The following is a 115343-nucleotide window of genomic DNA, read 5'->3' on the forward strand; positions in this document are numbered from 1 at the left end:
ATAGGTTGGTTTGGTGGGGCATGGCCCCACCCTACGGGTCGCCAATATCACGTAGGGTGCCGGCCCTGCCGCACCTTTTCCTCAATTGAGCGCGGGAGTGAGATGATACCTCTGAGGCTGTGACTGATAGGTTGGTTTGGTGGAGCATGGCCCCACCCTACGGGTCGCAAAATCACGTGGGGTGTCGGCCCAGTCGTATGGATGAAACCTCAGCGACAGAGCCCCTGCTCCACCTCATCACGGGTTTTACGACCCTGGAGCTGCTCTATCAGTGTCAGTGCAAAATCCATGGCCGTTCCCGGCCCTCTTGAGGTGATCACTTTACCGTCCCTGACAACCGCTTTAGATACTATTTCAACTTCAGGTAGAGACATCGAGTCAAGCACACCAGGGTAGCCCGTAGCCTTGCGGCCATCTAGAAGACCTGCACCGGCCAGTACTTTGGGTGCAGCGCAGATTGCCGCCGTATATTTACCCTGTTTATGCAGCTGTTGCAGAATGGTGTGAATTCTTCGATCAGCATCAAGATTGTCTGCACCAGGCAATCCTCCCGGTAAAACGATCATGTCAAAATCATCGGCATCCACTGCATCGATTGTGGTGTCTGGAACCAGGGTAACACCCCGTGATGCCTTAACTGGCTGATCATCCAGACCTGCCGTGACTACATCAATACCGGCCCGGGTCAGAAGATCGGTAATGGTGACTGCTTCGAGCTCTTCACATCCTTGGGCGAGGGGGACGAGGACACGTGCCATTCTAGCCTCCTTTGATTTATGATTTCAGATACAGGAACCAACTCGATTCCCTGTTGCTTAAGTTTAGGCAACTCCTCACGCAGTACTGATACGGTCGCTGCATAGGGGTGGCCAATCCCAATCGCACTGCCTCTTTCCCGAGCAAGATTGACCAGTTTCTGTAACTGTTTTCGGATCAGTCGCTCCTCAGGCACATTGTCCAGAAATATATCTCGCCGAGCATTGCCAATCATGTTGGAGCGCGCAACCCGCTGGGCGACCGTGGCTTCTGTAGTACGGCTATCTACAAAATAGAGCCCTTGACGACGCAGCTCGCCCATCAGCCAGCGCATGGCGGTTGGATCCCGTGTCAGCAGGCTACCCATGTGATTGTTGACCCCTGTCAGATAAGGTACTGAGGCAATATCTCGCCTCAGTGTCTGCAGAAAAACGGATTTGGGCATACCCAGGGTGAGTGCGCCTTCACCCAAACGATTCCCCAGGTCGGACTCCATCGGCAGATGCAGCATCACCTCTTTATTCTGCTCACTGGCTTTAGTCGCCAGTAACCAGGCAAATGGGGTCTGGGGTAGAAATGCGTAGGTTATAGAACCAGGTAGCTGCAGCGCTCTTTCGCCTGCCTGTTTCTGATTACCCAGGTCATCAATGATCACTGCAATTTTGATTGGCCGGTTGGACTGTGCATCCGCCAGGAGGGCAGGGGATGCACCAAACACTATCCAAAATCCAATCAATATGTACCATTTGATCATCTACTTTAGAATCGGCTCAGCCTGCCTCTTTATTAGCATTCAGGATCGTAAGGCCCTTCAGCAGATTGAGCGCCTCTCCCAATTGATAATCCTTTGTTGCAACTGAATCAGCCTCTTTCTCTGTCTTGGAATCAACTGGGGTCTTGTTCTCCTTCCCATTGCCATTTTCAAGATGGCCAGTGAGATTGGACTCCTTGATCGGCTTGACCTTATCACTCTCTACTTTGGACAAAGTGAAATCTTCCAGCTCGATATCCGGCTTGATACCTTCGGCCTGGATCGAACGTCCTGAAGGGGTAAAGTATCGAGCCGTTGTCAATTTTACCGCTGATGTGTCACTTATCGGAATTATGGTCTGAACAGATCCCTTTCCAAAGGTCTGGGTACCCATGATCACCGCCCGGCTGTGATCTTGCAGCGCTCCAGCAACAATCTCGGAAGCTGAAGCTGAGCCTTCGTTCACCAAAACCACGATTGGCGCACCATCGAGCACGTCGTCCGGTGCCGCCTCAAAGCGTAATTGAGAGTCACTTTCACGACCTTTGGTGTAGACAATCAGGCCATCCTCCAAAAAGGCATCACTGACAGAGACTGCTGCATTCAATACACCACCTGGATTGTTTCGCAGATCCAGCACCATCCCAAGCAGATCCCCCTCCGCCTCATCCTCCAGTTCACGCAGGACTTTCAGCATATCCCGTGCAGTGTGGGTCTGAAATTGGGAAATACGCAGATAGGCAAATCGCTCATCAAGCAGTCGACTCTTCACACTGGCTACGCGAATGACATCACGAACCACCGTTATTTTGATCGGCTTCTCTTCGCCTTTGCGGATGATGGTCAGCTCAAGCGGAGTGCCCGGTTTGCCACGCATAAGAGCAACCGCATCATTCAGGCTCATCCCCTTAACCGGCGTATCATCCAGCCTTACAATCAGATCGCCACTGCGCACACCGGCGCGAGCTGCAGGAGTATCATCAATCGGTGAAATCACTTTCACAAAACCATCTTCCATACCCACTTCTATGCCTAAACCGCCAAACTCACCTTTGGTGCCGACCTGAAGGTCTTTGTAATCCTCCGAGTCGAGGTAGTTGGAGTGGGGATCGAGTCCGGAGACCATACCCCGGATCGCATTTTCGAGAAGAACCTTATCGTCTACTGGCTCGACATAGTTTGCTTTGATGCGGCCGAATATGTCGGCAAAAGTCCTCAACTGCTGTAGAGGCAGGTTATTGTTCGACTCATCATCCTCTTCAGCTGAGAGCGTAAGTGGTATCAGCATCGCAGCCATTAAAATCAAGCTGAAACCAAATCGTTTTTTCCGCATTACGGCATTTATCATCTGTTTTTCCTACAATCGTGTCGCCACCTTGAGTAGCAGACTGAATTTTCAATGCTCAGTTGGCGATTAACCAGGTGACCGGCTGTTTCTGGTCAATGGTTTGGCGTAATCGGTCTTTGAACTGTGAGTGAGTGAATAAAAAGATAGTTCCTTAATTGTCTTATCTGCGATCACCCGCCCCCGTGTCCGCCGACACCATTTGGTTGGGTTTTTAGGTTCGCCGTTGTGGCGAATCCCGAAGTAGATGCCTGATGAGGATCGCCCTCCACTACTGCCTACTTGAGCCACTACCTCTCCGGGTTCCACCCACTCTCCTGTCTCTTTAAACAGACTCTGATTGTGGCCATAGAGACTCATAAACCCTTCACCATGATCGATGATTAACAATAGACCAAAACCACGTAACCAATCGGCAAAAGCCACTCTGCCATGGTGAATGGCGCGAACTTCCTGACCCTCAGGGGCAGAAATCATTACCCCATCCCATTTCAGTTTTCCAACCTCCCTTGCAGAACCAAACCGGGACAGTATTTTGCCTCTGGAGGGCCAGGGCAACTTACCTTTGCGGGTCTGAAATGCGACATGAGCCGTCGGGTTGAGCGGAATATCAGCAAGTGTCTGTTGCAGCTCATTGAGTAAGGACTGCAGCTGCTTTTCATCCGATTTGAGGCTTTGTAACTCCTGACCTTTGTTCTGCAGCCGGCTGTTGAGGCTGGCAATAATCTCTTTCCGACCCATTTGGGCAGCTTCGAACTGCCTCTTCTGATTGAGGTTCTTTGTCTGGAGCTGTTGCAGGCGCTGCTCCTCTTGAGCAATTTTATGCTCAATCGCTTTCAATTGCTGGAGATTCTTACGAATCTGCACCATCTGCTCGATCCGGGCTGTATTGAAGTAATCGTAATACACCATAACCCGACTGACTACTGCCGGATCTTGCTGGTTGAGCAGGATTTTCATTTTTTCCTGCCGACCCATCGCATAAGCGGCTCTGAGTTGACGCTCCAGAGAAGAGCGATGTTGATCCAAGTGGAGGCGGGCATCGGCACGCTCACCTTCAAGCTCTGCCAGCCGACGCTGTTGGCGCTTCAAACTCTGCTTGGTCACTCGAATTCGCCGGGCGAGGGCGCCAATCTGCATCTCCATATCCTGTAAAGCCCGATTCTGCTCCTCTCGTTTGCCTTCCGTTGAACGCAACTGATCCTGTATATTCTGAATGCGACGCTTGACCTGGTCCAGCTTGGACTTAGCATCTTTTTCCGACTCATCTGCTGATGCTTGCTGAACAAATAGCGATCCACAAAAACTCAGGCAGAGCGCCAACAGGCAACTCAGACGCAGCACTGGCTATGCCTCATCAAACTCTATCAATGAACGCCCTTTCATCTCATCCGGTTGTGGCAACCCCATGATTCTCAGCAGGGTCGGTGAGATATCGCATAACGCACCACCCTCCAACAGCTGAGCATTATCTCGTCCGATGTAGATAAGCGGCACTGGATTGGTGGTGTGTGCGGTATGGGGCTGGTGGTTGATCAGGTCCTCCATCTGTTCCGCATTGCCATGATCAGCAGTAACCAGCATTTCACCATTCACCCGGTGCAGGGCCTTGTGCACTCTACCGAGACAGTGATCCAGGGTCTCTATGGCAAGTTTCGCCGCCTCAAATTTGCCGGTATGGCCCACCATGTCACTATTGGCAAAGTTACAAATTATGGCGTCATACTTACCGCTCTCTATCGCCTCAACCAGATGATCCGTCACCTCTTCAGCACTCATCTCAGGCTTGAGGTCGTAAGTCGCCACCTGGGGAGATGGCACAAGAATCCGATCTTCCCCCTCAAATGGTTTTTCACGTCCGCCATTGAAGAAAAAGGTGACGTGGGCGTATTTTTCAGTTTCAGCGAGCCGTAACTGCAACAACCCAAGCTTGGCGATATATTCACCAAACACATTGCGAAGTTTTTCCGGTGGAAATGCCACCGGGATACCGAACTGTTTGTGGTATCTGGTCAGACTCACAAATTCACCCAATTTCGGCACACGACTGCGCTCAAAATCATTGAATTCCGGGTCAACAAAGGATTTTGTCAGCTGACGCGCACGATCGGCCCGGTAGTTAAGAAACATCACCACATCACCATCTTCCACTCTGACCGGGTCTTCACCAGTCGAGGTGATGCGGGTTGCCACTACGAACTCATCGGTTTCGCCACGTTGATAGGCGTCATGCAGACCCTGAACCGCATCTTCAACCACATATTCGGCTTCACCCTCAACCAACAGCTTGTAAGCTTGCTCTACGCGTTCCCAGCGGTTATCCCGATCCATCGCATAATAGCGCCCGATCAGGCTGGCTATGCGCCCTGTCCCAAGCTCACTAAACATTTTGTCCATTGCAACCAACGAGGCTTCGGCGCTTTTGGGTGGTGTGTCTCGCCCATCGAGAAAAGCGTGAAAATAGAGCTGCTTTGCACCCCGATCCACAGCAAGTTTGGCCATCGCGTGGAGATGTTCTTCATGGCTGTGCACCCCACCAGGGGAGAGCAGCCCCAGCAGGTGTATCGCCTTTCCATTCTCTACAGCCTTGTCCACTGCTGCGGTAAGTGTCTCGTTGGAAAAGAATGATCCAGTTCGAATAGATCGGGAGACCCGGGTAAACTCTTGATAGACAACCCTACCGGCACCCAGATTGAGGTGGCCCACTTCTGAGTTTCCCATCTGACCACCAGGCAGACCAACCGCAGCGCCGGATGTGGTTATCAGTGTGTGTGGGTGTTCACGCCAAAGACGATCCCAAACCGGGGTGCGGGCTTCTGTGATGGCATTCACTTCTCTGTCTTCACTATAACCCCAGCCGTCCAGAATGGTCAGGACGACCGGTTTAGGTTTCTCTGTCATGATGGTTCTCTTTAATTAAAGACTTTTTGTGTGGCAAACAGCGATAATTTCAGCTTAAAAGTAGGTATAACAAATTTAAACTCAATTAAATCACCAAAACCCATGCCAGACCAGAAAACCGATGCGACTTTAATCAATTTGAAACAGATATCAAGCCGAAGCCCTCGATCTTTTCCCTTTAGCCAAACCCCCCATATCTCCAGGCCTTGGCCTTTCAGCAAAGTTCAGTAGACTTGGAAAAGAGGCCAAATAGTAACCAGAAAAAATAAAGGGGTTCTCATTGGCACGAAAAACAGCGTATTATTGTATTAGTTATTAGTAAAAGGCTGGTCGTATATGGAACACAAGTACAGCAAGAGCGCCCAACCCCTGAGCTTGGAAGAGAGCGAAGGTATGCAAAATCTGTTTGCGACAGATGATGATGTGGATCGTGCCTCCCGTTCGCTGAAGGCCATGTCGCATCCGCTGAGATTAAAGATTCTCTGCACCCTTGGCAGTCAGGAAGTCAGTGTACAGGAAATTGTTGAGCAGGTTGGAACCTCCCAGAGCAACATCTCCCAGCATCTCGCCATTCTGCGTGATAAGGGCATACTCGCCTCTCGAAAAGATGCCAACAGGGTCTACTATCGAGTCAGCGATTTTCGCACCCTGAAATTGATCGGCATGATGCGGGAAGTCTTCTGCACCCATTCCGCATAAGAGACCTCTCTGATCACGGTCGCTGACAGCGACCTGAGGTCTCAAGAGCAAATTTCTGGCTCTGTTTCAGCTTAGCCAGAGCTATTTTTTGCCTCAACACCCACTCAGCCCTTAAACATTAGCTCCCGCTGGTATAAACTCCGCCCCCTGTAGAACAAACTGCTGCACACGAGGCGCCGAATGGAACAACTCATCGAATTTGCGATGAATCACTGGATACTCGTCCTGACCTTTAATCTGGTCGCGGGCGTATTGGTCTTCAACATGGCTACCGGGGAAAAAAATGCCCTGGATCCCAGTGCCGCAACTGATCTAATCAATAGAAAGGAGGCGGTTGTCGTTGATGTCAGACCAGCATCGGATTACAACAAAGGTCACATAATCAACGCGATAAATATACCCAGCAACGGCTTTGCCAGCCAGATGGGCGTGCTCAGCAAGCACAAAGACAAACCCATTATTGTCAGTTGCCGCTCCGGCGCCCAATCCTCAAGCGCTTGTCAGCAATTGAAAAAGGCCGGGTATGAAGAGGTGTTTAATCTGAAAGGCGGTATACTCGCCTGGCAGAGCGCCAATCTACCAGTCACCCGTAAGAAGAAATAGTCTCACCCCATCAGGAAGCCAACATGACCGAAGCCAAGCAAGAAGAGCAGAATCGTGAATTCGCTATTCAGAGAATCTATACCAAGGACATCTCGTTTGAGACTCCCAATTCACCCGCCGTTTTCCAACAAGAGTGGAAGCCGGAAACCGGGGTCAACCTGAATACTGAAGTCAACAAACTCTCCGACGATGTATTTGAAGTCACCCTGACGGTCACGGTCACCACCAAACTCGGTGAGCAGACCGCCTATCTGGCTGAAGTCAAACAGGCGGGTATTTTCAGCGCCAAAGGCTTTCCGGAGCAAGAGATGGGCCCACTGCTCGGCGCTTTCTGCCCGAATCAGTTGTTTCCCTATATTCGTGAAGTTATCTCTGACCTGATCATGAAAGGCAGCTTCCCTCAAATGGTATTGCAGCCGGTCAATTTCGACATGATCTATGCCCAGCACCAGCAAGAGCGTGCTAAAAAGGCTCAGGAAGAGGCTTCCAGCCAAAACCAGCATTAATGAGTCAGCCTGGCGAAAAAGCCGTTGCGGTTCTTGGTGCAGGGTCATGGGGAACCGCACTCGCCATATTGCTCAGCAGCGAAGGGCAACCGGTCAGGCTTTGGGGTCACCTTAAAGCCGAAGTCGATGCCCTCGCGGAAGCCAGGGAGAACCGACAGTTTCTCCCTGGCCTCTCTTTTCCCGACACCCTCACTCTGGAAGCTGACCTCAAGCAAGCTCTGTATCAGGCTTCAGAGGTGGTTATCGCTGTACCTAGCCACGCCTTTAGTAGTGTCACCAAAGCCATCGAGCCACTACTTGACGGCAATCCCGGCATTGCCTGGGCAACCAAGGGCTTTGAACCAGGGTCCCAGCGTCTTCTGAGCGATGTGGCAGCAGAAAATCTGCCGGGTAGAGATCTTGCCGTCATATCAGGCCCCACCTTCGCCGGGGAAGTGGCTCGTGGTTTACCCACTGCGATTACAGTGGCGGCAACAACCCCCGAACATGCTGAAAAGTTGGCCGAACGGCTACACACACCCTGGTTCCGTGCCTACACCAGCAGCGACATTGTCGGTGTGCAGGTGGGTGGGGCGTGTAAGAATGTACTGGCGATCGCTGCTGGTATCGCTGATGGCCTAGGGTTTGGCGCCAATACCCGTTCTGCGTTGATTACCCGTGGACTCACAGAGATCATGCGCCTGGGCCTCAAGCTCGGTGGACAGCAAGAGACTTTCATGGGACTTGCAGGACTGGGCGATCTACTGCTGACCTGTACTGACAACCAATCCCGTAACCGCCGTATGGGGCTCGCACTTTCAGAGGGTCTCTCACTCGAAAGCGCTCTCACATCAATTGGTCAGGAGGTGGAAGGGGTCAACACTGCGAAAGAGGTGTATGCCCTGGCAAAGCGTCATCAGGTTGAAATGCCGATCTCAGAGCAGGTCTACCGGGTGCTTCATGAAGGGCTTGATCCTAAAACAGCGGTGCATAATCTGCTGGATAGAAGACAGAAAGCTGAAGGCTTATAGCGCCCTCACTCTCCACCGACAAAATCGCACTGGCGCCAGGCCTCATAAAGTATCAGAGCCACCGCATTCGACAGGTTGAGACTTCGACTCTCAGGCTTCATGGGGATTCGAATGCGCTGCTCAGGATCCAATTCTGCAAGCAACTGCGCTGGTAATCCCCGGCTCTCAGGGCCAAACAACAGGGCATCTCCAGGGGTGAAACTCACATCTGCATAGCTTCGTTTTCCTTTGGTGGTGCAGCCATAGAGATGCTTTGGCGCCACCTGACTCAAAAAGTCATCTAATGAATTATATTCCCCAACATCGGCCCATTCATGATAATCGAGACCTGCTCGCCGTAAACGTTTATCATCCAGCTTGAAGCCCAGGGGATGAATCAAATGCAATTTGCTGCCACTATTGGCACACAGGCGTATGATATTACCTGTGTTTGGCGGGATCTCCGGTTCTAATAGAACGATATGGAACATCCCACACCCCTAACCGAAGATTTTGAAAAGGTTCATGAGCAGCAACAGCCCTCCAATTTTAAATACCGAATTTTGTGGTATGTCGTTCAATAGCCCCATTGTTCTTCTTTCCGGATGTGTTGGATTTGGTGAAGAGTACACAAGGGTCAATGGTTTTAGCAATCGCGACGTGGGCGCCGTCTGCCTAAAGGGAACCACTCAGGAAGCTCGCATGGGCAACCAGCCGCACCGAGTCTACGAAACATCTCAAGGCATGTTGAATGCCATTGGCCTCCAGAATCCCGGTGTGGATCATGTCGTCAATAAGATTCTACCGAGCCTCGACTTTACAGAAACCCGCTTCATAGCCAACGTCTCAGGCTCCAGTGTGGAAGAGTATTATGAGGTAACACGTCGCTTCGATGATTCACCAATCGACGCCATTGAAATCAACATCTCCTGCCCAAATGTCAAAGAGGGAGGGGTTGCCTTCGGTAATGATCCTCAAATGTCCGCCCGGGTCGTGGAAACCTGCCGCAAAGCCACCGACAAACCCCTGATCACCAAACTCTCACCCAACCAAACTGACATTGCTGGTAATGCCAAAGGCTGCATTGAAGCAGGCAGTGATGCATTTTCGGTGATAAACACCCTGATGGGGATGGCCATCGACATTCAGAGCCGAAGCCCAATCATTGGTAACAACCAGGGTGGTCTCTCAGGCCCGGCGATCAAGCCCGTTGCCCTGCTCAAGGTGCATCAGGTCTATCAGGTCTGCAGGGAGCACCAGATCCCCATCATCGGACAAGGTGGCATCACTACAGCAGAGGATGCCCTGGAATTTATAATTGCTGGCGCTAGTGCTATCGGTATAGGTACAGCACTCTTTTACGATCCACTGGTATGTAAATCGATCAACGCTGGCATCATCAAATATCTTGAACAACATCAGTTATCTTCTGTCGATCAACTGGTAGGTACACTCCAGATGAATCAGCCACCAGCCAACAAGTGTGGCTGTTGATCATCAGTAATGGAATTATGAGTGAAGAAAAAATGACAAACCCTGATCCCGAGTTACTAAAAAACTTTAATCCACTGCATAATCTCAATGATGTCCAACTCGAACTGCTTGGGCGTTCACTCAAGATCTACTCAGCAGGCAAAGGACTGATTATCCTGCAACAGGGCGATACCACGGAATTCAGTCTCTACCTGCTCAAAGGCCGGGTTCGCCTTCACTCAGAGGATGGACGTGTCAGTGAAATCAGTGGAGAGACCCCCCAGGCCAAAAACCCAATAGCCAACTTGATTCCACGACGCTACGGCGTAGAGGCCATCACACCTGTAGATTACCTGATGGTGGATAACGCTTTGATAAAAGGATTGCTGAATGAGGGAGAGGGGATAACAGCGACAGAAATCGATGTCGACACTCAACCTTATGATAAAGACGGTGCCGAAAGCGCCCTCATGGAAGCTCTGATCACTGATCTTGACCAGGATAAACTGGTTCTGCCCAGTCTTCCCGATGTTGCGGTACGCGTTGGCAGAGCGATGCGCGATGAAACCACCAATGCACGCAAACTGGCAGAAATCGTACAGACCGACCCGGCAATCACGACCAAATTGATACGTGCAGCGAACAGCCCTCTCTACGCTGGCGTGACACCAGTCGATTCCTGTGCTGCCGCTATTGTCAGACTTGGCGCAGACACCACGCATAAGCTAGTCCTGACTTTCGCGCTCAGAGAACTCTTCAATACACGCTCCAGCATGTTAAAGGAGCATATGCGTGACCTTTGGCTGCATAGCGTCAAGGTCAGCGCGGTCTGCTTTATCCTTGCCAAAGTCACCAAGAAATTTAACCCGGAGCATGCGCTGCTCGCAGGACTGCTGCATGACATCGGTAATGTTGCAATCCTCAGCTATGCTGAGCGCTATCCTGAAGTCGCCAATGATTCAGAAAAACTGGATCAGGTAATGAAAGACATGCGTGGAAGAATAGGCAGCGTGATTTTACGCAACTGGGGCTTCATTGAAGATCTGATAGAGGTAACTCAAGAGGCCGAAAACTGGCAGAGGGAGATAGAGGGGGAGGCCGACTATGCTGACCTGGTTATCGTTGCCCAGCTACACAGTTTCATAGGTACACCTCAAATGAAGGATATCCCTACCCTGGATCAGGCACCCTCTTTTAATCGTCTCAACCTGGGTGAGCTGACTCCCAAGCTGAGCTTGAAGATTCTCGATAAAGCAGACGAGAAAATCGCACATGCTGAAGCGATGTTGATGGCGGGTTAAAAAACGCCACGAAAAACTGATTAACCGTCTGCCTGAGAGGAATCAGAAAGCTTCTGCGGGAAAGAAGCTTGATTTAGGACTTAACCACAATTTAGGACGCTCTTTGCAGCAGAGAAAATGCTGCAAAGAGCCTCGCCTAAGGTGTTAGGAACGTCCCAGTTTTTTGAATCGACTAGCACCAATACTCAGCAGACCCAGCCCAAGAAGTAAAAAAGTCGAGGGTTCTGGCACTTCGTGAATAATAGTCCCTTCTTCGTCATCTGCGCCGCCCGAAATACCTGAAACCAATGAGCGATCTTGATTGGCCGGGTTGTCCTCAGAAATTCCAGTGAGGGTCAGTCGAGAGCGGAAGGTAGAACTATCACCTGCTTGACTGCCATATAGATTAGTTGAGTTATCAGCCGAGATAGTACTGCCAACTAACCAGCTAGTCATATCGCTATAGACATACATACTGCTGCTGCCTAAGGATGCTGAGTTAGCCTCCAGGGAGACCTCACTATAACCCGGTTCAAGCAAACCATTGCGATAAGCGGAATTTTCATAGCCACTGCCGATCCAAGGCTCATCATCACCCCTGTCAGGGTAGAGACCTTGCACCAGATCAAACACTGACGATTCAACAAGCTCCACATAAAAGCTGTCGTGAACAAAATAGTTTGTTGCTCGACTGCCGGTGCGAACCGTATCCTGATCCTCAACAAGATCACCGAATTCGTTGCGGTGGCTACCTTGTCTATCTTTATCGACCATAAAGGTATATGAGACAGAATCCCCAGCAGCTAAACCGATGTCGCTTAAAAATCCCGATTCATCGGATATAGGGTAGGTCTCAACACTACCCTCGAATGAGTAGTAGAGAGGAATAGCTTGAGCAGAAGTAATATGAAATAGCGCAGCGAGGCCTGTTGCTGCTATGAGTGGAATTCCGAATTTCATCTTGAAAACTCCCTATTGTAATTATCCTGTAATTATGCAAATAGCACGCCAAATGATTTTATTTCCCGCAAACAAGGAGATAGCCTAACCAGACAAAACGCTGTGTAAAATATTTCGACACAACCTGATTGAACACCTATACACTGCTCAGAGAAAACCCCGTTATAAGACCACTTTCGGCGCTGCTTACAAGATACGAAAATATACAATATCTAATGCTGTACGATTAAGCAGGATGCCTTAACTCAATCCTATATAATAAAAATCATCAATCCAGTTAATTTAAGCTTCACTAAGCGCCCATTAAGTCTGCTTAGATATGAACTCAAATATCGGATGCACTGAACATCTTACAGGAATCAAAATAGCTTCATGTGATCTTCTACTGCCTAATATGCTAACTGGTTAAAGTTTTTTAAATAAAACAGTAATAAATAGTAAACTCGCACTATGCTCGACTGGCGAACTCCTGATCAATACCTCTTTGCTCATAAACTCTCATCAGAGCAGTGGGCTTGGGAATTTTTGCGCAGAAATCCAACGTATCAGCAACAATGGCAAAGCTTTATTAGCACATGGCAAGCGCTTGAAGCCTGCTATGGCAAACCTTCGCAGAGAGATGTCAAAGCCTGGCAACAGGATGAGCGTGCCTGGGTACCAGCCGAAACATGCCTGGAAAGTGACTGCCGTATTGATGGAGATAGAGTACTGATCGAATGCGCCTTAGGCGCTCGCTGGGGATACTACAAATTTCCACCCGACCCGACTGATGACGACCCGGTTGGTGGTGGACGATTGGTTTGGCGAGAGATCAACTGGCAAACGCCAACACTAGAAATCGGTCAAGCGATCGAAGACCCATCCCATCAGGCAGCACTGTTATTTGATTTAAGTATGCCCCTGCAGCCCCAACTTGTTGACGCAAAACGCCGCTTACAGATCGAGCAAAGAGATCGAGTCAAATCTGGCGATGTGCTCGCGCCGACACTATCTAAACGCAACCAACTTCTCACTCTCTATCTACGACTTTTGGATAGCCTCTCCGAAAAAGCATCGACTGCTGATATTTCCAATGTCTTGATGATAAGCCAAGCCGAAGTCACTCTACTGCTGTCAGAAGCACTAGATCTAAGAGATCATGAATACCGTCAGTTGCTTTTTTTAGCCTGATTACTTTTATTGCCGTTGTGGTAAAAAAGTCGCATTGATGGGGAAGCACCCATTGTTAATCCAATAGGCTTTCGATCTCTTTCGTTTCAAACAAACTTACATGAATATTTTTCAACTCATCTTTGTCTTTTGAATATAGCTGCGACATAGCATCACTAACAACTACTACTCGAAAATCTCTTTCGCTCGCTTCGAAGAGGCTCGTTCTAGGACAGTTAGGATAATTACAACCGCTAAACACCAATGTATCGATTTCATGTTCGTTTAAGAAAGTTTCCAGTGGTGTTTTATAAAATGCTCCCCACCTCGATTTGTACAGCATGTATTCATGGTTGCCTATCTGCTGTAGTTTTCCTGCCATAAGCTCATCAGCATCTATTCTTATTGAGGCATCTGGTTTTAACTCATTTACCAACTCTGCTCCATCTGAACCTGGGATAACTATTGTAACTCCCTCTTCAATGATCTTTCTTCTGCATAGATCCACGTTTGAACCATCAGCAGAATATAAGCGGATAACATGAACTATCGGCAATCTTTTTTTGCGGTAGATGTCTAATAGACTTGCCATATTAGGAATCACTTCCTGGGTGCCTGCAATCTCGGCCGGCGCACCGGCCAGAGTGAAATCATTCTGTACATCAATTGTTATTAGTGCAGATTTTGTAAAATGTGGCTCAGTATAATTACTCATTTATACTCCGCTAATTGCACAAAAACTATCTGATGACAGGACAATAGAGACTGACACTTACCTTCCTTTAATTTATACCAATTGATGCCATTAACTCATCTGTTAATTTAAAGTCCGTAAAGCTTGGATTGTGCTTAAGCTTGTTACCGATTAACACAAAAATGAATCCAAGCCATAAGACTGCACGAGAGTGCCATCAATATCAAACATCACATAATGCATCTATTGTTTATTTTAAGTATGGCAGAAGGTTGAGTATCGGCATGTTCCTACAGAGTGGACTCAGACAATTGCTTCCTTAACTGATAGTAACAGCTGGGTCTCGGACTTCTCTATTATAGCGCTATACTACCCATATAGTTGACTAATTTAATGATCAACTTGTGTTTATCGACCGTAATTAATATTTAGCTGATCATGTTCTGCCGTTATATACCAAGCGGATACTGTTGATATGCAAAACCTTATAAATGAGATTCAGTGGCGACTCACTGCGCAACTCGCAGGTGATGGTATCGATTTTTCCAATGCATCTGAAGCCGTACAGGCTATGTCATCGCTTCCAGTTGAGACGGAGGAGGATCGTCATACACACCTGAAGGGTTTTCTACATCTTGCTGATTTCCTGATCGAGCATGGTGGTGAAGGAATCAGTGTAGCCATGATACCTCAACGAGATACGATCAAACAAAAACTTGAAGCAATGTACACACCAGGTGCGGTCTATACGACGTCAATCGAAATTGTCACACGTCTTGCTGACGGACTTCGAAACGGTGGCTCAGTAGATGATCTAGCTGAGATGGCGATGACAGAAATTGGTAATCTTGATCTAAAACCTACACAAGAAGATGCACATTTCACCGCAGCAGCGAGCATTCGAGTTATATCCCTACTTACAGCATTCCATTGGTTGAGTAGTGAAATAACAGAGGATGCTCCAGAGCATCCCCGCGAAAAGGCCATCTGGTGCTTTTGGCAATCTGTAGAGAATAAGGGTGTTATGCTGGATGAGGCTAATACTTATGCCGATACAATTCTTCAGCTGGGTGATTTCATCGAAACAGAGTCGCGAGTGAATGGGGTAATGATTATTTTCGGCCTCAGCCTGCTCATGCGCCCCGACTATGGGCCCGGTTTGGAATCGATTCAGCAGTCTATTATGGAGTTGTTACCTCAACTATCCGGTGAACAATCAGAAACTGTTGAAAATACTAATACAGAAGAGGATACCCAGGGTAAAACTGAGGATCCGTTGACTCCAGATCAGATATTGTCCGAATTTTCATCTGTGTTAGCAAGTGAAGGGTTCAGCGAGTACCATTTGAATATAGCAATGAATCGAGTACAACAGCTCTCCTCCGATACCCTTGAAGAGAGCGAGATTGCCATATCAACATTAAACCGTGTCATAGATACAGCCTTACCTTACGCTCCCGAAGATTATAAACCCTCTATGCTCACATTGAAGGAATGGATGACGAAACTCATCACTGGTGAAGATATGGATGAAATAGAGTCCCTTGATGAACTGAACATAGAATGCAAAGCAATCCGTAAAGATATGAAAGACGAACTTGAAGAGGGTATTGATGTAGGGGCTGCATTCACAAAAGCAAGTCTCAGGCTTAATTTTTTGATCATTCGTGCGGCAGATAATTTTGAGGAAGAGATGTTGGCTCCGGTAATGAAGGTCATGATGGAGGATTTACCAGCATTAATGAGCCCCTTCGTTCCTGAGGATAAAAAGCAGACATGGCGACAGGCTCGAGGTTTGATGGGAACTATAAACCAGGGTGTTACCGAACTTACTTCAGACGATGAACTTTCTGGTGCATTGATGACAAAGCTGGTTGCTGAACAGATAAAGCGTATGACCAGCTCATTGGACCTTCCCGCAAAAGATCTACCGGCTCATATCACACAGTTCACCCAACTTTTCCTTGCCTTCAGCAATCGACTCACCGAATCTGGTTTACGCGATAATCTGGGAGAGAGTGACTCTCAGGAGCTTGAAAGATTAAGCGAAGCTATAAAGGCAGATCTTCGGATGATTGCATCAGCCACAACTGTTGAACAAATCCTTCGTCATCAAAAGGGTGGGCTAAGGCTTTCTGCTTTGGAGTTCCGGAAGTTTGAGCGTAGACGATTGTTGATGATCGCTGATCCTGATTTTCCTACAGCCTCACTTGCGGTGGATCCTAACAGTATCTTTTTTTCAGGGGCCAAATCAACTCAGCAGACGGTCAACGAAGCTTGTGTCACGCTTGCTATGAAACAACCGACAAGAAGTGGTTTAGCGGATTACATGCACAGTCGATGGCAACAGCTTCGGAGTTCTGCTATCGCAATTTTAGATTACTCTGAATACGATGCATCAGTGGCCGATCTGCAAAGTGTGCCAGAGCCAGGAGAAGAAGAGCAGATAGTGCTGAGTGTAGCCGCAAAAAATGCACAAGTTGCCTACGAGACAGGATGGGCTTTGACACTGGGTGTTCCAATAATTATCACTACACGGCGTGGACAATCTGTTCCCTTCGATGTGGATATCTCTCCGATATTCATTGAAGGTAATGAAGAAGATGTAGACCGTATTGTTAGCGCGGTACAGATTGCGTTGTATGGCACACACCGACGTATCGCGAACAGCACACTCAAACAGTCGGTACAGTATGCACGTAGTTGGTTTCCATCTACAACAGACAGCACATCTGAAAACCTACTTGATAAAGTTGTGGAATCGAACGATGCGACAAAAGTGCGACTTGTTTTAGAGAGTGTGTTTGATCGCCTTGAACGGAAAAGGCCTTTAATAATTGTACCTGCTTTCGAGGGTAGCTATCCCCAGCAACAGCTACAGTTGTTTCATGTCACCGCCTTTCGAACCTGGTCAAAAGTTGCTGAAGAGGAGATCCGAGCCGCATGCGAACGTTATCAAATAAAGTATATGATTGGTTATAACCGAATAGACCCAGATATCATACGTGCTGTGTGGAAGGATATATGCCAGTCTTCTCTTATCGTCGTGGATATCACCAACCTGAACCCGAATGCATTGCTTGAGTTAGGCATTGCCAATGCACTTGGACGTCCAACCTTAGTGATATGCCAAAACCAAGCCCCCCATTTGCACCTTCCCGCCATTCAGCGGATTCGAATTCATTACTATAATCCACAAAAACGCAGCGCACTGAGCACATTACTTGATCAGTTTTTTCTCGAACATATTGATCTTTGATTTGTTACTTCAGGCCAGTTCTCAATTAGTCGCTACACCCAAAAATTACCAACAAAAAAGAGGCCTACTTTCAATGCGACCATAAACAAGAAATCAGCTAATCAAACTCTAACCATTTCCATAAACAACCTATTATTTAATCTCTATCTGATTACCCTCCAAAATTAACTACGGAACTAGTTATGGATCTGTGGAAGATTGCAGGTGGTCTTTGTTAATTTCCAGCGGGGCGTTTGGTGGGGCAGGGCCCCACCCTACCTGTCTTGTGTTCCATTGAATAGAACGTAGGGTGTGGTGAGGCACGAACCGCATCACTATCCGATGTAGAGAGGGAAAATAGTTTGTAAATTAAACCCTAAAGTTTGTAATTTCTTGCCGCCCTTTCACGTGATGTACTGATATTGCTGGCAAAAGTGCCTTTATGATCCAGAGATAATCTAAAAACTACCCGCGCCACTCGTTCCAAGCATCTAAATTAGTATACTGAATGAGCTATTCAATGCGCTGAACCAAATAATTTAATCATTGAAGCATTCGTATTCAATGTCGAAGGAATCACTCTCCTTCGGGAAGTACAATTTAAACAGCTCCTGAACATTTTCCAGATGCTTCCGCTCACTACCAACGTAATGTCGCTCAAAACGACCAGACGAATTGTTAATCATCCAGCGGCTATCTTCAGGCTTGTGGTGGCACTTATAATACCTAAGCTCTCCAGCTATTCTTGCCCACATATTTCCAAATAGGGTCGGATGCCCTTTAGCGCCTGAAAAGCCTCCTGGCCCCTTATCTTCTTCTGGATCAGGAAAAATGTCTCTTCCTAAATGAAGGAAACCCTGCTCGCATATTGCCCAAATATACGGCAAAGAGGGATCTAAAGGTTCCGCATCGGGGTTTTGCAACCCGAATTTAAAAACCTGGACACCACCCTGCAAGAAAACGCCGTCATTTATAAGCTCTATATCCTTAATGTATGCCGCAGGATGAGAAACCCCAAACTTTTGATCCAATTCATCAGGTAAATCCTGAGGGTTCTCAGTCAGCCTGCGCGCGACTTCTCTCAAATTATTGTCCCAGCGATACAGTTCATTATCTTTAGCCTTGGTCTGAAGCAGCTCTCTGAAGTAACGAGATAAAAACCTGTTACTGAATGAATAGTAGCCTTGTGAGTAGTAGATAGTGTCAATATAAACACTACCTTGATCGATATCAGTGGCGTCGAAAACATAATCAAAAATTGGCTCTTCCGTCCCCTCAACCCTACCACTTGCCACCCAGACATGCTTCGGCCAGCTACTTGCCAAATATCTCTGGCGCCGCGCGCCTATAACCTTTCGGCTCAACAGTCCTTCCTTGAACTGATTAACAGTGAGTAGCCGAATGTCCCATTCGATTTCGGAATAATTTCCCCCAAATTTTTGGATTACATCTTCCTTCTCAAATCCTTGTTCCTGCTCCTTAGCTTTCATAGAAAGAGTATCTTTCCATCCCCAAATCGTGTACTTGTTGATCAAACGGCATGTTTCTTTGATGCGGTAGTAAGAAATTCTGATCTTAGGGCTCACTCCTAATAAGATTTCGGTTGGAATGTGGAGCTGAGCACGACCGCTTCCACGAGACGTATCCCAAAGCGATAAATCAAGGTACTTACCCTGCTCACCCTCATAGTTTTCTTCCTTACCACAACGGTTTCTACCGCCATGCACTACAAACTTCTTGCAGACAAATTTTGCTGCAGCGTAAGGCCCGATTTGATCATCATGGACATACAGTTCTTTCAGACTATGTGCTCTCAAACGTATTGGGTACTGTTCTAGTGACTCAAGTCTAAAATCACTACTATCAAGAGCGCTGTCAACTTCTGTTATTGGTTGATCTTTGTGAAATTCTTCATAGCTATATCCGGAGATTGTTACGGCGTGACGACCGACACATCTAACGCTATAGATCTCATTCTCTTTCAATCCATCCTCAGCCTTCGCTTCCCCCGACTCACCCTCGGTCTTAACTTCTTCCGGCCCACCCTCTATCTCTGCAAAAGCATTCGCCCCAAGAATCACTGGAAATCCGCAAGTGACGTAAGCGTAAACTAACTCTTTCAAAATTAAAAAGGCTGAATCGGCACAAACAACATTTTCCTCGACAGACTTTTCAGCTGGTAGATTTTTGGTACCGCTCTTACGCATTTTTACCAAGCGAATTTTCGCGTCTTGGTAATTTTCGTACAAGCTAAAAGAAATTGGGTCCAGCCCATTATCCGTCAGACTAGCCACCAACATTTTCTGGCTTAACCCTTCAGAAGGAAAGGTCCGGTTAGTATTGTCAGGGCTTAAGCTTGCCTGCTTTGTTATTTGACTCGGCGACGGGATCTGACGTAACTGAAAGATCGAAGCATTTAGAAATGACCAAAGCGCGGCACTAGCACAAATAGCCACAATTCTGTCCTGTTCCTGGAAGGGTAGCGCTTCGACATTCAACTCAATGCCAAAGAGGTTTACTGCATTCGAACGAGCAATAACACTCGTAGAGTTCTTGTTGAGAGCGAACGCTTTATAAGGCCGTATGCATGTGTTTGCTATAAAGGTCTCAGGAATGGGCCTTACCACCAAGTATCCCAAGTAGTTTTCCTGAAGCTCCCGAATACGTTCTTCTTGGCCTTCATCTTCACCATCCAGTAACTTTCCGAATCCCTCTTCATCCACAGAACAGCTGAAAAAATGAATCCTAGAGGTTTTCCGGCGATAATCAGCAAAACAGCGAACAAAATACTCTGAGTAGTCTGAGAGATAGAATTTCTCTACGTACTCATACTCACAGAGCACGGACTTCACACCAATCTCGCTTGAGCGCAGATAAGCGTCTAGGTAATTGAGCTGGTTTTTTGTAACTACAGACTTGATATCGCTGCCAGAGACCTTGGCGACATACAAGCACAGAGCGTGATAATCGTATTCAGGAAAAACTGTGTAGTCGGACGGCAATTCCCTTCACCTTTGCGGAAAACAGAGGTCGCCAGTATAGCGCAACACTTGAAAGAAACGACCAATTACGAAGCAAATTAAAGAGTGTAGGTCAGAAGCGACTGCTCCTGAGTTGTGGCTTTCGGCTCAGGACGCCAAACTCTTTTCTCGGCCTCTAGATCTGCAGCGACGCGCTGAGATAACTCCTCTTTGAACTCAGGAGAGGAAATAGTCTCAACAAACAATGCTTCCAATGCAGCAATGAAAGACTCATCATTCTGGTTGTCATTCATTCTTTAATCGCTCCAGGTACTAGAACCGCTCCACTCGTTGGAGAGCCGTAAAAAGGCAGAAAATTCTATCAGTCTTGTTGCACGATGTTAAGTCTAGCGTAGTATTCGCCGCCGATCAAGGCAGATTAACAAGATAAACCCATATTTGACAATGGGTTATAGGCAAAAGCTCGCGCGTGCTATTAGGTTAACAATCCCAACTTACCCTGGTGACATCGACAAGAACAGCAAATTCTTTAGAAAACCATCCGTTAACCAATCTCGTCCCTCAACCGACCTCCAGTGCTGACCTCAGAATAATATGTATTTATGCATTATAATAGTTTGGCTATGCATCAAATACAACGTCCAATCTCGCAAATTGTTTTCGACATCCGGAAACATATTGACACGTCTGGACTTAAACAAGACGCTTATGCCAAGACCTATAAAGTCAATCAGTCCACCATTTCTAGACTTAAAAACCCAAATTACACACCCAGCCGCCTCTCTTCTGCAATCAAAAATATATGCATTTATGCAGATATTCCAATGACTGAAACAATAGAGAAAGACATCTACGCACAACAGGAATTACTCAAGGCGCTAGAGGATGCTTGGGATGGTAGCGATGAGCATGCCAAAGCACTGACCAGGCTTCTGAATGAAGTAGCCCGAGTGACAACAACCAAATGAGAACATCAAGCAGTGTTACCTACAATCCTTAGTAAGCATCCTTGGGACAACGAGCCAACAAAGTATGGGAAATTACCGATGACTGAATCTCACGTAAACAAGTAGAACCAGCTCCTTGGCCATCCCACAAGCAGAACAGGCTCACCAAGAGAAACTGGAGAAGTTGCGTACCCTGCTAGCAGCTGGGGTGGCCAGCCCGATAGTGGGAGATTTCGATCCCAATGTTTATTGAAGAGATGCGCCGAAAATACTGCACGGAGTAATTGACTCTAGGAAACCGGGGTCAGAACACAGTTTTCACTAATATACTACATTGATTTGTTTATCGCCCATCCTTCTTCTACACGTGGCCGCCCTGGTGGTCCTGGCCGTACCTGGCGTTGGATCATTGCCGCTATTTTGTCTTTGAAGTCGTCTCTGCCCAGTACCAGTTCCTGGTTCAGTGCCTCTCTTACACAATACAATTCATCCGAATCCAGTTGATAACGGAATAATTCGCGATATGTGTGTTCACGCGTCTGTTCGTGTCGCCCTAAAGAAGGATACATCGATTGTTGATTGCTACCACGAAATACGCCAACACGATTATTGAAGCGAGATAATTCTTCTTTTCGCAGCAATATCCGAGTGCCGAAATTCTCTTTATTCAACCGTTACAGACTTCGCCAAATTACGCGGCTGATCCACATCCGTACCTTTCAATATCGCCACATGGTAGGCGAGTAGCTGCAGAGGCACACTGTAAACAATGGGCGCAGTTGAAGGATAAATGTCGGAGAGGGTCAGATTCTGATAGTGGTCGAGGCCAATTTTTACGTTGTGATCACTGAACAGGAACAGCTCACCACCTCTGGCTCTTACTTCCTGTAAATTTGAAATTACTTTTTCCAGTAGTGGATCATCAGGTAGCGCACAGATTACCGGCATTTCTGCATCGACCAGTGCTAGTGGGCCATGCTTTAACTCTCCGGCAGGATAGGCTTCGGCGTGGATGTAGGAGATCTCTTTCAGCTTTAGTGCGCCTTCCATTGCAATCGGATAGAAGCAGCCTCTTCCCAGGAACAGGGCATGGTGGCGTTCTGCAAAAGAGTTCGCCATGTCCTTAATGGAATCGTTTAATTTAAGTATGACTTCTACCTGACGGGGCAGGGCATGAAGCTCATTGACCAGTTGCTGTTCCCTCTCTACTGTCATGCCACGACGCTTCGCCAGTGCCAGGGTGAGTAACCTCAAAGCTACCAATTGGGTTGTAAATGCCTTGGTTGACGCTACACCGATCTCCGGTCCTGCACGAGTCATCAGTGCTACATTTGATTCACGCACCAGTGAGCTTTCTGGAACATTACAGATAACCAGACTACCCAGATAACCTTTTGATTTTGAGCCTCGTAGCGCTGCCAATGTATCGGCGGTTTCACCTGACTGGGTGATGGTAACGAAGAGAGTATCTTCAGGTACGACCACTTCACGATAGCGAAACTCACTAGCGACTTCGACACTGCAGTGAATGCCAATCTCTTCCAACCAGTATCGGGCAACCAGTCCTGCATGGTAGCTGGTTCCACAGGCTACGATATGTACATTCTTGGTCTTATCGAGCAGCGTTTTGGCTTCGTGACCAAACGACTCTTCCAGTAATCGTCCCTTGTGGATGCGCCCTTCCAGGGTCTCAGCAATGACTGCCGGCTGTTCGAAAATCTCCTTCAGCATGTAGTGACGGTAGGGGCCTTTCTCTGCCTTTTCCGATGAGACCTGCGAGGTGCGGACTTCACGTTCTGCCGGGTTGTCATTAGAATCAAATATGGAGACTTTATCCGTTGAAATATGGGCTAAGTCGCCTTCTTCGAGAAAGATAAACTGCTGGGTAACGGGTAGCAGTGCAAAGACATCAGAAGCGATGTAGTTTCCATCTTCACCAAGACCGATCACCAGCGGGCTGCCTGCGCGGATGACCACCATCTGATCAGGATCTTCCGGACTGACCACGGCAAGGGCATAAGCACCAACGAGTTTCTTTGAGGCTACGCGTACTGCCTTTACGATGTCTGGTACCTGCTTGAGGATATCGGCGAGTAGATGGGCGATTACTTCAGTATCGGTCTCTGAGGTAAAGATAAAGCCCTTTGCAGTGAGCTCTTCTCTGAGGTCGGCATAGTTTTCAATAATACCGTTATGCACAATCGCGACGCTCTCTCCACTCATGTGTGGATGAGCGTTTCGCTCAGATGGCATGCCATGGGTTGCCCAACGGGTGTGGGCGATACCTAATTTACTTTGCAACTCGGCCTGATCGATCAACCCCTTGAGACTGGCGACCTTTCCTACAGAACGAATCCGTTGCAGATGCTGATGATCATCGAGCACGGCAACACCGGCTGAGTCATAACCGCGATACTCCAGACGCTTCAACCCTTCCATCAGGACCGGAACCACGTCCCTATGCGCTATACCACCAACAATGCCACACATAACGAATTCTCCAATTCCTATTTAAACTTTTGGTTTTTTAACCGGCCTTGTCCAACCTTCCAGGCTTAACTGTTTTGAGCGGCTGAGTGTCAACTGATCTGAAGGTGCATCTTTGGTAATCGTTGAACCTGCCCCTATGGTTGCCCCTTTACCGACGGTAACCGGTGCTACCAACTGTGTATCTGATCCGATGAATGCACCATCGCCGATGGTGGTACGAAATTTATTCGCACCATCGTAGTTGCAGGTTATGGTACCTGCGCCGATGTTCACTTTTGAACCAATATCACTATCACCCACATAACTAAGATGGTTGATCTTACTGCCATCTGCAACCTGGCTCTTTTTTATTTCAACAAAGTTACCGATATGTACCTGGTTCGCGATTTCACTCTCTGGGCGAACACGGGCAAAAGGACCGATACGGCATGCTTCACCAATAGCTGCATCTTCGATAACACTGTTGGCGAACACCTGGGTGTCTGCGCCTATTGTGCAGTTCTTCAGTAGTACATTTGGGCCAATAGTGACGCCATCAGCAAGGGTTACTTGCCCTTCAAAAATTGCATTACAGTCGATATAGACATCCTGCCCTGTTTTCAATACGCCTCGAATGTCGATTCGTGCCGGATCAGCCAGGGTAACACCGGACTGCATTAACTCATCTGCCTTGTTTCTGTGATAAAAACGCTCGAGATAGGCGAGTTGTTTGCGATCATTAACCCCCATCACCTCTTCTTCGCTGTGTGGATGAACAGCTTGTATGTTCACCCCATCCTCGACTGCCAAAGCGATGATATCGGTCAGATAATACTCATTCTGGGCATTGTTGTTATCGATTCGGGATAGCCAGGTTTCGAGTTTAGCTCTATTGACTGCCATAATGCCGGTGTTGATCTCTGTGATTTCCAACTCTCTTGAAGTGGCATCTTTCTGTTCGACAATGCGGGAAATGCGGTCATTTCTATCACGTACAATTCGTCCATAGCCGCTTGGATCTTCCAGGTCGACAGTCAGAAGCGCGAGATCACTGGTATGCAGGCAACTCAACAGGCTGACCAGGGTAGGTCCACTGATCAGCGGTACGTCTCCATAGAGAATAAGTACTTGATCCACGCGCTGCAGGTGGGGTAAGGCCTGTATCACCGCGTGGCCTGTTCCCAGCCGTTCTTGCTGCTCGATCCAATTCAGGTCATCTGCTGCCAGGCGTGTAAGGACCTCCTCACCACCATGGCCATAGATTACAGAGATCTCCTCAGGATGGATGTTGCGAGTGGTTTCGATGACATGGGAAAGTAGAGGCTTTCCCGCGAGTGAATGCAGTACTTTAGGAAGCTTGGAGCGCATACGCGTCCCTTCCCCTGCAGCTAGAATCAGCGCACCAAGATGCATCCTTTATCCCCCTAGTCAGTTAAACCTAAAAAAAATAGTACCGCTGCTGAAGTCGCCAGTAGCGCGAATCTATCAGGCACTCAGCGTACAACAGTCAAAGGAAACTTAAAACTTGGATTTATGGCGTAACGCGAAATCTTCCCTGATTCCGATGGTGGTTTAATTTAGGGTATGAGATTGACCCGGCATACCCACTTGCATGGCATCTTCAGGCGTGGCGTCACGCACCTCAAGAATTTTGACTCTGACCTTAAGAGATTTACCCGCCAAAGGGTGGTTTCCATCGACTGTCAGGCTTCCATTCTCTATCTTGGTCACGTAGAAACTCTTCACATCCCCTGCTTCGTTCTGCATCTGCACCTCAGCACCGAGTTGACGAAACTCAGGGGGGACATTCTCAAGATCATCGGTAAAGGTTAAATTCGGGTCATAGTCACCAAAGCCATCCTCAGGTGCGATAGTCATAGTGACCTCTTCACCCTGAGCTTTACCGGCTACTGCGCGATCCATGCCGCCAATCAACTCTGTTTCACCACCGTGGATGTAACTGACGGGAAGATCGCTCTGTTCAAGTACATTCCCATCTTTGTCCAGAATCGCGTAGGTCAGCGAAACGAACTTACCGGTTTGTATAACTTCTTTTGACATATTAGGTGGGGTAGTGGGCCTGATTGCTCAGGCCCATTCATGATGAGGGGATTTAACCGCGCTTGCCTTTGCGAATTCTTTCGATGGCACGCAGCTGTGCAACCGCTTCTGCCAGCTCAGACTGAGCTTTGGCATATTCGAATTCTGCACTACGATCAGACATGGCCTCTTCGGCCCGACGTTTAGCTTCCTGAGCAGCCGCTTCATCAAGATCAGAAGCACGAATGGCGGTATCCGCCAGAACAGTAATCATATGTGGTTGAACTTCGAGGATGCCACCAGAGACGTAGAAATGCTGCATATCTTTGCCGCTACCGGTGTCAACTCTAACTTCACCTGGTTTCAACTGAGTGACCAGCGGGGTGTGGCGTGGTGCGATACCAACCTCACCCATAACAGCCGGTGCATAGACCATCTCAGCTATACCGCTGAAGATCTCACCCTCGGCACTAACGATGTCCACATGAATGGTCATGGCCATCTTTTATCTCCCGGGCTATTAGCCCTTCCCGCCTTGCTCGGCTGCTTCATCGATACCGCCGACCATGTAGAAAGCCTGCTCAGGCAAGTGATCATACTCGCCCTCAACAATTGCCTTGAATCCGGAAATGGTGTCTTTCAACGAGACGTACTTACCGGGTGAGCCGGTGAATACTTCCGCCACGAAGAAGGGCTGGGACAGAAAACGTTGGACCTTACGAGCCCGCTGTACAACCAGTTTATCTTCTTCAGATAGCTCGTCCATACCCAGGATGGCGATGATATCCTTCAACTCTTTGTAGCGCTGCAGGGTTCCCTGCACATTCCGTGCAACACTGTAGTGCTCCTGACCCACGACATTCGGATCAAGGATTCTGGATGTGGAATCGAGTGGATCAACCGCAGGGTAGATACCCAACTCAGCAATCTGACGGGAAAGTACCAGGGTCGCGTCCAGATGAGCAAAGGTGGTAGCTGGTGATGGATCGGTCAAGTCATCAGCTGGTACGTATACCGCCTGAAATGAGGTGATCGAACCGGTCTTTGTGGAGGTGATACGCTCTTGCAGAGCACCCATCTCTTCAGCCAGGGTTGGCTGATAACCTACCGCTGAAGGCATACGTCCCAGAAGTGCTGATACCTCGGTGCCCGCCAGGGTATAACGATAGATGTTATCAACGAACATCAAAACGTCACGACCTTCATCACGGAAGTTCTCAGCGATGGTCAAACCAGTCAACGCAACACGAAGACGGTTGCCAGGAGGCTCGTTCATCTGACCGTAAACCAGAGCTACTTTATCGAGTACGCCACCTTCTGCCATTTCGTGGTAGAAGTCATTACCTTCACGAGTACGCTCACCGACACCAGCGAATACTGAGAAGCCAGAGTGCTCTACCGCGATGTTACGAATCAGTTCCATCAGGGTAACGGTCTTGCCTACGCCGGCGCCGCCGAACAGGCCGATCTTACCGCCCTTGGCGATGGGCATGATCAGATCGATTACCTTGATACCTGTTTCGAGAATCTCTGTTGTAGAGGCCTGATCTTCAAGCTTTGGCGCTTGACGATGGATCGGCATCAGCTTGTCTGCTTTGACATCGCCTGCTTCGTCAACCGGGTTACCCAGTACATCCATGATGCGACCCAGTGTACCTTGACCAACAGGTATACGGATCGGCGAACCGGTGGCTTCGACGGTTACACCGCGCTTAAGTCCGTCGGTCGAACCCATGGCGATGGCCCTTGCCACACCGTCACCCAGTTGCTGCTGAACTTCCAGGGTGAGATCCGCCTCGTCGATCTTCAGTGCCTCGTAGACCTTAGGCATCTCGCCACGGGGAAATTGTACATCCACCACAGCGCCGATGATTTCAACTACTTTGCCCGAACTCATTTCTGGTTCCTCTTGCCGCTCGAGGCGACTCTCAAAAAAATAAAAAATTTAATTCTGTAACTGGCCCTGTCATCAGACAGCCGCCGCACCACCCACGATTTCCGAGATCTCCTGCGTGATCGCTGCCTGACGGGCTTTGTTGTAGATCAGCTGCAGTTCATCGATCAGGCTCTTAGCATTATCGGATGCAGACTTCATGGCGACCATTCTGGCTGACTGTTCGCAAGCGCCATTTTCAACCACGGCTTGATAGACCAGTGATTCGACATATCGACCTAGCAGGTTATCGAGAACCTCTTTCGAATCCGGCTCGTAGATGTAGTCCCAGTGATGCTTGAGCTCTTCCTCCATGTTGGAGGCAATCGGGACAAGCTGTTCGAAAGTCGGACTCTGCGTCATGGTGTTGACGAAGTTGTTGTACGCAATATAGATGCGGTCAATCTTGCCTTCCGCATATGCATCTAGCATGACTTTGACAGTACCGATAAGATCTTCAATATGAGGCATGTCACCCAGTTGGGTTGATTGACTGACAATATTGCCGCCGAAACGTCCGAAAAAGCCCAGAGCCTTATTACCGATGGTGCAGAAATCAACTTCTACACCAGTGTCGTGATACCCCTTCAACTCCTTGATCAGCCTGCGAAACAGATTGCTGTTCAAACCGCCACACAGACCACGGTCTGATGAGACGATAATATAACCAACACGCTTCACTTCACGCTCGATCATGAAGGTGTGCTTGTACTCCGGATGAGCATGGAAAAGGTGCCCAATTACATTACGCATCTTTTCAGCATAGGGACGCGTCGCCGTCATACGGTTCTGCGCCTTACGCATCTTAGATGCGGCCACCATCTCCATAGCCTTTGTGATCTTGCTAGTATTCTTGATACTGCCGATCTGTGTCCGGATCTCTTTTGCACCCGCCATTGCTTAAACCCTATATCGTGATTGCCTGACGTCTACCAAGTATGGTTAGCCTTGAAGTCCTTGAGAGCATCGTGAAGGGCTTGTTCGATTTCGGCATTGTAGTCGCCGGACTCATCGATCTTGTCCATCAGCTCTTTCTGGTTACTCTTCATATAAGCTTGCAGTGATGATTCGAAGTCAACAATTTTTGTTGCATCGATGTCATCCAGGTAGCCTTCATTCGCGGCGAACAGCGAGACACCCATACCGGCCACGGATAGTGGCGTGTATTGTGCCTGCTTCATTAGCTCAGTTACCCGCTCACCACGTTCCAGTTGCTTACGAGTCGCTTCATCGAGATCAGATGCAAACTGTGAGAAAGCAGCCAATTCACGATATTGAGCCAGTGCCAAACGAACACCGCCACCCAACTTCTTGATGATCTTCGTCTGTGCAGCACCACCAACACGGGATACTGAAAGACCGGCGTTGATGGCCGGACGGATACCGGCGTTGAATAGATCCGCCTCAAGGAAGATCTGACCGTCGGTGATCGAAATTACGTTGGTGGGTACGAATGCTGATACGTCACCAGCCTGGGTTTCAATGATCGGCAATGCGGTCAGTGACCCGGTTTTACCCTTGACCTTACCGCCTGTCTTTTTCTCGACATAGTCAGCATTGACTCGGGCAGCACGTTCCAGAAGACGGGAATGCAGATAGAAGACGTCACCTGGGTAGGCTTCACGACCTGGTGGACGTCGCAGCAACAGAGATACCTGACGGTAAGCCCATGCCTGCTTGGTCAGATCATCATAGATGATCAACGCATCTTCGCCCTTGTCGCGGAAATATTCACCCATGGTGCAGCCGGAGTAGGGGGCGATGAACTGCATCGCGGCAGAATCCGCAGCTGGCGCAGCAACGATGATGGTGTGGGCCATGGCATCATGCTCTTCGAGCTTACGAACAACCTGTGCAATGGTGGAGTTCTTCTGGCCAACCGCAACGTAGATACATTTTACGCCGGTGCCTTTCTGATTGATGATTGCATCGATGGCAACAGCAGACTTACCAGTCTGACGATCGCCAATGATCAACTCGCGCTGACCACGCCCGACCGGGACCATAGCATCGATAGACTTGATACCAGTCTGAACCGGTTGATCTACCGACTTACGCTCGATAACCCCAGGCGCCACTTTTTCAATCGGTGAAGAGCCTTCCGCTTTAATGTCGCCTTTTCCGTCAAGGGGGGTACCCAAGGAATCGACCACGCGTCCCAGCATACTTTCACCAACTGGCACTTCGAGTACACGACCGGTACATTTTACCGCATCGCCCTCAGTCAGGTGTTTGTAATCACCCAGCACCACAGCGCCGACTGAATCACGCTCGAGGTTGAGCGCTAGCCCATAAGTGTTTCCCGGAAATTCCAACATCTCGTAAGACATGGCGTCTTCGAGTCCGTGGATGCGGGCGATACCATCAGTCAGACTGATGATCGTACCCTCGTTGCGGGCTTCGGTCTTTAGATCGAATTTTTCGATCTTACTTTTGATCAGTTCACTGATCTCGGATGGATTGAGTTGCATGATGGCTTCTCGCTTAGATTCCCAATTCGTTAGCCAGTTGCTGAAGTTTTCCACGGACGGAACCGTCGATCACCATATCTCCAGCGCGAATATGTACACCGCCAATAAGGTCGGTGTCCTTCTCGCTGGTAATAGTGATATTGCGTCCCAACTTCGCCTTTAAGGCTTCAGCAATGAGTTTTTCCTGCGCGGGCTTGAGCGCATAAGCAGAGGTGACATGGACACTCATCACCTTCTCCTTTTCCGCTTTAAGCTCATCGAAGAGTACGTTGATCTCAGGCAGAACCTGAAGACGGCGGTTCTGAACCAGGAGCCTGATCAGATTACCTCCCTCTTCATTTATCCGACCGCCGGCAATCTCCAGCAGCAGATCGGTCATTGCCTGCTGATCGACTAGCGGATTTCTAACAACCTTAGAAACCGTTTCATCTTCAACGACGGTCGATAGAAAGTTAAGCATCTCTTGCCAAAGCTCGAGGTTACCTTTCTCATCGGCATGTGCAAACACCGCTTCCGCGTAGGGGCGGGCGATTGTGGTAGCTTCACCGGCCATAATTTTGCCCTAAATCTCTTCGGCCAAGGCCGCGACGATATCCTGGTGTGCGTCGGCGCCGATCTCTTTTTTGAGAATCTTTTCAGCACCAGCCACAGCCAAGAGCCCAACTTTCTCACGCAGATGTTCACGTGCGCGATTGGTCTCCTGCTCGATTTCAGCCTGTGCAGCAGTGATAATACGATCACCTTCCACACGGGCAGTACCTTTGGACTCATCGACAATTTCTGCCGCACGTTTCTGTGCCTGAGCTACGATTTCAGCAGCTTGGGCTTTAGCTTCATGCAGCACATCTTTGGCGCGTTCCTTTGCCAGCTCCTGCTCGTGCTGGCCTCGTTCAGCTGCCGCCAGTCCGTCGGCTATCTCCTTTTTACGGGTTTCCAGCGCTCCCATAATCGGGGTCCAGACATACTTCATGGTGAACCACACGAACACCGCGAAAGAGAGCAGCTGACCTATAAGAGTCAGATTGATGTTCATCCCGGAATTACCTCTCGTTGGACGAGATGAGAGAGAGTTCGCTCAAAGCTTATTAAGCTACAGCGAACAATACGTACATAGCCAGACCCACAGCGATCATGGGTACGGCGTCTACCAGTCCCATGACGATGAAGAACTGGGTACGCAACATAGGAATGAGTTCAGGTTGACGAGCAGCGCCCTCGAGAAAGCGGCCACCCAAAACGCCGATGCCTACCGCCGCGCCCAGGGCGCCAAGGCCCATCATGATCGCGCCGGCAATGTACAGCAGTGCTTGTTCCATTATTGGTCTCCCGTTTAATGAACTATATAGTTTAAGAAAATGTGATCAATGTTCGTGGTGTGCCATATCCAGGTACACAATGGTCAGGGTCATAAAAATGAACGCCTGCAGTGTGATAATCAAGATATGAAATATGGCCCATCCCAGCTGTAGAACGCCACCAAACAGACCGAATACCAACCCGGCGTTGTACATGATGGCGATCAATATAAAGATCATCTCGCCAGCGTACATGTTACCGAACAGTCGCAGGGCAAGTGAAATAGGTTTGGCAATCAAACTGACAAACTCAAGTATAAAATTAACTGGAATGAATAGAAGATTGACAACTGGATTCTTGGCGGAGAAGGGCTGAAGTGTCAGCTCCCCAACAAAACCACCCACACCCTTGATCTTGATGCTGTAGAACAGCACCAGCAGAAACACCCCAATGGCCATGCCAAAAGTCGCGTTCGGGTCGGTGGAGGGGACGACCTTCATAAAATGAATGCCCAACAGTCCGCTGATGAAAGGAATCACATCAACCGGGACCAGATCCATTAAGTTCTGAAGGAAGATCCAAACAAAAATAGTCAACGCCAGGGGCGCAACCAGGGAATTTCTCGCGGAGAAGGAGCCTCTCACGCTGGTGTCGATAAACTCGACAATCCACTCAACAAAATTCTGCAAGCCGTCGGGAACCCCCTGGGTTGCAGTCTTTGCCGCTTTAGAGAAAAAGTAGAGGAACAGCGCACCCAGGAATATTGACCAGAACATGGTATCCAGGTGAATAGCCCAGAAACCCATCTCCTTTGCTTCAGCAGCGCTATGCGCCACGCCCCAACTGCCGTCGGAGTGCTGACCAAAGGTTAGATTGGTCAAGTGATGTTTGATGTACTCACTAGAGGTAAGGGCGTCGCCGGCCATTTTTCCTATACCTATGAAAACTTTCTGTCTCTAAAAATCAATACGATAACTGGAACTGCTACTTGTACGATCAGATAGCAGGCCAATAATAAACCGATATTGACCGATTCGAAGGTGACAATTGTCAACCCGAACAACAAACCTGTCATTATCATCTTCTGGATTTCAGCACCGAACATGCGCCCGGCTATCTTCTCCGGCTCCTGCGCACGGTAGTGTGCAAAAGACCTGAGAGCGAAATAGCCATTCGCTATCGCGGCGATAACAGCACCAATAAAGCCTGACAATGCAATGGTTTTACCGAAAAACAGCAATCCCAGACCGATAATAACCGATGCCCCAAATTGGAGCACTACAATGGTGCGAATCTGACTGTTTCCGGTAAGCTGCATGCCGGTTTCCCGGTACCCCTATACGAGCCTAACCAGTAAGGAGGGAGGAGTATAAGGGGTCTGGTATATAAGGTCAAAGGATAGATGCATAAATTTTATCGTAACCTGAGTATAGTTCGGCCTGGTCGGGCAGTAGATCAACCATAACCTACATTTTATTAGGGTTAAATAGTGCCGACCAGTAGCTGACTTCTGCCTAAAGGCCAGGCTAACAGAACCCCACAATCATCTCTTCCACAACAATTGGTCGAGGGAAACCTTACCGCCACCATGCCGAAGCAGGAACAGCAAAGCAACAGCCCACCACATATGGACATTCCAAGCCTCCGGGTAGACAAAGATTTGGATTACCGCGGTCATCATTAATAAGGATAGCGCAGCAAATCGGGTAAATAGACCGAACACCAACAGGATAGGAAACAGGTGTTCCGCATAGGTCGCCATATGTGCCGCAATCTGGAAGGGGATCAGGGGAACATCATATTCATGTTCAAATAACAGATAGGTCGACTCGGAGATGTCGAGTATCCCAGATACCTTCGACCTGCCAGATGACCAAAATGTGTAGGCGACCGCGCCTCTCGCCATAATTGAAATCAACCAGTCAGGTATAAACTTGGCGATAAAGTCAAAAAGGGATATCAGGCCGTTGATTATTGTATTCATATTTAAAATCTATGGTTTGAATGTTCGAAAAAACTCTAAAGACTGCAGAACGTCCCATCTAATAAATGGCGTTGAAAAAAGGCCTGCAAATCAAATTCAGGTTCAACCTGAACGGTGTGTTCGTAAGCTTCACCCACTGTTGTTGAGGCGTGGAGGTGTTTCAGGAATAAAAATTCTCCAGTACTAACTTCGCGTACCTCAACTTCCATTTCGGGACGAATCACGACCAACCGAGAAGGCCCTTCGTCCAGAGAGACCTGTTCATCATGATCTTCGGATTGATTGGTCTCCCAGATACGATAAACGGGGTATTCGGATTCAAGAAACTGAATAGAAGGATGGGGTCTGAGCCTAAGGGACGAAAAGTCACTATCATCCAAACCAGAAATCTGCTGCACTTGAAGTGCTTCAGCATCAGCTGCGTGGTAAGCCGCTGTCCATGCAAACTCCAATCGAGCAACATCAGCCAGGTAAGAGAGGCCTGATAATTCTGGAATCGATTGCAGAAAGTCAGGAAAGGCTTCCCCATACAAAAGCAGTATACGTTCCATTGGTGGATGTTTACGTACATAGGCTGTTGCTAACATACGAAATGCTTCATCTCCCACCAATCGTTTAATGACCGGGAACATATCAGCAACGGCGTCACCATTTAAAACAATAAAATTGTTTCGATAGACCTGAAATCTTTGCAGTGCTAAGCCATCGTTGGGTAGTCTATCCAACAAGGCTGGATCTGGTGGCTCCGATGTGCGCAGCGCGTCACAGAAGCTTCTCTGCAACTCAGCCAACAACGACATCTTTAACCTCCTTGTTGACGACAGCATCCATTAAACTCTGTGCTGCTGTCACTTCCTGAAGCAAGCCGGGAAACTCAGGGATGTTATTGTCCCATTCGATTAAAGTGGGCGCCAAGCCATGACGTGCTATGAATTGTTGGTAGAGCGTCCACACCTCTGAACAAACCGGCGAACCATGGTCATCTATTCTTAAGGACTCCCCCTCAAGTTGCTGAAGAGAATGACCTGAAAGATGAATCTCCCCAACCAACTCCATCGGTACATCTGCCAGATAGGCCTCACTACTCCAACCATGATTCTCACAGGAAACAAACACATTATTGATATCCAATAACAGTCCTGCGCCACTGCGTTTTGCCGCTTCTACGTAAAACACCTGTTCTGGTATAACACTCTCTTTAAACTGCAGATAGGAGGATGGGTTTTCTATCAGGATTTGTCTTTGTAGAAAATCCTGTACCTGCTCAATATGATCAACCATCAGCTGTAAGCTTTCCGGTGTATAGACCAGAGGTATCAGGTCATGGGTAAACCACTCGTATCCATGACTCCAAGACAGATGCTCTGAAACCAGTCCCGGTTCGAATCGATCAACCAGAATCTTTAGCTGTTTCAGATGCGACATATCCAGAGGCATGTGGCTTCCAAGTGAGGTGCCAACACTGTGAAGTGAGAGAGGGTAATCCTGGCGTATCCGTTCGAGATAGCGCAACGGCGGTCCACCTCTACCCATGTAGTTTTCTGGATGTATCTCAAACCAGCCAACATCAGGCTGGTTTTCGATCACGGATTGATAATGTTGAGGCTTTAAACCTGCCCCGGCACGTATTGGTACCGGAGCAGGCTTTCTGCCAGACAAGTTAATGGTATCCATATCAGGTCCAGCAGGTCAGACTATTTTTCAGTCAGACTGCCGCCAACAATCTTTCCGCAACTGCCCTTGAGCACCAGCATCCAGGCATTACCTTGAGCATCTACGGTGGATGTGCCTGCACAGCTGGTGCCAGGGCCGGCAGCACAGTCATTTTTACCTGCCTTTGCTACACCAAAACATTTTTCGGTGTCAGCTGCATTTGCAACCCCGACTGGGGAGAATGCTAAAGCTGTGGTAATTGCGCCTGCAACGATGGCTGAAGTATTGGTCTTTTTCATGATTTACTCCTCCGAGAGTATGTATGAATTTAATAATGCAATTATTTGCGGTTTATAATGAGAAAACCACATAGTGTTTTTTCATTTCTTAGTGAATCTGAACCCTTTGTTCAAGATTAGTTACGCTTCAGTCACCCAGTTGGATTCAATTTTTTTCACTATTTTTTTGGGTCTTTGATAAACCCTTATCTCCAAGCTATGGATCAACTGGCTGCTGTTGTTAAAAAATCTAACTTCAGCTTTCTGCTTCATACAAGTTTTTAAAACTTGCTCTCCATAACACAAATCAAGAATTCATCACTGTTACACAAAAGGCGTCTTGGCGTGATGGATAAGACTTTAGCAGTTCTTGTAACGACTAGTATTAACAAAAGTATCACAATGCACTGTGATACCTATTAGGTGAGTATAGAGAGTTCGCAACCATTAATACGACACAATAGCTGGGGATTAGAGATAGCTATTCAAAGCAAAAATTAGAACTGTTTGGTGGGGCATGGCCCCACCCTACGCACTACTGCTCATGATATCTGTTATATAACCACTCAAATCAATTTTAACAGTAGGGTGGGGCCATGCCCCACCAAAAAACGATTATATGGAATTATCCACTCCATACAGCTGATGTAACTCCAAACAACTTACTAAACGATATTGATAACTACGGCACTACAAAATAAAAAAGCCACCTGTATAAAGATGGCTTTTTAAAATCCATAAATGTATCAATTAATGAAAATCATTCATCTGCAAATTCCAATCGTTCGGAGATTTTCTCTAAAGCTACAGCAGCGCAGACTTCATCTTTCTCGCCACCAGGCGCTCCACTTACACCAACTGCACCAATCAGAGTACCGGCAGACCTTATTGGCAACCCACCCTGCATTACAATCAAACCATCGATATGGTTCAACTCTTGTTGAATATCTCTTCTAGCCTCACGAAAAGAACCGGTAGCTATCCCCGACATGATTACCATATTTGCTTTTCTCTCTGCGATCTCCAGAGTTGGGTTTGCTGCCAGATCATCGCGCATGGCACTGCGTAAATTTCCATGTTTATCCACCACTACAGCGGAGACGTGATATCCCTTATCCCGACAGGCATCGATACTCATTTTTGCAATGTCATTCGCTGCTTGCAGGCCTATATTTTTTTGGGTGATTATATCTGCTGCCAATGAACTTGTACTTAATGTTCCAGCAAATACAGAGTACATTAGAGTTTGAATTATTTTTTTCACTTTAGTACCTCAATAGATAATCTGGCTTGTTAGAATAAAAAGTAGGTGATCTTATTTATCTAATACCATTGGATAAGTGAATGACTACACAATAATAGTTTCAATATTAATCTTTTTTTTGTGGTGTAATCTCAACGCCAGACTATATTTAACCTCTTACATACAATTTGTATTTTGAGCATAGTAAATAATAACTCTAAGCGTTGATCTGGTATTGTTGGGGTGTTGCTGGTTGCTATTCAATAAATAAGACGCATCGCTTAATAAGCACGTCTGGTGCGGCAGGGCCGCACCCTACACTACTGGAATTTATCCTAAGGGATCGGAGTCGGACTGACAACGGAGTGGCTTGTTAGAGCATACGCTTATGTTATTTCGAAGTGATTCCCAACATGACAACTCTCGACTCCGACCCCTTTACATACCTAACTTTACTTGATGTGATCAAGAATCCCTTCCAACTCATCCAGGCTGTTATAGCCGATGATCAGCTTTCCTTTACCCTTGCCACCTTGTTGCAGATCCACTTTGGCACCAAGCTTTTCCGATAGATCTGTCACCAGGCGTCGTATATCCGGGTCTACTGCTGACGCTGCAGCTTTGGGCTTCGGGTTTTCCGATTCATTCTGCAGTTTGCGCACAAGCCGTTCTGTCTCGCGTACTGAGAGTCCCTGACTGACCACTAGATTGGCCGCTTTGGTCTGATCCTCTCCTTTCAGGCCGAGTAGAGAGCGGGCATGACCCATCTCAATACGACCGGACTCAACGAGAGATTTAACCTCTTCGTTGAGATCGAGCAGGCGCAGCAGGTTGGTTACTGTGGTGCGGGATTTACCAACAGCTTTTGCCACCTCCTGGTGGGTCAAGCCAAACTCATGCAGTAGTCGACTGAGGGCGTTCGCCTCTTCCAGAGGGTTTAGATCTTCACGCTGGATGTTTTCAATCAGCCCCATCGCCATGGCGGCCTCTTCAGTGACCTCCTTGATCACCACAGGAATCTCATCCAAGCCTGCCTGCTGGGCTGCCCGCCAGCGTCTTTCCCCTGCGATCAACTCGTAGCGCTCATTCTCAACCGCTCGCACGATGATCGGTTGTATTACACCCTGGGCAGCAATAGAGTCGGCCAGCTCTCTTAAACTGTCTGGATCAAACTCACGGCGCGGTTGATAACGCCCCCGCTGAATCAGATCGACGGGCAGCCGACTCAGATTGTCACGTTTACTCTCATTGGTAGCCGCTTCACTACCACTCTGCTCGCCCTCAGACTGCATTCCCCCCAACAGGGCATCCAGTCCACGACCTAAACCTCTTTTCTTTGCTGCCATTTATTTTTTCCGTTAAACCGTTTTAGCTTCGCTCTCACGCAGGCGATGCCGTCGCAATAGCTCACTGGCCAGTGCCAGATAGGAGGTTGCGCCTCGGGATAGTTTATCGTAAAGCAATACCGGCAATCCGTGACTTGGTGCCTCGGCTACCCGGACGTTGCGGGGGATGATGGTGTTGAATACTGCATCCTTGAAGTGAGCAAGCAGCTGTCCTGAGACATCTATGGCCAGATTGTTACGGGGATCGTGCATGGTGCGCAGGAATCCCTCGATCCTTAGGTCTTGATTGAGATGGGATCGAATCTGCTCGACGGTATTCATCAGTGCCGACAGTCCCTCCAGGGCGTAGTACTCTGTCTGTATCGGGATCAGCACGCCATTTGCCGCCACCAGGGCATTCAGGGTGAGCATGTTCAGGGATGGGGGGCAATCGATGAGGATATATTCGTAATCCTCTTTAGCCGGGGCCAGTGCCAGATCGAGACGTTTTTCGCGCATTGAGCTGTTCATCAGGCCCACCTCTGCTGCGGTCAGATCCGCGTTCGAGGGGATGACATCGAAGCCACCTTCAGGTGAGGTCTGCAGGGTCTCGCGCAAGGTGGCATCACCCAGCAACAGCTCACAACTGGTGTTTTCCAGATTGTGCTTATCGATACCGCTACCCATACTGGCGTTTCCCTGGGGATCCAGGTCCACCAACAGCACACGTTTTTTCATGGCGGCCAGGGATGCCGCCAGGTTAACGGTGGTGGTTGTCTTGCCGACACCGCCTTTCTGGTTAGCGATGGAGATGATGTAACCCATGTTGGTCTACTTAATTCCACAGTGACAGGAAGAGCCTATCATAACGGCACAGCCGCTCAAGGTGGTAACCTTTCTCTCATGTTGAGTGGAGAGGGGGGTAGAATCCTGCGTCTACAGCGCGTTATCGGATCAGAGCGATTCCTCTGAAACTGCTCTTTTTATCCTGAGTAGACAGCGTTCTCCCTCTGTGAAAGCCACCTGCAGCGGAATCACCGTACAATCATAGTTTGGCTTTATCTCTTCAATCTCCAGATCCGGTACTCGGCCCTTCATAGCCAATAATTCGCTCTCACCACTACGCAGTGCCTGACTCAAGTCCAGAAGCTTAGGCAGAGAGGTCAGTGCCCGGGCGGTTAGAACCTTAAATGGATAGTGCGGTTGGTACGCCTCTATTCTGCTGTGTACCGGTTGGCAGTGATTCATCCCCAGTTCCAGTACGACCTGACGTAGAAAACGAACCTTCTTGCTGTTGCTGTCGAGCAGTGTAAAGCTGATATCTGGGCGCATTATCGCCAGGGGAATTCCGGGTAAGCCTGGGCCCGTTCCCATATCGAGGCAGTTGTTTCCTTTCAGATAGGGCAGAAGCACCAGGCTATCCAGTATATGTCGGCCCACCATCTCCATCGGATCGCGAACTGCAGTGAGGTTATAGGCCTTATTCCACTTCGTCATCAGCGCGAGATAATCCAAAAGCTGATGCTGTTGCAATTCACTCAGTGCAATACCCATACGAGCCGCCCCATCCGAGAGCCGCTGCTGACATGCGGATCTATCAAATTCCAGCTTCGCCATCAGGCTGAACGCTTCTTCAGATGGATCAGTAGTAAGGAGATCGCTGCAGGGGTGACCCCGGGGATACGTCCTGCCTGCCCCAAGGTTTCCGGCCTGTGCCGCTGGAATTTTTCCCGCACCTCCGAGGAGAGGCCGCGAACGTTTTCATAGTCCAGGTCTTGCGGTAGCGCCACTGCTTCATTGGCCCGTTGTTTATCTATTTCATCTTTCTGACGAACGATGTAGCCGGCATATTTTGCCTGTACCTCCAACTGCTCGATCTCTTGGGCATTCTCCAGACCGGAACCCAACTTGGGGATGGTCAGCAGATCCCGATAGCTAACATTGGGCCTTGCCAACAAATTGAGTGCAGAGGCATCTTTCGACAGATTAGCGCCAAATATGGCCTCCGCCCGATCTGGCTCTACATCGGATGGTCGCAGCCAGATATCTTTCAAACGCTGTTGCTCCCGCTCGATATTTTCCCGCTTTTGGCAAAATGCCTGCCAACGATGATCATCCACGACGCCAAGCTCCCGGCCTCTCTCAGTGAGTCGTAGATCAGCATTATCCTCTCGCAGTAGCAAGCGATACTCAGCCCTGCTGGTGAACATCCGATAGGGTTCCTGGGTCCCCTGGGTTATCAGGTCATCCACCATTACCCCTATATAGGCCTCATCCCTTCGCGGTGACCAGGACTCCTGGTCGTTGGCGAAACGCACAGCATTGATTCCTGCCAATAGCCCCTGGGCAGCCGCCTCTTCATAGCCGGTGGTGCCATTGATCTGGCCGGCAAAAAACAGGCCTTCAACATGTTTGGTTTCGAGTGAGGCTTTCAGCTCTCTGGGATCAAAAAAGTCATATTCGATGGCATAACCAGGGCGGGTAATCTGGGCCTGCTCAAAGCCTTTCATTGAGCGCACCAGTTGAAACTGTATATCGAAGGGCAGACTGGTGGATATTCCATTGGGGTAGATTTCGTTGGTATCCAACCCTTCCGGCTCAATAAAGATCTGATGGGAGTCCTTATCGGCAAAGCGCACGATTTTGTCTTCAATGGAGGGGCAGTACCGAGGGCCAACGCCCTCAATGACACCGGCATACATTGGTGATCGGGAGAGTCCGCCACGGATGATCTCATGGGTCTGCTGATTGGTATGGGTAATGTGACAGCTCACCTGTTGGGGGTGCTGATCCCTCGATCCCAGAAATGAAAAGACCGGCGTCGGCGTATCCCCAGGCTGCGCCTGAAGTTGAGAATAATCGATAGAACGGCCATCGATGCGGGGCGGGGTGCCTGTCTTCAGGCGCTCGACGGTGAATGGCAGATCTCTAAGTCGCTTGGAGAGGGCGTTGGATGGGGGATCACCTGCCCGTCCACCTTCATAGTTTGAGAGACCGATGTGTATCCGGCCACCAAGAAAAGTACCCACCGTAAGCACCACAGCTTCGGCGCGAAATTTCAGGCCCATCTGGGTGACAACACCGGTGACCCTATCCTGCTCAACCAGCAGATCATCCACCGCTTGTTGGAACAACTGTAGATTGGGTTGGTTTTCCAGCAGATGCCGAATCGCTGCTTTGTAGCGTACCCGGTCAGCCTGAGCTCTGGTTGCCCTCACCGCCGCACCTTTGCGAGAGTTGAGAATGCGGAACTGTATGCCGCCCAAATCTGCAGCTTGAGCCATAGCCCCACCCAGGGCATCCACCTCTTTGACCAGATGCCCTTTGCCGATACCACCAATCGCAGGATTGCAGCTCATCTGGCCAAGGGTCTCTATATTATGGGTCAATAGCAGGGTTCGGGAGCCCATGCGGGCCGCTGCCAACGCCGCTTCTGTACCGGCATGGCCGCCTCCCACCACAATCACATCAAACTTATCTGTAAATAACATTGTCATATTTAAGCGTTAAATGGCCGCTAACCGTACCATCAGAAATCGCCATATCCGGTTTAGTAACACCGATTTCTGATAAAAAACCAACGAACCCACTATTTTAACTGATTAACAGGAGGAATGAGATATTTCAAAGGAACCTTCTGAGTCACTATAGCTATTTATCCGCTCTTGCGATCGGTTTTTAGGACAAGTCTCGAATCTGGCCTGTTTGCTAGGGACTGTTAACACTAAAGTAATGTTCAGCGAATGGAACCTTTGGCCGATTAAGAAGCAGTAGATCCCCGAGAATACGGTGAGTGTAGAAATAAGTTATCTTTCATATTCGGCAGGATGACAATAACCACAAAGGGAACCTGACAACGTCCGGTTGTACCTTAATTGATAGAAGAGGCAAGTAATGGGTTCTGAATTAGGTGGGGTAATCAAAGCAGCAGGCAACATCCTGCTGGGAAAACAGGATGTGGTCAAACTCTCTTTGACTTGTCTCTTAGCCAGAGGACATTTGTTGATAGAGGATGTGCCTGGTGTCGGCAAAACCACTCTGGCCCATACCCTGGCCCATCTGCTGGGCCTGCACTATCAGCGTATTCAGTTCACCAGCGATCTACTGCCATCGGACATTATTGGTGTCTCTATCTATGAAGCCAAGCAGCAGAGCTTCCAATTCCATCGTGGGCCAATTTTCTCCCAACTGGTACTTGCCGATGAAATAAACCGCGCCACCCCAAAGGCCCAGAGCGCACTGCTCGAAGCCATGGAGGAGCGACAGGTAACCACAGATGGAGAGACCTATTCACTACCGGAACCCTTTTTTGTTATTGCCACACAGAACCCAAGTCATCAGGTAGGCACATTTCCTCTACCGGAATCCCAACTCGATCGATTCCTGATGCGTATCAATATCGGATATCCGGGACGCTCTGCGGAACGGGATCTACTGGCAGGGGGAGACCGTCGGGCTCAGCTCGAAGACCATCCTGTTGTACTCGACACTCAAAGTCTCTCCGAATATCAAAAAAAGGTAGCGAAAGTGCATGTTGCTGATGCCTTGATTGAGTATTGTCAGGACATCCTCGCCCATACCAGAAATATGCCGGATTATCGGCTTGGCTTATCACCCAGGGCCGGTCTGGCCATACTTCAGGCGGCCCGGGCATGGGCCTTTCTAGAAGACCGTGATCTGGTTTTGCCAGAAGACCTGCAGGCCATACTACCGACAACCATCGGCCATCGATTGCAGACCTCCGGAGAGAAGACAGGCATTAGCGGTGATGGTCTGGTGAAGGACCTTCTGAATAGAGTACCTTTACCCTAGATGAGTAAACGCTCCCTATATTCCTGGCTTAAACAGTTTCGCCGTCAGGCGAAAGCTGATCAGCAGGGTGGCGTAACCATTCAGGCACGTAGCATCTACATTCTACCAACCAAACAGGGAATACTGCTCGCCACTGTGTTGTTGGCGATGTTGGCTGGCTCCATCAATTACGGCAGTAATCTGGGTCATCTGGCAACCTTTCTTCTGGGGGGCATATGGATCACCAGCATACTCCACACCTGGCGTAATCTACTGGGTCTGAAACTTCAGCCACACCATGTCGATTCAGTGTTTGCAGGTGAAACTGCTGATTTTTGCCTATCCCTTGTCAACCCTTCGAATCTCGATAGATTCGGAATCAGCCTAAAGCATCGCAAGATCAATGGCGACAGCATCGATATACCGAATAGTGAACGCTTAACCATTCATCTGCCTCTTGTCAGCCGTAAACGCGGTAGTTTCCCTCTACCTCAGATCTCACTTCACACCACCTATCCACTAGGGCTTTTTCACGCCTGGACCTATGCCCAACTCGATCTGAGTTGTCTGGTCTATCCGAAACCTGCCGAACGTGGTGAGCCACCGGTAACAACCAGCTATACACGCAGTAACAGTGGCGACCGCGGGGTCGGTGCAGATGACTTTGTTGGTTTACGAAATTTTCGCTCCGGTGACTCCCCCAAACATATTGACTGGAAGGCCTATGCCAAACAACAGGGGTTGTTGAGCAAACAGTTCGGTGGTGATCGTCATATCGAGATACGACTCGATTGGGATCTTATACCTGAGCAGGAACCGGAAAGACGCCTCAGCCTGCTATGCCGATTTATTATTCAACAAGAGGAGCAGGGGCACGCCTACTCTCTACATATACCCGGTCTATCCATTCCCTCTGATCTTGGCACCACTCATATGCAGAAATGCCTCTCTGCTCTAGCCAAATTCGGTACTCAAAATGCTGACCACTGAGCACAGTCTGACCCCTCGACAACACCTAATGGCCACTCTATTTATTGCGCTGGCCATTGTTCCTCATGTGATACATCTCCCCACGCCGATTTCACTGTTACTGCTATTTCTGTTGTTTTGGCGATTTATGACACTTCACTATACCCGACTACAGCCAGGCCGTTGGATACTGGTAGTTGTAACCATGGGTGGAATCTTTCTGGTCTTCAACCAATTCCATACCTTGATTGGTCGGGATGCAGGGGTTGCTCTGCTTACTGTGATGATGATGCTGAAAATTTTAGAGACCAGAAAAAGACAGGATATATACAATGCGGTTTTTATCTCTTACTTCGTAATCATTACCCACTTTCTATTTAATCAGTCGATGGCTATGGCGCTCTATCTGAGTATCATCATGATCTGTTTGACTGCTCTGTTGATTGAGATAAATCGTATCAGGCCTTCGCAGCAGAGCTATAAATCTTTTCTGAGAACAGCGGTCATTACACTTCAGGCTTTGCCTATTGCCATCGTATTGTTCATCATTTTTCCTCGCATTTCACATCCACTCTGGAGTCTTGGCATTGGCGCCAGTGGAACAACAGGCCTCAGTGATCGTGTATCTCCGGGTCAATTTGCAGAGTTGGTTGAATCTCCAGAAGTTGCCTTCCGGGTAAGTTTCGACAAGCAACCACCAGAACCTGAACTTCGTTACTGGCGGGGCCTGGTGATCTGGGATACAGATGGCGAAAGTTGGTTCAACGCAGAAAAACAACAATCTCAACAACCGATAGCAATCAGTGACACAGGAGAAGTGAGCTACGAAGTGTTTCTCGAAGCTCACCAGAAAAATTGGCTCTATGCGCTTGATCTGCCCATCAAATCAAGCATAACTTCAACCATAACATCTGACTTTTTATTGCGCAGTAGTCGCCCTGTTACCCAATCACTGCAATACCGGGTCTGGTCCACAATTGAGAAGCAGAACAGATTACTATTACCGGGTATGAGTGATCGGGCACTGGAACTGCCAGACAATGTCACCCAACGCCAATTCGATCTGGTCGCTAAATGGCAGGCAGAGTCAACTACTTCTCGGCAAATCGTCGATCTGGCACTCTCCCATTTCAACAGCCAACCCTATGTCTACACCCTCTCACCACCACGTTATATCAACAATCCTATAGACGAATTTCTGTTTGAAGGTCGTGAAGGTTTTTGCGAGCACTACGCTACAAGCTTTGCACAGCTGATGCGAATCGCCGGGGTTCCGAGTCGTCTGGTGTTGGGTTATCAGGGGGGCGAGTACAACGAGATGGGTGACTATTTCATCATACGACAATACGATGCCCATGCCTGGACTGAAGTCTGGCTCGATGATACCGGTTGGCAGAGAGTCGATCCCACAGCGGCAGTTGCACCGGAACGGATACGTTTTCGGATCAGAGCAGATTTTGGTGAGCAAGGCTCACCCGTAATGTTTCAACTGGATGATTCAGGCCTGGTTGGATCAACTCTGCGACGATTTACTCATTTGCTGGATAGCGCCAACATAGAGTGGCGACGCTGGGTAATTGGATATAGTCGAGAACATCAATTCTCACTGATGCGCAATTTCGGCTTCGATAATCTAACCCCACTTCAATGGAGTCTTATAACCATATCGCTGATAGCAATCCCACTGATTCTGGTGGCACTGAGGCTGGTGCTTTCAGGCCGAAAAGCACCCTCACCTGTCACACACGCTTATAATCTTTTTTGTAAACGTCTTGCCCGGTTGGGTATCAAACGTGAAGTTCATGAAGGACCGATGGATTATGCAAAAAAAGCAATCAGGATAAGACCCGACCTGACTGCATCCATCAGCAGAATTACTGCGCTCTATATCAAAGTGCGCTATGGCCCGAACCCAGAGAAAAACCAGGCGCAGGCCTTAATTCGACAGGTCAGACAGTTTCATCCAAGCCGTCACAAAGCCTAGTGTACCTCGTCATTCAAGGGTCTGTTTAACCCAAGTGGGTTATCAGTCATGCAAGATTGTATAGAGTCTGTCTTTTAATAGAAGACGACGTTTTTTCATCTCTTCTATATGGAAATCAGAGACTGGAGTACTCAACTCTTCCAGATTACGAATATGGGCATCCAGCCAATCGTATTCATCCATCAGATTGTGAAAAACCTCGTTGCTCTTACGCATGTCTACAATCTTGTCGGCATACTCAGGAAACTCATGCAAAAGATCGTGTGATTCACCCAGCATCTCTCTCTCCTCTTCTTATGAACCCTTATTTCAACACCTTATCTGTTACAAGGCTATGACAACAATGTACAGAATCAAGAAAACAGTAATTCCTCTTATTCAACAGGAATTTTTGGTGTCCTGAATTCTTGTCGAATAATTTAACACATAAAACATGTTGGTTATCTTTAACATTCTGATATTACTAAAATTCCTATTTGTGGCTCAATATTTGCCTTCTATAGGTGGCGTTATTAATGGAATGTACAACAAGGAGCTGTAGTTATGAAAACTTTCAAATTGATCACACTGTTTGTTTGGGGGGGATTGTCATTTTATATGCAGAACACTCTCGCTCTGCCGGTCTTATATACTTTTACAGGGAATGTTACAGCTCAATATGAAATGGATGATACCGTGAATGTGTCGGTAGGTGATCCGATCTCGTATAGCTTTGTCGTCGATGACGAGGTTAGCAGTTGGGTAAATCCTGAGGGAAGAACTGTGGAATACGGCCATACAAGTAGTTCGGGTGAAGGGTGGGTGTATCACAGTTACAATTACTACGCTGAATTTGTCGGTGGAAGTGAGATCCTCGTTGATGAAAACGCAACGGGTTACAATCCTCTGACTGGTAATTCCTATGGCCAGTTTTATGCTCGTGAGGGCATAACACCGCAAGGGAATATTGGTGATATGGAAGTGATCTTTAGAGGTTATGGATCAAATGGGTTTATCCAACTCAATATTATGTCCAGTTATTCAGAGTGGCAGGTAGATTCGCAAATAATGACTGACGCTGACTGGAATATAATGGAAAGTCCACAAGGCTTCATGGCTTTCGATGCAGATTTAGCTTTAAATATCGTGTCCCAAGATCATACTGGCGGTGAACCCCAGTATCCCACTCAACCAGATCCTGTGACACCCATAGAGGATTCGCCCGCAAACGTTCCTGAACCTACCACCTATTTTTTGGTGCTCAGCGGACTTTTAGGGATAGGATTGTTGCGAAAAAAAGCAGCCTAACGGCATCTTTTTGTGAAGGGTAGGTTCATACCCCACCACAAATCCTTCAGTCAACGTGATTCGGTGGGGCATTGCCCCACCTTATTACCCCGGCGACTAAGTATGTCGTCTTCAGGTTTAATAGAAGCTATTTTCCAATACAAAAATTGGAAAAAATCCGCCCCAGCAAGTCGTCTGCAGTAAATTCACCAGTGATTTCAGATAGTGCTTGTTGTGCATATCTCAGATCTTCCGCAAGCAGTTCTCCAGCCTTATCCCGCTGCAAGCTCAACTTTCCGTGATCAAGATACTGCAGAGCTCGCTGCAGGGCGTCAAGATGTCTGCGGCGGGCAATAAATTCACCTTCATTCTGATCCATATAGCCAGCACAATGTTTGAGATGATCATTGAGAAGATCTATACCTATTCCCTGTTTCGCAGATAACGAAATCTCAACAGCTGAACCTGACTCCCGAATCTGTGGTTGTTTGTTGGTGATATCAATTTTATTTCGAATCAGTGTCAGAGGCACACCTTGTGGCAGTACAGCATCATCCTGCAGCTGATGATCCGGATCAGATTGATCATCAAAAACCCAAAGCACCCTGTCGGCATCGGCCATTTGCTGCTTTGCTCGACGAATACCCTCTTCTTCAATCGGATCTGCACTCTCACGCAGTCCAGCCGTATCGATTATATGCAGCGGAATACCATCAATACTGATGCGTTCCTTCAGAATATCCCTGGTCGTTCCTGGAATCTCTGTAACAATTGCTGAATCTGTCCCTGCCAGGGCATTCAGCAAACTCGATTTACCGGCATTCGGCCGTCCAGCTATAACAAGTGTTAAACCATCCCGTAGAACTTTACCACTTTGTGCAGAATTGAAAGTCTTTGTAACAGCATCAATAACCGTAAGTAATTGCTTACTAACATGGCCATCACTCAAAAAATCTATCTCTTCTTCAGGGAAGTCAATTGCTGCTTCCACATAGAGTCGCAACTCAATCAGTTGCTCTACTAGATCTGTAATACGTTGAGAAAAAGTACCCTGCAGGGTACGACTGGCCAGACGGGCCGCAGCTTGACTCTGTGCATCGATGAGATCAGCAATGGCCTCAGCCTGAACTAAATCCAATTTATCATTCAGAAATGCACGTTCACTAAACTCTCCCGCATGGGCAACTCGTGCTCCTGCATTGAGAACAGCTTGAAGCAGTAGATCCATGACCACTGGACCACCATGCCCCTGGAGTTCCAATACATCCTCCCCGGTAAAGGAGTGTGGACCAGGAAAGAAAAGGGCAATCCCCTTATCGATGATCTGTTGATCCCGATCGCGAAAATCGACCAGTTTGGCCTGCCTGGGAGGGGGGAGTGTACCGATCAGAGAATCTGCAATCTTTTGACAGCCAGCTCCACTGATCCGAACTATACCCACCCCACCTCGACCGGGTGGGGTGGCAACTGCAGCGATCGTCTCACGCAGCGTCATTAATCTATCTCAATCAGGTGGCGGCTTTCTCAATCTGGCGAGTGATATACCACTGCTGAGCAATTGAGATCAGATTGTTAACCACCCAGTAGAGTACCAATCCCGCCGGGAAGAAGGCGAAAAAGATGGTAAAGACAAACGGCAGACTCATCATAATTTTTGCCTGCATTGGATCTGGTGGCGCCGGATTGAGCTTCTGCTGAACAAACATGGAAACACCCATGATCAAGGGCAGAATAAAGTAGGGGTCTTTCTCAGAGAGACTCTCTATCCAAAGAATCCAAGGTGCATGGCGCAATTCCACACTCTCCAGCAGCACCCAGTAGAGTGCGATAAAAACCGGAATCTGCACCAGAATCGGCAGACAGCCTCCTAATGGATTTATCTTCTCTTTTTTATAGAGCTCCATCATCGCCTGCTGAAAGCGCTGCTTATCATCCCCGTAACGATCTTTAAGCGCTTGAACTCTGGGAGTAAACTTGCGCATATTCGCCATCGACTTATAACTGGTCTCCGAGAGCTTAAAGAAAACGGCTTTAATCAATATCGTCAGCAGGATGATTGACCAGCCCCAATTCCCAACCAGGTTATGGATTGTCTTCAGCAGCCAAAAAATCGGCTTGGCAATTACTGTGAGCCATCCATAGTCGACTGTCAGTTCCAAACCTTCAGCTATAGCTTCCAACTGATCCTGCAGTTTTGGGCCTATATAGAGCTGTCTACTGATCTCCTTGGACTGACCAGGCTCTACAGTGATCGAGGGGGAATAGCTGCCGATCAGGTACTTTCCACCACTCAGTGCATTGGTGTAGTAGTGCTCTACCTGATCCTTAGGCGGAATCCAGGCAGAGAGAAAGTAGTGTTCAATCATCGCCAACCAACCGCGATCCGATTCGACATCAAGCTTTTTCTTAGCCATATCATCGAAATCAACTTTCTCGTACTTATCCTTGGGGTTGTAAAAAACGCCACCTGTATAGGTATAGGTAGTAAAGCCACTACTGTCGCTTTCAGGCTCAGAGCGCTGAATCTGGCCATAATCCCTGGCCGCCCAACTCTCACCAGACTGATTGTCAATCAAATACCTGACTTCTGTGAGATAACTGCCTCTTTTCAGTTTGAACTGTTTAGTAACAGTCACGCCTTCACTGCTTTTCCATACCAGTGGAATGATCAGCTCATCCTCACCTTCAGCCATCTCATAGAGAGACTGATCGCTCTGAAAAATCGCATCATGGTTTGGCGCAGCATCATTTTCAGCACCAATTAATCCGGATTGAGCGATATAGAGATTCGGACCTGAAGGGGTTAACAGCTCAACCTTTATATCTGGCGTCTCAAACGTGTCTCTGTAATTAAGAAGATCAGCTCTCTGAACAGTTCCACCCAAAGTGGAAATTTCAAGGCTCAAGAGATCACTTACTACTTTGATTACTTTTATATTTTGAGTCGAAACAGTGCCATCCTGATGTGGCATGTTTGATGCGGCCTGGGGAAGATCTGCCTTCACATCAGCCGTCGGAACACCTGTGTCCACCTCACCAGGTACGCTGGGTGAATCGGTGCCACCATTGGTCTGCTCGGCTTGCCTCTGCGCAGGGACACCATAGTCCTCCTGCCAGGCTTGATAAATCAGAAGGCCCAGAAAGGCCAGGGTAAAAAAGAGAATCAGTCGTAGATTATCCATTTAACTGCTTTTTTTGAGGTTCAGGTACCGGGTCAACCCCGCCTTCATGCCAGGGGTGACAACGTGATATTCGTTTCAGAGAGAGCCAGAAACCGTATAAAGCCCCATGCTTCTCAATAGCCTCCAGTGAGTAGGCAGAGCAAGTGGGGTAGAAACGGCAGTGCTGGCCGACAAAGGGGCTTAGTATAGTTTGATAGAGCCTGATCACAAAGATCATTATTTGGCGCATAGCTCTGCAATCCTAAACCAATGCTGCTGTAGTGAATCCAGACAACGCTTGTTATCCGCGACTGCTGCACCATGTCTGGCGACAACAACCAAGTCCAATCCAGCCACAACATTCTGGTTATGTCTGAAGCTTTCGCGAATCATACGCTTGATACGGTTCCTGTCCACTGCTTTTCGACAATGCTTCTTTGCGACAGCAAGACCCAAGCGAGCATGGAGGTCTCTGTTAGGATATGCCAATACCAGAAAGTGACGATCACTGGATCGCCGACCTTCACTAAAAACCCGACGATATTCGTCGGGTTTTAACAATCTACGACTGCGAGGGAAGGCCCCTTCAGATCTTGGCAATGAACCTTTGCTCAGAGAGCGATGCGAGCACGACCTTTAGCACGTCTTGCTTTAAGCACTTTACGGCCATTACGTGTAGCCATGCGCGCACGAAAACCGTGCGTACGGGCTCTTTTTAGATTGCTGGGTTGAAATGTTCTTTTCATAGCTGCTTACCGGTAAATCCGCCAATGAATTATGGACGAAAAAAAGACGCGTAGACTAGTCCGAAAAGAGATGGTTTGTCAATAGATAATAGAACAAATTACATAAGATAAAATTAATTATAACTGTGGATAACTCTGGCGACCAAGAGTAGACTTGCATACTTTGAACCGAACCATGCTGTATTACAGATCAATGTATGGGCTCTCGGGATAACCTTCGAACTAAACACCAAGTAGATTCAAGACCATCGCTGGAGAGTGAAATTGGACCTTTGGCACCGCTGCACTGAGCACCTGGAGCAAGTACTCTCACCACAGCAATACAACACTTGGATTCGGCCACTGCAAATCATCGAAGAGCCTCAGCTTCTTAGACTCCTCGCACCAAACAGATTTGTTCTTGACTGGGTACGTAACCACTACCTGGATGTCATACAGAATCATCTCAATATCGTCTGTAATGGAGAAGCGCCCAAGATCCTAGTAGAAATCGGTTCTAAGTCCCGCCCTCAGAAAAAGCAACCTATTCCACCACCCCAACCTATTACAGTAACCTCCAGGCGTGACAATACCTCACCCATTCAAAGCAATCTCAATCAAAGTTTTATTTTTGATACTTTTGTCGAAGGTAAGTCCAATCAGATTGCCAGGGCCGCCTCCATGCAGATTGGTGAAAATCCTGGCAAGGCTTACAACCCGCTCTTTATATATGGTGGGGTAGGATTGGGTAAAACCCATTTGATGCATGCAGTGGGCAACATGATGCTGAAGAGGGACCCTCAGGCCAGGGTCATCTATCTCCACTCAGAACGATTTGTCGCTGAAATGGTAAAAGCACTACAACACAACACCATTGATCAATTCAAAAAGAAATACCGTTCTGTAAATGCGCTGCTTATCGATGATATTCAGTTTTTTGCTGGCAAAGAGCGCTCACAGGAGGAGTTTTTTCACACCTTCAATGCGCTTTTTGAGTCACAGCAGCAGATTATCCTTTCCAGTGATCGATTTCCAAAAGAGGTTACCGGACTGGAAGAGCGCCTGAAATCAAGATTTGGATGGGGTCTCACCGTGGCAATAGAACCCCCTGATCTGGAAACAAGAGTTGCAATACTGCAAAGCAAGGCACTACAGCTGAATGCTGAATTACCCACCGAAGTTGCTTTCTTTATGGGCAAGCGCATCAGATCAAACATTAGAGAACTCGAAGGTGCATTGAGACGCGTCATCGCAAACTCCACCTTCACCGGTCGAGACATCAATCTCGATTTTGCAAAAAATGCACTTCGCGATATGTTAGCTGCTCATGACAAGCAGGTAACTATTGAGAATATTCAAAAGACTGTTGCAGAGTATTTTCAGATCAGAACATCAGACTTAGTCTCTTCCAAGCGAAGCCGTTCTATCGCACGACCACGACAAATAGCGATGACCCTGGCAAAAGAGTTGACCAATCACAGTCTCCCTGAAATAGGCACTGCATTTGGTGGCAGAGATCACACCACAGTCATACATGCAAATCGCAAGGTTAAAGAGTTAAGAGAGAGTGATCCGAGAATATCAGAAGACTATTCCAATCTGTTAAGAACCCTAAGTAGTTAATGTGGATAAAATGTTAAGAAAATCAGCTAATATAAAAATCCAAACTTATCCACAAACCATCAACACTTATTCAGCAGGATTAGAGTAGGCTGATACATATGAAAATACATGAAAATATTCATATAAATCAATATGATAGAAACAATCAATCAAGATATCAACAGGCCTAATAATAATAACAGGTCTATATATCTTAAAAGATAATTAATAAGATGCTGAGTGGATAACATGAAAATTAGCACCGATCGGGACAACTTGCTTGCACCACTACAGAAGATAGCTGGCGTTGTAGAACGAAGACAAACACTTCCAATACTGGCAAATATTCTTGTAAACGCTAACAACGGTCAGTTAAATCTCACTGCAACTGATCTGGAAGTGGAACTCAAAACTCAAACAGAAGCTGAGTGTGAGGGCGATACTGACTTCACAATACCTGCCAGAAAGCTACTCGACATCTGTAAGGCGCTTCCAGAGTCCGCTCCCATCACACTGGATGTATCTGACGATAAGGTAAAGTTACAATCAGGTAGAAGTAGATTTTCTCTTAGTGTGTTACCAGCTCGCGACTACCCGGTAATAGAGCCAACACCCAGTAGTTCAGTTTTTTCGATAAAAGAGTCAATTCTAAATACACTCATTGAAAACACTCAATTTGCTATGGCACAGCAGGATGTTCGCTACTACCTAAACGGGATGTTACTCGAATTATCCGGGGGTGATATCAGAACAGTAGCCACTGATGGGCATCGCCTGGCAATGAGTCAGTCACTCAAAGCGATTGAGGAACAAATCAATCTACAAGTTATTCTGCCTCGTAAAGCAGTTATCGAACTGAGTCGTCTATTAAGTGACAGCGAAGATGAGATCAAAGTTGAGCTAAGCAACAGTTATATTAAAGTACTCTTTGAACAAACCGTTTTTACATCAAAATTAATAGATGGGCGATTTCCTGAATACCAACGTGTAATGCCTTCTGGATCTGACAAAGAAGTTGAAGCGGAAAAGAGCACGATTAAACAGTCACTGACAAGAGCTTCAATTCTATCGAATGAAAAGTATCGTGGCATACGCTTTCATCTAAAACCAAATTTACTCGAACTCCAGGCCCATAATCCTGAACAGGAGGAGTCTGAAGAAGAGCTTGAGGTAACTTACCAGGGAGATGAGCTGAAGATAGGCTTTAATGTTGGATACCTTCTTGATGCAATATCTGCTATTAAGGAAGAGACCATCATCATAGAGCTAAAAGATACAAACAGCAGTGCACTGATCTACGGTAAAAATAACAAGGATAGTAAATACGTCGTAATGCCCATGAGAATTTAGTAAACAGTTATACAAATACTAAAGATCAGCGACACACTGCATTAAAAATTGCACCTGCTCAAACTAAAGATTCAAAATCTCCGCAACATAAAAAGTGCGGAGATTTTCCCCAAACCAAAAGTAAACATAATTCTTGGTAAGAACGGCGCAGGTAAAACAACCCTCCTTGAATCAATCTATCTACTCGCAAGAGCAAAATCATTCCGACAAAGTCAAAATAGAAATCTTATTTCAGAAAATGAGTCAGAACTCATAATCTATTCCGAAATCACCAGAGATGACTCATCACTGAATAGAATCGGGCTAAGTAAGAAAAAAGAGAAAACAACAGTTCGAAAAGATGGTAAAAAAATTATTCGTCTTTCAGATCTAGCCAGTACCATCCCACTAACTATTATTACTCCAAACATACAGCGCATTGTAGAAGAGGGGCCTGCCCATAGAAGAAAACTTTTAAACTGGGGATTGTTCCACGTGGAACAATCATATGGAGAAATGGCACTACGCTATAAAAAAACTATTGACCAAAGGAATAGTGCACTAAGAAAAAATAGAAAAGAACTCCCCATTTGGACAAAACAGCTGGCTGTAATTGGTGAGGAGCTAAACCAACTCCAGAAGAGCTATCTAAAAAAATGGAATAATTGTTTAAACGAACTTTCAGAAAATCAGAGTTTAGGAAGTCAATACAGACTCGAGATGCAAAATGGTTGGAAAAAAGGGCTTTCACTTTTACAGGCCCTAGAAGATCAGACCAACTCTGATTTGGAAAGAGGTTTCACAACCCCTGGACCACATAGACTAGATATTAAGATTACTGTTGAAGATAGATTAACTAAGAACTTTTTTTCAAGAGGACAGAATAAAATACTCGCCTTGAATATGATGCTTGCTCAGACAATGCTACTTAAAAGAGAGAATAAAGAGTCTCCAATCATTCTTGTCGATGATTTTCAGTCAGAGCTTGATAGAGATCACTACGAACAGGTTCAAAATCAGATATCTGATCTGAATGTACAAACCTTTATAACTTCCTTGACTAAAGAAAACGACAAATTCTTCAAGCGTGAGGAGATTGGTATGTTCCACGTGGAACATGGAATTATCAAAGAATGCTAAATGAGTCGTGTATCGACTGAAAGTGTAGGTATAATAACGGATTATCATCTACATGGGTTCTCTCTACGGAATAATTAATGACTTACGATTCCTCGAATATAAAAGTGTTGAAGGGTTTGGATGCGGTAAGAAAGCGTCCTGGTATGTACATCGGTGACACGGATGATGGTACAGGTCTTCACCATATGGTATTCGAAGTTGTCGATAACTCAATTGATGAAGCACTCGCGGGACACTGTAACGAAATTAAAGTGACTATCCACTCTGATCAGCGAGTGACTGTTAGTGATAACGGTCGCGGTATTCCTGTTGATGAGCATCCAGAGGAAAAAAGATCAGCTGCAGAGGTCATTATGACGGTGCTGCATGCTGGGGGGAAATTTGATGATAACTCCTATAAGGTATCTGGCGGACTGCACGGCGTTGGAGTATCTGTTGTTAATGCGCTTTCAGAAGAGCTGAAGTTAAAGATCAGACGCCAGGGAAAGGTTTGGGAGCAGACCTATCAGCATGGTGTTCCTGTATCTGATTTGAAGGAGACAGGTGTAACAGAGAAGAGTGGTACCAGTGTGACATTCTTTCCGAGCAGCGGTACCTTCAGTAATATCGAGTTCCACTACGATATTTTGGCAAAAAGGCTACGTGAACTCTCTTTCCTTAATTCAGGTATTAAAATTCATCTGAAAGAAGAGGCGACGGGAAGGGAGGACGTTTTCGAATATATTGGTGGAATACTTGCCTTTGTAGAGCATCTGAATCGAAATAAGTCACCACTGCATGAGCAGGTTTTCAGCTTTTCAGATGAGCGGAACGATATTGTTGTCGAGATTGCTATGCAGTGGAATGAGTCTTATCAAGAGAGCATTTTCTGCTACACCAATAATATTCCTCAGCGTGATGGTGGTACCCACCTTGCGGGCTTTAGAGCAGCACTCACTAGAACATTGAATCAATATATCGAGCAGTCCGGTCTCTCTAAGAAACAGAAAGTAAATACATCAGGTGATGATGCTCGTGAGGGCTTGACCGCAGTATTGTCGGTAAAGGTGCCAGATCCAAAATTTTCATCGCAAACAAAAGATAAACTTGTCTCTTCAGAAGTCAAAGGTGTCGTAGAAAATCTACTTGCTGATAATCTGAGTGATTTCCTTCTGGAAAATCCTGGTGAAGCAAAGAGTATCGCTGGGAAAATGATAGATGCGGCTCGTGCCCGGGAAGCTGCTCGTAAGGCAAGGGAGATGACCCGCAGAAAGGGTGCACTGGATATAGCAGGTTTACCTGGTAAGTTGGCTGATTGCCAAGAGAAGGATCCCGCTTTATCTGAACTCTACTTGGTGGAGGGTGATTCTGCCGGTGGATCTGCAAAGCAGGGCAGGGATAGGAAGTTTCAGGCTATTCTTCCTCTGAAGGGTAAAATACTGAATGTCGAAAAGGCGCGTTTCGATAAGATGCTATCTTCTGCAGAAGTAGGCACCTTGATTACTGCGTTGGGTTGTGGCATTGGTAGAGAAGAGTTCAATCCGGATAAGTTGCGCTATCATCGCATTATCATCATGACTGATGCTGATGTGGATGGTGCTCATATCAGAACTCTACTGCTTACCTTTTTCTATCGTCAGATGCCTGAGCTGATCGATCGCGGTCATGTCTATATTGCTCAGCCACCTCTTTATAAAATTAAGAAGGGTAAACAAGAACAGTATTTGAAAGATGATCAGGATCTGAATAACTACTTTCTTCAATCAGCACTCGATAATGCAGCATTGATTGTAACAACAGGTGCACCACCTCTATCAGGTGAGAGCCTTGAGAATATGGCAAGATCCTTCTTGGTGGTTATGGCAAGTATTAACCGTCTTTCACTACGTTATGATGCTGATCTACTCGAAAAGCTGATCTATATGCCAAAGCTTGAAGAGAAGATGATTGAAGAGCAAAAAGAGATCGATGCCTGGATCAAAGAACTTGAAGGAAGATTAAATACCGATCTTGGTATTTCTGAGTCATGCACTTTGCAAAAGATTGATGAAGCTGATGGCGATGATGCTGGTTTGCTTCTGGTTAGAAAAGTTCATGGCATCGGAAATGAACACTTTATTCCCTTCGATTTTTTCAACAGCGTTGAATATAGAAAGATTGTCGAGTTAGGGACACAGCTCAATGGCTTGTTGAGTGATGATGCTGTTATAAAAAGAGGCGAAAAGGAGCAGCCAGTCGCTAGTTTCAAGCAGGCCCTGAACTGGCTTATGGATGATGCAAAGCGTGGTCAGCACGTGCAACGTTACAAAGGCTTGGGTGAGATGAATCCTGAACAGCTTTGGGAGACAACGATGAACGCTGAATCACGTCGTCTTCTGCAAGTCAGCATTGAGGATGCAGTCGCAGCAGATCAGATCTTCGCTACGCTTATGGGTGATCAGGTAGAACCACGCCGCGATTTTATAGAAACTCATGCTCTGACTGTTGAAAATCTGGATGTATAAGCTATCTGATCTGAATTAAGTTAGTAAGTGCACACTTACCTTTCAGAGGCGGGTTTATAGATATTTCAGCCTCTATCACTGGGTAAATTTTCTACTTCTGTCTCGATCCACTCCTCAGCAATCTGGTTGATTTCTGAGGCAGATTTACCGGTAGATTCGATCATTGGTCCGATCGAGACATCTATTACACCAGGGTATTTGCGAATATCCCGACGTCGCCAGAATACGCCAGCATTATGAGCCACAGGCATAACTGGATATTCAGACTTCTCTGCCAAAATTGCGCCACCAATTCCATAACGTTTACGGGTTCCAGGAGCGACTCTTGTTCCCTCCGGAAAGACAATCACATGGTTGCCAGATTTGAGTCGTTCAATGCCCTGTTCGATGATCTGTTCTACAGCTTTGCGGCCCGATTTTCTATCAATCGCAATAGGTCTGAAGTGAACCATTATCCAGCCGAAGAAAGGCACGTAGAGCAGCTCTCGTTTCAGAACCCAGGACTTTGGACCAGGTATCAGGCTGACTAGCGCTATGGTCTCCCAGGCTGACTGATGCTTGGCAAAAATGATGCAGTTCTCTTTGGGTAAGTTTTCCAGTCCCTTTATTTTATAAGTTAACCCACAAAAGAATTTGAGTGCCCAGAGATTGATACGGCTCCATGTAGTATCGAAAAGATGTATCTGTTTGCTGGGGAGCACCCATCCTAAGAGACTACCCAATCCTGCGATCAATATTGTATTGATGACCAGAAAAGTGAAAAAGAGAATTGAACGAAGAAGAATCATTTATGCTCACTTTCTTTGATAAGTTTCACTGAAAAAGAGTAGAGATCATCATAAACAGGAATATCTGCAAGGAGACCGCTTAGCTGAGTTAGTGTCTTCTCACCATTGCCACTGCGAACAAGAATCGGTTGAGCTTTTACTTCTACTGCTGCCTGAAGATCTCTGAGTGAATCACCAACAACTGGTATATTCTCCAGTACAGTATGAGTCCGCTCTTCAATGGCTTTGAATAGTCCAGGATTTGGCTTGCGGCAGCTACAGTTATCATCTGGACCATGGGGACAAAAGAGTATGCCCTCAATATGACCGCCGACCTGTTGAACTGCATCGAACATTTTTCGATGAATCGCATTCAAGGCCTCTATATTGAACAAGCCTCGTGCCAGCCCAGACTGGTTGGTTGCAACGAAAATCCGGTAGCCGGCACGGCTGAGTCGAGCGATCGCCTCAAGACTACCTTCGATTGGATGCCACTCGTCGGGGTGCTTGATATAGCTGTCAGAATCCTTGTTGATTACACCATCCCTGTCGAGGATTATTAATTTCATTAAGTGAGTACTTACTTTCAGTCTACATCTCTGAATTCGGAGACACGTATTCGGCCGTTGACCATTCTTGAATCTCTCTTATCGAGTTTTTGCATCTTCTCCCAGAAGGCTTGATTGAGATCGAAGTCCTGGGCTATTGCAGTGCCCATCACCAGTATCAGTAGATCAGCCACCTCTTCAGCCAGAGCCTGTTTGGATTTTCCTTTGGTGACACATGATGAGATTTCGCCTAACTCTTCAGCCATTAATGCAACCCGGTAGGTCATCTCTTCACCACCGGTTTCGCGAAAACGGTGTTTGTCATGAAAGGATTGAACCGCAGTTAGCATCTGTTCGTAGGAGTCTTTGCTCATGTCTGTTGTTCCTCTATCTGTAGACGGGTGATATCAGCAACAGAGAGGAACAGACGTTCAAGTTGAGCGAGTAGGGAGAGCCGGTTGGTTCTGAGCGATTGATCATCGGTCATGACCATCACCTGGTCGAAGAAATTGTCGATAGGTTCTTTCAGACCGGCCAGAATTTGCAGGCCTTTTGCATACTCTCCCTGTTCAAACAGAGGTTGTACCATAGGCGCCAGTTCATCCATTTTCTCGGCAAGAAGGCGCTCGGCCTGGTCTTGATAGAGGGCTGGATCAGCAGATTCTGTAAGTTCCTCACTGCTCTTTTTAAGGATGTTGCGAATGCGCTTGTTTGCTGCTGAAAGGCTCTCTGCTTCAGGAAGTTTGCAGAATGCCTGCATGGCCCATATACGTCGGTCAAAATCAGCAAGGGTTTCAGGTGTCACATCGGCTACTGACTGAAACAGATCAAGAGTGACGCCAAGATCGGTATAGATACCTTTCAGGCGATCCAGCATAAAGTGGTAGACTGATTCAGCTATCTTCTCTTCAGTCAGACTTCCAGCAAGAGAACTTACTACTGACTCAAGTAGTTCCGGTAGGTTTAATGTAAGTGAGTGCTCACGTATTATACGCAAAGCACCTAGAGCAGAACGCCTTAGTGCAAAGGGGTCCTTATCACCGGTAGGTCGCTGACCTATGCCAAATATACCGATCAGGGTGTCGAGTTTCTCTGCTAAAGAGATGGCGATGCCGGTGGTAGTTTTCGGTAGCTGATCACCGGAAAATCTTGGCATATAGAATTCATCCAGTGCCTGAGCCAGCTCATCAGATTCATTGTCTCTTTTTGCCTGATAGCGCCCCATGATCCCCTGCATCTCGGGAAATTCATAGACCATATCGGTGGTAAGGTCACAGCGACTGAGCAGGCCCGCTCGATAAGCAAGATCTGCATCGCCACCAATTTGAGTAGCAATGGTTTTTGCCAGATTAGCAACCCGTTGGGATTTGTCGAACATACTGCCCAGTTGATTTTGAAAAACCACCTGTTTCAGAGATTCCAAACGATCTTCGAGACTTTTCCTGCCATCCTGCTCCCAGAAGAACATGGCATCAGCCAAGCGGGGCCTGATCACTCTTTCATTGCCCTCACGGATCAGTTCCGGTTGGGGACTACTGATATTGGCGATGGTGATGAAGTGGTTCATCAACTTGCCTTCGGCGGTGAATAGAGGAAAGTACTTCTGGTTACCCTTCATGGTAGCGACCAGTGCTTCCTGGGGTACTTCAAGAAAACGCTCTTCAAAACTGGCTGAAACAGGAACCGGCCACTCGTTGAGTGCAGTCACCTCGTCCAACAGATCAGGATCCAGGTCGGCACTACCTCCCAAGGCAGCTGCACTGCTCTGCACAGATTCAGCAATTTTAGATCTGCGCTCTTCAAAGCTGGCAATTACATAGCCCAGATCCTGTAGGACTGAAGCGTAATCCTGAGGATTGTATAGGGTGATGGCGCCTGGGTGGTGAAAACGGTGGCCATAGGTCAAGCGATCAGATTCTGCATCCAAAAGTGTGCATGGAACGACCTTTTCTCCGAGAAGAAATACCAGCCAGTGCACAGGGCGTACAAATTGTGCTTCTGAGGCACCCCAACGCATTCGTTTGGGGATTGGCAACTTGTTGAGCGCTTGAGTGGCAATATCAGGTAACAGCTCTTCAGCTGATTTACCTTTTGTGGCCAATTTGTAGGTCAACCACTCGCCTTTATCTGTTTTAAGTCGTTGCAGTTGATCCACGGTTGTCTGGCAGGATCTGGCAAAACCTTCTGCAGCCTTGGTTGGATTACCTGCGTCATCAAATGCAGCTTTAATAGCCGGACCACGTCTCTCCATTTCACTGTCGGGCTGGCGTAGTGAGCATTCACTTACTAGCAGGGCCAGGCGTCTCGGTGAGGCAAAACTTTCAACTTTGCCATGTTCTAAATTTGCCTGATTGAGACCAGCTATAAAGGTCTCAGTAAAAGATTGACTCAGGCGTTTCAGTGCTTTGGGAGGAAGCTCTTCTGTACCTAGTTCGAATAACAGGTCTGCTTGATCAGCCATTAGCAGCCTCCTGGGACGATTTGAGCATGGGAAAACCGAGTCGTTCTCGAGCATCGTAGTAGGCTTGGGCTACCGCCCGTGCCAAGGCGCGAACACGCAGGATATAGCGCTGGCGTTCGGTGACAGAAATTGCATGACGTGCATCGAGCAGATTGAATGTGTGTGAAGCTTGAAGCACCTGCTCATAGGCAGGCAGGGGCAGACCCGCTTCTATCAGTTTTTGTGAGACAGATTCACACTGGTCAAATTGAGCAAACAGATAGTCCACATCGGCATGTTCAAAATTGTAGGTAGATTGTTCAACCTCATTTTGATGAAACACATCGCCATAGGTCACGATGCCTTGAGGACCTTCAGTCCATACAAGATCATATACGCTCTCGACCCCCTGCAGATACATGGCAATTCGTTCCAGACCATAGGTGATCTCACCAGTAACAGGGCGGCAATCGAGTCCACCGACCTGTTGGAAATAGGTAAACTGGGTGACCTCCATGCCATTCAGCCAAACTTCCCATCCTAGTCCCCAGGCTCCGAGGGTTGGAGATTCCCAATTATCCTCTACGAAGCGGATATCATGCACATTGAGATCGAGCCCCAACATCTGCAAAGAACCCAGGTAGAGTTGCTGTATATTCTTTGGTGATGGCTTCATCACAACCTGGTACTGATAGTAGTGCTGCAGCCTGTTTGGATTTTCACCATAGCGACCATCTGTTGGACGACGTGAGGGCTGGACATAGGCAGCGTTCCAGGGTTCAGGCCCTATTGAGCGTAGAAATGTTGCGGTATGGAAGGTGCCAGCACCCATTTCCATATCGTAGGGTTGCAGAATGATGCACCCCTGGTCTGCCCAATATTCCTGAAGCGCGAATATCAGTTCCTGAAAAGTTTTTATGTTTCGCTGATTTGGTTCTGAAGCTCGAGTCACAACGAGGCCCCGTTGATGTGGATGAAAACGGCGTAAGTATAACGATGCCGCCTTACAATGGCTAACTTACGGGCGGTTATGCTGGTTTAAGCCACATTTTAAAGGAAGAATTGAGGGGGATCTGAGAATGGATATAGGGTTCCAGAGGCTATTTAGAGGTAATCCCCGGTCTGTTAAAAACTCAGTGGGCTGTCGGAACATTACAGAATATACCGCAAGTCCCACCAGGTTTAACCGGAGATTACCATTATCAGTCACTCTACTTAGAGTGAAAGAGCACCTTTCATCAAAGACATAACAGTGTCACCGCCTTGTGTTTGAAGAAAGTCGAGAACGATGGGCATAAATTTTCCGACCATATCTGAATCCATACCCAGATTACCGAATGATGAGGCGAGGTTAGCCAGATTTCCTGCTGAGCTGTTATCCCCAAGCATTGAAGCAACAGCACCAACTGCGCCAGACTCTTTACCTGAAGACTGGGCGCCGGACATCATCTCTTCAATACCGGGTACAACAGAAGCTATTTGCGAAAAATCTCCTTCTGAAAGATTGCTCTGAGCCATTTTAAACAGGGAGCCTGCGCCACCTGAGGCCTGTTCCGTACTAACCCCAAGCTGACTGGTGAGTGCTGACAACAGATCATTTGCGAAGACCGTGGCGGTGGAAAAAAGCAGTGAGATTGCAAAAAGCGTACGTGCGATATTTTTCATTATTCCTTCCTCAGGTTTATATTCATGTATGGGCATTATATTCGCAAAAAGGGTTTTGTAGTTTCCCTGAATTGTAAAAGGGTGTTGCAGATTGAGAGTGTAAATGGGGTATTTAGCCAATTTTACGCTAGCCTTTGCCCATCCTATGCCAGGACGATTCAGGGTATAATTGCCATTTTGGCTAATGATGATATCTCATGAGTGAGCAAAGAAAGGCTGTTGCACTGATTTCCGGGGGGCTGGACTCGCTTTTAGCTGCCCGCGTCATTCAAGAGCAGGGTATACATGTTGAAGGCATTAACTTCTTTACCGGTTTCTGTGTAGAGGGGCACACTCATGCCATTCGTAAAAAGGATCAGAACAAGGCTAAGCGCAATAATGCCCTTTGGGTCGCTGAACAGCTGGGTATGAAGTTGCACATTGAAGATATCGTTGAAGATTACAAACAAGTTCTGACCAAGCCAAAGCATGGTTATGGCGCCAATCTAAACCCCTGTCTCGACTGTAAGGTCTTCATGGTTCGCAAAGCCCATGAGTGGATTCAGAAGAGAGGCTTCGATTTCATTATTACCGGAGAGGTAATTGGTCAGCGTCCGATGTCACAGCGAAAAGAGACCATGCCGATCATTTCCGATGAGTCTGGCGCCAATGATCTTTTGTTGCGGCCTCTCTGCGCAAAAAATCTGCCGGAGACTCTGCCTGAACGTGAAGGCTGGGTGGATCGTGAGCAGCTCTTCGATTTCTCAGGTCGCAGCCGTAAACCTCAAATGGCACTTGCCGCCAGTTTTGGTTTTGAGGACTATGCACAACCTGCAGGTGGCTGCTGTTTTCTTACCGATGAGCAGTATGCTGTCAAATTGAAAGATCTATGGCAGGCCCGCGGCAGTCGTGAGTATGAGATGGATGATATTATGTTGTTGAAGGTCGGTAGACATCTGCGTCCATCTCCTCACTATAAAGTGATCATTGCTCGTGAAGAGGGAGAAGCGAATTTTCTGCAAGGGTACAGAAAAAGCTTTCCACACATCAAGACAACCAGTCACGGCGGCCCACTGGCGCTTATAGATGGCGAGATATCTGATACGGATGTTGAGTTGATCGGTAGGCTGGTTGCCCGCTACAGTCAGGGTAGAGATGCTGATCAAGTGATTTTGGAGTTTACCAATAAAAGCGGTGACTCCCGTGATATACATTCAGTACCCCTGAAACCCCATGAGATACCCAAAGAGTGGCTGATTTGAATCGTCATCAGATTGATTGCCGGCGAATGCTCTGTCCAATGCCGGTTATCAAGGTGCAGAATGCGGTCGAGTCGTTGCCGGTTGGGGCGCTTGTAGAAGCTGTCTGTACCGATCCTGGTGCTTTGAACGATATTCCTGCCTGGTCAAGGATCAACGGTCACCGGGTAGTGGAGACGCGAACAGATGATGGTGAGTATATTGTGGTAGTTGAGGTTGTGGGCGAGTAGATATCATGAAAAGTGATCAACGCTATGAAATGAGCCGCAAGGCAGCGATTGTGGGAGCCATCACAAACAGCGTGTTGGCGCTATTGAAAATACTCTTCGGTTGGTTGGGTCACTCACAATCATTGATCGCTGATGGCATTCACTCTCTCTCTGATTTGCTGACGGATGCCCTGGTGCTGTTCACGGCACGCCATGCAAATGAGGAACCGGATGAAGAGCACCCTTATGGACATGGGCGATTCGAGACGGTTGGCACCTTAGTACTCGGCGGTTTCCTGATCACTGTTGGGGTTGGCATTGTCTGGGATGCTGTATTTCGCCTCTTCTCTCCTGAAGAACTACTGGTACCGGAAACCCTGACACTCTATGTGGCGGCGTTCTCCATCCTGGCGAATGAAGCCCTCTTCTTCTACACCCGTTATCTGGCAAATCTCATCAATTCAGATCTGTTGCGGGCTAACGCCTGGCACCATCGCAGTGATTCAGTATCCTCCATTGTGGTTCTGGTTGGTATCGGAGGCACCATCCTTGGCCTGCCCTATCTGGACGCAATTGCAGCTGTACTGGTTGGCTTGATGGTAGTGAAAATCGGGTGGGAACTCGGCTGGCAGGCACTACATGAACTAGCAGATGCCGGGCTTGAGGAAGAGTCACTAGAAGAGATACGCAAGGTCATTGGCAGCGTTTCCGGGGTGAATAATGTGCATATGTTGCGTACCAGGAAGCTGGGCGGGCATGCACTTGCTGATGTCCATGTGCAGGTTGATCCCTGGTTGAGCGTTTCCGAGGGGCATAGAATTGCAGAAGTTGTTCAGTATGGATTGATTGATGGTGTCGATGTTTTGGAGGATGTTACTGTCCACATCGATCCCGAAGATGATGAGGCCGGACCCTCGTGTGCAAAACTGCCATTGCGAGAAGAAGCAGAAAAATTACTACTCTCCCACTGGTCTGAGATGGCCTGTTTCGATGAGCGGATGCGCATAGTGCTGCACTACCTGTCAGGAAAAATTGATGTGGATATCTATCTACCGAGCCACTGTTTCAAGTCAAGTGAAAGTGCGAGTGAACTGAAATCCGATTATCAAAAGGCCATTGAAGGATCTGAACTGTTCAGAACGGTTCAGGTCTGGTTTGGTTAGCACTAATCTGGTGCATTGATAATATTGGACGCACTACAATTGTGCGTCGTTCCAGGTTTGTACTTTTTTTCTAATTCATAGCTAGCAGGAAGCCAATCTAAGGACCCGTATCAGTTTTCTTTTTTGTATATAATAACCTATTAATTTCGCAGAATATTTCTATTGCTTAGGCTTAGCAGCCAAAGGTGAGTATTTCGCTATCATTATCAGTTTTTACCCATGGCATGATTCATGCTCTAATGCGTATTCCAAAGCGTCTGGTATAGTTGCCTGGCCGCCAAAGCTAATGAGTAGCTGATACTTGCTCAGCATTGTGTAAACCAAAACTCTTGGAGAATGAGATGGCCTCGAAAGCCCTTAAGATGATCAAAGACAATGACGTGAAATTCGTTGATCTCCGCTTTACCGATACTCGCGGTAAGGAGCAGCACGTTACTCTGCCAGTCAGTGAGATCAACGAAGAACTGTTCACTGATGGCAAGATGTTCGATGGTTCATCCATCTCGGGCTGGAAAGGTATTAATGAGTCGGACATGATTCTGATGCCTGAGGATGCCACTGCAGTCATCGATCCTTTCGCTGACGAGAATACGGTGAACATTCGCTGTGATATTCTTGAGCCTGCCACCATGCAGGGCTACGAGCGTGATCCTCGTTCTGTTGCCAAGCGTGCAGAAGCCTATCTGGCATCAACAGGAATTGCTGATGCTGCATTCTTTGGACCAGAGCCAGAATTCTTCGTGCTCGACGATGTTCGCTGGAGCGTCGATATGAGTGGTTCCATGGTGAAGATCGACTCTGAAGAGGCTGAGTGGAACTCTGAGCGTGTCTATGAAGATGGTAATATCGGTCATCGTCCCGGCGTCAAAGGCGGTTACTTTCCAGTACCCCCAGTAGATTCACTGCACGACCTGCGTGGTGCCATGTGCCTCGCCATGGAAGAGATGGGCGTACCTGTTGAAGTTCACCATCACGAAGTTGCTACTGCCGGTCAATGTGAGATCGGTACCCGTTTCAGTACCCTTGTAGAGAGAGCTGACTGGGTTCAGATACAGAAATACTGTACCTGGAATGTTGCCCACGCCTACGGCAAAACCGCGACCTTCATGCCTAAGCCAATCGTTGGTGACAACGGCTCTGGTATGCATGTGCATCAATCCCTATCTAAAGGTGGAGAGAACGTATTTGCAGGTGATCAGTATGGTGGCCTGTCTGAAACTGCGCTCTACTATATCGGCGGCATCATCAAGCATGCCCGCGCTCTGAACGCTTTCACCAATGCTTCTACCAACTCTTACAAGCGTCTGGTTCCAGGTTTTGAAGCACCAGTAATGCTGGCTTACTCCGCACGTAACCGCTCAGCTTCAATCCGTATTCCATGGGTATCAAGCCCTAAGGGTCGCCGTGTTGAGGTTCGTTTCCCTGATCCAACAGCCAACCCCTACCTGGCTTTCGCAGCCATGATGATGGCTGGCCTGGACGGTATCCAGAACAAGATCCATCCTGGCGATGCAATGGACAAGGATCTGTATGATCTGCCAGCTGAAGAGGCTGCAAGCATTCCAACAGTTTGTCATAGCCTTGATATGGCTCTGGAAGCACTCGATGCAGATCGTGACTTCCTCACAGCTGGTGGCGTTTTCACTGATGACCTGATCAATGGCTATATTGATCTGAAGATGGAAGAAGTGACCACCATGCGTATGACCACACATCCTGCTGAATTTGATATGTATTACAGCCTCTGATATTACAATCCGGGTTGATGTGTAGTTAAAACGCCCCCCTTCATCGGGGGGCGTTTTTTTTGCGAACTTCGTCGCTTGTTAGTTTTGCTCTGAATGTCTATGCTTGGCACTATGCGTATCGTAATCATATTAGTTATTCTTCTGCTTTCTCAGCCGCTTATGGCCAGAGATGTCTATAAATGGGTTACTGAGGATGGAGAGGTCGTCTACTCTGAATCCTATCAACCGGGCGCAGAGAAGATCCGTGTGAGTGATGAAAAGAGAAAATCATCCCTGAATGTGGAAAATCTGGATAAAGAGTCCGAAGCTGCGGCTACTGGTGAATATACCAATTTCGACATTGTTCAGCCGGGCAATGATGAGACCATACGCAGTGCCGAAGGATCGGTTTCCGTTGGTCTTTCCATCTCTCCTCCTCTGGGAAGCGGTCACATCATTCATCTCTATGTGGATGGTAGAAAACTTGACTCTGATATCACAACCTCGCAGCTGGTTTTGCAGCAGCTCAGTCGGGGCACACATACCCTTAATGCTGAGATCCTCGATGCAGAGGGTAATAAGATGAAAGAGACTGGCAGTACCACCTTCCATCTTCGCCAAGCTGAAGTTGAGTAATACCTCTTCCCTGTTTTACGGTTGCTTTAGAGCTGCTGATTACTCACGCGTCTACAGCTGGGTCAACCAGTAGCTCATGATGCGCCGATCTCCCCTTTTCCTCTGGTAAAAGCCAGCAACACTTTTGACCTCTCCAATTAAGCCCCAGTCCCATTTTCAGTTAAATTCAAACAGTCAATGTGATCGATGCACTATAATAGTGCAATAGACCTGCTTTGCTCACTATAACAAAGAGAAAGTTATGGGCATTCAAGTTCAGTTGGTTGATCGGTAGTTCATGAAACGCCATTGAAATACCTGAAGCTGCGCCTTTTAGTTAGGTTAGCTGCAAAAAAATGGTTGATCACTCTCCTATCTCTATCGTTGGTGTACTTATTGCAGGTAGTTTGACATGAACCCACATCATCCAAATTCTCCGATGGAGCGCCGAGTGCTTGATAATTTGAGCACAGCCATTCTGCTCTTCGATCGTAAATTTAATCTGCTCTTCATCAACTCATCAGCTGAGATGTTGTTTGGTGTAAGTGCCAAGAAGATGGTTGGGAACCCAGCGGCTGAACTGATCTACTGCTCCAGTGGGATAGTGAGGAATAATTTAAACCGTTCACTGGAGACCGGACAGCCATTTACAGAGCGAGAACACCAGCTGCAACTGCAGAAGGGGCGGGAGATTACAGTGGATTGTACGGTAATTCCCTTACGCTCTGGACAGTTTGTGAACGAATTTCTTGTAGAAATACAGCAGGTAGACAGACAGCTGAGAATCACTCGAGAGGAACAGATCCTGTCACGAAATCAAGCCAGCAGAGCACTGGTGAAAGGTTTGGCCCACGAGATAAAAAATCCACTGGGTGGTTTGCGTGGCGCAGCTCAGCTGCTGGAACGAGAGCTGCCCGATGAATCACTGACAGAATATACCCAGATAATCATTGAGGAAGCTGATCGACTTCAAAACCTTGTAAATACAATGATTGGGCCAAATCGCATCCCTGAAATGAAGCCTACTAACATTCACCAGGTTCTGGAACGGGTTTGTGGTCTGACCAAAGCAGAGACAGGGGCGAAGTTGGTGATCAGCAAAAATTATGATCCAAGTATTCCCGATATGACAGGGGATATGGATCAGTTAATCCAGGCATTTCTGAATATTGTCCGTAATGCTGTAAGGGCTGCGGGCCCGAATGGTGTGGTAGGAATCAATAGCCGGGTTTTACGACAGTTCACTATTGGCAATATACGCCACCGACTGGTGGCCTCGATTGAAATCTCAGATAACGGTCCGGGAATTCCACCGGAGTTACAAGAGCGGGTGTTCTTTCCCCTTGTCTCTGGCAGTGAAGGTATGGGGCTTGGTCTTTCCATATCCCAAACCTTAATCAACCGACATCATGGATTGATCGAATTTACCAGTAAACCTGGTGAAACAGTATTTAGAGTATTACTTCCTTTGGAGCAGGTAGATGGATAGAGCATGCCGGGTTTGGGTGATTGATGATGATCGCTCAATTCGATGGGTTTTGGAAAAAACCTTGGAAAAAGCTGAAATGGAGGTGACCAGTTTTGAGAGCGCAGACAGTGTGCTGAGTTCATTGGATAAGGGGCAACCAGATGTGGTCGTTTCCGATATCCGTATGCCGGGTATGGACGGGCTTGAGTTATTGGAACTGCTTCATGCTCGCTACCCAAATCTGCCAGTGATAATTATGACGGCTCATTCGGATCTGGAGAGCGCCGTCTCCGCTTATCATGGTGGTGCCTTTGAATATCTGCCCAAGCCTTTCGATGTAGACGATGCTGTACAGCAGATTCGTAGGGCTTGTCGTCAGCAGTTAACGGTTGAAGAGCAGCCTAAAATCGATGCTAAAGAGAGTGCGATGGAGATCATCGGTGAAGCGCCAGCCATGCAGGAGGTGTTTCGTGCTATCGGCAGGTTGGCTCGATCCAATATCACGGTATTGATCAATGGTGAGTCTGGAACAGGTAAAGAGTTGGTTGCCCAGGCTCTACACCGTCACAGCAGTCGTGCAGAAGGACCATTTATCGCACTCAACATGGCAGCGATCCCCAAGGATTTAATGGAGTCAGAACTGTTTGGACATGAGCGGGGTGCTTTTACCGGTGCACAGACTCGTAGGGTTGGACGTTTTGAACAGGCAGATACAGGTACCCTGTTTCTGGATGAGATAGGTGACATGCCTGCGGAGTTGCAGACAAGACTCCTGCGTGTGCTTGCCGATGGTGAATTCTATCGTGTCGGAGGCCATGAGCCGGTGAAGGTGGATGTAAGAATTATCGCTGCGACTCATCAACATCTGGAAGGGCTGGTGAAAGAAGGTGCTTTTCGTGAGGACCTCTTTCATCGACTCAATGTAATCCGTATTCATCTGCCGTCGCTGCGTCAGCGTCGGGAAGATATTCCTTTGCTAATGGGCCATTTTCTCAAGTCAGCTGCAGAAGAGCTGGCCGTGGATTCAAAGCTATTGCTACCTGAGACAGAAGGTTATCTCAGTCAATTGGAGTGGCCGGGGAATGTTCGACAATTGGAGAATACTGCCCGCTGGCTGACTGTCATGGCTTCGGGTCAGGAGATCCATATTGAAGATCTGCCTACCGAGCTGAAAGAGACGGAGGTTGAGGGGGTAGCTCAGGATGATTGGCGGCAATCATTGAGAGGATGGGTCAAAAGGCGCCTTAATGAGGGTTGCGAAGGGATACTCAATGAAGCAGAACCCGATTTTGAAATGGTGATGATTGAGACAGCACTGGAGCACACAGCAGGCAAACGCCAGGATGCGGCCCGATTGCTGGGATGGGGACGCAACACATTAACAAGAAAGATTAAAGAGCTTGGAATGGAAGAGAGATAACTCTATTTCTGTTTAGTGAGGTTTTTTGAGGCTTGTGAAGTTGGCTGTTCCATAGCTGAATGCCAACCCTCATCCCCAAAAAGATCGGGGTAACCCGGCTTTCATCTCAGGCTGGCATAAGGTTATGATGCCCCTCTTGAGCAACCGGAGCAGCTATTTTTTATGGTGCCCTTAAGGTTATTCATTCAAGATTTAGCAAAGCAGGTGATTCATGGATTCCAGCACAATTGATCTACCAGGTAGCGAGGTGGAGTCGGTCGAGTATGAAAACGGTACGCTGACGATCAGATTTTCAAAAACCATAATTATCAAAACCATGAGTGGTTCATCAGAGCGAACCCGATGGTGGCAGGCAGGTTCATTGATTTTTGAGAGTGCTGAACTGGAAACCACCCTACCCAGCTGTCCTACCATTTGTGAAGGTGGAGATGTCGGAGAGAATGTCTACACCTATAGGGATATGATTCCACTACCTCTGGATAGCCATGGAAGAGCCCGTTGCGATCTCAGATTCAAGGACCAGGAGCCACTACAGGCTTGGGCTGAAGGGGTAAAGTTGGAAATGGTAGACCGGCCCCGCTATATCGAGCATATACGTCCTGGAGATCAGGATTAGCCAAGCGGTTTCTGTAAAAAGTCTGATAAGAAGCTGACGGGCTGATTTGCCCTGATCTACCCGCACAAATCATGATCCAATGGGATTTTGCACTGCAACAGATCACTTTGTTGCCAGATCCAATGAAATTTTCACGATTTAAATTACCCTTTAAAAGAAGAATAACGGCATCTTAGAGACGATTAGAGGCTGTATGGGTGGTTAGAGGTCAATAAAAAAGGCCTTTTTTATTTATATTTTACTGTATTATGGTTAAGCTTTTAAGATTCCGGACGATAAGGCCGATATCGAATACAAGGATGAACCTGCTCTAAGCAGCAAAGTTTCAATCACAATAAGCAGCGAAAATTATGTCAGTTGAGCTATTCAATAATGGTAGCCACATATGTGTGGCATTCAGGGATCTGGTATCTGGCGAAGCAGTTCAAGCCAACCAGTTCCTTATTTACGATCATCAACATGCTGCACTTATAGATCCTGGAGGGGAGTTAACCTACTCTCGCCTCTTCATGGCAATCAGTGACTATATGAATGTGAAGAAACTCGACTATGTAGTCGCTTCGCATCAAGACCCGGATATTGTTGCTTCAGTCAACAAATGGCTGGTTGGTACTGACTGTAAGGTCGTAGTACCTGCACTCTGGGAACGTTTCATACCCCATTTCACGCGACCAGGCCGACTTGTTGATCGTGTTGTACCAATTCCTGATGAGGGCACCAATCTGCAGCTGGGAAATATCCGGCTGATGGCATTACCTGCCCATTTCCTGCATGCGGAAGGTAATTTCCAATTTTACGATCCACTTAGCAGAATACTTTTCTCTGGCGATCTAGGGGCAAATCTACCACCAGGTGATCTGAATGCCCCAGTGAAAAAATTATCAGAAGTGATGCCCTATATGGAGGGTTTTCACCGACGCTACATGAACTCCAATAAGGTATGCAGACTCTGGGCTAATATGGTTAGACAGCTCGACATCGAGATGATCGTACCCCAGCATGGCCGTGCTTTTATTGGTAAAAAGGTGGTCAAAGAATTTATATCTTGGGTTGAGAATCTGGAGTGTGGTGTTGATCTCGTGACCCAGGCTAACTATCAACTGCCCTGAATCCCAGCTACAGTTTGTCGACCAATTCAGGGACCTCGTTCTCTGGAATTGGTCGACTAAAATAGTACCCTTGCAGGTATGGGCATCCAAGATGTATCAATACTCGCAACTGCTCCAGAGTCTCCACCCCTTCTGCTACAACATCAAGACCTAAAGCCCTACCAAGTGAGAGCACCGCATTCACGAGAGAGTATGGTTGATCCTGCACTGGTTCTTCTGCTTCATCAGGCCAATTCAGATCTGTTACGAAAGATCTATCAATTTTCAGTTGTCCTATGGGGGCTTTGTCTATTGTGGCAAGAGATGAATAGCCGGTACCAAAGTCATCTACAGAAAAGGTAATATTCAGCTGCGAAAGTCTGTTTAGGGTTTCGTTGGCGATTTTGTTGTTGGGTAGAAGGAGTGACTCAGTGATTTCAAATACGAGACAGCTTGGGTCAATCTGGTATTTCTCAATAATCTCTTCGACCTGACTATAAAATGTTGGTGATGTTATCTGTTTTGCGCTGATGTTAATCGCATAGGATATATTTGAGTCAAAGACTTTCTGCTTGCGCCACTCGACAATCTGTTTTACTACCTCTTCAATGACCCAGATTCCGATTTTTACAATCATTCCAGTATCTTCAGCAACATTTATAAATTTATCTGGTGTTACTATCCCACGATAGGGGTGCTGCCAACGAAGTAGTGCTTCGACCGCATGAATGATTCCATCTTTATCTACTTGGGGTTGATAAAAAAGCTCAAACTGCTGCTCGATTAATGCAACATGCAGCTCTGCCTCAACAGTCATACGCTGTTTTGCTGCTTCCTGCATAGAGGATTGAAAAAATCGTGCCATGCCTCGGCCATCAGTCTTGGCCTGGTACATTGCTGTGTCTGCTTGACGCACAATATCATTGATGTTGTCGTCATCATGAAATGGAAAGATAGAGATTCCTGTACTTACAGTTATCTGAAAAATGTGGCCGTCAATTATGATTGGTTCATTGAGGGATTCGGCAATATGTTCAGCAAAGCGTTGCGCAATAACTGCCATCATATTGTTGTCAGAATGTTGTTCAGCAAGCAGTATTACAAACTCATCCCCGCCCATTCGAGCCAGCATGTCTTCACGGCGAATATGTTCGCGTAATCTCTTTGTAAAGCTGATCAAAAGTTTGTCACCTGTATGGTGACCGAGTGAATCATTTACATTTTTAAAGTGGTCTAGATCCATAAAAAGCAGAGCGCCAGATTTGCCCTGCCTAAGCGCAAGTGAAAGTGCTGTCTCTAACTGATTAAAAAGTGAAGTACGGTTGGGTATCTTAGTAAGCGTGTCGTGGTGAGCTTGAAAGTGAATCTTCTCTTCCGATTCTTTAAGTTCAGTGATATCACTGATAACGACAAGAATTGTTTCAGACCAGTGTGAACTGTTAGGTGATGAATTTTTATTATTGAGCCGGCGTCCCTGAATCCTACCGACAAAGTTATTTTTCTCTTTATCATTCGAGCCAATTTTGAATCGGACATCGATGTGTTTGTTGTCAGGTTTGTTTGAGAACGCTTTGAAGCGGCTGCGGTATATGTTTTGGTCAGCCGGAAGCATAAATTCCGCGAGTGCCTTACCGGAGAGGATATATTTCTCAATCCCCAACATAGAGGCAAACATTTGATTGGCGCGAACTATAATTCCGCTATCGTCCAAGCTGACATATCCCACTGGCGCATCGTTATAAAGGTCAAGATACTGTTGGTGAGTAAACTCTAGTTTAATTTGTGATTGTCGTAACTCATCGTTCTGAAGTTCAAGTTCAATTTGATGAACATGTAAATCCTGTAAAAGCCTGTCACGGTCAGCTATCTTTTTTTCGAAATCAATTCGTGCCCGTCTTTGTGCAATCTTTTCAGCTTTATCACGCATGAATTCGTGGTGTACGCTGACAGGATTGTTTTTATCATTACTACTCAACTCTAGTCTCCACGCTTCAATTTAATGACTTGAGTAGGCCAACAAACCAATGGCGGTTGTCGATAGTGACTTCTGAAAGAGTCAGTATACAAGGGATGGTTTTTCCATCTTTCTTTTTGACTTGAACTTCCCGGCTGGTGCCGATGACTTTTGAAGTGCCCTCCTTCAAATATCTACTGATATGGTGGTCATGTTGTGAGGCATCCTTATCAGGCATTAACATTGAGATGTTGTTATTAATCAACTCTGATTGTTCGAAGTCGACCAGCTCTAAAAGTTTATCGTTTACCTCTTGAATGACACCGTCATCATTAATAAGCACATAGGCATCGCTAACCTTGAGCAGTGCCTCCATGCGTAGTTCGCGCTCAACCAACTCATTGAGGGCTTTTTTTAGTCCACTTGTATTAATAAAAGTAAAAACCACACCTGAGTAAGTATTCGGTGCTATCTGATAAGGAAAGACCCGTAATAAAAACTCGTCATTATTGTCAGAGCTAACTTTTTTTATCTCGATCCCTTTTTCTGTGTATAGAACCTTTTTAGCCAGTTCAATGATATCTACATCCTTGAGACTATGGGAGAGATGACTGACCGGCCGACCAATGTCCTGGTCTATAACACGAAACAGTTGAGTAACTTCTGGTGTAAAGCGACGTACTTCCAGATTTTCGTCAAGAAACAGGGTGGCAACACGGGTGTTACGCAGTAAGTTGTCCAAGTCGTTGTTGACTTCTGTCAGCTCTGTAATCTTGCCTTGAAACTCTGAGTTGACGGTATAGAGTTCTTCATTGACGGATTGCAGCTCTTCGTTGGTACTTTGCAACTCCTCATTACTCGCCAGCAACTCTTCATTGGTGGCTTGAAGCTCTTCATTCGAGGTTTCAAGCTCTTCAACTGTGGCCTGCAGATTCTCTCTGGTAAATTGAAGCTCATTCTCAAGATCTACAATGCGTTGCTGAGCCTCCTTGCCGACATTATAGGTTTCTGCAGAAAAAGTTTCTGATTCAAGGGTAGTACGTACCTCTTCAATAAAAACTGCAACCAACAATGCCTGTCGCTTTTTTGTGGGCAGAGGTTTTAGTCGCATATCGACGACTTTATGTACCGCTTGCATATTCAAGTTGATGTTGGAGTAGACTAACTCCTCTTTGCTCTTAAAAACTTTTTGCAAGCCGGTGGTTAGAGGAATTGATAAATCCTTAATCACCAGTTTTGAGACATCATTGACCACCTTCCCAGTAGAAAACTGTAGATAGTCTTTTGCATCGCCAGCGACATGCATCAGTTCCAGTGTTTCGCTGACGACGAGGCAGAATGGTAAATAGTCTCCTGCTACACCTTCAACGAGTCTTTCCAGGAGACGTTCCTCCTCCTGGAGACGGGCGCTTGTACCGCGTCCTGCCATACGATTGTTGTTGTACCATCGTTTGGCATCGAAATTTATAGCGGGTTCTGATAGTTCTGAATGTTTGCGCCGTCCCCGTGATTGATAAATGCGCCATTTATGGTCGATCGGTTCGAAATATTCGGCCATTTCACCAGTGGTCTCACTGCTTCCCAGAAACAGGATGCCCTTGGGGTTAAGTGCAAAATTGAATAGTTCAAGTACACGCTTTTGCAGTACGGGTTGAAGGTAGATAAGCAGGTTGCGGCAACTGATCAGATCCATATTGGTAAAGGGCGGATCCTTGACCAGGTTGTGCTGTGCAAAGACCACCATCTCCCTGACCTGGCGACTGATGTGGAACCCCTCGTCTCGGCGATAAAAATATTTGGAGAGCATGCCTGGCTCAATATCTGCGACTGCACTTTCAGCAAATACCCCTGCACTGGCAGTAAGAATCGCTTCCCTGTCCACATCTGTGGCAAATATTTTGACGTCTGTTCTGAGGTTTTGCTTCTCGATCTCCTCACAACATAAAATGGCCAGGCTATAGGCCTCTTCACCGGTTGAACAACCACTCACCCAGAGTCTGAGCTTGTCCTCTTTCGCATCTAGAAACAGTTGTGGTAGATACTTGTTTGCGATTCCCTTAAAAGCTTCAGGATCTCTAAAAAAGCTGGTAACTCCTATCAGGAGATCTTTATGCAGACTGTTGAGTTCAACAGGGTAGCCTTCCATAAACCTGACATAGTCGTTTAAATCGTGTATTTGATTGACCGCCATGCGACGTTCGATACGTCTTATGATGGTAGTCGGTTTATAGTAGGTGAAATCAATTTTGCTGCTTTCCCGAAGCAGGGCAAATATTCTTGCTACCCCATCCTCATCGTTGAGCACCGTGCTGTCATATTCATCCTTGGCAGTAAACGGGTGTTTCAAGTAGGAGAGTAACTGAATGGGCATCTCATTCGGCGGAAGAATGTAGTCCACCAGTCCGGTAGCGATTGCGCTGCGGGGCATGCCGTCAAAGGCAGCGGTCTCTTCGGCCTGAACCATGACCATGCCCAGCTCTTCCTTAATGGCACGAATGCCACTGGTACCATCACTACCAGTGCCAGAAAGCACTATGGCGATCGCTTTTGCGCCCTGGTCTTCGGCCAGAGAGCGGAAGAATATATCAATGGGGAGATTGATGCCTCGTGAATCCCTGTCCTGTTCCGAGAGGATGATACGACCATGGAAGAGGCGGAGATTTTTATTGGGTGGGATCAGATAGACTGAGTTAGGCTCTACCCCCATTCCATCCTCAGCCCGGTGGACCGGCATTCTGGTACGCTTTGAAAGCAACTCTGCCATCAGGCTTTTGTGGTCTGGGGAGAGATGCTGTATTACGACGAAGGCCACCCCGCTTACTGGTGGCATCTCCTTGAAAAGAGCCTCTATGGCTTCCAATCCACCTGCCGAAGCACCAATACCGACTATGTGTGTGGGGTGTGCTGCTTGTTCCACTTTGTTGGATTGTGCCTTGTCATCACTGTTCTTCTCATTCATATCGGAGCTTGGTCATGGTGTTGGTGTATGATTCCCATAATATAATACTTATTAAGATAGTATCTTGAATGCTGTCGATCAACAAATTTAAGTCCCATTTGAGTCGTTGATATTTAAGGGAACAAGCAACTATTAACCCGGCGACTAAGTATGTCGTCTTCAGGGTTTCAAACCTGCCCTTGATCAAGGCGCGGCTCGCCGAGAATGGTCAGCCCTTTCCAATAGCCGGGGAGTTGAGTTGTCGCGCCTTAGTGGCTGGAGCCGATCCAGAAACTGAGATTTTTTTCGATAAATTCATCGACAGGCATATAGTGGGAGCCGTCACAGGAGAAGGTGAGGCCAAGCATGCGATTCATGATGTTGATCGACGCACTACGCAGATAGATGGTCTCATCCGCAAAGCGTAAAGCCTTGAACTCCTGTAAAACCTCTCTCAGCTGTGCAGGTGTTACCTGCGCCCGATCAGGATAGGGTTGGAGTGAGTAGGCCAGTGCAATGTCTGGATCGATAATCTCCTCCACACCGTGAATATGGTAACTGTAGGGGTCTTTGATATCCCAAAAAGAGCAGCGTCCGCTTGAGTAGTGAATCTTGCAGTGGAAAATGCCGTGCTCCGTCATCAGGTCATATACGGTGTCATGTACTGAATCGATATGTTCATCAAGCCGACTCTGAATTCTCTGTTGCATGAACAGCTGTCCGCGTACCGCTGGATCCCCTTTAAACTGTTGCCACTGGGGCTGCTCTTCGAGACCCCCTTCTTGGGCGGTGAGTTTGTCGAGAGAGAAATCGGCAGCGATGAAGCCCACCAGCTGTTTATTCTGTCGAACTGCCTGGAGGGCAGTGACGCACTCCCGCTGGCTGAACTGACTGTGGTAGACCGAGGAGAGCATGATGCCCTTGAAAGGGAGATTGTTCTTCAGATAGGGGCGTTCCGAAAGATCTCTGCCGCGCCAGCTGTTATTCAGTCCGTCTGGCATGACCAGGGAGGAGATCTCCTTACCGTTCAGATCCCAGGCGTAGAGAAATTCACAATTGGTGATTGTGGAGATGTGCTTGAATAAAACAGCATCCAATGCGTCTGCGTCCTGCCACACTAGCGCACACTGATCAGCCAGTTGAGAGAGGGGGTCGCCAATAGCGCTGGCTAAGGCATCTTTTTTTGCAAGAATGATCTGTTTGACCGGGGACATGCTACTGAAGTCTGCTCCTGGGGTGAAAAGGGATGTAAAACACGTTTCTGTGTACAATTATCATCCTGACACCATATTATGGTGTTGGATTTAGTTGTTCTTTATACCAAAAAATGATTCCAAAGGATCTTCTTCCGTGACCAGTTTGAAAAATGACCGATTTCTAAGAGCCTTGGCACGACAACCTGTAGATATGACTCCGGTGTGGATGATGCGACAGGCTGGGCGCTATCTGCCTGAATATCGTGCGACCCGGGCAAAGGCCGGTAGTTTTATGGATCTTTGCAAAAACCCTGAATTGGCTTGTGAGGTTACCCTGCAACCCTTGGCGCGCTATCCCCTGGATGCGGCAATACTCTTTTCGGATATACTTACCGTCCCGGATGCCATGGGACTTGGGCTCTATTTCACGACTGGAGAGGGCCCCCGCTTTGAGCGGCCGGTGACAGATGATGCCGCGGTCGAGGCACTGGGTCTGCCGGATATGGCCGATGACCTGGGATATGTGATGGATGCAGTGAGCACCATACGCAGGGAACTGGATGGACGAGTGCCTCTGATTGGTTTCAGCGGCAGCCCCTGGACACTGGCCACTTATATGGTCGAAGGCGGGGGTACGAAGAACTTCTCTAAAGTTAAGGGGATGATGTTTGATCGTCCTGATCTGATGCACCGACTGCTTGAGAAGGTGGCGACGGCTGTCACAGCCTACCTGAATGCACAGATTGACGCTGGTGCTCAGGCACTGATGATCTTTGATACCTGGGGTGGCGCATTGACGCCTCAACACTATCAGGCCTTCTCTCTGGACTATATGGCAAAGATCCTGAATGGTCTGAAGAAAGAGGCAGACGGCAGAAAGATACCCACCATTCTGTTCACCAAAGGGGGGGGGCTTTGGCTGGAAAAGATGGCGGAAACGGGTTGCGATGGTCTCGGTATTGACTGGACATTGTCACTGGCCGATGCCAGAAGCCGGGTAGGAGACAAGGTTGCACTACAGGGTAATATGGATCCATGCACCCTATATGCCTCACCGCAACGGATTCGCGACGAGGTGGCTCAAGTACTGGCAAGTTATGGCCAGGGTAGTGGCCATATCTTTAATCTGGGACATGGTATTCATCCAGAGATCAATCCTGAGCATGCTGGGGTATTTATCGAGGCGGTTCATGAGTTGAGCCGACCCTACCACGTACCTGAATAACCAGACCATAGATTTTCTAAACGGTTTACAATTATGAAAGTGACACTTTTAGGGCTCGGATTGATGGGACTTCCTATTGCCCATCGCTTGATTCAGCGTGGCCATGAAGTAACGGCCTGGAACCGATCCGAAGAGCGGCTTAAAGTGGCTACCGAAGAGGGTATAGAGATCCAGCCGGATCTGGCCCAGGCAGTAGCTGACAATGAATTGCTGCTACTTACCCTAAGTGATGCCGCCGCCATAGAAGCGGTGATATTCAGTGCTCAGGTCGAATCCCAACTCAAAGGCAAGACGGTTTTGCAAATGGGTACCATATCTCCAGATGAGAGTCGTGCACTGGCTGAACGCGTTCAGGCTGCAGGTGGCGACTATCTAGAGGCACCGGTTTTAGGCAGTATTCCAGAGGCAAAAAATGGCGAATTGATTATCATGGCTGCTGGTTCTGAAGCAGCCTATCATCACTGTCTGCTACTGTTACGGGGCTTGGGCAAGGAAGTTGATCTGGTTGGTAGTGTTGGCCAGGCTGCAGCAATGAAATTGGCAATGAATCAGTTGATTGCAGCGCTTACAGTGGGATTTGCCCAAAGCCTGGGCTTGATAAGGGCGGAAGGTGTTGATCTAGAGCTGTTCATGAAGTTGCTACGTGAAAGTTCTCTCTATGCACCCACATTTGATAAAAAGTTACAGAAATATATTGAACACGACTATAGCAACGCAAACTTCCCCCTCAAACATCTGATCAAGGATGTTGGACTCTTCAAGCAGGTTGCTGAATCATCAGGAATGAATGCCCAGGTTTCAGATGCAATGTTGAGTGTACTCAACAGCGGAGAGCAGGCAGGTTATGGTGATGAGGATTACTCTGCACTCTATGAAGCGATTAATCCCGGATTTGATGCAGAGACGGATATTGGTTGTTAAGGGCGCCTCTGTTAATTGCTTGTGCCCTTAAGTCATCCGGGTCAGTCTTATCCGTTATTTCAGATCACTGTTTCACGATAGATTAAACTAAGGTTTTCAACCCCTTCTCGTCTACTGCAAATAGATGTTGTGTGTGGACTGCCTACTTTAAACTTTGAAAGTAGGCATTAACTCACCCCATCTGTTTTCACTATTGCCCCAGATACTTTCCTACATCAATGTAGTAGTGAAAAGTTATCTCTATTAATTAATATATTTAACATGGTTTTGTAATTACTAATTCTCAAACATCTTGGGATGGAGAGAGCTCTACCCTATCCACTGAGCAACTGTTATTGGAAAAGTTTCCCGTTCAATTAGATTGTAGTTAAGGCGTAAATATAGACACTCTTTTTTTATTATGAAGAAATGTATTATTATTCTCGCTTATAGCCAGTGAATTAATGGCTGAAAATCTATCTACTGCTAGCTTTAATTCAGTAGAAATTGTCAGAAAGAGAGCTGTCTTTGGGTATTCCCCAATATGAATAAATGTGTTAAATGACATATTATATTTGATTGTAACAATAAATATTCGGAGGGAACCGTGACCTTACCTGATTTAATCTCAAGCACTGAGATATAGTTTCACCTTGTTATTGCCCATCAGTACTATTCATAGCAATTGAGTGGTTCTGCATGAAATTGACACTTCCTTTTAATTTTCCTAACTTAAGCGAATAGTAATACTAAACCGCTGTTAACAATTGTAAGTAGCCAGATAACCAAAGTGCAGTATCAGACTAGATCTTTAAATAGTGAAGAATGAGCTGAGTTAATAGCCTGTGTGTTGGCAAGGGGAGAAATAATTTAAAAAGCACACTGTTCGGTAGAGGAAGTAATTAGTAATAACTTTTTAAACGGAATTTATAAAAGTGTTCAGATATGAATAAAAAACTAAATCTGGAATTGGCTAAGGAGTACTACAGACTGGTTGTTAAAAACAGTTTTGGAAGTTATGCCATGCTTCTTGCCATCACCTATTTCTTTTGGGGAAAGTTACCTTCCTATATTTTGCTCTCTTGGGTTGGGGTGAATTTTCTTATCGCAACTCTCGTGTTGATTGTCACTAGAGAGTTCAATCGTAAATCAACAGAAGATAATGCCCACAAATGGTTGGCATATTACACCTATCTGGTAATTCTGACGGAAGTGCCATGGGGCTTTATTGGTCCCATCAGTTTTATGATTGATAATGAAATTTATCAATTGCTAACGCTATTCATGCTGGGTGGTGTAACGGCAACTGGAATAATCACACGTGCGACAATTTTTAGAAATTATGTGATATCACTATTTGCTCTATTGACGCCGTTGGCAGTAACACTTGTAATGCAAGGTACTGCGATAGCAGAAAGCATGTTTATCCTGATACTGATCTATATCGTATTCATGCTATGGGTTGCCAAGGGTTACAGCTTCAGCGTAAATCGAAATATACAAATCTGGCTTGATAACGAAAAGCTTCTGGCAAAAGTACGCATGTCACACGCTGAAATAGAGGAGGCCAATCAGGAACTGACTAAGGAGATAGAGTACCGAAAAAAAATCGAATCTGAATTGATAGAAGCCAAGGAGAGATCGGAACGCGCAAGTGAAGCAAAAAACCAATTTCTAGCAAATGTAAGCCATGAACTTCGTACACCATTGAATGGCATCACAGGATTTGCTGAACTGCTTCGTCAAGAGGTATTAGAACAAAAGCATAGAGACTTTGTGAGCCAGATTGATAAAGCAGGTAAGAGCCTGCTGCGCATCGTCAATGATATCCTCGATATCACAGCCATTGAAGCAGGACAGATAAGTTTATATGAAGAGCCGTTTTCGCTACGCACGGAAATGGATGATTTAGTGGCCATAATGCGTCCTATTGCAGAGCGTAAATATTTACGTTTAAAAATTAATATAGATGAGCATTTAAAAGAACAGTTTTATGGTGATGCAAGCCGTCTTAGACAGATCATCAGTAATCTACTCTCAAATGCCATTAAATATACTGAATCGGGATGCGTTACTCTGAATATAGAGCAGTTAGCAGAAACGGGTAATAACAATATAGTGCTACGTTTCGATGTTATAGATACAGGTATTGGTATTGACGAGGCCGCACTGAACAATATCTTTGATAATTTTACACGCATCGAAAACTTTGAAACACGTCGAACAGAAGGAACAGGATTGGGGCTCGCAATTGTAAAAAGCCTGGCGCATAAAATGGGAGGCAAACTTGATGTAGAGAGCAGTCCCAATGAGGGATCCTGTTTTAGTTTCGAATTGGCTATGAAATATCATCCAGATATCAAAAGAATAATAGAGACGGAAAAGCCACCTGGAGTGACGCCTGATCTATGGCGACAATTTCATGTATTAGTGGTAGATGATAATGAGATAAACCGCATGTTACTTTGTGCATTTCTCTCAAAACTTGGCAATTCGTTTGAACAGGCTTCCAGTGGGTATGAAGCACTGGAGCATATTCGGCGTGGAAACTTCGATGTGGTTTTATTGGATATTCAGATGCCTGGACTTAGCGGAATCGATGTGGCTAACCGATTGCAATCCGAGTCCTTATCAATCCCAATATTGATTGCAGTTACTGCACATGCTTTTCCAGAACAACATCAAACGATACTTGAAGCGGGCTTTTCTGACCTTGTGACCAAACCCATTGGTCTGGAAGACCTTGTAAAGACATTAACCTATGCTTATCGAGGGGATTACAACAAATATCAGGTATCTGAAAATATTCTATAAAACAATGAGATCAATTTGAGCTAGAGATTTGTTACCGGATTAATAGCTTACGCCACTTGATTCAAATCATGTCTGTTTAAACTCTCCTTCACTATGATTAGCCCATTATGAGTGAATATCAATTACCTATCGTTGTTCCCGATCAGATACCTCTTGTCGATCTGGAAATCATGAACCAGGTTCATAGAGAAGAGGTCGATCTGATTAATCGATTGGGTGGTTTATTGCTGGAAGGTTTACAGCAGATCTCTGCTTATGAGGCCATTGATCTCTGCCTTGAGGAGTGGATTGTACATACCCGCGAACATTTTGAGAGGGAAAACAGACTGATGGCAGAGCACGGTTTTCCGCCCTACCCTGTACATAAAGGTGAGCATGATCAGGTTTTGGCGCTTATCCAGGGTCTATATGAGCAGTGGTTGAAACAACGGGATCTGGACGAACTGGTAAAGTTTGTCTTTGTGGAGTGGCGAAGTTGGTTTGATGGTCACGTGAAGAGTATGGATAGTGTTACTGCCCAATTTCTGGCACGAATTATTGACTGAGATTTTGGCGAGAAATTTAGGGAGAGCGGGGCCATTCACTGACCTCCGCCCTCCTTTGCGGTTAGCCAATCAATACTGAGATTACGATTCCCAGAATCAGGATTGCTAGTGCGCCGACTATTGCTTTATCACTACCTAACATGGCGTTGTCCTCCAAAGTTGACACTGACCAAACGTTAGTCTCACTGAGTTAGACTGATTAGTAAGCGGTTTACTCACGAGACCAGCAATAACATTGCACGACACAGGGTATTTGCTCTTCTAGCCATTTAAACTGACTTAAGTCAATGAACTGAAAGGTTTTAAAGCGCTCCTAAAAAAAACAGACAGAAGTGTGATTGTCGGATTACGCCTTTTTTGCCGTAAGTTCTGATTCAGTCAGTTACCCCAGGATTGCTCCAAGTTCACCTGCTCAGCCCGGTTGGCAGGTTTTGAAGTTGCCAATCGAGCCTGCTTTCATGGTACAAATAGCACATATTTCCGAGAGTACAAGCCAATATGAATCTGTTGTTTAGTGAACTTCCAGGACGCTTTGAACGCCACTTGATGCGCAAGTATGAGAACCCCCTGTTTCAAGAGCCTCTTCGCCAACTGACTCAAGAGCAACTGACCGAAGCCCAGCGTTTGGATCACGAAGAGTTGGTGGCCTATATTGAAGGCCTGCGTAAATTAGTGGGTGAAGCAGTGGCCCTGGGCCCACATGAGCAGAGTGACGTTATCCTGGAGCTTAAGGAGCGTCTGGATAAGGCTTATGAGACTGCCTGCCGACTGGCAGATGACCAAACCCCGAACAAGGATGCGATTTTAAAACTCGTTGAGGTGATCATGCGTGCCGTATGGAAGGGTGCGGGTAACGACACCCTGGCACATCGTGAACTCCAACAGGAGGAGGCGGCACGTAGGACCCACTTCGAACTACTCGAAAGCACTCTGGTAGCGGATCTTCTCGATCCTGAATCCTTGATCACTGAAGATGAATTACTGCCCGTTCTGCTGAGTGCAGAGCAGAGTGAGTTCGAGGCAGCAATAACCCTGTTTGACCCCACTCAATTGGCAGAAATCTGCCGACTGGGTGAGGCCTTTTTTCTGTTTGCGCAAGAGAATGACGCCTGGGAAAAAGCGAAAGCCCGCTTTGAGACACTCCAGGGGCTGCTCGATTCACTGGAAAGTGATGGACTCAATGCCTGATCGCAAATAGCCCACCAATTTAAATTCTGGAAAGCCGGGGCTGATTACTGGTCTGCAAAATCCTGAGTCCAATAGATCCGATACTGGGCAGCTGGGTTTTCTGAAACTCCTGCTCCCAGCTCAGTCACCCGACTGCTCATAATATTGACACAATGACCCGGACTCTCCAGCCAGGCGGTCATTGCCGCCTCTTCATCAGCATATCCGGCAGCAATATTCTCTGCATAGGTGCGCCAGCTATAACCCGTTGCAGTTATCCGGTCTCCAGGGCTTGAGTCATCCAGGCCCGTATGGCTGAAGTAATCGTTGTCCGCCATCGAGGTGGAGTGGTTCTGTGCTGCAGTTTCAAGCAGACAGTTCCAGGCTATGGCCTCAACAGCCTTATATTCGGTATCTCCACAGGAACGAGTAACTGCCCGGGCATTATTAACCAGGGTAAGCATCAGTTTGTCACTCTCATTCATACATAGGTCAATGGTTGCCTGGGATGTGGCACCCAGGTTGTAGGCCGAGCCGGTAGTGAAACTCCAGCTACTATTCTCAACCTGATTGCCGCTGGGATCTTGAAGATTTGTTCCGAGGGTAACGCTATAGCTGGTATCGGCCAGCAAAGCCGCGTCGAAGGTCAGTGTAAGGGTCTCTGAGTTGTTGTCATAGCTGACTGTCCCAGCAACATTATTGCCTGCTTGTGTGACTTGCAGGCTTTGATTGTTGATCAGGCTTTCGTCCAATGCCTCATCGAAACTGACACTGATGGTGGTTGTTGTGGAAACCCCGATAGCATCAGGCAGCGGGGATTGGGATGTAATTGACGGGGCTGTGTTGTCAGCCATAGGCGACACTTGAATTCCGATGGCCGAGATTGAAGTGTATTCACCATCGTTGACACTCAGCTGAATGCCTAAGGTGGTGGTTTGAGTCACCTCAGGTGCAATAAAGCTGAGGGTCGGGTTGCTGCTATCAACAAGATTGATGGGGGTGCCTTGGGTCTGGCTCCAGACGAAACTGAGTGTATCTCCATCCGGATCATCGGAAGATGAACCATCAAGAGTCACTGTCTCACCAGAGGTGACTGATTGAGTTCCTGTAATATTGGCTACTGGAGGCTGGTTGGTTGCTTGCGGTGGGGTGGCTTCATCTACTGGTGGGGTAGCGTCATCATCTGGGTTTGGTGTGCTGTCACCTTGATCTGGATTCGTTGTCTCATCCGGGGTGGTGGTGTTGCCATCATCGGCAGGATCATCCTGAGTGTTCTCTTCCGGTGTGGTTTGAGTACTTTGATCATCACCTCCGGAACCACCACCACAGGCAATAAGAGTGAGGCTGATCAATAAAGACAGACAGAGAGGCTTAATAATTTCTTTAAGAGACATAAGAGTAACCAGTAGCTAGTGTGGTGCGTCATACTAATCGACGATTCTAGCGAGACGCTAAGTGGTCAGCCGCTAGGCGCGTGCCGCCGGGAATGGCAGGCCCTTTCCAAGGCGCGCAACGCCACGAAGGTAGTGCCCTTGGGGTACAACGCGGATGACCGCTGAGCGTCTCACCCGAAGGGAAGCCAGCTCAGGCCAGGATACTGCGTTGCAATGCTTGAAAAGGGCAAGCCATTCCCTGCGCATTGCGCCTTGTCTCCTGGCCTGAGCTGGCTTCTAGAATCGTCGATTAATATGGCGCACCACACTAGAACCCGTGTGCCAGTCAATGACCCAGCCATTCTTTGTATTGAGACAAGGGCACTCACGAGAAAGTGTCGGCTGCGATGTTTGAAACTAGAGGATTAAACGGTGTAAAAATAGGGCGAGTTCACAATTTAACTCTCAAACACCCATAAGTAAGCACACATGTGTGTAATTGGGAGATCGTTTACAAGCCCCTTTCCTTTACGGAGGGTGTCGCATACGTCGTAGGGTGCCGGCCCTGCCGCACCATTGATGGCGGGAAAGCGTAAGATTTTTTTCTGTACCCAAAAGCAGACCTGGTCTTTGACCCGGAGGGTTATACACGCATGGATTCTCGTTCCTGTTCCATAGATGAGTTCTGCCATCAGGCGCGTAGTACCGCTCATCAGCGCGAAGGCGGCCGACACCTCTTGCGCCGGTATCACCACAGGAATGGATTTGTAGCGTTTGATCCGTCTGAGATTGTCTAACTCAGGTAATTCCTGTTTCAAAACAATGTGATACAGGAAAACTATCGCATTGAGGGCAGCTGATTGGGTACTGGCAGAGACATTTCGCCGGGAAGCCAGGTGATTGAGGTAATCCTCGATTTCTTGCTTGCCCATCTCATTGGGATGGCGCTTCCCATTGAATAGGATGAACTGGCGTATCCAGTAGACATAAGTCTTTTCAGTTCTGTGACTGAAATGTTTCTGCCGACAGGCGATTCGTACCTGATCAAGTAAGCGTGGCTTACGGGATTCAGTTGGCTGACCCCATGATTTTCCTCCGAAATCCATAGTTTGCCACTGTCACGACTTGCTGAGAATGTATAACGAGACGCCATGAATCTAACTCATTGATATTCTGTCAATTAAAGTGTTATATAAAGGTCTTGCTATAAATGTATAACGAGACACGGGGTCTCGTTAATAAAGCTGTTATGTGTAAAAAACTGCTGAGCAACGAGTATGAGAATATTTAATGCTTGAAGTGCTAATTTTGGCTATAGCACTGAGTATGGATGCTTTTGCTATATCAGTGGGGCTAGGCTCAAAAAATGCCAAGAAGACGAAAACACTAGCCTTACTTGCTTCGACTTATTTCGGACTGTTTCAAGGATTGATGCCTCTAATCGGTTTTTTTGGTGGGAAAGGTGTTATTGGTTGGGTTGAAAGTTACGCCCATTGGATTGCATTTTTCCTTTTGCTATTGATTGGAGGTAAAATGATTTATGAGTCAATTACCGAAGGAATTGAAGAAGACATTGCTCAAATTACTCATAGAGTGATGCTTGTGCTTGCCATTGCTACAAGCATAGATGCAATGGCAGCAGGGTTCACTCTAAATTTGCTTGACGTTAATCCACTCATAGCCTGCGGTATAATTGGAGCAACAACTTTTCTATTCAGTTGGGCAGGGGTATTTGTAGGCGTCAAGAGTGGAGTCTGGCTTGAGAGTAAGGCTGAGCTATTAGGTGGAGTAATATTGATCGCGATTGGCTTTAAAATTTTACTCTTTTGAATCTCGGCCATGAATCAAACACACAACAATGCCATAAACTCGGATGCCAAAAAGCTACGCTGCGTTGCGCTTTTTGCCGCCGGTTATGGCTGGCGTTATGAGTCAATGAGGTTGGAAGTAATATCCATACTTTTGTGAAGTATACGTATTATTTCAATTTCTTCTGAAGTGCTTGTTTTGTAAAAAATCACATGGCTGCCTTGAGGGAATTTCTGATAGTTCGGCTTTATATAACCACACTCTTTGCCAATAGATGGGGTGTCTGCAAGCATATGAAACGTATCGTCAAACTGTTTAATGTAAACGTTCCGTTGTGTACGCCCCCAGTGCTGTTCCGTAAACTTCGCTATGGCTTTCAAATCAGCTTTAGCACGCCGTGTTAATGTAAATGTACTCACTTGCTATCATCATCCAGCTCGGCGATGAACTTATCATAGCTGTACTCAGCTCTCCCGCTCTCCTCACCGTCAGTCAACATTTGCCGCAATGCTTCAAGTTTATGCTCTCTATCTTCAAGCTCTCTCAATCCAGCGCGTATCACCTCACTTGCAGAGCCATAACGGCCGCTTTCAATCTGGTGTGTAATGAACCCATCAAAGTGTTCGCCAAGTGTAATACTAGTGTTTTTAGCCATGTTTCACCTCAGTTATACCAATATATACCAAATTATGGTATAAAACTCATATCAAGGCAATCTAGCGGACGCACTTCGCGTTGCTCCGTTTGCCACTAATTGCGGCGTTAATGTCCGCTTTCCAGAAGTAGTAAGTTTCACCCTAATGTCGTCTATGGTCGCAATACAGAAGTTGATATCGAATCTTTCCCCGGCCCCTCTCCCGCAAGGGGAGAGGGGAGTTACTCTAAGATACTCTGTTGAAGATTGAAATTAGGCGCTATCCGGTATTACGCAATCCTGCTGATATTGCATTGATAGAGCGCAGTAGTGGCGTCAACCACAGCTCCTTCTCCTCTTCACTGAGGCCACTGTGTCTATATCGTTTTATCAACTCAAGCTGAATGTGGTTCAGAGGATCGAGATAGGAGTCACGCCGGCGGATCGATTTCTGCAGGATTGGCGAGTCATCCAGCAGTTCGTCTATCTCCGCAATTGAGAGAATTTCCTTGCAGGTTAGATCATACTCAGCCTCGATCTCATTAAAGATCAGTTTGCGGCTCGGTTTATCGAGACAGAGATTGGCGTACTTCCTGGCGATGGTCATATTCGTTTTGGAGAGGGCCATCTGAGCGTTATTCAGCAGGGCCTGAAAGAAGGGCCACTCCTGGTACATGGTACGTAGCTGTTTCACCCTTCCCGGTTTGTTTTTGTGCCACTTCGATAGAGCGGTGCCTATACCGTACCAGCCTGGCAGATTCTGCCTCGACTGGCCCCAGCCAAATACCCAGGCTATGGCACGTACTGAGGATTTGGATCGATTGCCTTTGGTTCGGTGGGAGGGGCGAGAACCGATATTCATCAGTGCAATTTCGTTTACCGGTGTGGCTTCATAGAAGTAGTCGAGAAAACCGGGGGTCTCTTCGGTCAGTTTACGAAATCGCTGTTCACTGAAATGAGCGATCTCCTGCATGGTTTGAGCGTAACTCTCTCGTTCTTGTTTGACATGACGTACCAGCCCTTGGCTTGCCTTGATCAAGCCGGTTATACCCATGGTCAACTCAAATATCGCAGTCTCCTGATTGCCATATTTGTAGGATAGGACTTCACCCTGCTCGGTAAATTTGATCTCACCATTTACGGTGTTTTTTGGTTGTGCCAGGATCGACTGATGAGTGGGGCCGCCACCCCGGCCTATAGTACCACCTCTGCCGTGAAACAGGCGACAGCGTATCTTCTCGCGATTGGCCAGAGCAATGATGCGCTTCTGGGTCTGATAGAGATTCCATGCCGAGGCCATGATGCCACCGTCTTTGGCCGAATCGGAATAGCCAAGCATGACCTCCTGGCGTCGACGATTGGCATTCAGCAGCTGTTGATAACAGGGGCTGGCGAAGAGCTGTTGCAGAATGTTTTCACTGCGTTTCAAGTCGTCGATGGTTTCAAACAGTGGGGAGATCTCGAGTCGACAAAACCAGGTGCCATTCTCTACGCCTAACAGGCCGGCCATACCGCCAAGTAGTGCCACTTCCAGAATATCACTCGCCTGGTGGGTCATAGAGATGACATATTGGCCAATCGCATTAGGGCTGACCCGTTTCTGCGTCTCGGCAATCAGATCAAACACAGCCAGAATATCCTGAGTCTCCTGGGAAAGCTGGTCTCTGACAGGTAGGGTTGAGAGTCCATTGGTTATCGTTTGATCGAGTAACGAGAGACGCTTTGAGGTATCGAGTTGTAGATACTCGTCTGTGTCTCCACTGGCTTTGAGGATCTCAGCAACGGCATTGGTATGCTGCGTTGATTCCTGACGAACATCGAGGCAGGTCAGGTAGAAACCAAAGGTTTCGGCCAAATGGATCAAGTCCTGTAGAGCGCACTCTGCGGCGTCGCCGTCACCATGGCTCAAGAGGGAATTGGAGATCAGTTTGAGATCCCTTTGAAAGGCCTGTTCATTGGCATAGGCACCTGGGTGGGCTTTGGCGACATCCTCCGTCTCGGATTCAAAGGAGGGTAGTGTCAGGCGCAAGCGTTCGCGCATGATATAGAGCTTGCGGCGATAGGGTTCATCTTCGAAGCGTCTGGGGTTATCACAAAACAGCTGTTTGCAGAGTTCACTATCAGCCTTAAGGCTCTCAGTGAATGGCCAGTTTGGGGTACAGAAACGATTGGAGAAGGTCAGTTCAGCAATCAAACCGTCGATGCGTCGTATATATTCACGCAGTATGGTCTGCTGCTGCAGCCCAAGGGCCAGTCGTGTGACCTCGGGGGTCACATAGGGGTTGCCATCCCTGTCGCCGCCGATCCAGGATCCGAAACGAATAAAGGGGGAGAGCTGAATACCGTGATAGTCGGGATGTTTGCCGTAGATGCGTTCGATACCGGCCTGTAGGCGTCGGAATACCTGGGGTACGGCATCAAACAGGCTGCTCTGGAAATAGTGCAGGCCCAGTCTAATTTCATTCCGCACTTCGGGGCGTACCGCCCGAACCTCCTCCGTTTTCCATAGTGTCTGTATCTGTGTCTTCAGGGAGCGGATAGTCTGTTCCCGCTGCTCCAGCCGCCGCTTGGGGGCATCCAGGGTATCACTGGTGAGAAAGATACGGCGCAGCAGATTCATGATGACCAGCCGTTTGGATTCTGTCGGATGGGCAGTGAATACCGGAATGTAAGCTGCATCATCGAGGATGCTCTGTAGCTGCTGCGGTTGAATGTTATCAGCCCGAAATTCGCGCAGGGTGTGGTCGAAGGAGCCTTCCCAAAGTTCACTGCCTTTGCCGGCGATACGACGTCTCTGCCGATGTTGAAACGCCTCCTCGGCAATATTCACCAGCACAAAATAGATACTGAAAGCGCGTACCACTGCACTCAGTGTTTCAGGTTGCAGGGATTGAATCAGTCGGGTGAGTCGATCATAGAGGGCCGGGTCATGTCGCTTATGTAGCTTGATATAGCCTTTGCGTAGTCGCTCAACGACGGTATAGGTCTCCTTACCCACCTGTTCACGTAACACCTCCCCCAGCAAAACACCGAGGAGACGCACTCGACTGCGTAGATTTTTATCATGCTTAACACAGGCTTTAGTAAAATTATCTGTCATTGGGGGCTCGATTCAATTAGGCAAACTCTGACTCAAACAGTAGCAGAATCAGCAGCAGGCCTGACACCCTTCATATCACATGGAATCTCTGCTCGAGCGCAGAGACTTTTTGAAGTACAGACTGGCTTAGCCAATCTGCCACGCTGGGTCAGACCAGCACCATCTCGATACCATCTTTCATCAACTGATCGATAAACTGCTGCTGCCACTGATCGCCGTTGCGTTGGCGCATCACTTCAAGCACCAGATATTCGGGTTTGAGGCCAGTCTGGTCGGTATAGCGACTGAGGCCCTGCTGACACGCCGGGCAACTGGTGAGTAGTTTGATCTCCGGTCGTCCAGGCTGCTGAGCTGAGAGTGTCTGGATACCCTTATCCAGCTCTTCTGCCTTGCGATAGCGGAGTTGGTTGGCAATGTCGGGGCGACTGGTGCCTAAGGTACCAGCTTCACCACAGCATCGATCGCTGAGTAGAACCGACTTGCCGGTCAACTCAGAGGCCACTTTCAATGGGCTGTAGTGTTTGATCGGGGTATGACAGGGGTCATGATAGAGGTATTCGGTGCTCTGATTGCCATCCAGAGCGACCCCCTTCTCCAACATATATTCGTGAATATCGAGTAAGCGGCAGCCAGGAAATATCTTCTCAAACTGATACGCCTGCAACTGATCCATACAGGTTCCGCATGAGACCAGTACTGTCTTGATATCCATATAGTTGAGGGTATTGGCAACGCGATGGAACAGCACCCTGTTCTCGGTGGTGATCTGTCGTCCCCTGGCATGGAGTCCAGCTGCGGTCTGTGGATAGCCGCAACAGAGATAGCCAGGAGGAAGTACGGTTTCAGCGCCGAGTTCTGTCAGCATCGCCAGAGTCGCGAGACCGATTTCACTGAACAGCCTTTCAGAGCCGCAACCGGGAAAATAGAACACCGCATCGCTCTCTTCAGAGACCAGCTTAGGATTGCGCAGGATCGGCACAGACTGGGTATCTTCCAGCTTGAGCACATCCCGCAGGGTCTGCTTAGGAGGTTCGACACGGATCGGTTTCTGCAGCATCTCCACCAGCAGAGTTTGGGGCTTCGGATTGCCAGTGGTAGCAGCAGGTGGTTGATTGTTGGCCTTCAGCAGTCCCGCTTTGGCGGCAATGCTATGACCCAGGTTGAGGCCTTTGAAGCCCCACTCCGCCAAACCGCGGCGCATCCAGCGGATGGCGGTGGGGTGGGTCATATTGAGAAAGGTCATCGCGGCTTTGGCACCGAGACTGAAACGCTTTTTGCCACGATCGATGAGTATCTTTCGCATCAATGTCGTGACCTCGCCAAAATCGATATTCACCGGGCAGGGGTTTTCACACTTGTGGCAGATGGTGCAGTGGTCAGCAACATCATTCATTTCAGTAAAGTGCTGTATCGAGACACCACGGCGGGTCTGCTCCTCGTAGAGAAATGCCTCGATGATCAGGCCGGTTGCGAGAATCTTGTTTCGTGGGGAGTAGAGCAGGTTGGCTCTGGGTATGTGGGTCATGCATACCGGCTTGCACTTGCCACAGCGCAGGCAGTGTTTGATCTCATCATTGAGGGTGCCCAGCTCACTCTCTTCGAGAATGATAGCCTCTTGTTCCAACAATCTCAGAGAGGGGGTATAGGCCAACTCCAGATCTGCACCGGCAATCAGTTTACCCCGGTTAAAGCGACTGTCGGGATCGACCTGCTGCTTATAGGCTGCGAAGGCTTCAAGTTTTTCTCTCTCCATGTATTGCAGCTTGGTCAGCCCAATACCGTGCTCACCAGAGATGGCCCCATCCAGACTCAGGGCCAGTTGCATGATTCGATCAACGATCCTGTCTGCCTGCTGCAACATGGCGTAGTTATCTGAGTGGACAGGAATGTTGGTGTGAACATTACCGTCACCGGCATGCATATGCAGTGCTACGAACAGGCGTGAGTCACGTAACCGGGTGTGGATCTCCCGCATCGCAAGGCGTAGCCGTTTGACCTCCTGTCCGGAAAAAATCTCATCGAGTCGGGAGGCAATCTCCTCCCTGTAGGAGACCACGAAATCTCTTCGAAGTAACAGATCCAGCAACCGGTCTCCGGCTTGTAGCAGGGATCTCGAAGTACCATTTATTAACTCGATGTGATCCTTGGCCGGGGATTCGATTTGGGCCAGTAAGGTCTGCCAGCGCTGCTTTGCCTGCTGTACCGCCTGTTGAGCCAGATCGAGCTTGCCCTGCAGTATGGAGCGGTTCTCATCACTTGCCTCAAAATCATCATCTGGCTTACGAAGTGAGTGGTCACCAACCAGGTAGGCCAGGACTTCATCAGCGATTGCGATCTTGTTCTTGATCGACTCCTCGATGTTGATGCGCTCAATGCCTCGACTGTAGTCAGCCAGTTTATCCAGCGGAATGACCACATCTTCATTGATCTTGAAGGCGTTGGTGTGGGCGGAAATCGCGGCGGTGCGTGAGCGGTCGAGCCAGAAGTTTCTTCGTGCTTCCGGGCTGCTGGCGATAAACGCCTCCCCTTCCCGGGCTTCGGTCATTCGCACCACCTCTTTGGCGGCGGTCTCCAGAAGCTCAACATGGTCACTGACCAGGTCAGCGAGCAGTACCATTTTTGGTCGCTCGCGCCTGGCTGCTTTGGTGGAGTATTTGACAGCCTTGAGGTAGCGTTCATCGAGATGCTCAAGACCAGCCAGCAGAACCTCTTGATGCTGGTCGAGATACTCTTTGAGTTCGACAATCGCAGGTACTGCTTTGCCGATATCGGCACCGAAAAACTCCAGGCAAAGTGTTCGTACCTGCTCCGGCATACGATGGAGAACAAAACGTGCCGAGGTGATCAGTCCATCGCAACCCTCTTTCTGCACACCGGGCAGGCCGGAGAGAAATTTATCGGTGACATCTTTTCCTAGCCCGGCTTTGCGGAATGAGCGACCGGGCATGGTGAGCTGTTGGGGTTCGCCAAGGGTGTTTTTTCCACTGCTATCGTAGCGGGTGAGTAGAAAGCTGACCTCTTCCTGCTCGTCAATCTTGCCGAGGTTGTGGTTCAGGCGCTCGATTTCCAGCCACTCGCCATTGGGTGTAACCATGCGCCAACTGGCCAGGTTGTCGAGGGTGGTTCCCCATAAAACCGCTTTTTTACCACCGGCGTTCATTGCGATATTGCCACCGATGGTCGATGCGTCCTGAGATGTGGGATCGACAGCAAATGCGAGTCCCTGGGCATCCGCCTTTTCAGAGACCCGGCGGGTGACAACCCCGGCGCCAACCTGAATCGTGGCCACCTGGTTTGCAACGCCAGGCAGATCAATCCTCTCGACTTCTCCAATCCCGTCGAGTTTTTCTGTATTGATTACAGCGCTGTGAGGGTCGAGAGGAACCGCACTGCCGGTATAGCCTGTACCGCCGCCGCGGGGGATCAGTGTCAGGCCAGAATCGAGACAAGCCTTAACAATCGGCGCCACTTCCTCTTCCGTGTCTGGAGTGATAACCACAAAAGGAATTTCGACACGCCAATCTGTTGCATCGGTAGCGTGAGAGACTCTTGCCAATCCGCTGAAGTCGATATTGTCAGGCCGGGTCAGTCCGATCATGTTGCGGCGGGTGAGACGTCGCAGCTCAATCAGATCCACAAAGCGTTTGGCAAAATCATCCACAGCCTGGCGGGTGGCGGCATGTAGCTGCAGTGCTTGCTGGTTGTTGTTGGCCCGGGATTCGAACTGGACCAGACGATGATTCAACGCATCGATCAGAGCCTGTCTGCGCTGATCATTGTCGAGAAGGTCATCTTGCAGGTAGGGATTGCGGCTGACGACCCACATATCACCCAGAATCTCGAACAACATGCGAGCAGAGCGTCCGGTGCGGCGTGTGCCGCGCAACTCTTCGATCAGAGTCCACATCGGTTTTCCGAGGAACCGGATAACGATCTCCCGGTCAGAGAAGGAGGTATAGTTATATGGGATTTCTCGAATCCGCGCAGTAGGCTGCATGTTCATCTAGGGCAGGCGTTTTCCAGGGGTGAAGCGGCCTATTGTAACCCAAAAGAACAATGGGTCTTTACTTTATAAGTATAGTTTTTTTCAATAATCAAAACTTTTAAGTGTTTACAGGGGTCGACCAATGAAAAGCAAGAATAGACTTTTAACTCGTGCCTTAGGTTTGAGTGCATCTTTTATCCTCTTCCACAGCGGAGCACCAGCTATTGCAGGGGATGTGGAAAAGGCGGTGGAGTATCGACAAGGGGTGATGAATGTCTTCAGCTGGAACATGAAAACGATGGGGGACATGATGAAGGGTAAAACCAGCTATGTTCAAAAGCAATTTGCTGAGCATGCCCAGGAGCTGGCAACTGCCTCTAAACTCAATCTGATGAGAGGTTTTCCTGAGGATTCAGAATCTGAAGAGAGTGATGCCCTGGCAGAGATCTGGATGGATTTTGAGGATTTTGAAAATAAATATCGGGAAATGGGTATTGCTGCCAAAGCCTTGAATGACGCTGCACAAAACGGTGACAAGTCAAAAATGGGTGAGGCATTGAAGGCAGCGGGCAAGAGCTGCAAGGCCTGCCATAAAAAGTATAAAAACTGATTGCTCGCCTTTGGTGGGGAATCCAGGGTAGGTTTTGAATGGCACTGACTTTATCTGCAACGACGCCTGTCAGGTGGCGCTTTTCAGCAGGTTTTGGTGGGGCATGGCCCCACCCTACCTGCCGTTATCGGCTTTGGGTGGGGCCATGCCCCACCGAGAAGTCAAGTGGATCAACTGGTGAGGGTGGTGGCAAGTTTCGAAGTGCCTGTAGGGGTTGGTATTGTTACTCCTCAGGATGCGGCTGATGCTCTGTTGTTGCTACTTGCTGTGAGTTGGCAGGCTACTGCCTAGTCCGTAGCCTGGATGGAGCGTAGCGGAATCCGGGGTGCTGGATCTCTCTCCCTCTGTTTGTTTCCTGCTTTTATCACGTGCAGAGTGTGATCCTGCCCTACTTATATCTGATTAGTAAGTACCATTCATGAAAGATCCACGTTATCCCGGATTCCGCTGCGCTTCATCCAGGCTGCATTTATTAGATCAAGAGAATTCGGGTCCAGCCTCATTATCCGCCAGAAGTTTCACCATGCGACAGGCAATCTGATTCCCAAATTGGCTATCAGGTTCGACTCGCACGACTTCGACCTCGGCTGTCAGCGGTGGGGTGATTGCCTGGGTGGGGATAATCTGAACGATCATATGGCTGTCGACCGGTACCTCTTCCTCAGAGGCGATAAGCAGGCCACTGCTACTCAGATTGATAACACTGCCGGTGAATACTTTACTGTCACCATTGACTCGAAATTTTACCGGGCCATTCACAGCCATACGATAAAAGCTGCGCTTTTCTGAAAAGTCATTCATGCTAAAGTCTCCCCGAAAGTGAAGGCTAGGGTATTCTGCCAAGCTGCCTGAATAGCCGATCGATTGGTATCGATAGGCGTGTTGCTTAGCTTAGCAGCTGTCACCTATTTAGGTTGAGTCATAACTGGAACCTTGTTCTATACAAAGAGCTATCCAGTAGTTTGGATCACCTGGGCCATAATTTATCAGGCTTGGAGGACAAAAGTGGATCTTTTAAACCTAAATTCAGGCTTTTTTTTCCTGGGTTTGCATCAGCGATAGTGCAAAAGGCCGGAACAGTCGATTTTTCTGGCCTTACTGAGCAGATCATCGCCTGTCGGAGTAGTTGTAGTCGCCACCTGGCTCTCATCTACTGATTGAGAGCAATTCTTCTATTTGCCCATTGATTAGAACGTATAAACAGATGATGCTGTCTATTGTGATATGCGAAAATATCATCTAATTGATGTCTAACCATTAGAGAGGTCACCCGAATAAGGGAACTATTATGGTCAAGCAATTCTATCCAGTACTGATCGCAATGGTGGTCGTCCCGCTGACTCTACAGGCTGAGGTTTTTCGTACTGTGGATGAGGAGGGCAATATTACCTACACCGACTCCCCCTCGGCCAACCCATCTGAAGTCGAGAAGATCGAAATACATCCTGGGCCTTCTGAAGAGTCGATCAGCGAAGCCATGGAACGCAATAAAGCCATCCGTAAAGCGATGGAGGAGGCGCGGGAAAAACGACTTGAGGCACAGACTTCAGGCAAGGAGCGACTCGGCGAGGCTAAGAAAGAGGTTGAAGAGGCTGAGAAGAGACTCAGTGAAATGCAGGAGATTGGTGATGATGACCGCCAAACCCTGCAGGGGGGCAAGAGTTTCATCAAGCCTGATTACTACGAGCGTGTAAAAAAAGCTGAGAAGGAGTTGGAAGAGGCGAGAAAACGTTACAAGTCGCTACGTGGTTACTGATGCAGATCTATCTTGTTGGTGGTGCTGTCAGAGATCGGCTACTAGGTAGAGTCGTTACAGAAAGAGACTATTTGGTTGTTGGGGCATCCCCAGCAGATATGCAAGCTTTGGGATATCGTCAGGTTGGTCAGGAGTTTCCAGTTTTTCTCCATCCAGAAACTCATGAAGAGTATGCACTCGCTCGCGCACGCAGAACACAACACCATCAGCGTGGTGAAGTCATCGCCGAGCCAGGTGTTACCCTTGAAGAGGATCTTGGTCGTCGCGATTTAACCATCAATGCCATTGCTGAGGATGAGTCAGGGCAACTGTTCGACCCCTTTAACGGTGTTGAAGATTTACACAATGGCTTGTTACGCCATGCCTCCGATTCATTCAGGGAAGATCCGATAAGGGTGCTTCGACTGGCCCGATTTGTGGCCCGCTACAGCGACCTCAATTTTCAGGTGGCAGCTGAGACAAAACAGTTGGTCCAATCGATGGCTGAGGCGGGAGAGCTGGATAACCTGGTTGCTGAACGGGTCTGGCAGGAGCTGGTGAAGTCTCTGGCCGAGGTACAGCCGCAACGTTTCTTTGAGTGTTTGCGAGAGATGGGCGTCTTGCGCCATATTTTTCCTGAAATAGACGCACTTTGGGGGATTCCTCAACCTCAAAACTGGCATCCTGAAGTGGATTGCGGGGTTCATACTATGATGGCGCTGGCAACGGCTTGTCGTTTGAGTGATGCCCTGGAGGTTCGATTTGCTGCCCTGACCCATGACCTGGGTAAGGCAACTACATCCAAGGATATTCTGCCGAGTCACCATGGGCATGAGATGCGGGGAGCAAAAGTTATAAAGTCTCTCTGTAAGCGCCTTAAAGCACCAGCTGGTTTTCGTGACCTGGCTGAGCGCTGTGCAACTTTCCATACCCATCTTCACCGTCTATATGAACTGAGGCCGAAAACAATCTTGCAGTTACTGCAAGGGTTGGATGCATTTAGAAAACCGCAGAACCTTGAATGGTTTATTATCGTTTGTACGGCAGATTTCCAGGGCCGAAAAGGGTTTGAACAACGCGCTTATCCCCAGGCAAAGGATCTGATCAGCGCCTATCAGGCTGCTCTGCAAGTGGTGCCGGGTGATTTTCCAAAAGGCATTGTTGGTCCACTGCTTGGTGAGGCGATTCGCCGAGCACGTATTGAGCAAATTAAAACAGTAATGTCTTCGGTTAAACAGCAGTTATGATTAGAGTTGTCGAGACGGATAGAGAAATTGAAAATGGAAGCCGAAAGAGAGGGACGCGATCAGATGCATCTCGACTCAGGGCTGCAGAGACTGGACGCGCACCGCTTTTATGAGCGGGAAGGTGTGAAAAAAACCGGATACCATTTTGCTGAGAGCTTCTCAGCAAAATGATCTGCGAGTAGAAATCCAGCCTTAATCAACCAGACGGCCAAATATCCTGAAGCCCGCAATATAGGTGCCTGCAGCCGAGCCGATTGTGCTGAAAAGGAATACCAGCAGTGTCCGGGAGACTCGGTTTCGCCACCAACCCTTGGCGCTGGTGGTGTCGTCTCGTAATTGACTGAAGTCGGCCACAGTGGGTTTACGAAGAAAAACTTCTGCCATGGCAGTCACCATGCCGGCACCTACCGCCGGATTGAGTGAAGTCAGTGGGGCCGCAAGAAAAGCGGTCAGGATGGTCAATGGGTGGGCGACTGCCAGCAGTGCGCCCAAGGCGGATAGGCCACCATTGATCAACACCCAATCAGCGATAAGCTCCCAACCCAGTTCGGGGCTGCGGCTGAAGCCGATAGCGAATCCGCTCAACACCAAAACGACAATCAACCAGGGGATTAGCTTAGGCCAGGAACTGGGCTTGGGTTCCTGCTCGAGTTGTGAAATGGTTTCTGTGGGGTTGGTTTGATCGGATTGCTGGAGATAGTTGGCAATACCATTCATATGTCCTGCGCCGATGACGACCAGCAGATTCTCATGACCCTGCTCTTCGATCTCTTGCCTGAGTCGTGCCGCCATATAGCGATCCCGCTCGTCGATCAAAGGTAGATAGAGATCCTGGCGATCCTCTGCAAACTCTGCAAATGTGGTCTCAAGAATATCTCCCTCTTTGAGATGTTCGATCTCCTCTTCTGTAACATCATCCTTTGAGAGGATGCTTGCTAGCAGTCCGGTAAACAGAGTCAGACGTTTCCACCAGGAGAGGTTTCCGGCAACCCGCTTCAGCGTGGTGCTGATTTCCCGGTCGATCAATAACAGGGGTTGGTTCGATTCCTGAGCTATGCGTATCGCTTCCCTTTGCTCAGCACCAGGTGCGATGCCAAACTGGTTGGCGAGCCTTTGCTGATAGGCGCCCAGGGCGAGATTGGCCATCACCATCATCACCCTGCCCTGTTTGACCACCTTGAACAGATCCATCTTTGCCAGATCATCCGGGTTGATCAGTGCATTGAACCGACTTGGGCAGAGTTCTACCGCGACGGCATCATAGTCACCGGAGTTCAGTAGCTCCTGAACCTTCTCAGCACTGCTTCGTGAGACATGGGCTGTCCCCAGAAGGGTGATTTTGCTTTCTCCCAGAAGGATTTCCTTTATGGGTTCCCGGTCAGTTTGTTCCATGGTGTCGTTTTTTAGTTGTTGTAAAAGCCGCTCATTGTATCAGTCTTGCTCAGTGAGAGGGCGGATAAATCCAAAGGTTTCGAGGTGGTTTGTCAGGAACACTTGGACTGAACATGGCTATGTCAGTGTTGATGGGTAGTTGCGGAGGTTGAATGTCTTGAGCTTACAAATAAATATCATCTCTGCTAACTTACGCGGTATGGTTTTCTTCCAATCAGGAAAGATGGATCTCAATGCAAAATAATATCGTCTGGCACCAAGCTACAGTCACCCGGGAACGACGGGAAAAAGTGAATAAACACCGGGCTAAACTACTTTGGTTTACCGGCTTGTCTGGATCGGGAAAATCGACCCTGGCTCACGCACTGGAAGAGGAGCTTTTTCAGCGGGGGTGTCGTACCTACGTTTTTGATGGTGACAATGTACGTCATGGACTCTGTCGGGATCTTGGTTTCAGTGTGGAGGATCGTACTGAAAATATTCGCCGTATCGGTGAGATGGCAAAGCTCTTCGTCGATGCCGGTGTGATATCACTGACAGCTTTTATTTCACCCATCCGTGAAGATAGGGATCGAGCCCGGGGCCTCTTCCCCCATGGGGATTTCATTGAGGTTTATGTCGACTGTCCGCTGGAGGTCTGTGAGACACGAGATGTAAAAGGGCTCTATAAAAAAGCGAGAGCCGGAGAGATCAAGGAGTTCACAGGAATCTCATCTCCCTATGAGCCACCTGTTAAACCAGAGATCACCATACAAACGGCGAATAAAGAGGTGGAGGCTTGTGTCAGTGAGATTGTTGAGGCCCTGGAGCAGAGGGGTGTAATTCCCAACCGTGTGGTATAGATGAGACTCTCATAGATACGCTGAATTATCTTAGGCTAATGTATTTAGGAGCCGGCCTGTGATCAGATTAAAATATTTCCTTATCCCATTTTTCATCCTCTTGACAGCTTGTCAGACATTGGGTGAACACAAGCGGGCTGAAACCCTGGAAAATGTTCTACGTCGTTATGAGGCTTCAGTGCGTTGGACATCGGGCCAGCAGGTACACAATTTCCTCCCCCCTGAGCACAAGGATAAAGAGTACAAACCTGTATCCAGAAATCTCAAGGTGACCCACTATGAAGTGGTACAGGGTCCTACCATGCTTGGTGAGGATCTGGCTATTCAAACAGTCATCATCCAATTTGTTTTTCAGGATACCCAGGTACTTAGAGAGGTTAGTGATAAACAGGAGTGGCGCTATGACGAAGAGGCAGAGACCTGGCATTTATACAGTCCGGTTCCAGAGTATAAATAGAGGCACCTGAAGGCTATGAATGAGGAATATCACGCGCTCTCGCCTACCACCAGATTTCTCCTCTCTGCAGCTGCCTTCGTAGTCATCGTGGCGGGTATGAAAGCAGCCGTAACACTGCTTATCCCATTTTTACTATCCTTGTTCATTGCGGTGATTGCGGCCCCACCACTCTTCTATCTAAAAGATAAAGGGGTTCCTGGTGGATTGGCGATGGTCTCAGTGGTGGGGATGATTATTGTTATTGGTCTGATGCTTGCGTGGCTGGTTGGTGGCTCGCTGGATGACTTTACCGCTAATCTTCCAAGCTATCAGGAGGTGCTGAAGCAGCAAAGTGCCAAATTTGTGGCTTGGCTGGGGCAGCAGGGTATCGAGCTGAAGCTGAATGCCATGACAACCTATTTTGATCCCTCTAAAGCAATGGCATTGGCGGGTAGTTTGATGGGTAGTCTGGGGAATGTACTGACACAGGCCTTCCTGATTCTGATTACTGTTATTTTCATGCTTTTTGAAGCGAGTTCCTTTCAGACCAAATTAAAAAATCATGCCGAGAGTCCTGAGCGTTCACTTGCCAGAGTAGAGGCAATCACATCCAGTATTAAGCGCTATATGGTGATTAAAACCTCGACCAGTCTGTTGACTGGCGTTTTGGTGGCGGTATTGCTGGCACTTCTTGGTGTGGACTATCCACTGCTATGGGGCACATTGGCATTTCTTTTCAATTACGTACCCAACATAGGTTCAATCATTGCCTCTGTGCCAGCAGTACTTCTGGCACTTATTCAATTGGGCCCCCAGCTGGCTGTATGGACAGCTGTGGGTTATTTAATTATCAACAGCGTGGTAGGTAATGGCATTGAGCCCCGTTTTATGGGCAAGGGGCTTGGATTGTCGCCATTGATTGTCTTTATATCCTTGGTCTTCTGGGGGTGGATTTTAGGGCCAGTAGGCATGTTTCTCTCAGTTCCTTTAACTATGACCATGAAGATTGTCCTCGACAGCAATCCCGGTACACGGGGTTACGCGGCAATGTTAGGTTAACTCTGATCAAGCCACACCCCCCTTTTATAGAGAGCTGCTGGGTGTCGGTATTATTTACATTGACTTAAAACCTTACCAGGAATTTAAGTTTTATTCTGCATGTAATCAATGACTTAAAAATATTGGCATGCAGAATGCTTAAGAGTCCAGGTATAACACGACGTATTTTGTTTTGAGGTTTAAGAGTCATGAAAAAAATCATACTATCGGCTTTGGCATTCACTGCTCTTTGCTTATCCACTGTGACCCAGGCGCTGCCTATCTATAGTGGCGAAACAGCGGCCGACTTCCGCACCAATCCTGGTGGTGCTGCCAGCAATGCTGCTGGCTACTACATCTGGAGCAACGACACCTATGATGAATGGGCTGTTCGCTGGACCGGTAATGATTTTGGTACAGTGCTTCGTGGTGACTGGGGTGGCCAAGTAGCCCTCACCGACCTTGCTAGTGGTAGCGTTGTCGATGTTCGTTTCGAATCCAGACAGAGTGATGCGACCTATGTGTTCCAGGATGTAGGCGGTATTGAAGATTTCATCAACTTTGATGGCTTTGCAGGATCCGGTTACGACGGTTTCAATTTTTCACTTAACACCCAATATTATGCAGTGCTGAACTTCAGCCTTTGGAGCACCAACTTTACTGACCTAACGCCGAGCACTTCACCGGTTGAAGCGACTGGCATCTTCATTGGTCAGGATTTCAATGCACCTATGGTTGATGTCGTCGAGCGTGGTGACAAGGTTGTTCAGAATTTCCAGGTCAGCGTACCTGAGCCCAGCACGATTGCACTTCTTGGACTTGGACTGGTTGGTATTGGTGCCAGCAGACTCGCTCGTAAAAAGAAGTAGCCTAAAGTTTTATGTTGAAAGTTCTCCTCCTTTAGAACTCCATCATTGAGCCGCCTTAACAGGCGGCTTTTTTTTGTCTTCCTAAAAAGAAATATTCAATCTGGAATCCCTATGGTGCAGCCCTGCTGCACCTTTCGTTTCAAGATGGCATTTGGTGGGGCATGGCCCCACCCTACCCTAGTGTGGTGCGTCATATAAACCCTGTATTTAGAAAGCCGCTCAAGCCGTGAGTGCAAGGCGCAGCCCGCAGGTAATGGTTGTTCCCTTAGATTGAAGTAGTCTTTGTTGCATCTCTTCCCAGTGCCCAACACCATCTATAATCCACGAATCCGAATTCAACCATGCATCATGAATTTTCTTAGATTCTTCGTGAGGTGTTTGCTTCCATCCATGCTGCCAATAGATTTTGTCTACAGTGAAAACCTAAATTTCTAATGCCTTTCCAATCACTCTGGATAGGGTAGATTTTCCTGAGCCGGAATTTCCAACAATCGAAACTTTCTTTGCGTTAGCTAAATCCTAATATAAGCCTTTTGGTGGGGCAGGGCCCCACCAAAAAAGCAATCAGTCGCGAATGACTATCTCCACCCGACGATTCTTCAAGCGTCCAGCAGAGGTTGAATTGTCGGTGATGGGGGAGGTCTCACCCAAGCCAAGTGTATCAATCCTTGAAGCATCGACACCGACCTGGATCAGCGCCTCTTTTACCGATAGGGCCCGTCTTTCTGAGAGATCCATATTGAATTCATCAGTGCCTACGTTATCTGTGTGTCCTTCGACTAAAACTGTTTTTTCAGGATACTCCTGTAGAAACGCAGCGAGTTTATCGATGGTGTTCATTGCGCCGGGAAGAAGCTCGGTCTTACCTGTTGAGAAAAGCACGTCCCCCAGGGTCATGACCATGCCGCGCTCGGTCTTGAGGGCCTGTAACTCTTCAAGTTCACGGCGAAGCGCTTCAGCCTTTGCCAAGGCACTCTCTCTTTCCAACAGAGCGGCCTCTTTATCACGAAGGGCCTGCGATTTTGCCTGCTGCTCGAGTTGAATCTCTATTTCACGTGCCTTGAGTCGCTCCTTGTTTTTGACATCCCCAAGCTCCTGAAGTCTGGCATTGGCCGCTTTTCGTGCGGCGATGGCACGGGCTGATTCAATGCGGGTACTACTCACATAGGCGAGTGAGGTCATATCCTCTTCTGTTTCTGCAGAAGCTGCTCGGTTCAGCGCCTTCGATGCTCTCTCAAGCTCTGTTGAGGCATACTGCAGAATCTGTTCATCCTGTTTTGCTTCTGCAAAGGCTTGCTCAGCGTCAGTAAGGGCTTGGTTTTTCTGAATGGTGCTGCAACCTGTTTGCACTATCGCAAGGGCAGCAAAGATCAATAAACTGTAAAAAATCCGGGACATGGCGGGTACTCCCTATAAATCTTGTTTTTAAATGGATCTATCACTGCCTTTTTCTGGCACGCATGATCTCTTCACGTAGCACCTTGATGCTGTTTTCGAGTTCGCTGACGGCCATGTCTGTTTCCGCTTTTGCGGTGATTGCCTGAGCCAGTTCTGCATCAGCCTGAGCCTCTTCAGCAAGTCTTTTGGCTTCACTGTAGTTCTCTTTGGCCATCGCCGCCTTGGCTTGTTTTAGCTTTTGTCGTGCACGATCCATCCGTACGGGTGCATGTTTTGAGGCCTCATCGCTCTCTACAGCAATAAGGGCTGTTTCAGCGGCTGAGATTTCAGCTACAGGCTTGGGAGCAGAGCTGCACCCCGGTATTGCAATGAAAATCAGGGTAATGATTGCGGGGAACTTAAACGCCCGCCAATTTGATAATAGAGAGTTCAGCATGACGACATTCCTTATTGTTTAGATTCGGCAGTCTGGTAGTTTTTATTGTGGATCGATTATTGGAGGCTTTGGCTTATCCGTCAACCACGCTTTCTTTGAGTGAGATCTGGTTTACAAAAAAGCCACACCTGTAATGAGTGTCTCTGATTTTATACTGGCGCGAACAGATTCACACCAGGTAAGTATAACTCAGATTGAGAATAACCAATGCAACTCTATCTTCTGATTTTACGATTTATAACGATTGGAGTGTCACGGGAGTGGTTAACGCTTTTGGGCGTTTATCAGAGAGGTCATATCGACACTGCTAAAACAGTGCCGATATGAATAGTGGTCAATGGAGGTCTTTGATCAACGACGCTTTTACCGGAGAGTCAAGGTTATCAACAGTGTAATTGTAATTAGAGTGATCGATTCCCGCTGAAAGGCTGGCACCCTTTTTCAAACTATCAATCATCTCAGTGGTGAGCTCGAAGCGGATAAAATGTACCGCAGAAGTTTTGTCTTCGGTCGAACGCTGAAGATCTTCATTGGCAATCGGACGCACTTTTTCGTGTCCCTCGACCTGAATCCAGATCGAATTCTCGATGCCGATCAGTTGTCCCAATGCCTCTTTGCGCTCTTCGACGTCGTGGTACTCCACCATAAAGGTAGCCTTCCAGTTCGTGCCATCAGGGATCAGTGGATTATAGACATCCAGCTCATCCTGGATGCCATCAGGTTCAAATATGCGCTCGATACGCAACATCTCCTGAATCTGGTACTGCATTGTCAGTTGATCTTCAAAATAGAGCGCGGCATGAGGGCCAATTGGCAAACGTCTGGCTTTTTTATGATCCATAACGCGAGCCCTGAACTCCTGGCGAATGCGGGCGTACTCTTCGAGACTGTAGAGGTCTTCATGGGAAAGCTGTGTCATGAGGCACTCCTAATATATCAATCGTGTACGATAGTCTTGTCTGTGAACAGGTAGTCTTTCAGCTCTTTGTCGAAGCTGGGATCCTGACGCCGAATCCACTCCAGCACCATCGCAGCATGCTCCTTCTCCTCATCTCGATTATGGGCAAGAATGTTGCGGAGTTCTGGGTTGGTGCAGGCATCTACCCGCTGGTTGTACCAGTCGACCGCTTCCAGTTCTTCCATCAGAGAAACGATAGCGCGATGCATATCTCTGGTCTCATTACTGAGTTGATCTACGGGTTCGTGATACCCTTCATTTGACATAGTAATTCTCCGTCTTAAATACCATAGGCTTTACGAATCAAGCTAATGGGGTGTTCTGGTTTTCTACCGTCCTGGAGACCATTCTCGATGTGGTGTCCCGCCATTGGGCAGTCGCTCCCATAATAATCCGCTTCGGCCTGTTTAACCCGATTGACTACGGGTTTTCCGATCTTCATCGCATATTTATGAAATTCACTTTTGACAGCATAGGTTCCGTCATGACCCGAACAGCGCTCGATGGCGGTAACCTGGGTATCTGGTATCAGTGTCAGCATCTCTTTGGTTTTTGCACCGACGTTCTGCACTCGCTGGTGACAGGCGGCATGGTAGGCAACCTTACCCAGGCTCTGTTTGAAGTCGGTTTTGAGCAAACCTGATTTGTGGCGAATAATCAGGTATTCAAAGATATCGAAAACCGCATTGGCAACTTTCTTGACCTGTGGATCGTCAGGAAACAGTAAGGGTAGTTCCTGCTTGAACATCAACGCACAGGATGGCACTGGAGCAACAATGTCCCAGCCTTCATCGACCAGTTTGGCGAGCACAGGTATATTTGCCTCTTTTGCCTCTTCCACTGCATCAAGATTGCCCAATTCCAACTTTGGCATACCGCAGCACTGCTCTTTTTCCGCAAGGGTCACCGGGATCTCGTTATGCTCAAACACAGCGACAAGATCCTCTCCAACATGGGGTTCGTTGTAGTTGCCATAACAGGTACCAAACAGGGCTACTTTGCCATTGGTTTTACCGGCAGGTACCCCTTGCGCTTCAATGGAAACTTTTTCTGCCAGGCGTTTGCGTAGTGGCTTGCTATGAAATTCCGGTAGTTTAGCTTCAGGGTGAACACCCAAAGCGTGGTCGAGAATTTCACGGAAATTTTTTGTTTTATTGAATCGGTTGACGACACCTGAAACCACAGGTATGCCTGCCAGTTTGCCAAGATTGTCTGTGCTGGTAAGTAGCCGATCACGCAGTTTCACGTCGCCGTTCTTATACTTGACGGCCTTGGCCCTGAGCATCAGGTGAGGAAAGTCGATATTCCATTCATGAGGCGGTACATAAGGACATTTCGTCATGTAACAGAGGTCGCACAGATAGCAGTGGTCTACCACTTGCCAATAGTCCTCTTTTGCAACCCCATCGACTTCCATGGTCTCCGATTCATCCACCAGATCGAATAAGCTTGGAAAGCTCTGACAGAGGCTGACGCAGCGTCGACATCCGTGGCACAGGTCAAAGACCCGTTCCAGCTCCTCCATCAGTTTCTGTTGGTTGTAGTATTCTGGATTCTTCCAGTCGATTGGATGCCTTGTAGGGGCTTCCAGGTTGCCTTCTCTCTGACCGGTGGGTGCTGCCATGAATGTGCTCCTGGTTGATGCTCGGCGGCCCCATTGGAGGCCGCCTGATCGGTTTAAGCCTGTTCCTTAAAGGGGGCTTATTCCATCTCGTCCAGGGCCTTTTGGTAGCGGTTGGCATGAGATCGCTCTGCTTTTGCAAGGGTTTCGAACCAATCAGCTACTTCATCGAATCCCTCATCACGGGCAGTTTTAGCCATACCTGGGTACATATCGGTATATTCGTGGGTCTCACCTGCAACTGCCGCCGCCAGATTGTCTCCGGTTGCGCCAATCGGCAGACCGGTAGCTGGATCGCCGCACTGTTCGAGGTATTCAAGGTGGCCATGAGCATGTCCGGTTTCACCTTCTGCGGTTGAGCGAAACAGAGCCGCGACATCGTTATAACCCTCAATATCCGCTTTACCTGCGAAGTAGAGATAGCGACGGTTGGCTTGAGATTCTCCGGCAAATGCGTCTTTTAAGTTTTGCTCGGTTTTACTACCTTTGAGTTCCATATCTGGTTCTCCGAAATGATGGTTATTGTGGATTTTTACGATGAGTCAAATTAACTCTCCGCTGATGATTAGAATAGATCTAAAAATGATTGGAAGCGAATGGTCTTTTCGATGGTATTGATAGCTTTTGCCTAATATTAGTTTACACCTTTCTGGCGCTGTTTTTCAGGCGAACAGTCGAAAATGAGGATCTAGTCATAATCCTCTGTTTTCTTGAGAGTTTAGTCACGCTTATGGTAGTCTTCCGTGGGGGACTTACTTTGGCGAGGTGGAAATGGAAGATCAACATCAGATCCAACAGAATCGCAACATCACTGAAATGTTGTATTCACACGGGGTTAATCCGACAAAACAGAGACGCATCATTGCGGATGTTCTTTTTGCACGGAACCAGCATGTGACGGCTGATCAGTTGTTCGATGCAGTTCAGCAATCAGGAAGTCGAGTTTCCAAGGCAACGGTTTACAATACCTTGGGACTTTTTGCCCGAAAGAAGTTGATTCGGGAGATATTCATCGATGCCACTCGTACTTTCTATGACTCCAATAACAGTCACCATCATCACTTCTACAATGTCGATACCGGGGATTTGATCGACATCAAAGAGCATTTAGCACCACACTTCTTAGGTCCGAACTTACCTGACGGAACGGCCATGGAGATCCTTGACCTGGTCATACGGGTTAAAAATAAGAGCCCCTGATCTAGCCAGGCATCTGCTTGTTTGCACTTCATAGATTCGCCTTCATAACAGAAGCGATGTGATCAATTGACCTACATCATTGTTTTAGATTTAGACTAATTCTAAATTAACCCTGCGCTATTCATGGTTTACCCACGCTGTTTAATTTAGTGGTGGGTTGAAGCGTGGAAGGTGTGGCTAAAAAAACGATAACAATTTAAATGTGGGAATTGCCGTGTCACCCAGCTGATTTGCAAGTGAAACTGCGTTTCTCTCTATGAGGATGGTCTTAAATGTCATAATGAACGAGTAGGTAAGGGATATGAATTTTAAACTTACAATAATTGTCTGTGTGCTATTGGGTGTCTCAGTTTCTGTAACAGCGGCGGAAGAGCCGATAAAGCCTATAAAACCGGTGCAGAATATCAATCTAGGACAGGTTGAGTTAGGTAAAAAACTCTATTTTGATCCACGTCTTTCCAAGTCTGGTTTCATCTCATGTAATTCGTGCCACAACTTGAGCATGGGCGGAACCGATAACCTTAAAACCTCAATTGGTCATAACTGGCAACAGGGACCGATTAATGCACCTACAGTGCTGAATTCCAGTCTTAACCTGGCTCAGTTCTGGGATGGGCGGGCTGCAGACCTGAAAGCGCAGGCCGGCGGGCCTATCGCCAATCCGGGGGAGATGGCAGGCACCCATACCCTGGCAATTGAAGTGCTTGAGTCGATTCCGCAATATGTCATGGAGTTCAAAGCGGTCTTCGGTGTCGACAAGATCACCATTGATGAGGTCACTCAGGCAATCGCAGAGTTTGAAAAGACCCTGGTGACGCCAAATGCCGATTTTGACAAGTGGTTGTTGGGTGATAAGGCTGCGCTGAACGAGCAAGAGTTGGCTGGTTATAAACTATTCAAAGAGAGCGGCTGTACAGCATGCCACAATGGAGAGGCAGTTGGCGGTAACTCATTTCAAAAAATGGGTCTGGTTGAAGCCTATAAAACCAAAAGCTCTGCAGAGGGCCTGAGTGGGGTAACCGGCAAGGATGCAGATCGCTTTAAATTCAAAGTACCCACCTTGAGAAATGTGGAAATGACCTATCCCTACTTCCATGATGGCGAGGCAGAGACTCTGACGGAAGCGGTAGATATCATGGGCAGGCTGCAGCTTGGGCGCAAATTCAGCAAACATGAGAATGAGCAGATTGTTCTCTTTCTGAAGACGCTGACAGGGGATCAACCCTCATTTCTGATGCCTATACTACCGCCGTCAACCGATAATACACCGCAACCCAAACCTTTCGACTAAGTAGCGGTTTACACCGTTCATCTGAATCACGCCATGGCGCCAATCGGGCCATGGTGTGATTGCAACTTGTAGCAAGTTCGGCAACAGCTTGTAGTTCTCCAGAACCCTCGTGTTGATAGTCAGAAACAAGTTTCTGACTATCAACACGAGGGTGAAATTTCCGCATCAATTCTGCAAAGATGCATAGTGTGCTGCGCCCAAGAGTGCGGTCTTGTCATTGAGTATTATTTTTACTGGCATTGAAGCCACCAACTGCTGCATGCGTCCTTTATCGAGAAAACCCCGCATAAATCCTCCCTCTTTTAACAGGGGCAGGATCTGGGGGGCAATACCACCTCCTAGATAGACGCCTCCGGTGGCCATGATCTTCAAAGCGTGATTGCCGGCCTCCCGTCCATAAAGATGAATAAACAGATCCAGTGTCTCCTCACATGTGGCATCGCTTTTATCCATTGCAGCCCCGGAAACTGCCGGTGCAACCCCGATGCTGTTCATCTGCTGCTGCAGCCAGTCCGGTGTTGTGGCTGTTCGATATTTGCATATAAAGCGATATAACATTTCCAGGCCTGGGCCAGAGATGATTCGCTCCCAACTGACATGTCCATAGTGTCCGGCAAGGTGTTCGTAGAGTGCATACTCCAGATTTGAGTTGGGGGAGAAGTCTGTATGCCCACCTTCTGAGGGGAAGGGGTGGTATCTATTGCCGTCCCACAGCAGCCCAGCTTCACCCAGACCGGTGCCCGCAGAGATGATAGAGCGGTTTCCAGCTGCACTATCACTACCCTGGTTGAGGGTGAAGATATCGCTACTCTCCAGGGTCTCTATACCCCAGGCATTTGCCTCCAGGTCATTCAGCAGCCAGCTCTGTTTGAAAGAGAACTGTTTGGTTATGTTGGCGGCAACAACTCGCCAGGGCAGATTGGTGGTTTCGCAAACTTGATCGATAACAGGCCCAGCCAGACCAAAGCAGGCGCGATCTATGTTGCTGAGTCTATGTTGACTGATGAACTGTTCCAGGATCGATTCGACCGAGGGGTGTGCCGGGCTGGGATAGCTGGTTTCGATGGTCGCTTTTGGCCAGGTTGGGCTAGAGGTGTCGAACAGCGCGAGCCGGGTATTGGTTCCTCCAATGTCGCCTGCCAATATCTGCATGGTTGACCTCGCTGGTTATATTGTTATCTGAATTCGTTAAGCAATATGAAGCCTGATTCCGTAATTGACCGCTGATATCTCTGATAAATCGATGTTCAACTGCGGATTCTAGGATGAAACACTAGTATCATACTCGGATGGATGTTTCTCCCATACTTGATCCTCTCAATGAGGCACAACGCGAGGCGGTAACTGCCCCAGTCGGCAGTCTGCTTGTGCTTGCGGGCGCCGGAAGCGGTAAGACCCGGGTTCTGGTACATCGAATCGCCTGGTTACTGGCGGTTGAGCAGATAACCCCCTGGTCTCTGTTGGCGGTTACCTTCACCAATAAAGCGGCCAGAGAAATGCGCCAGCGCATTGAATCCCTATTGGGCCAACCTCTGGGAGGGATGTGGGTCGGTACCTTTCACGGTCTGGCTCATCGACTGTTGCGTGCCCACTGGAAAGAGGCTGGATTGCCTCAGAGTTTCCAGATACTCGACTCAGACGACCAATTCCGCATGATCAAACGGCTGTTGAAGAGTCTCGATCTAGATGAGGCGCGTTGGCCGGCCCGACAGGTTCAATGGTATATCAATGGCCGTAAGGATGAGGGGCTGCGCGCTCAAAACCTGGATGATGGTGGTGATCCATACCAACGGCAGATGATTCAGATCTATAAAGAGTATCAGTCGGCCTGCGAGCGGGGTGGTCAGGTAGATTTTGCTGAGCTGCTGCTAAGGGCTCATGAGCTGTGGCGTGATCGTCCGGATCTGTTGCAGCACTATCAGAATCGTTTTCAGCATGTTCTGGTGGATGAGTTTCAGGATACCAATACCATTCAATATGCCTGGCTGCGTCTGCTGGCAGGTTCAAAGAGTCACCTCTTCATTGTCGGAGATGATGATCAGTCGATCTATGGTTGGCGTGGCGCCAAGGTCGAGAATATCCAAAGCTTTCAGTCACATTTCCAAAACGCAAAGCTGGTTCGTCTGGAACAGAACTACCGCTCAACCGGTAATATTCTGAATGCGGCAAATGCGCTGATCAACAACAACCCCTCACGCCTGGGAAAGCAGCTTTGGACAGAAGACAGTGATGGAGAGCCGATCAATCTATACGCTGCCTTCAATGAGATTGATGAGGCGCGTTTTGTGGTAGAGAGAATTCGCCAGTTCATCGAGGAGGGGCATGCCCGCACCGAGGTTGCGATTCTCTATCGGACTACTGCCCAGTCCCGTCTCTTTGAAGAGGCGCTGATCCAGTCTACCATCCCCTATCGGGTCTATGGCGGGTTGCGGTTTTTCGAACGGGCAGAGATCAAAGACGCACTCGCTTACTTGAGACTGCTCAGCAATTCAGATGATGACAGTGGTTTCGAACGTGCAGTAAATACCCCCCCGAGAGGGATAGGCGCGAAGACCATGGAGGCACTGCGCAGTCATGCGCGGATGTTTGACTGCTCACTGTGGCAGGCCTCTGTCGATCTTTTGAAGGGTGGTGGAATGACGAAACGTGCTGCCAGCGCGCTTCAGCGATTCATTGATTTAGTGGAAGAGCTCAAGGTGGATACAGTTGATCTGTCCCTGGCTGAGAAGGTCGATCAGGTGTTGACTGCCAGCGGTCTTCCCGCTCACTTTGAAAAAAGCAGAGATGGCAAAGGCGTTGATCGAAAAGAGAATCTTGAAGAGCTGGTCAACGCCACGCGTCAGTTTGAGTGGGCAGATGATGATGAGTTGGATGAGCTAGATGCCTTCCTATCTCATGCTGCACTGGAGGCAGGTGAGTCCCAGGGAGACCCGTTTGAGGATTGTGTGCAATTGATGACCCTCCATTCAGCCAAGGGGCTTGAGTTCCCACTGGTGTTTCTGGTTGGTGTTGAGGAGGGGCTATTCCCTCACAGCATGTCAGCAGACGACCCCACGCGACTCGAAGAGGAGCGCAGGCTCTGCTATGTCGGCATCACGCGAGCGATGAAAATGCTCTACCTCAGTCATGCAGAGAGTCGGCGATTGCACGGTAGCGAAAGCTATCCCCTGCCCTCCCGGTTCATCCGCGAGATTCCGGCGGAACTGATGCGGGAGGTACGCGCTGGCCCCAGTGTCAGTCAGCCAATCTATGGTGCTTCACCCTATCTCGAAACGACTGAGTTGTGCGGCTTCGATCTGGGGCAACGGGTTTGCCATGCAAAATTTGGTGAGGGTGTTGTACTGAATGCTGAAGGAGAGGGACAGAGTGCAAGGGTTCAGGTTAACTTCGAGGAGGTTGGCAGCAAATGGCTGGTGGTGGCCTATGCCAATCTATCTCCCTGTTGACGCAGCTCTCCAAGCTGGTCTTTAAGCTCGCAACTGGTTGTGAATAAAAATAAAAGCATCTCAGGTAGAGTGCCAGAGCCGGCCCCTACAGGTTTTGCAATTCATCCCTGATAGGGGTAATAGTGTCGCACCACTAGTATGGTGCGTAAGTCGTTCAGCTTAGCTCTGAATCGATCTACTGAGCCACAATAGTCGTTTCGGTTGGGCGCTGGGTGTTGAGCAGCAACCGCATCAGAGAGAATAAAAAAGAGAGGAGGGTTAGATGAAACGTCGTGAATTTATAACAAAGGTTGGCGTGGGTGCGTTGGCAACCGGTGTGGGTTTGTCTACTACACGTATGGCTGAAGCTAAAGCTGAGATCAAATGGAAGATGGTCACCACCTGGCCAAAGAATTTTCCTGGCCTCGGAACTGGCGCCAACAAACTTGCCGAAGTCATCAATGAGATGAGTGGCGGGCGCATGCACGTCAAAGTCTATGGCGCAAAAGAGCTTGTTCCAGCTTTTGAAGTTTTCGATGCAGTCTCCAGTGGAACTGCAGAGTTGGGACATGGCGCGGCCTATTATTGGAAAGGTAAGAGTGAAACCGCACAGTTTTTCTCCACTGTCCCTTTTGGGCTTACCGCCCAGGAGATGAATGGCTGGCTCTATTTCGGCGGTGGACTGGAGCTGTGGCGTGAACTCTATAAACCCTTTGGTTTGATACCTGCACCTGGTGGCAACACCGGTATGCAGATGGGTGGATGGTTCAATAAAGAGATCAATAGTGTTGCTGATCTGAAAGGGTTGAAAATGCGCATCCCCGGCT

At 47.9% G+C, this 115343-nt stretch carries 108 protein-coding genes (1 of these 108 running past the window's edge); 45 read left to right on the plus strand and 63 right to left on the minus strand.

All coding sequences use genetic code 11. The features are described from left to right. Nucleotides 1-209 precede the first annotated feature (209 nt). From AC4IFB_RS04670 to gpmI, 5 genes are all read right to left on the minus strand, one after another. Nucleotides 210-758, minus strand: coding sequence for a DJ-1 family glyoxalase III (locus tag AC4IFB_RS04670; protein ID WP_490779514.1), 549 nt, complete (start codon nt 756-758; stop codon nt 210-212). Further along, a complete protein-coding gene (locus AC4IFB_RS04675) occupies nt 686-1474 on the minus strand; it encodes a divergent polysaccharide deacetylase family protein (protein WP_490779515.1) in 789 nt (262 codons plus the stop codon). Before AC4IFB_RS04675 ends, AC4IFB_RS04670 begins: the two co-directional genes overlap by 73 nt. A gap of 52 nt (nt 1475-1526) precedes the next feature. Continuing rightward, nucleotides 1527-2855: a S41 family peptidase gene (locus AC4IFB_RS04680; protein ID WP_490779516.1), complete on the minus strand. Its 1329-nt coding sequence runs from the start codon at nt 2853-2855 to the stop codon at nt 1527-1529. A 66-nt stretch (nt 2856-2921) separates the two neighbouring features. Further along, the gene (locus AC4IFB_RS04685) at nt 2922-4196 is read right to left on the minus strand and encodes a murein hydrolase activator EnvC family protein (protein WP_490779517.1); all 1275 of its coding nucleotides are present in this window, start codon (nt 4194-4196) and stop codon (nt 2922-2924) included. Nucleotides 4197-4199: 3 nt separating this feature from the next. Further along, nucleotides 4200-5753 carry a 2,3-bisphosphoglycerate-independent phosphoglycerate mutase gene (gpmI, locus tag AC4IFB_RS04690; protein ID WP_490779518.1) on the minus strand — a complete coding sequence of 518 codons (1554 nt, stop codon included), beginning with the start codon at nt 5751-5753 and terminating at the stop codon, nt 4200-4202. Nucleotides 5754-6146: 393 nt separating this feature from the next. On the opposite strand from gpmI, the gene AC4IFB_RS04695 reads away from it, so the two are divergent. The 4 genes from AC4IFB_RS04695 (at nt 6147) to AC4IFB_RS04710 (ending at nt 8571) form a co-directional block, all read left to right on the plus strand. Then, the gene (locus AC4IFB_RS04695) at nt 6147-6452 is read left to right on the plus strand and encodes an ArsR/SmtB family transcription factor (protein WP_490777757.1); all 306 of its coding nucleotides are present in this window, start codon (nt 6147-6149) and stop codon (nt 6450-6452) included. A 180-nt stretch (nt 6453-6632) separates the two neighbouring features. Next, nucleotides 6633-7055, plus strand: coding sequence for a rhodanese-like domain-containing protein (locus tag AC4IFB_RS04700; protein ID WP_490777633.1), 423 nt, complete (start codon nt 6633-6635; stop codon nt 7053-7055). Nucleotides 7056-7078: 23 nt separating this feature from the next. Continuing rightward, nucleotides 7079-7561, plus strand: coding sequence for a protein-export chaperone SecB (gene secB / locus AC4IFB_RS04705; RefSeq protein ID WP_490777634.1), 483 nt, complete (start codon nt 7079-7081; stop codon nt 7559-7561). Continuing rightward, nucleotides 7561-8571: an NAD(P)H-dependent glycerol-3-phosphate dehydrogenase gene (locus tag AC4IFB_RS04710; protein ID WP_490779519.1), complete on the plus strand. Its 1011-nt coding sequence runs from the start codon at nt 7561-7563 to the stop codon at nt 8569-8571. Before secB ends, AC4IFB_RS04710 begins: the two co-directional genes overlap by 1 nt. A gap of 5 nt (nt 8572-8576) precedes the next feature. Here the strand turns inward: AC4IFB_RS04710 and trmL are convergent, their stop codons facing one another. Continuing rightward, on the minus strand, nt 8577-9041 hold the full coding sequence (gene trmL, locus AC4IFB_RS04715) for a tRNA (uridine(34)/cytosine(34)/5-carboxymethylaminomethyluridine(34)-2'-O)-methyltransferase TrmL (protein ID WP_490777636.1): 465 nt from the start codon (nt 9039-9041) through the stop codon (nt 8577-8579). A 34-nt stretch (nt 9042-9075) separates the two neighbouring features. On the opposite strand from trmL, the gene AC4IFB_RS04720 reads away from it, so the two are divergent. Together AC4IFB_RS04720 and AC4IFB_RS04725 are read left to right on the plus strand one after the other, a co-directional pair. Next, a complete protein-coding gene (locus AC4IFB_RS04720) occupies nt 9076-10044 on the plus strand; it encodes a dihydroorotate dehydrogenase (protein ID WP_490777637.1) in 969 nt (322 codons plus the stop codon). Between the two features lie 17 nt (nt 10045-10061). Beyond that, complete coding sequence (locus AC4IFB_RS04725; protein ID WP_490779520.1) at nt 10062-11324, plus strand: HDOD domain-containing protein; 1263 nt, start codon at nt 10062-10064, stop codon at nt 11322-11324. Between the two features lie 144 nt (nt 11325-11468). Here the strand turns inward: AC4IFB_RS04725 and AC4IFB_RS04730 are convergent, their stop codons facing one another. After that, nucleotides 11469-12263 (minus strand): PEP-CTERM sorting domain-containing protein, encoded by a 795-nt coding sequence (locus tag AC4IFB_RS04730; RefSeq protein ID WP_490779521.1) that lies wholly within the window; start codon nt 12261-12263, stop codon nt 11469-11471. Nucleotides 12264-12713: 450 nt separating this feature from the next. On the opposite strand from AC4IFB_RS04730, the gene AC4IFB_RS04735 reads away from it, so the two are divergent. After that, nucleotides 12714-13433, plus strand: a complete 720-nt coding sequence (locus AC4IFB_RS04735; RefSeq protein ID WP_490777640.1) for a transcriptional regulator domain-containing protein — start codon at nt 12714-12716, stop codon at nt 13431-13433. 55 nt (nt 13434-13488) lie between these two features. Here AC4IFB_RS04735 and AC4IFB_RS04740 read toward each other — a convergent pair whose 3' ends face one another. Next, nucleotides 13489-14127, minus strand: a complete 639-nt coding sequence (locus tag AC4IFB_RS04740; RefSeq protein ID WP_490779522.1) for a cysteine hydrolase family protein — start codon at nt 14125-14127, stop codon at nt 13489-13491. A gap of 454 nt (nt 14128-14581) precedes the next feature. Between AC4IFB_RS04740 and AC4IFB_RS04745 the strand changes: the two genes are divergently transcribed. Then, nucleotides 14582-17365: a hypothetical protein gene (locus AC4IFB_RS04745; protein ID WP_490779523.1), complete on the plus strand. Its 2784-nt coding sequence runs from the start codon at nt 14582-14584 to the stop codon at nt 17363-17365. 518 nt (nt 17366-17883) lie between these two features. Here the strand turns inward: AC4IFB_RS04745 and AC4IFB_RS04750 are convergent. Both AC4IFB_RS04750 and AC4IFB_RS04755 read right to left on the minus strand, forming a co-directional pair. Beyond that, nucleotides 17884-20346: a hypothetical protein gene (locus AC4IFB_RS04750; protein ID WP_490779524.1), complete on the minus strand. Its 2463-nt coding sequence runs from the start codon at nt 20344-20346 to the stop codon at nt 17884-17886. A gap of 77 nt (nt 20347-20423) precedes the next feature. Next, on the minus strand, nt 20424-20618 hold the full coding sequence (locus AC4IFB_RS04755) for a hypothetical protein (RefSeq protein ID WP_490779525.1): 195 nt from the start codon (nt 20616-20618) through the stop codon (nt 20424-20426). A gap of 531 nt (nt 20619-21149) precedes the next feature. Between AC4IFB_RS04755 and AC4IFB_RS04760 the strand changes: the two genes are divergently transcribed. Further along, entirely contained in the window at nt 21150-21293 is a 144-nt protein-coding gene (locus tag AC4IFB_RS04760; RefSeq protein ID WP_490779526.1) for a hypothetical protein, read from the plus strand. Nucleotides 21294-21601: 308 nt separating this feature from the next. On the opposite strand, the gene AC4IFB_RS04765 is transcribed toward AC4IFB_RS04760, so the two are convergent. The 22 genes from AC4IFB_RS04765 to mnmG form a co-directional block, all read right to left on the minus strand. Beyond that, a complete protein-coding gene (locus AC4IFB_RS04765; RefSeq protein WP_490779527.1) occupies nt 21602-21943 on the minus strand; it encodes a hypothetical protein in 342 nt (113 codons plus the stop codon). Then, nucleotides 21936-23762: a glutamine--fructose-6-phosphate transaminase (isomerizing) gene (gene glmS / locus AC4IFB_RS04770; protein WP_490779528.1), complete on the minus strand. Its 1827-nt coding sequence runs from the start codon at nt 23760-23762 to the stop codon at nt 21936-21938. Before glmS ends, AC4IFB_RS04765 begins: the two co-directional genes overlap by 8 nt. Before the next feature lie 21 nt (nt 23763-23783). Further along, nucleotides 23784-25154, minus strand: coding sequence for a bifunctional UDP-N-acetylglucosamine diphosphorylase/glucosamine-1-phosphate N-acetyltransferase GlmU (gene glmU / locus AC4IFB_RS04775; RefSeq protein WP_490779529.1), 1371 nt, complete (start codon nt 25152-25154; stop codon nt 23784-23786). 159 nt (nt 25155-25313) lie between these two features. Continuing rightward, entirely contained in the window at nt 25314-25802 is a 489-nt protein-coding gene (locus tag AC4IFB_RS04780; RefSeq protein WP_490777645.1) for an FKBP-type peptidyl-prolyl cis-trans isomerase, read from the minus strand. Nucleotides 25803-25854: 52 nt separating this feature from the next. Then, a complete protein-coding gene (locus AC4IFB_RS04785) occupies nt 25855-26283 on the minus strand; it encodes a F0F1 ATP synthase subunit epsilon (protein ID WP_490779530.1) in 429 nt (142 codons plus the stop codon). A gap of 18 nt (nt 26284-26301) precedes the next feature. Then, entirely contained in the window at nt 26302-27678 is a 1377-nt protein-coding gene (atpD, locus tag AC4IFB_RS04790) for a F0F1 ATP synthase subunit beta (RefSeq protein ID WP_490777647.1), read from the minus strand. 72 nt (nt 27679-27750) lie between these two features. Continuing rightward, on the minus strand, nt 27751-28611 hold the full coding sequence (gene atpG / locus AC4IFB_RS04795; RefSeq protein WP_490777648.1) for a F0F1 ATP synthase subunit gamma: 861 nt from the start codon (nt 28609-28611) through the stop codon (nt 27751-27753). Nucleotides 28612-28643: 32 nt separating this feature from the next. Then, nucleotides 28644-30185, minus strand: coding sequence for a F0F1 ATP synthase subunit alpha (gene atpA, locus AC4IFB_RS04800; RefSeq protein ID WP_490779531.1), 1542 nt, complete (start codon nt 30183-30185; stop codon nt 28644-28646). A 13-nt stretch (nt 30186-30198) separates the two neighbouring features. Then, the gene (locus AC4IFB_RS04805; protein WP_490777650.1) at nt 30199-30738 is read right to left on the minus strand and encodes a F0F1 ATP synthase subunit delta; all 540 of its coding nucleotides are present in this window, start codon (nt 30736-30738) and stop codon (nt 30199-30201) included. A 9-nt stretch (nt 30739-30747) separates the two neighbouring features. Further along, complete coding sequence (locus tag AC4IFB_RS04810; protein WP_490777651.1) at nt 30748-31218, minus strand: F0F1 ATP synthase subunit B; 471 nt, start codon at nt 31216-31218, stop codon at nt 30748-30750. A gap of 52 nt (nt 31219-31270) precedes the next feature. Continuing rightward, nucleotides 31271-31501: a F0F1 ATP synthase subunit C gene (gene atpE, locus AC4IFB_RS04815; RefSeq protein WP_068994713.1), complete on the minus strand. Its 231-nt coding sequence runs from the start codon at nt 31499-31501 to the stop codon at nt 31271-31273. Between the two features lie 45 nt (nt 31502-31546). After that, nucleotides 31547-32407 (minus strand): F0F1 ATP synthase subunit A, encoded by an 861-nt coding sequence (gene atpB / locus AC4IFB_RS04820; RefSeq protein WP_490777652.1) that lies wholly within the window; start codon nt 32405-32407, stop codon nt 31547-31549. Between the two features lie 11 nt (nt 32408-32418). Then, nucleotides 32419-32799, minus strand: a complete 381-nt coding sequence (locus tag AC4IFB_RS04825) for an ATP synthase subunit I (RefSeq protein WP_490777653.1) — start codon at nt 32797-32799, stop codon at nt 32419-32421. 225 nt (nt 32800-33024) lie between these two features. Beyond that, nucleotides 33025-33465: a DoxX family protein gene (locus AC4IFB_RS04830; protein WP_490779532.1), complete on the minus strand. Its 441-nt coding sequence runs from the start codon at nt 33463-33465 to the stop codon at nt 33025-33027. Between the two features lie 35 nt (nt 33466-33500). Then, nucleotides 33501-34265, minus strand: a complete 765-nt coding sequence (locus AC4IFB_RS04835) for an HvfC/BufC family peptide modification chaperone (protein WP_490779533.1) — start codon at nt 34263-34265, stop codon at nt 33501-33503. Then, nucleotides 34249-35139 carry an MNIO family bufferin maturase gene (gene bufB, locus AC4IFB_RS04840; RefSeq protein WP_490779534.1) on the minus strand — a complete coding sequence of 297 codons (891 nt, stop codon included), beginning with the start codon at nt 35137-35139 and terminating at the stop codon, nt 34249-34251. Before bufB ends, AC4IFB_RS04835 begins: the two co-directional genes overlap by 17 nt. Before the next feature lie 20 nt (nt 35140-35159). Continuing rightward, nucleotides 35160-35417, minus strand: a complete 258-nt coding sequence (locus AC4IFB_RS04845; RefSeq protein ID WP_490777657.1) for a BufA1 family periplasmic bufferin-type metallophore — start codon at nt 35415-35417, stop codon at nt 35160-35162. Nucleotides 35418-36156: 739 nt separating this feature from the next. Then, on the minus strand, nt 36157-36660 hold the full coding sequence (locus AC4IFB_RS04850; protein ID WP_490779535.1) for a GlcG/HbpS family heme-binding protein: 504 nt from the start codon (nt 36658-36660) through the stop codon (nt 36157-36159). Nucleotides 36661-37091: 431 nt separating this feature from the next. Then, entirely contained in the window at nt 37092-37985 is an 894-nt protein-coding gene (locus tag AC4IFB_RS04855; RefSeq protein ID WP_490777658.1) for a ParB/RepB/Spo0J family partition protein, read from the minus strand. Between the two features lie 12 nt (nt 37986-37997). Next, nucleotides 37998-38789, minus strand: coding sequence for a ParA family protein (locus AC4IFB_RS04860; protein ID WP_490777659.1), 792 nt, complete (start codon nt 38787-38789; stop codon nt 37998-38000). A gap of 129 nt (nt 38790-38918) precedes the next feature. Further along, nucleotides 38919-39581 (minus strand): 16S rRNA (guanine(527)-N(7))-methyltransferase RsmG, encoded by a 663-nt coding sequence (rsmG, locus tag AC4IFB_RS04865; RefSeq protein WP_490779536.1) that lies wholly within the window; start codon nt 39579-39581, stop codon nt 38919-38921. Then, complete coding sequence (gene mnmG, locus AC4IFB_RS04870; protein ID WP_490777759.1) at nt 39581-41455, minus strand: tRNA uridine-5-carboxymethylaminomethyl(34) synthesis enzyme MnmG; 1875 nt, start codon at nt 41453-41455, stop codon at nt 39581-39583. The genes rsmG and mnmG overlap by 1 nt, the downstream gene beginning before the upstream one ends. A 403-nt stretch (nt 41456-41858) precedes the next feature. Between mnmG and AC4IFB_RS04875 the strand changes: the two genes are divergently transcribed. The 3 genes from AC4IFB_RS04875 to AC4IFB_RS04885 are packed head-to-tail and all read left to right on the plus strand — an operon-like array spanning nt 41859 to nt 45708. Beyond that, on the plus strand, nt 41859-42776 hold the full coding sequence (locus AC4IFB_RS04875) for an AAA family ATPase (RefSeq protein WP_490777661.1): 918 nt from the start codon (nt 41859-41861) through the stop codon (nt 42774-42776). Further along, on the plus strand, nt 42777-43745 hold the full coding sequence (locus AC4IFB_RS04880) for a DUF58 domain-containing protein (RefSeq protein ID WP_490777662.1): 969 nt from the start codon (nt 42777-42779) through the stop codon (nt 43743-43745). Continuing rightward, nucleotides 43732-45708, plus strand: a complete 1977-nt coding sequence (locus tag AC4IFB_RS04885) for a transglutaminase TgpA family protein (protein ID WP_490777663.1) — start codon at nt 43732-43734, stop codon at nt 45706-45708. The genes AC4IFB_RS04880 and AC4IFB_RS04885 overlap by 14 nt, the downstream gene beginning before the upstream one ends. Before the next feature lie 42 nt (nt 45709-45750). Here the strand turns inward: AC4IFB_RS04885 and AC4IFB_RS04890 are convergent, their stop codons facing one another. Continuing rightward, complete coding sequence (locus AC4IFB_RS04890; RefSeq protein ID WP_490777664.1) at nt 45751-45987, minus strand: HP1242/YdcH family protein; 237 nt, start codon at nt 45985-45987, stop codon at nt 45751-45753. A 264-nt stretch (nt 45988-46251) separates the two neighbouring features. Here AC4IFB_RS04890 and AC4IFB_RS04895 point away from each other — a divergent pair, with 264 nt between their 5' ends. Continuing rightward, nucleotides 46252-46995: a PEP-CTERM sorting domain-containing protein gene (locus AC4IFB_RS04895; RefSeq protein ID WP_490777665.1), complete on the plus strand. Its 744-nt coding sequence runs from the start codon at nt 46252-46254 to the stop codon at nt 46993-46995. Between the two features lie 127 nt (nt 46996-47122). Here the strand turns inward: AC4IFB_RS04895 and mnmE are convergent, their stop codons facing one another. Genes mnmE through rpmH form a run of 5 tightly spaced genes read right to left on the minus strand, consistent with a single transcriptional unit; the run spans nt 47123 to nt 50881 of the window. After that, nucleotides 47123-48469 carry a tRNA uridine-5-carboxymethylaminomethyl(34) synthesis GTPase MnmE gene (gene mnmE / locus AC4IFB_RS04900; RefSeq protein WP_490777666.1) on the minus strand — a complete coding sequence of 449 codons (1347 nt, stop codon included), beginning with the start codon at nt 48467-48469 and terminating at the stop codon, nt 47123-47125. Nucleotides 48470-48482: 13 nt separating this feature from the next. Next, a complete protein-coding gene (yidC, locus tag AC4IFB_RS04905) occupies nt 48483-50156 on the minus strand; it encodes a membrane protein insertase YidC (protein ID WP_490779537.1) in 1674 nt (557 codons plus the stop codon). After that, the gene (yidD, locus tag AC4IFB_RS04910; protein ID WP_490777668.1) at nt 50149-50385 is read right to left on the minus strand and encodes a membrane protein insertion efficiency factor YidD; all 237 of its coding nucleotides are present in this window, start codon (nt 50383-50385) and stop codon (nt 50149-50151) included. Before yidD ends, yidC begins: the two co-directional genes overlap by 8 nt. Next, on the minus strand, nt 50373-50735 hold the full coding sequence (gene rnpA / locus AC4IFB_RS04915) for a ribonuclease P protein component (protein ID WP_490777669.1): 363 nt from the start codon (nt 50733-50735) through the stop codon (nt 50373-50375). Before rnpA ends, yidD begins: the two co-directional genes overlap by 13 nt. A gap of 11 nt (nt 50736-50746) precedes the next feature. Continuing rightward, nucleotides 50747-50881, minus strand: a complete 135-nt coding sequence (gene rpmH / locus AC4IFB_RS04920; protein WP_071892818.1) for a 50S ribosomal protein L34 — start codon at nt 50879-50881, stop codon at nt 50747-50749. A 264-nt stretch (nt 50882-51145) separates the two neighbouring features. On the opposite strand from rpmH, the gene dnaA reads away from it, so the two are divergent. The 4 genes from dnaA (at nt 51146) to gyrB (ending at nt 57414) form a co-directional block, all read left to right on the plus strand. Continuing rightward, on the plus strand, nt 51146-52483 hold the full coding sequence (gene dnaA, locus AC4IFB_RS04925) for a chromosomal replication initiator protein DnaA (RefSeq protein WP_490777670.1): 1338 nt from the start codon (nt 51146-51148) through the stop codon (nt 52481-52483). Nucleotides 52484-52711: 228 nt separating this feature from the next. After that, a complete protein-coding gene (gene dnaN, locus AC4IFB_RS04930) occupies nt 52712-53812 on the plus strand; it encodes a DNA polymerase III subunit beta (RefSeq protein ID WP_490779538.1) in 1101 nt (366 codons plus the stop codon). A 48-nt stretch (nt 53813-53860) separates the two neighbouring features. Further along, a complete protein-coding gene (recF, locus tag AC4IFB_RS04935; protein WP_490779539.1) occupies nt 53861-54931 on the plus strand; it encodes a DNA replication/repair protein RecF in 1071 nt (356 codons plus the stop codon). Nucleotides 54932-55008: 77 nt separating this feature from the next. Then, nucleotides 55009-57414, plus strand: a complete 2406-nt coding sequence (gyrB, locus tag AC4IFB_RS04940; protein WP_490779540.1) for a DNA topoisomerase (ATP-hydrolyzing) subunit B — start codon at nt 55009-55011, stop codon at nt 57412-57414. 65 nt (nt 57415-57479) lie between these two features. On the opposite strand, the gene AC4IFB_RS04945 is transcribed toward gyrB, so the two are convergent. From AC4IFB_RS04945 to AC4IFB_RS04970, 6 genes are all read right to left on the minus strand, one after another. Beyond that, complete coding sequence (locus tag AC4IFB_RS04945; protein ID WP_490777674.1) at nt 57480-58202, minus strand: lysophospholipid acyltransferase family protein; 723 nt, start codon at nt 58200-58202, stop codon at nt 57480-57482. Then, nucleotides 58199-58750: a D-glycero-beta-D-manno-heptose 1,7-bisphosphate 7-phosphatase gene (gene gmhB / locus AC4IFB_RS04950; protein ID WP_490777675.1), complete on the minus strand. Its 552-nt coding sequence runs from the start codon at nt 58748-58750 to the stop codon at nt 58199-58201. The genes AC4IFB_RS04945 and gmhB overlap by 4 nt, the downstream gene beginning before the upstream one ends. Before the next feature lie 17 nt (nt 58751-58767). After that, nucleotides 58768-59103: a nucleoside triphosphate pyrophosphohydrolase family protein gene (locus tag AC4IFB_RS04955; RefSeq protein WP_490777676.1), complete on the minus strand. Its 336-nt coding sequence runs from the start codon at nt 59101-59103 to the stop codon at nt 58768-58770. Continuing rightward, a complete protein-coding gene (gene glyS / locus AC4IFB_RS04960; protein ID WP_490779541.1) occupies nt 59100-61190 on the minus strand; it encodes a glycine--tRNA ligase subunit beta in 2091 nt (696 codons plus the stop codon). The genes AC4IFB_RS04955 and glyS overlap by 4 nt, the downstream gene beginning before the upstream one ends. Beyond that, on the minus strand, nt 61183-62121 hold the full coding sequence (gene glyQ, locus AC4IFB_RS04965; protein ID WP_490777678.1) for a glycine--tRNA ligase subunit alpha: 939 nt from the start codon (nt 62119-62121) through the stop codon (nt 61183-61185). Before glyQ ends, glyS begins: the two co-directional genes overlap by 8 nt. A 263-nt stretch (nt 62122-62384) precedes the next feature. Beyond that, complete coding sequence (locus AC4IFB_RS04970) at nt 62385-62834, minus strand: DUF2780 domain-containing protein (protein WP_490779542.1); 450 nt, start codon at nt 62832-62834, stop codon at nt 62385-62387. 197 nt (nt 62835-63031) lie between these two features. On the opposite strand from AC4IFB_RS04970, the gene AC4IFB_RS04975 reads away from it, so the two are divergent. The 9 genes from AC4IFB_RS04975 to AC4IFB_RS05015 all read left to right on the plus strand — a co-directional run bounded on the left by AC4IFB_RS04975 (nt 63032) and on the right by AC4IFB_RS05015 (nt 72399). Then, the gene (locus AC4IFB_RS04975) at nt 63032-64075 is read left to right on the plus strand and encodes a tRNA (5-methylaminomethyl-2-thiouridylate)-methyltransferase (RefSeq protein ID WP_490777680.1); all 1044 of its coding nucleotides are present in this window, start codon (nt 63032-63034) and stop codon (nt 64073-64075) included. Further along, a complete protein-coding gene (locus AC4IFB_RS04980; RefSeq protein WP_490777681.1) occupies nt 64063-64302 on the plus strand; it encodes a sulfurtransferase TusA family protein in 240 nt (79 codons plus the stop codon). Before AC4IFB_RS04975 ends, AC4IFB_RS04980 begins: the two co-directional genes overlap by 13 nt. Nucleotides 64303-64307: 5 nt before the next feature. Further along, the gene (locus tag AC4IFB_RS04985) at nt 64308-65444 is read left to right on the plus strand and encodes a cation diffusion facilitator family transporter (protein WP_490777682.1); all 1137 of its coding nucleotides are present in this window, start codon (nt 64308-64310) and stop codon (nt 65442-65444) included. Between the two features lie 341 nt (nt 65445-65785). Continuing rightward, nucleotides 65786-67192, plus strand: coding sequence for a glutamate--ammonia ligase (glnA, locus tag AC4IFB_RS04990; protein ID WP_490777683.1), 1407 nt, complete (start codon nt 65786-65788; stop codon nt 67190-67192). A 111-nt stretch (nt 67193-67303) separates the two neighbouring features. After that, entirely contained in the window at nt 67304-67807 is a 504-nt protein-coding gene (locus tag AC4IFB_RS04995) for a DUF4124 domain-containing protein (RefSeq protein ID WP_490779543.1), read from the plus strand. 391 nt (nt 67808-68198) lie between these two features. After that, nucleotides 68199-69275, plus strand: a complete 1077-nt coding sequence (gene glnL, locus AC4IFB_RS05000; RefSeq protein WP_490779544.1) for a nitrogen regulation protein NR(II) — start codon at nt 68199-68201, stop codon at nt 69273-69275. Next, nucleotides 69268-70674: a nitrogen regulation protein NR(I) gene (gene ntrC, locus AC4IFB_RS05005; protein ID WP_490777685.1), complete on the plus strand. Its 1407-nt coding sequence runs from the start codon at nt 69268-69270 to the stop codon at nt 70672-70674. The genes glnL and ntrC overlap by 8 nt, the downstream gene beginning before the upstream one ends. A 211-nt stretch (nt 70675-70885) precedes the next feature. Continuing rightward, nucleotides 70886-71290 carry a hypothetical protein gene (locus tag AC4IFB_RS05010; RefSeq protein WP_490777686.1) on the plus strand — a complete coding sequence of 135 codons (405 nt, stop codon included), beginning with the start codon at nt 70886-70888 and terminating at the stop codon, nt 71288-71290. A 350-nt stretch (nt 71291-71640) separates the two neighbouring features. After that, nucleotides 71641-72399: an oxygen-binding di-iron domain-containing protein gene (locus tag AC4IFB_RS05015; RefSeq protein ID WP_490777687.1), complete on the plus strand. Its 759-nt coding sequence runs from the start codon at nt 71641-71643 to the stop codon at nt 72397-72399. Nucleotides 72400-72406: 7 nt separating this feature from the next. Here AC4IFB_RS05015 and AC4IFB_RS05020 read toward each other — a convergent pair whose 3' ends face one another. The 3 genes from AC4IFB_RS05020 to AC4IFB_RS05030 form a co-directional block, all read right to left on the minus strand. After that, a complete protein-coding gene (locus AC4IFB_RS05020) occupies nt 72407-74353 on the minus strand; it encodes a putative bifunctional diguanylate cyclase/phosphodiesterase (protein ID WP_490779545.1) in 1947 nt (648 codons plus the stop codon). Between the two features lie 16 nt (nt 74354-74369). Further along, entirely contained in the window at nt 74370-77291 is a 2922-nt protein-coding gene (locus AC4IFB_RS05025) for a chemotaxis protein CheB (protein WP_490779546.1), read from the minus strand. 248 nt (nt 77292-77539) lie between these two features. Next, the gene (locus AC4IFB_RS05030; RefSeq protein ID WP_490779547.1) at nt 77540-78484 is read right to left on the minus strand and encodes a hypothetical protein; all 945 of its coding nucleotides are present in this window, start codon (nt 78482-78484) and stop codon (nt 77540-77542) included. 136 nt (nt 78485-78620) lie between these two features. Here AC4IFB_RS05030 and hemE point away from each other — a divergent pair, with 136 nt between their 5' ends. The 5 genes from hemE to AC4IFB_RS05055 all read left to right on the plus strand — a co-directional run bounded on the left by hemE (nt 78621) and on the right by AC4IFB_RS05055 (nt 85138). Then, nucleotides 78621-79691, plus strand: coding sequence for a uroporphyrinogen decarboxylase (hemE, locus tag AC4IFB_RS05035; RefSeq protein WP_490777691.1), 1071 nt, complete (start codon nt 78621-78623; stop codon nt 79689-79691). Between the two features lie 33 nt (nt 79692-79724). Then, the gene (locus AC4IFB_RS05040; protein ID WP_490779548.1) at nt 79725-80612 is read left to right on the plus strand and encodes an NAD(P)-dependent oxidoreductase; all 888 of its coding nucleotides are present in this window, start codon (nt 79725-79727) and stop codon (nt 80610-80612) included. Between the two features lie 924 nt (nt 80613-81536). Then, the gene (locus AC4IFB_RS05045; RefSeq protein WP_490779549.1) at nt 81537-83405 is read left to right on the plus strand and encodes an ATP-binding protein; all 1869 of its coding nucleotides are present in this window, start codon (nt 81537-81539) and stop codon (nt 83403-83405) included. A gap of 107 nt (nt 83406-83512) precedes the next feature. Next, nucleotides 83513-83950 (plus strand): bacteriohemerythrin, encoded by a 438-nt coding sequence (locus AC4IFB_RS05050; protein ID WP_490779550.1) that lies wholly within the window; start codon nt 83513-83515, stop codon nt 83948-83950. 498 nt (nt 83951-84448) lie between these two features. Next, on the plus strand, nt 84449-85138 hold the full coding sequence (locus tag AC4IFB_RS05055) for a hypothetical protein (RefSeq protein WP_490779551.1): 690 nt from the start codon (nt 84449-84451) through the stop codon (nt 85136-85138). A 44-nt stretch (nt 85139-85182) separates the two neighbouring features. On the opposite strand, the gene AC4IFB_RS05060 is transcribed toward AC4IFB_RS05055, so the two are convergent. The 3 genes from AC4IFB_RS05060 to AC4IFB_RS05070 form a co-directional block, all read right to left on the minus strand. Continuing rightward, the gene (locus AC4IFB_RS05060) at nt 85183-86511 is read right to left on the minus strand and encodes a CAP domain-containing protein (RefSeq protein ID WP_490779552.1); all 1329 of its coding nucleotides are present in this window, start codon (nt 86509-86511) and stop codon (nt 85183-85185) included. Nucleotides 86512-86583: 72 nt separating this feature from the next. Beyond that, on the minus strand, nt 86584-86757 hold the full coding sequence (locus AC4IFB_RS05065; RefSeq protein WP_490779553.1) for a hypothetical protein: 174 nt from the start codon (nt 86755-86757) through the stop codon (nt 86584-86586). 191 nt (nt 86758-86948) lie between these two features. Then, a complete protein-coding gene (locus tag AC4IFB_RS05070) occupies nt 86949-87596 on the minus strand; it encodes a phage integrase N-terminal SAM-like domain-containing protein (RefSeq protein WP_490779554.1) in 648 nt (215 codons plus the stop codon). A 184-nt stretch (nt 87597-87780) separates the two neighbouring features. On the opposite strand from AC4IFB_RS05070, the gene AC4IFB_RS05075 reads away from it, so the two are divergent. After that, nucleotides 87781-88320 (plus strand): manganese efflux pump MntP, encoded by a 540-nt coding sequence (locus tag AC4IFB_RS05075; protein ID WP_490779555.1) that lies wholly within the window; start codon nt 87781-87783, stop codon nt 88318-88320. A gap of 95 nt (nt 88321-88415) precedes the next feature. Here the strand turns inward: AC4IFB_RS05075 and AC4IFB_RS05080 are convergent, their stop codons facing one another. The 4 genes from AC4IFB_RS05080 to AC4IFB_RS05095 all read right to left on the minus strand — a co-directional run bounded on the left by AC4IFB_RS05080 (nt 88416) and on the right by AC4IFB_RS05095 (nt 96036). Further along, nucleotides 88416-88718 carry a type II toxin-antitoxin system RelE/ParE family toxin gene (locus AC4IFB_RS05080; RefSeq protein WP_490777700.1) on the minus strand — a complete coding sequence of 101 codons (303 nt, stop codon included), beginning with the start codon at nt 88716-88718 and terminating at the stop codon, nt 88416-88418. Then, complete coding sequence (locus tag AC4IFB_RS05085; protein WP_490777701.1) at nt 88715-88954, minus strand: type II toxin-antitoxin system ParD family antitoxin; 240 nt, start codon at nt 88952-88954, stop codon at nt 88715-88717. The genes AC4IFB_RS05080 and AC4IFB_RS05085 overlap by 4 nt, the downstream gene beginning before the upstream one ends. 259 nt (nt 88955-89213) lie before the next feature. Next, entirely contained in the window at nt 89214-92033 is a 2820-nt protein-coding gene (gene ppc / locus AC4IFB_RS05090; RefSeq protein ID WP_490779556.1) for a phosphoenolpyruvate carboxylase, read from the minus strand. A gap of 148 nt (nt 92034-92181) precedes the next feature. Beyond that, nucleotides 92182-96036 carry a DUF3683 domain-containing protein gene (locus tag AC4IFB_RS05095; protein WP_490779557.1) on the minus strand — a complete coding sequence of 1285 codons (3855 nt, stop codon included), beginning with the start codon at nt 96034-96036 and terminating at the stop codon, nt 92182-92184. 124 nt (nt 96037-96160) lie between these two features. On the opposite strand from AC4IFB_RS05095, the gene AC4IFB_RS05100 reads away from it, so the two are divergent. Together AC4IFB_RS05100 and AC4IFB_RS05105 are read left to right on the plus strand one after the other, a co-directional pair. Beyond that, on the plus strand, nt 96161-96628 hold the full coding sequence (locus tag AC4IFB_RS05100) for a c-type cytochrome (protein WP_490779558.1): 468 nt from the start codon (nt 96161-96163) through the stop codon (nt 96626-96628). Nucleotides 96629-96724: 96 nt separating this feature from the next. Then, a complete protein-coding gene (locus AC4IFB_RS05105) occupies nt 96725-96919 on the plus strand; it encodes a hypothetical protein (RefSeq protein WP_490779559.1) in 195 nt (64 codons plus the stop codon). 186 nt (nt 96920-97105) lie between these two features. Here AC4IFB_RS05105 and AC4IFB_RS05110 read toward each other — a convergent pair whose 3' ends face one another. Continuing rightward, nucleotides 97106-97429 (minus strand): PilZ domain-containing protein, encoded by a 324-nt coding sequence (locus AC4IFB_RS05110; RefSeq protein WP_490779560.1) that lies wholly within the window; start codon nt 97427-97429, stop codon nt 97106-97108. 487 nt (nt 97430-97916) lie between these two features. Between AC4IFB_RS05110 and AC4IFB_RS05115 the strand changes: the two genes are divergently transcribed. Genes AC4IFB_RS05115 through AC4IFB_RS05125 form a run of 3 tightly spaced genes read left to right on the plus strand, consistent with a single transcriptional unit; the run spans nt 97917 to nt 99781 of the window. Beyond that, nucleotides 97917-98384, plus strand: a complete 468-nt coding sequence (locus tag AC4IFB_RS05115; RefSeq protein ID WP_490777707.1) for a DUF4124 domain-containing protein — start codon at nt 97917-97919, stop codon at nt 98382-98384. After that, on the plus strand, nt 98384-99610 hold the full coding sequence (locus AC4IFB_RS05120; RefSeq protein WP_490777708.1) for a multifunctional CCA addition/repair protein: 1227 nt from the start codon (nt 98384-98386) through the stop codon (nt 99608-99610). The genes AC4IFB_RS05115 and AC4IFB_RS05120 overlap by 1 nt, the downstream gene beginning before the upstream one ends. Nucleotides 99611-99643: 33 nt before the next feature. Then, nucleotides 99644-99781 (plus strand): hypothetical protein, encoded by a 138-nt coding sequence (locus AC4IFB_RS05125; RefSeq protein WP_490779561.1) that lies wholly within the window; start codon nt 99644-99646, stop codon nt 99779-99781. Nucleotides 99782-99802: 21 nt separating this feature from the next. On the opposite strand, the gene AC4IFB_RS05130 is transcribed toward AC4IFB_RS05125, so the two are convergent. Continuing rightward, entirely contained in the window at nt 99803-101002 is a 1200-nt protein-coding gene (locus AC4IFB_RS05130) for a TraB/GumN family protein (protein WP_490777710.1), read from the minus strand. A 233-nt stretch (nt 101003-101235) separates the two neighbouring features. On the opposite strand from AC4IFB_RS05130, the gene cysC reads away from it, so the two are divergent. From cysC to AC4IFB_RS05150, 4 genes are all read left to right on the plus strand, one after another. After that, a complete protein-coding gene (gene cysC, locus AC4IFB_RS05135) occupies nt 101236-101844 on the plus strand; it encodes an adenylyl-sulfate kinase (RefSeq protein ID WP_490777711.1) in 609 nt (202 codons plus the stop codon). A 58-nt stretch (nt 101845-101902) separates the two neighbouring features. After that, entirely contained in the window at nt 101903-102301 is a 399-nt protein-coding gene (locus AC4IFB_RS05140; protein ID WP_490777712.1) for an asparagine synthetase, read from the plus strand. A 15-nt stretch (nt 102302-102316) separates the two neighbouring features. Then, nucleotides 102317-103339 (plus strand): AI-2E family transporter, encoded by a 1023-nt coding sequence (locus tag AC4IFB_RS05145; protein WP_490777713.1) that lies wholly within the window; start codon nt 102317-102319, stop codon nt 103337-103339. Nucleotides 103340-103527: 188 nt separating this feature from the next. After that, nucleotides 103528-104187: a PEP-CTERM sorting domain-containing protein gene (locus AC4IFB_RS05150; protein WP_490777714.1), complete on the plus strand. Its 660-nt coding sequence runs from the start codon at nt 103528-103530 to the stop codon at nt 104185-104187. A gap of 564 nt (nt 104188-104751) precedes the next feature. On the opposite strand, the gene AC4IFB_RS05155 is transcribed toward AC4IFB_RS05150, so the two are convergent. The 6 genes from AC4IFB_RS05155 to AC4IFB_RS05180 form a co-directional block, all read right to left on the minus strand. Continuing rightward, nucleotides 104752-105585, minus strand: coding sequence for an OmpA family protein (locus AC4IFB_RS05155; protein WP_490777715.1), 834 nt, complete (start codon nt 105583-105585; stop codon nt 104752-104754). 40 nt (nt 105586-105625) lie between these two features. Then, nucleotides 105626-106021 (minus strand): DUF4398 domain-containing protein, encoded by a 396-nt coding sequence (locus AC4IFB_RS05160; protein WP_490779562.1) that lies wholly within the window; start codon nt 106019-106021, stop codon nt 105626-105628. A 334-nt stretch (nt 106022-106355) separates the two neighbouring features. Then, entirely contained in the window at nt 106356-106940 is a 585-nt protein-coding gene (locus tag AC4IFB_RS05165; RefSeq protein ID WP_490777717.1) for a DUF3501 family protein, read from the minus strand. Between the two features lie 17 nt (nt 106941-106957). Continuing rightward, nucleotides 106958-107245 carry an encapsulin-associated ferritin-like protein gene (locus AC4IFB_RS05170; protein ID WP_490779563.1) on the minus strand — a complete coding sequence of 96 codons (288 nt, stop codon included), beginning with the start codon at nt 107243-107245 and terminating at the stop codon, nt 106958-106960. 14 nt (nt 107246-107259) lie between these two features. After that, nucleotides 107260-108603 carry a heterodisulfide reductase-related iron-sulfur binding cluster gene (locus AC4IFB_RS05175; RefSeq protein ID WP_490777719.1) on the minus strand — a complete coding sequence of 448 codons (1344 nt, stop codon included), beginning with the start codon at nt 108601-108603 and terminating at the stop codon, nt 107260-107262. 77 nt (nt 108604-108680) lie between these two features. Then, the gene (locus AC4IFB_RS05180; RefSeq protein ID WP_490777720.1) at nt 108681-109097 is read right to left on the minus strand and encodes a rubrerythrin family protein; all 417 of its coding nucleotides are present in this window, start codon (nt 109095-109097) and stop codon (nt 108681-108683) included. A gap of 274 nt (nt 109098-109371) precedes the next feature. Here AC4IFB_RS05180 and AC4IFB_RS05185 point away from each other — a divergent pair, with 274 nt between their 5' ends. Both AC4IFB_RS05185 and AC4IFB_RS05190 read left to right on the plus strand, forming a co-directional pair. Continuing rightward, nucleotides 109372-109800: a Fur family transcriptional regulator gene (locus AC4IFB_RS05185; protein WP_490779564.1), complete on the plus strand. Its 429-nt coding sequence runs from the start codon at nt 109372-109374 to the stop codon at nt 109798-109800. Nucleotides 109801-110101: 301 nt separating this feature from the next. Then, a complete protein-coding gene (locus AC4IFB_RS05190; protein WP_490779565.1) occupies nt 110102-111091 on the plus strand; it encodes a cytochrome-c peroxidase in 990 nt (329 codons plus the stop codon). A gap of 165 nt (nt 111092-111256) precedes the next feature. Here the strand turns inward: AC4IFB_RS05190 and AC4IFB_RS05195 are convergent, their stop codons facing one another. After that, nucleotides 111257-112243 (minus strand): glucokinase, encoded by a 987-nt coding sequence (locus tag AC4IFB_RS05195; protein ID WP_490779566.1) that lies wholly within the window; start codon nt 112241-112243, stop codon nt 111257-111259. A gap of 137 nt (nt 112244-112380) precedes the next feature. Between AC4IFB_RS05195 and uvrD the strand changes: the two genes are divergently transcribed. Together uvrD and AC4IFB_RS05205 are read left to right on the plus strand one after the other, a co-directional pair. Continuing rightward, the gene (uvrD, locus tag AC4IFB_RS05200; protein WP_490779567.1) at nt 112381-114537 is read left to right on the plus strand and encodes a DNA helicase II; all 2157 of its coding nucleotides are present in this window, start codon (nt 112381-112383) and stop codon (nt 114535-114537) included. Between the two features lie 262 nt (nt 114538-114799). After that, nucleotides 114800-115343, plus strand: the 5' portion of a protein-coding gene (locus AC4IFB_RS05205; RefSeq protein ID WP_490777725.1) for a TRAP transporter substrate-binding protein. 542 nt of this gene lie beyond the right edge of the window; the window shows 544 of its 1086 coding nt (coding positions 1-544); the start codon lies at nt 114800-114802; its stop codon lies off the right edge, out of view.

Source organism: Candidatus Thiodiazotropha sp. AKIB8, from assembly GCF_058244675.1.

What these genes read in the sequence shown, in the direction of transcription:
- AC4IFB_RS04670 (WP_490779514.1), bottom strand. Translation starts at nt 758, where the DNA reads ATGGCACGTGTCCTCGTCCCCCTCGCCCAAGGATGTGAAGAGCTCGAA.
- AC4IFB_RS04680 (WP_490779516.1), bottom strand. Translation starts at nt 2,855, where the DNA reads ATGATAAATGCCGTAATGCGGAAAAAACGATTTGGTTTCAGCTTGATT.
- gpmI (WP_490779518.1), bottom strand. Translation starts at nt 5,753, where the DNA reads ATGACAGAGAAACCTAAACCGGTCGTCCTGACCATTCTGGACGGCTGG.
- AC4IFB_RS04695 (WP_490777757.1), top strand. Translation starts at nt 6,147, where the DNA reads ATGCAAAATCTGTTTGCGACAGATGATGATGTGGATCGTGCCTCCCGT.
- AC4IFB_RS04700 (WP_490777633.1), top strand. Translation starts at nt 6,633, where the DNA reads ATGGAACAACTCATCGAATTTGCGATGAATCACTGGATACTCGTCCTG.
- secB (WP_490777634.1), top strand. Translation starts at nt 7,079, where the DNA reads ATGACCGAAGCCAAGCAAGAAGAGCAGAATCGTGAATTCGCTATTCAG.
- AC4IFB_RS04710 (WP_490779519.1), top strand. Translation starts at nt 7,561, where the DNA reads ATGAGTCAGCCTGGCGAAAAAGCCGTTGCGGTTCTTGGTGCAGGGTCA.
- trmL (WP_490777636.1), bottom strand. Translation starts at nt 9,041, where the DNA reads ATGTTCCATATCGTTCTATTAGAACCGGAGATCCCGCCAAACACAGGT.
- AC4IFB_RS04720 (WP_490777637.1), top strand. Translation starts at nt 9,076, where the DNA reads ATGAGCAGCAACAGCCCTCCAATTTTAAATACCGAATTTTGTGGTATG.
- AC4IFB_RS04725 (WP_490779520.1), top strand. Translation starts at nt 10,062, where the DNA reads ATGAGTGAAGAAAAAATGACAAACCCTGATCCCGAGTTACTAAAAAAC.
- AC4IFB_RS04730 (WP_490779521.1), bottom strand. Translation starts at nt 12,263, where the DNA reads ATGAAATTCGGAATTCCACTCATAGCAGCAACAGGCCTCGCTGCGCTA.
- AC4IFB_RS04735 (WP_490777640.1), top strand. Translation starts at nt 12,714, where the DNA reads ATGCTCGACTGGCGAACTCCTGATCAATACCTCTTTGCTCATAAACTC.
- AC4IFB_RS04740 (WP_490779522.1), bottom strand. Translation starts at nt 14,127, where the DNA reads ATGAGTAATTATACTGAGCCACATTTTACAAAATCTGCACTAATAACA.
- AC4IFB_RS04745 (WP_490779523.1), top strand. Translation starts at nt 14,582, where the DNA reads ATGCAAAACCTTATAAATGAGATTCAGTGGCGACTCACTGCGCAACTC.
- AC4IFB_RS04755 (WP_490779525.1), bottom strand. Translation starts at nt 20,618, where the DNA reads ATGAATGACAACCAGAATGATGAGTCTTTCATTGCTGCATTGGAAGCA.
- AC4IFB_RS04760 (WP_490779526.1), top strand. Translation starts at nt 21,150, where the DNA reads ATGACTGAAACAATAGAGAAAGACATCTACGCACAACAGGAATTACTC.
- glmS (WP_490779528.1), bottom strand. Translation starts at nt 23,762, where the DNA reads ATGTGTGGCATTGTTGGTGGTATAGCGCATAGGGACGTGGTTCCGGTC.
- glmU (WP_490779529.1), bottom strand. Translation starts at nt 25,154, where the DNA reads ATGCATCTTGGTGCGCTGATTCTAGCTGCAGGGGAAGGGACGCGTATG.
- AC4IFB_RS04780 (WP_490777645.1), bottom strand. Translation starts at nt 25,802, where the DNA reads ATGTCAAAAGAAGTTATACAAACCGGTAAGTTCGTTTCGCTGACCTAC.
- AC4IFB_RS04785 (WP_490779530.1), bottom strand. Translation starts at nt 26,283, where the DNA reads ATGGCCATGACCATTCATGTGGACATCGTTAGTGCCGAGGGTGAGATC.
- atpD (WP_490777647.1), bottom strand. Translation starts at nt 27,678, where the DNA reads ATGAGTTCGGGCAAAGTAGTTGAAATCATCGGCGCTGTGGTGGATGTA.
- atpG (WP_490777648.1), bottom strand. Translation starts at nt 28,611, where the DNA reads ATGGCGGGTGCAAAAGAGATCCGGACACAGATCGGCAGTATCAAGAAT.
- atpA (WP_490779531.1), bottom strand. Translation starts at nt 30,185, where the DNA reads ATGCAACTCAATCCATCCGAGATCAGTGAACTGATCAAAAGTAAGATC.
- AC4IFB_RS04805 (WP_490777650.1), bottom strand. Translation starts at nt 30,738, where the DNA reads ATGGCCGGTGAAGCTACCACAATCGCCCGCCCCTACGCGGAAGCGGTG.
- AC4IFB_RS04810 (WP_490777651.1), bottom strand. Translation starts at nt 31,218, where the DNA reads ATGAACATCAATCTGACTCTTATAGGTCAGCTGCTCTCTTTCGCGGTG.
- atpE (WP_068994713.1), bottom strand. Translation starts at nt 31,501, where the DNA reads ATGGAACAAGCACTGCTGTACATTGCCGGCGCGATCATGATGGGCCTT.
- atpB (WP_490777652.1), bottom strand. Translation starts at nt 32,407, where the DNA reads ATGGCCGGCGACGCCCTTACCTCTAGTGAGTACATCAAACATCACTTG.
- AC4IFB_RS04825 (WP_490777653.1), bottom strand. Translation starts at nt 32,799, where the DNA reads ATGCAGCTTACCGGAAACAGTCAGATTCGCACCATTGTAGTGCTCCAA.
- AC4IFB_RS04830 (WP_490779532.1), bottom strand. Translation starts at nt 33,465, where the DNA reads ATGAATACAATAATCAACGGCCTGATATCCCTTTTTGACTTTATCGCC.
- AC4IFB_RS04835 (WP_490779533.1), bottom strand. Translation starts at nt 34,265, where the DNA reads ATGTCGTTGTTGGCTGAGTTGCAGAGAAGCTTCTGTGACGCGCTGCGC.
- bufB (WP_490779534.1), bottom strand. Translation starts at nt 35,139, where the DNA reads ATGGATACCATTAACTTGTCTGGCAGAAAGCCTGCTCCGGTACCAATA.
- AC4IFB_RS04845 (WP_490777657.1), bottom strand. Translation starts at nt 35,417, where the DNA reads ATGAAAAAGACCAATACTTCAGCCATCGTTGCAGGCGCAATTACCACA.
- AC4IFB_RS04855 (WP_490777658.1), bottom strand. Translation starts at nt 37,985, where the DNA reads ATGGCAGCAAAGAAAAGAGGTTTAGGTCGTGGACTGGATGCCCTGTTG.
- AC4IFB_RS04860 (WP_490777659.1), bottom strand. Translation starts at nt 38,789, where the DNA reads ATGGGTTACATCATCTCCATCGCTAACCAGAAAGGCGGTGTCGGCAAG.
- rsmG (WP_490779536.1), bottom strand. Translation starts at nt 39,581, where the DNA reads ATGGCGAAGCTGGAATTTGATAGATCCGCATGTCAGCAGCGGCTCTCG.
- mnmG (WP_490777759.1), bottom strand. Translation starts at nt 41,455, where the DNA reads ATGTTATTTACAGATAAGTTTGATGTGATTGTGGTGGGAGGCGGCCAT.
- AC4IFB_RS04875 (WP_490777661.1), top strand. Translation starts at nt 41,859, where the DNA reads ATGGGTTCTGAATTAGGTGGGGTAATCAAAGCAGCAGGCAACATCCTG.
- AC4IFB_RS04880 (WP_490777662.1), top strand. Translation starts at nt 42,777, where the DNA reads ATGAGTAAACGCTCCCTATATTCCTGGCTTAAACAGTTTCGCCGTCAG.
- AC4IFB_RS04885 (WP_490777663.1), top strand. Translation starts at nt 43,732, where the DNA reads ATGCTGACCACTGAGCACAGTCTGACCCCTCGACAACACCTAATGGCC.
- AC4IFB_RS04890 (WP_490777664.1), bottom strand. Translation starts at nt 45,987, where the DNA reads ATGCTGGGTGAATCACACGATCTTTTGCATGAGTTTCCTGAGTATGCC.
- AC4IFB_RS04895 (WP_490777665.1), top strand. Translation starts at nt 46,252, where the DNA reads ATGAAAACTTTCAAATTGATCACACTGTTTGTTTGGGGGGGATTGTCA.
- mnmE (WP_490777666.1), bottom strand. Translation starts at nt 48,469, where the DNA reads ATGACGCTGCGTGAGACGATCGCTGCAGTTGCCACCCCACCCGGTCGA.
- yidC (WP_490779537.1), bottom strand. Translation starts at nt 50,156, where the DNA reads ATGGATAATCTACGACTGATTCTCTTTTTTACCCTGGCCTTTCTGGGC.
- yidD (WP_490777668.1), bottom strand. Translation starts at nt 50,385, where the DNA reads ATGCGCCAAATAATGATCTTTGTGATCAGGCTCTATCAAACTATACTA.
- rpmH (WP_071892818.1), bottom strand. Translation starts at nt 50,881, where the DNA reads ATGAAAAGAACATTTCAACCCAGCAATCTAAAAAGAGCCCGTACGCAC.
- dnaN (WP_490779538.1), top strand. Translation starts at nt 52,712, where the DNA reads ATGAAAATTAGCACCGATCGGGACAACTTGCTTGCACCACTACAGAAG.
- gyrB (WP_490779540.1), top strand. Translation starts at nt 55,009, where the DNA reads ATGACTTACGATTCCTCGAATATAAAAGTGTTGAAGGGTTTGGATGCG.
- AC4IFB_RS04945 (WP_490777674.1), bottom strand. Translation starts at nt 58,202, where the DNA reads ATGATTCTTCTTCGTTCAATTCTCTTTTTCACTTTTCTGGTCATCAAT.
- gmhB (WP_490777675.1), bottom strand. Translation starts at nt 58,750, where the DNA reads ATGAAATTAATAATCCTCGACAGGGATGGTGTAATCAACAAGGATTCT.
- AC4IFB_RS04955 (WP_490777676.1), bottom strand. Translation starts at nt 59,103, where the DNA reads ATGAGCAAAGACTCCTACGAACAGATGCTAACTGCGGTTCAATCCTTT.
- glyS (WP_490779541.1), bottom strand. Translation starts at nt 61,190, where the DNA reads ATGGCTGATCAAGCAGACCTGTTATTCGAACTAGGTACAGAAGAGCTT.
- AC4IFB_RS04970 (WP_490779542.1), bottom strand. Translation starts at nt 62,834, where the DNA reads ATGAAAAATATCGCACGTACGCTTTTTGCAATCTCACTGCTTTTTTCC.
- AC4IFB_RS04975 (WP_490777680.1), top strand. Translation starts at nt 63,032, where the DNA reads ATGAGTGAGCAAAGAAAGGCTGTTGCACTGATTTCCGGGGGGCTGGAC.
- AC4IFB_RS04985 (WP_490777682.1), top strand. Translation starts at nt 64,308, where the DNA reads ATGAAAAGTGATCAACGCTATGAAATGAGCCGCAAGGCAGCGATTGTG.
- glnA (WP_490777683.1), top strand. Translation starts at nt 65,786, where the DNA reads ATGGCCTCGAAAGCCCTTAAGATGATCAAAGACAATGACGTGAAATTC.
- AC4IFB_RS04995 (WP_490779543.1), top strand. Translation starts at nt 67,304, where the DNA reads ATGCGTATCGTAATCATATTAGTTATTCTTCTGCTTTCTCAGCCGCTT.
- glnL (WP_490779544.1), top strand. Translation starts at nt 68,199, where the DNA reads ATGAACCCACATCATCCAAATTCTCCGATGGAGCGCCGAGTGCTTGAT.
- ntrC (WP_490777685.1), top strand. Translation starts at nt 69,268, where the DNA reads ATGGATAGAGCATGCCGGGTTTGGGTGATTGATGATGATCGCTCAATT.
- AC4IFB_RS05010 (WP_490777686.1), top strand. Translation starts at nt 70,886, where the DNA reads ATGGATTCCAGCACAATTGATCTACCAGGTAGCGAGGTGGAGTCGGTC.
- AC4IFB_RS05015 (WP_490777687.1), top strand. Translation starts at nt 71,641, where the DNA reads ATGTCAGTTGAGCTATTCAATAATGGTAGCCACATATGTGTGGCATTC.
- AC4IFB_RS05025 (WP_490779546.1), bottom strand. Translation starts at nt 77,291, where the DNA reads ATGAATGAGAAGAACAGTGATGACAAGGCACAATCCAACAAAGTGGAA.
- AC4IFB_RS05030 (WP_490779547.1), bottom strand. Translation starts at nt 78,484, where the DNA reads ATGTCCCCGGTCAAACAGATCATTCTTGCAAAAAAAGATGCCTTAGCC.
- AC4IFB_RS05040 (WP_490779548.1), top strand. Translation starts at nt 79,725, where the DNA reads ATGAAAGTGACACTTTTAGGGCTCGGATTGATGGGACTTCCTATTGCC.
- AC4IFB_RS05045 (WP_490779549.1), top strand. Translation starts at nt 81,537, where the DNA reads ATGAATAAAAAACTAAATCTGGAATTGGCTAAGGAGTACTACAGACTG.
- AC4IFB_RS05050 (WP_490779550.1), top strand. Translation starts at nt 83,513, where the DNA reads ATGAGTGAATATCAATTACCTATCGTTGTTCCCGATCAGATACCTCTT.
- AC4IFB_RS05055 (WP_490779551.1), top strand. Translation starts at nt 84,449, where the DNA reads ATGAATCTGTTGTTTAGTGAACTTCCAGGACGCTTTGAACGCCACTTG.
- AC4IFB_RS05060 (WP_490779552.1), bottom strand. Translation starts at nt 86,511, where the DNA reads ATGTCTCTTAAAGAAATTATTAAGCCTCTCTGTCTGTCTTTATTGATC.
- AC4IFB_RS05065 (WP_490779553.1), bottom strand. Translation starts at nt 86,757, where the DNA reads ATGCGCAGGGAATGGCTTGCCCTTTTCAAGCATTGCAACGCAGTATCC.
- AC4IFB_RS05070 (WP_490779554.1), bottom strand. Translation starts at nt 87,596, where the DNA reads ATGGATTTCGGAGGAAAATCATGGGGTCAGCCAACTGAATCCCGTAAG.
- AC4IFB_RS05075 (WP_490779555.1), top strand. Translation starts at nt 87,781, where the DNA reads ATGCTTGAAGTGCTAATTTTGGCTATAGCACTGAGTATGGATGCTTTT.
- AC4IFB_RS05085 (WP_490777701.1), bottom strand. Translation starts at nt 88,954, where the DNA reads ATGGCTAAAAACACTAGTATTACACTTGGCGAACACTTTGATGGGTTC.
- ppc (WP_490779556.1), bottom strand. Translation starts at nt 92,033, where the DNA reads ATGACAGATAATTTTACTAAAGCCTGTGTTAAGCATGATAAAAATCTA.
- AC4IFB_RS05095 (WP_490779557.1), bottom strand. Translation starts at nt 96,036, where the DNA reads ATGAACATGCAGCCTACTGCGCGGATTCGAGAAATCCCATATAACTAT.
- AC4IFB_RS05100 (WP_490779558.1), top strand. Translation starts at nt 96,161, where the DNA reads ATGAAAAGCAAGAATAGACTTTTAACTCGTGCCTTAGGTTTGAGTGCA.
- AC4IFB_RS05110 (WP_490779560.1), bottom strand. Translation starts at nt 97,429, where the DNA reads ATGAATGACTTTTCAGAAAAGCGCAGCTTTTATCGTATGGCTGTGAAT.
- AC4IFB_RS05115 (WP_490777707.1), top strand. Translation starts at nt 97,917, where the DNA reads ATGGTCAAGCAATTCTATCCAGTACTGATCGCAATGGTGGTCGTCCCG.
- AC4IFB_RS05120 (WP_490777708.1), top strand. Translation starts at nt 98,384, where the DNA reads ATGCAGATCTATCTTGTTGGTGGTGCTGTCAGAGATCGGCTACTAGGT.
- AC4IFB_RS05125 (WP_490779561.1), top strand. Translation starts at nt 99,644, where the DNA reads ATGGAAGCCGAAAGAGAGGGACGCGATCAGATGCATCTCGACTCAGGG.
- AC4IFB_RS05130 (WP_490777710.1), bottom strand. Translation starts at nt 101,002, where the DNA reads ATGGAACAAACTGACCGGGAACCCATAAAGGAAATCCTTCTGGGAGAA.
- cysC (WP_490777711.1), top strand. Translation starts at nt 101,236, where the DNA reads ATGCAAAATAATATCGTCTGGCACCAAGCTACAGTCACCCGGGAACGA.
- AC4IFB_RS05145 (WP_490777713.1), top strand. Translation starts at nt 102,317, where the DNA reads ATGAATGAGGAATATCACGCGCTCTCGCCTACCACCAGATTTCTCCTC.
- AC4IFB_RS05150 (WP_490777714.1), top strand. Translation starts at nt 103,528, where the DNA reads ATGAAAAAAATCATACTATCGGCTTTGGCATTCACTGCTCTTTGCTTA.
- AC4IFB_RS05155 (WP_490777715.1), bottom strand. Translation starts at nt 105,585, where the DNA reads ATGTCCCGGATTTTTTACAGTTTATTGATCTTTGCTGCCCTTGCGATA.
- AC4IFB_RS05160 (WP_490779562.1), bottom strand. Translation starts at nt 106,021, where the DNA reads ATGCTGAACTCTCTATTATCAAATTGGCGGGCGTTTAAGTTCCCCGCA.
- AC4IFB_RS05165 (WP_490777717.1), bottom strand. Translation starts at nt 106,940, where the DNA reads ATGACACAGCTTTCCCATGAAGACCTCTACAGTCTCGAAGAGTACGCC.
- AC4IFB_RS05170 (WP_490779563.1), bottom strand. Translation starts at nt 107,245, where the DNA reads ATGTCAAATGAAGGGTATCACGAACCCGTAGATCAACTCAGTAATGAG.
- AC4IFB_RS05175 (WP_490777719.1), bottom strand. Translation starts at nt 108,603, where the DNA reads ATGGCAGCACCCACCGGTCAGAGAGAAGGCAACCTGGAAGCCCCTACA.
- AC4IFB_RS05180 (WP_490777720.1), bottom strand. Translation starts at nt 109,097, where the DNA reads ATGGAACTCAAAGGTAGTAAAACCGAGCAAAACTTAAAAGACGCATTT.
- AC4IFB_RS05185 (WP_490779564.1), top strand. Translation starts at nt 109,372, where the DNA reads ATGGAAGATCAACATCAGATCCAACAGAATCGCAACATCACTGAAATG.
- AC4IFB_RS05190 (WP_490779565.1), top strand. Translation starts at nt 110,102, where the DNA reads ATGAATTTTAAACTTACAATAATTGTCTGTGTGCTATTGGGTGTCTCA.
- AC4IFB_RS05195 (WP_490779566.1), bottom strand. Translation starts at nt 112,243, where the DNA reads ATGCAGATATTGGCAGGCGACATTGGAGGAACCAATACCCGGCTCGCG.
- uvrD (WP_490779567.1), top strand. Translation starts at nt 112,381, where the DNA reads ATGGATGTTTCTCCCATACTTGATCCTCTCAATGAGGCACAACGCGAG.